The 115343-nt window shown below is 40.5% G+C and carries 96 protein-coding genes, 1 tRNA gene, 3 pseudogenes and 1 other annotated feature (1 of these 101 only partly in view); of the genes and pseudogenes, 12 read left to right on the forward strand and 88 right to left on the reverse strand.

Annotation, left to right across the window (positions count from 1 at the left end):
* The 13 genes and pseudogenes from DWW85_RS12785 to DWW85_RS08880 form a co-directional block, all read right to left on the reverse strand.
* Positions 1 to 871 (reverse strand): annotated as a pseudogene (locus DWW85_RS12785) (hypothetical protein); the annotation flags it as partial.
* 12 nt (positions 872 to 883) lie between these two features.
* Positions 884 to 3556 (reverse strand): ATP-binding protein, encoded by a 2673-nt coding sequence (locus tag DWW85_RS08825; RefSeq protein WP_117808384.1) that lies wholly within the window; start codon positions 3554 to 3556, stop codon positions 884 to 886.
* A 29-nt stretch (positions 3557 to 3585) separates the two neighbouring features.
* Positions 3586 to 3810, reverse strand: a complete 225-nt coding sequence (gene yidD / locus DWW85_RS13120; protein ID WP_347465526.1) for a membrane protein insertion efficiency factor YidD — start codon at positions 3808 to 3810, stop codon at positions 3586 to 3588.
* A gap of 310 nt (positions 3811 to 4120) precedes the next feature.
* On the reverse strand, positions 4121 to 4774 hold the full coding sequence (locus tag DWW85_RS08835) for a hypothetical protein (RefSeq protein ID WP_117808385.1): 654 nt from the start codon (positions 4772 to 4774) through the stop codon (positions 4121 to 4123).
* Positions 4775 to 4824: 50 nt separating this feature from the next.
* Positions 4825 to 5562 carry a hypothetical protein gene (locus tag DWW85_RS08840; protein ID WP_117808386.1) on the reverse strand — a complete coding sequence of 246 codons (738 nt, stop codon included), beginning with the start codon at positions 5560 to 5562 and terminating at the stop codon, positions 4825 to 4827.
* 15 nt (positions 5563 to 5577) lie between these two features.
* Positions 5578 to 6168, reverse strand: coding sequence for a hypothetical protein (locus DWW85_RS08845; RefSeq protein ID WP_117808387.1), 591 nt, complete (start codon positions 6166 to 6168; stop codon positions 5578 to 5580).
* Positions 6169 to 6335: 167 nt separating this feature from the next.
* Positions 6336 to 7253: a hypothetical protein gene (locus DWW85_RS08850; protein ID WP_147340905.1), complete on the reverse strand. Its 918-nt coding sequence runs from the start codon at positions 7251 to 7253 to the stop codon at positions 6336 to 6338.
* Between the two features lie 136 nt (positions 7254 to 7389).
* Complete coding sequence (locus DWW85_RS08855) at positions 7390 to 9744, reverse strand: RICIN domain-containing protein (RefSeq protein WP_181986543.1); 2355 nt, start codon at positions 9742 to 9744, stop codon at positions 7390 to 7392.
* 326 nt (positions 9745 to 10070) lie between these two features.
* A complete protein-coding gene (locus DWW85_RS08860; RefSeq protein WP_117808390.1) occupies positions 10071 to 11294 on the reverse strand; it encodes a YARHG domain-containing protein in 1224 nt (407 codons plus the stop codon).
* 24 nt (positions 11295 to 11318) lie between these two features.
* Entirely contained in the window at positions 11319 to 12092 is a 774-nt protein-coding gene (locus DWW85_RS08865) for a hypothetical protein (RefSeq protein ID WP_147340906.1), read from the reverse strand.
* 53 nt (positions 12093 to 12145) lie between these two features.
* Positions 12146 to 12685, reverse strand: coding sequence for a nicotinamide-nucleotide amidohydrolase family protein (locus DWW85_RS08870; protein WP_117808392.1), 540 nt, complete (start codon positions 12683 to 12685; stop codon positions 12146 to 12148).
* Positions 12686 to 12784: 99 nt separating this feature from the next.
* Positions 12785 to 14893 carry a PTS transporter subunit IIABC gene (locus DWW85_RS08875; protein ID WP_117808393.1) on the reverse strand — a complete coding sequence of 703 codons (2109 nt, stop codon included), beginning with the start codon at positions 14891 to 14893 and terminating at the stop codon, positions 12785 to 12787.
* 76 nt (positions 14894 to 14969) lie between these two features.
* Positions 14970 to 15650, reverse strand: a complete 681-nt coding sequence (locus DWW85_RS08880; protein ID WP_117808394.1) for a LytTR family DNA-binding domain-containing protein — start codon at positions 15648 to 15650, stop codon at positions 14970 to 14972.
* A gap of 163 nt (positions 15651 to 15813) precedes the next feature.
* On the opposite strand from DWW85_RS08880, the gene DWW85_RS08885 reads away from it, so the two are divergent.
* Positions 15814 to 16137, forward strand: a complete 324-nt coding sequence (locus tag DWW85_RS08885; RefSeq protein WP_117808395.1) for a helix-turn-helix transcriptional regulator — start codon at positions 15814 to 15816, stop codon at positions 16135 to 16137.
* A gap of 222 nt (positions 16138 to 16359) precedes the next feature.
* On the opposite strand, the gene tyrS is transcribed toward DWW85_RS08885, so the two are convergent.
* From tyrS to DWW85_RS08940, 11 genes are all read right to left on the reverse strand, one after another.
* Positions 16360 to 17580: a tyrosine--tRNA ligase gene (gene tyrS, locus DWW85_RS08890; protein ID WP_117808396.1), complete on the reverse strand. Its 1221-nt coding sequence runs from the start codon at positions 17578 to 17580 to the stop codon at positions 16360 to 16362.
* A gap of 242 nt (positions 17581 to 17822) precedes the next feature.
* Positions 17823 to 19367, reverse strand: a complete 1545-nt coding sequence (locus tag DWW85_RS08895; RefSeq protein ID WP_181986544.1) for an O-antigen ligase family protein — start codon at positions 19365 to 19367, stop codon at positions 17823 to 17825.
* A gap of 78 nt (positions 19368 to 19445) precedes the next feature.
* Positions 19446 to 20975: a cardiolipin synthase gene (gene cls, locus DWW85_RS08900; protein WP_117808398.1), complete on the reverse strand. Its 1530-nt coding sequence runs from the start codon at positions 20973 to 20975 to the stop codon at positions 19446 to 19448.
* A gap of 82 nt (positions 20976 to 21057) precedes the next feature.
* Positions 21058 to 23682, reverse strand: a complete 2625-nt coding sequence (locus DWW85_RS08905) for a heavy metal translocating P-type ATPase (RefSeq protein ID WP_173783955.1) — start codon at positions 23680 to 23682, stop codon at positions 21058 to 21060.
* Positions 23683 to 23831: 149 nt separating this feature from the next.
* Positions 23832 to 24134, reverse strand: a complete 303-nt coding sequence (locus DWW85_RS08910; protein ID WP_008401532.1) for a metal-sensing transcriptional repressor — start codon at positions 24132 to 24134, stop codon at positions 23832 to 23834.
* A 236-nt stretch (positions 24135 to 24370) separates the two neighbouring features.
* Complete coding sequence (locus DWW85_RS08915) at positions 24371 to 26005, reverse strand: DUF6034 family protein (protein WP_117808399.1); 1635 nt, start codon at positions 26003 to 26005, stop codon at positions 24371 to 24373.
* Positions 26006 to 26155: 150 nt separating this feature from the next.
* Positions 26156 to 27340, reverse strand: a complete 1185-nt coding sequence (locus DWW85_RS08920; protein ID WP_347470678.1) for an ABC transporter ATP-binding protein — start codon at positions 27338 to 27340, stop codon at positions 26156 to 26158.
* Complete coding sequence (locus DWW85_RS08925; RefSeq protein WP_117785052.1) at positions 27318 to 27995, reverse strand: ABC transporter ATP-binding protein; 678 nt, start codon at positions 27993 to 27995, stop codon at positions 27318 to 27320. The genes DWW85_RS08920 and DWW85_RS08925 overlap by 23 nt, the downstream gene beginning before the upstream one ends.
* 3 nt (positions 27996 to 27998) lie before the next feature.
* The gene (locus DWW85_RS08930; protein WP_117808400.1) at positions 27999 to 30818 is read right to left on the reverse strand and encodes an ABC transporter permease; all 2820 of its coding nucleotides are present in this window, start codon (positions 30816 to 30818) and stop codon (positions 27999 to 28001) included.
* A 14-nt stretch (positions 30819 to 30832) separates the two neighbouring features.
* On the reverse strand, positions 30833 to 33304 hold the full coding sequence (locus DWW85_RS08935) for a biotin/lipoyl-binding protein (protein WP_117808401.1): 2472 nt from the start codon (positions 33302 to 33304) through the stop codon (positions 30833 to 30835).
* Positions 33301 to 34326: a hypothetical protein gene (locus DWW85_RS08940; protein ID WP_021943715.1), complete on the reverse strand. Its 1026-nt coding sequence runs from the start codon at positions 34324 to 34326 to the stop codon at positions 33301 to 33303. The genes DWW85_RS08935 and DWW85_RS08940 overlap by 4 nt, the downstream gene beginning before the upstream one ends.
* Positions 34327 to 34738: 412 nt before the next feature.
* Between DWW85_RS08940 and DWW85_RS08945 the strand changes: the two genes are divergently transcribed.
* A tRNA-Leu gene (locus DWW85_RS08945) sits at positions 34739 to 34822 on the forward strand.
* Positions 34823 to 35143: 321 nt separating this feature from the next.
* Here the strand turns inward: DWW85_RS08945 and DWW85_RS08950 are convergent.
* The 12 genes from DWW85_RS08950 to DWW85_RS09005 form a co-directional block, all read right to left on the reverse strand.
* Positions 35144 to 35449 (reverse strand): hypothetical protein, encoded by a 306-nt coding sequence (locus DWW85_RS08950; RefSeq protein ID WP_008401521.1) that lies wholly within the window; start codon positions 35447 to 35449, stop codon positions 35144 to 35146.
* A 223-nt stretch (positions 35450 to 35672) separates the two neighbouring features.
* A complete protein-coding gene (rplT, locus tag DWW85_RS08955) occupies positions 35673 to 36029 on the reverse strand; it encodes a 50S ribosomal protein L20 (protein WP_008401519.1) in 357 nt (118 codons plus the stop codon).
* Between the two features lie 21 nt (positions 36030 to 36050).
* Positions 36051 to 36248, reverse strand: coding sequence for a 50S ribosomal protein L35 (gene rpmI, locus DWW85_RS08960; RefSeq protein ID WP_008401518.1), 198 nt, complete (start codon positions 36246 to 36248; stop codon positions 36051 to 36053).
* Between the two features lie 37 nt (positions 36249 to 36285).
* Positions 36286 to 36780 carry a translation initiation factor IF-3 gene (gene infC / locus DWW85_RS08965; RefSeq protein ID WP_008401517.1) on the reverse strand — a complete coding sequence of 165 codons (495 nt, stop codon included), beginning with the start codon at positions 36778 to 36780 and terminating at the stop codon, positions 36286 to 36288.
* Between the two features lie 27 nt (positions 36781 to 36807).
* Positions 36808 to 36937: a sequence feature (ribosomal protein L20 leader region), on the reverse strand.
* Positions 36938 to 37040: 103 nt separating this feature from the next.
* Entirely contained in the window at positions 37041 to 39170 is a 2130-nt protein-coding gene (locus tag DWW85_RS08970) for an RNA degradosome polyphosphate kinase (RefSeq protein WP_117808402.1), read from the reverse strand.
* Positions 39171 to 40706 carry an HD domain-containing protein gene (locus DWW85_RS08975; protein ID WP_117808403.1) on the reverse strand — a complete coding sequence of 512 codons (1536 nt, stop codon included), beginning with the start codon at positions 40704 to 40706 and terminating at the stop codon, positions 39171 to 39173.
* 32 nt (positions 40707 to 40738) lie between these two features.
* Positions 40739 to 41728, reverse strand: coding sequence for a prephenate dehydratase (locus tag DWW85_RS08980; protein ID WP_242996134.1), 990 nt, complete (start codon positions 41726 to 41728; stop codon positions 40739 to 40741).
* A 113-nt stretch (positions 41729 to 41841) separates the two neighbouring features.
* A complete protein-coding gene (gene folK / locus DWW85_RS08985; RefSeq protein ID WP_117808404.1) occupies positions 41842 to 42666 on the reverse strand; it encodes a 2-amino-4-hydroxy-6-hydroxymethyldihydropteridine diphosphokinase in 825 nt (274 codons plus the stop codon).
* 126 nt (positions 42667 to 42792) lie between these two features.
* Entirely contained in the window at positions 42793 to 43599 is an 807-nt protein-coding gene (gene folP, locus DWW85_RS08990; RefSeq protein ID WP_021943710.1) for a dihydropteroate synthase, read from the reverse strand.
* Positions 43599 to 44078, reverse strand: a complete 480-nt coding sequence (locus tag DWW85_RS08995) for an HD domain-containing protein (protein WP_242996135.1) — start codon at positions 44076 to 44078, stop codon at positions 43599 to 43601. Before DWW85_RS08995 ends, folP begins: the two co-directional genes overlap by 1 nt.
* Positions 44079 to 44117: 39 nt before the next feature.
* On the reverse strand, positions 44118 to 45392 hold the full coding sequence (locus tag DWW85_RS09000; protein ID WP_117808406.1) for a folylpolyglutamate synthase/dihydrofolate synthase family protein: 1275 nt from the start codon (positions 45390 to 45392) through the stop codon (positions 44118 to 44120).
* A 51-nt stretch (positions 45393 to 45443) separates the two neighbouring features.
* Positions 45444 to 46274 carry a polysaccharide deacetylase family protein gene (locus DWW85_RS09005; protein ID WP_117808407.1) on the reverse strand — a complete coding sequence of 277 codons (831 nt, stop codon included), beginning with the start codon at positions 46272 to 46274 and terminating at the stop codon, positions 45444 to 45446.
* 117 nt (positions 46275 to 46391) lie between these two features.
* Here DWW85_RS09005 and DWW85_RS09010 point away from each other — a divergent pair, with 117 nt between their 5' ends.
* Complete coding sequence (locus tag DWW85_RS09010; RefSeq protein ID WP_021943706.1) at positions 46392 to 46907, forward strand: hypothetical protein; 516 nt, start codon at positions 46392 to 46394, stop codon at positions 46905 to 46907.
* Positions 46908 to 47248: 341 nt separating this feature from the next.
* On the opposite strand, the gene DWW85_RS09015 is transcribed toward DWW85_RS09010, so the two are convergent.
* From DWW85_RS09015 to DWW85_RS09035, 5 genes are all read right to left on the reverse strand, one after another.
* A complete protein-coding gene (locus DWW85_RS09015; protein ID WP_117808408.1) occupies positions 47249 to 47527 on the reverse strand; it encodes a DUF308 domain-containing protein in 279 nt (92 codons plus the stop codon).
* Positions 47528 to 47890 carry a hypothetical protein gene (locus DWW85_RS09020; protein ID WP_021944732.1) on the reverse strand — a complete coding sequence of 121 codons (363 nt, stop codon included), beginning with the start codon at positions 47888 to 47890 and terminating at the stop codon, positions 47528 to 47530. It abuts the gene before it with no gap.
* Positions 47891 to 47900: 10 nt separating this feature from the next.
* Positions 47901 to 48482 (reverse strand): hypothetical protein, encoded by a 582-nt coding sequence (locus tag DWW85_RS09025; protein ID WP_117808409.1) that lies wholly within the window; start codon positions 48480 to 48482, stop codon positions 47901 to 47903.
* Between the two features lie 123 nt (positions 48483 to 48605).
* Positions 48606 to 48953: a P-II family nitrogen regulator gene (locus DWW85_RS09030; protein ID WP_008401503.1), complete on the reverse strand. Its 348-nt coding sequence runs from the start codon at positions 48951 to 48953 to the stop codon at positions 48606 to 48608.
* Positions 48954 to 48978: 25 nt separating this feature from the next.
* Positions 48979 to 50223, reverse strand: coding sequence for an ammonium transporter (locus tag DWW85_RS09035; RefSeq protein ID WP_117808410.1), 1245 nt, complete (start codon positions 50221 to 50223; stop codon positions 48979 to 48981).
* Positions 50224 to 50610: 387 nt separating this feature from the next.
* On the opposite strand from DWW85_RS09035, the gene DWW85_RS09040 reads away from it, so the two are divergent.
* A complete protein-coding gene (locus DWW85_RS09040) occupies positions 50611 to 52146 on the forward strand; it encodes a sodium/proline symporter (protein WP_117808411.1) in 1536 nt (511 codons plus the stop codon).
* Positions 52147 to 52535: 389 nt separating this feature from the next.
* Positions 52536 to 53072, forward strand: a complete 537-nt coding sequence (locus DWW85_RS09045) for a hypothetical protein (protein WP_117808412.1) — start codon at positions 52536 to 52538, stop codon at positions 53070 to 53072.
* A 3-nt stretch (positions 53073 to 53075) separates the two neighbouring features.
* Here the strand turns inward: DWW85_RS09045 and DWW85_RS09050 are convergent, their stop codons facing one another.
* From DWW85_RS09050 to DWW85_RS09065, 4 genes are read right to left on the reverse strand one after another with little or no spacing between them, the layout of a single operon-like run.
* Positions 53076 to 54470, reverse strand: coding sequence for a nucleobase:cation symporter-2 family protein (locus DWW85_RS09050; protein WP_117808413.1), 1395 nt, complete (start codon positions 54468 to 54470; stop codon positions 53076 to 53078).
* A gap of 19 nt (positions 54471 to 54489) precedes the next feature.
* Positions 54490 to 56790 carry a molybdopterin cofactor-binding domain-containing protein gene (locus DWW85_RS09055; RefSeq protein ID WP_117808414.1) on the reverse strand — a complete coding sequence of 767 codons (2301 nt, stop codon included), beginning with the start codon at positions 56788 to 56790 and terminating at the stop codon, positions 54490 to 54492.
* Positions 56771 to 57256, reverse strand: coding sequence for a 2Fe-2S iron-sulfur cluster-binding protein (locus DWW85_RS09060; protein WP_117808415.1), 486 nt, complete (start codon positions 57254 to 57256; stop codon positions 56771 to 56773). The genes DWW85_RS09055 and DWW85_RS09060 overlap by 20 nt, the downstream gene beginning before the upstream one ends.
* Complete coding sequence (locus DWW85_RS09065) at positions 57247 to 58047, reverse strand: FAD binding domain-containing protein (RefSeq protein WP_117808416.1); 801 nt, start codon at positions 58045 to 58047, stop codon at positions 57247 to 57249. The genes DWW85_RS09060 and DWW85_RS09065 overlap by 10 nt, the downstream gene beginning before the upstream one ends.
* Before the next feature lie 130 nt (positions 58048 to 58177).
* Here DWW85_RS09065 and DWW85_RS09070 point away from each other — a divergent pair, with 130 nt between their 5' ends.
* The 6 genes from DWW85_RS09070 (at position 58178) to DWW85_RS09095 (ending at position 63808) form a co-directional block, all read left to right on the forward strand.
* Positions 58178 to 59275 carry an ABC transporter substrate-binding protein gene (locus DWW85_RS09070; protein WP_117808417.1) on the forward strand — a complete coding sequence of 366 codons (1098 nt, stop codon included), beginning with the start codon at positions 58178 to 58180 and terminating at the stop codon, positions 59273 to 59275.
* Complete coding sequence (locus DWW85_RS09075) at positions 59259 to 60236, forward strand: iron ABC transporter permease (RefSeq protein WP_117808491.1); 978 nt, start codon at positions 59259 to 59261, stop codon at positions 60234 to 60236. The genes DWW85_RS09070 and DWW85_RS09075 overlap by 17 nt, the downstream gene beginning before the upstream one ends.
* Positions 60233 to 61030 carry an ABC transporter ATP-binding protein gene (locus tag DWW85_RS09080; RefSeq protein ID WP_117808418.1) on the forward strand — a complete coding sequence of 266 codons (798 nt, stop codon included), beginning with the start codon at positions 60233 to 60235 and terminating at the stop codon, positions 61028 to 61030. Before DWW85_RS09075 ends, DWW85_RS09080 begins: the two co-directional genes overlap by 4 nt.
* Positions 61027 to 61362: a LysR family transcriptional regulator gene (locus DWW85_RS09085; protein ID WP_008401492.1), complete on the forward strand. Its 336-nt coding sequence runs from the start codon at positions 61027 to 61029 to the stop codon at positions 61360 to 61362. Before DWW85_RS09080 ends, DWW85_RS09085 begins: the two co-directional genes overlap by 4 nt.
* The gene (locus DWW85_RS09090) at positions 61295 to 62392 is read left to right on the forward strand and encodes an NTP transferase domain-containing protein (RefSeq protein ID WP_242996136.1); all 1098 of its coding nucleotides are present in this window, start codon (positions 61295 to 61297) and stop codon (positions 62390 to 62392) included. The genes DWW85_RS09085 and DWW85_RS09090 overlap by 68 nt, the downstream gene beginning before the upstream one ends.
* A gap of 72 nt (positions 62393 to 62464) precedes the next feature.
* A complete protein-coding gene (locus tag DWW85_RS09095) occupies positions 62465 to 63808 on the forward strand; it encodes an MATE family efflux transporter (protein WP_117808420.1) in 1344 nt (447 codons plus the stop codon).
* Between the two features lie 165 nt (positions 63809 to 63973).
* Here the strand turns inward: DWW85_RS09095 and DWW85_RS09100 are convergent, their stop codons facing one another.
* The 33 genes from DWW85_RS09100 to rfbB all read right to left on the reverse strand — a co-directional run bounded on the left by DWW85_RS09100 (position 63974) and on the right by rfbB (position 102223).
* A complete protein-coding gene (locus tag DWW85_RS09100; protein ID WP_117808421.1) occupies positions 63974 to 65350 on the reverse strand; it encodes a sodium-dependent transporter in 1377 nt (458 codons plus the stop codon).
* Between the two features lie 105 nt (positions 65351 to 65455).
* Positions 65456 to 66544 carry a SpoIVB peptidase S55 domain-containing protein gene (locus tag DWW85_RS09105; RefSeq protein ID WP_181986545.1) on the reverse strand — a complete coding sequence of 363 codons (1089 nt, stop codon included), beginning with the start codon at positions 66542 to 66544 and terminating at the stop codon, positions 65456 to 65458.
* A gap of 102 nt (positions 66545 to 66646) precedes the next feature.
* The gene (gene recN / locus DWW85_RS09110) at positions 66647 to 68332 is read right to left on the reverse strand and encodes a DNA repair protein RecN (RefSeq protein WP_242996138.1); all 1686 of its coding nucleotides are present in this window, start codon (positions 68330 to 68332) and stop codon (positions 66647 to 66649) included.
* 38 nt (positions 68333 to 68370) lie between these two features.
* The gene (gene argR / locus DWW85_RS09115; RefSeq protein ID WP_021944752.1) at positions 68371 to 68814 is read right to left on the reverse strand and encodes an arginine repressor; all 444 of its coding nucleotides are present in this window, start codon (positions 68812 to 68814) and stop codon (positions 68371 to 68373) included.
* A gap of 1 nt (position 68815) precedes the next feature.
* A complete protein-coding gene (locus DWW85_RS09120; protein ID WP_242996140.1) occupies positions 68816 to 69664 on the reverse strand; it encodes an NAD(+)/NADH kinase in 849 nt (282 codons plus the stop codon).
* Between the two features lie 16 nt (positions 69665 to 69680).
* Positions 69681 to 70475 carry a TlyA family RNA methyltransferase gene (locus DWW85_RS09125; RefSeq protein WP_021944754.1) on the reverse strand — a complete coding sequence of 265 codons (795 nt, stop codon included), beginning with the start codon at positions 70473 to 70475 and terminating at the stop codon, positions 69681 to 69683.
* 2 nt (positions 70476 to 70477) lie between these two features.
* A complete protein-coding gene (gene dxs / locus DWW85_RS09130; RefSeq protein WP_117808424.1) occupies positions 70478 to 72349 on the reverse strand; it encodes a 1-deoxy-D-xylulose-5-phosphate synthase in 1872 nt (623 codons plus the stop codon).
* A gap of 5 nt (positions 72350 to 72354) precedes the next feature.
* Positions 72355 to 73239, reverse strand: a complete 885-nt coding sequence (locus tag DWW85_RS09135; RefSeq protein ID WP_242996142.1) for a polyprenyl synthetase family protein — start codon at positions 73237 to 73239, stop codon at positions 72355 to 72357.
* Positions 73226 to 73444 (reverse strand): exodeoxyribonuclease VII small subunit, encoded by a 219-nt coding sequence (gene xseB, locus DWW85_RS09140; protein WP_117808425.1) that lies wholly within the window; start codon positions 73442 to 73444, stop codon positions 73226 to 73228. Before xseB ends, DWW85_RS09135 begins: the two co-directional genes overlap by 14 nt.
* A 2-nt stretch (positions 73445 to 73446) precedes the next feature.
* On the reverse strand, positions 73447 to 74652 hold the full coding sequence (gene xseA, locus DWW85_RS09145; protein ID WP_021944758.1) for an exodeoxyribonuclease VII large subunit: 1206 nt from the start codon (positions 74650 to 74652) through the stop codon (positions 73447 to 73449).
* 8 nt (positions 74653 to 74660) lie between these two features.
* Complete coding sequence (gene nusB / locus DWW85_RS09150; RefSeq protein WP_021944759.1) at positions 74661 to 75095, reverse strand: transcription antitermination factor NusB; 435 nt, start codon at positions 75093 to 75095, stop codon at positions 74661 to 74663.
* Between the two features lie 10 nt (positions 75096 to 75105).
* Positions 75106 to 75492, reverse strand: coding sequence for an Asp23/Gls24 family envelope stress response protein (locus DWW85_RS09155; RefSeq protein ID WP_008401476.1), 387 nt, complete (start codon positions 75490 to 75492; stop codon positions 75106 to 75108).
* 368 nt (positions 75493 to 75860) lie between these two features.
* Entirely contained in the window at positions 75861 to 77912 is a 2052-nt protein-coding gene (locus DWW85_RS09160; protein ID WP_117808426.1) for an Ig-like domain-containing protein, read from the reverse strand.
* 12 nt (positions 77913 to 77924) lie between these two features.
* Positions 77925 to 79928, reverse strand: coding sequence for an Ig-like domain-containing protein (locus tag DWW85_RS09165; RefSeq protein WP_181986546.1), 2004 nt, complete (start codon positions 79926 to 79928; stop codon positions 77925 to 77927).
* 107 nt (positions 79929 to 80035) lie between these two features.
* A complete protein-coding gene (locus DWW85_RS09170) occupies positions 80036 to 82132 on the reverse strand; it encodes an Ig-like domain-containing protein (RefSeq protein WP_117808428.1) in 2097 nt (698 codons plus the stop codon).
* 53 nt (positions 82133 to 82185) lie between these two features.
* Positions 82186 to 84267 (reverse strand): Ig-like domain-containing protein, encoded by a 2082-nt coding sequence (locus tag DWW85_RS09175; protein WP_117808429.1) that lies wholly within the window; start codon positions 84265 to 84267, stop codon positions 82186 to 82188.
* 20 nt (positions 84268 to 84287) lie between these two features.
* Positions 84288 to 86360, reverse strand: coding sequence for an Ig-like domain-containing protein (locus DWW85_RS09180; protein WP_117808430.1), 2073 nt, complete (start codon positions 86358 to 86360; stop codon positions 84288 to 84290).
* Between the two features lie 46 nt (positions 86361 to 86406).
* Complete coding sequence (locus DWW85_RS09185) at positions 86407 to 88464, reverse strand: Ig-like domain-containing protein (protein WP_117808431.1); 2058 nt, start codon at positions 88462 to 88464, stop codon at positions 86407 to 86409.
* A 781-nt stretch (positions 88465 to 89245) separates the two neighbouring features.
* Positions 89246 to 89983 (reverse strand): SpoIIIAH-like family protein, encoded by a 738-nt coding sequence (locus DWW85_RS09195; RefSeq protein ID WP_117808433.1) that lies wholly within the window; start codon positions 89981 to 89983, stop codon positions 89246 to 89248.
* 16 nt (positions 89984 to 89999) lie between these two features.
* Positions 90000 to 90653, reverse strand: coding sequence for a hypothetical protein (locus tag DWW85_RS09200; protein WP_117808434.1), 654 nt, complete (start codon positions 90651 to 90653; stop codon positions 90000 to 90002).
* Between the two features lie 45 nt (positions 90654 to 90698).
* Positions 90699 to 91184: a stage III sporulation protein AF gene (locus tag DWW85_RS09205; RefSeq protein ID WP_181986547.1), complete on the reverse strand. Its 486-nt coding sequence runs from the start codon at positions 91182 to 91184 to the stop codon at positions 90699 to 90701.
* A 66-nt stretch (positions 91185 to 91250) separates the two neighbouring features.
* The gene (locus DWW85_RS09210) at positions 91251 to 92396 is read right to left on the reverse strand and encodes a stage III sporulation protein AE (RefSeq protein ID WP_117808436.1); all 1146 of its coding nucleotides are present in this window, start codon (positions 92394 to 92396) and stop codon (positions 91251 to 91253) included.
* A gap of 4 nt (positions 92397 to 92400) precedes the next feature.
* Positions 92401 to 92787, reverse strand: a complete 387-nt coding sequence (locus tag DWW85_RS09215) for a SpoIIIAC/SpoIIIAD family protein (RefSeq protein ID WP_021944766.1) — start codon at positions 92785 to 92787, stop codon at positions 92401 to 92403.
* 12 nt (positions 92788 to 92799) lie between these two features.
* Entirely contained in the window at positions 92800 to 93000 is a 201-nt protein-coding gene (gene spoIIIAC, locus DWW85_RS09220) for a stage III sporulation protein AC (protein ID WP_008401466.1), read from the reverse strand.
* A gap of 15 nt (positions 93001 to 93015) precedes the next feature.
* Positions 93016 to 93543, reverse strand: a complete 528-nt coding sequence (locus tag DWW85_RS09225; protein WP_117808437.1) for a stage III sporulation protein AB — start codon at positions 93541 to 93543, stop codon at positions 93016 to 93018.
* Positions 93544 to 93561: 18 nt separating this feature from the next.
* Positions 93562 to 94575 (reverse strand): stage III sporulation protein AA, encoded by a 1014-nt coding sequence (gene spoIIIAA, locus DWW85_RS09230; RefSeq protein WP_117785196.1) that lies wholly within the window; start codon positions 94573 to 94575, stop codon positions 93562 to 93564.
* Between the two features lie 22 nt (positions 94576 to 94597).
* Positions 94598 to 94729, reverse strand: coding sequence for a hypothetical protein (locus DWW85_RS13045; RefSeq protein ID WP_278286978.1), 132 nt, complete (start codon positions 94727 to 94729; stop codon positions 94598 to 94600).
* A 69-nt stretch (positions 94730 to 94798) separates the two neighbouring features.
* The gene (locus DWW85_RS09235) at positions 94799 to 94987 is read right to left on the reverse strand and encodes a nitrogenase component 1 (RefSeq protein WP_201815390.1); all 189 of its coding nucleotides are present in this window, start codon (positions 94985 to 94987) and stop codon (positions 94799 to 94801) included.
* A 14-nt stretch (positions 94988 to 95001) separates the two neighbouring features.
* Entirely contained in the window at positions 95002 to 95439 is a 438-nt protein-coding gene (locus DWW85_RS09240; protein ID WP_117808494.1) for an Rrf2 family transcriptional regulator, read from the reverse strand.
* A 563-nt stretch (positions 95440 to 96002) separates the two neighbouring features.
* Positions 96003 to 96779 (reverse strand): hypothetical protein, encoded by a 777-nt coding sequence (locus tag DWW85_RS09250; RefSeq protein WP_117808439.1) that lies wholly within the window; start codon positions 96777 to 96779, stop codon positions 96003 to 96005.
* Positions 96780 to 96909: 130 nt separating this feature from the next.
* The gene (locus DWW85_RS09255) at positions 96910 to 98337 is read right to left on the reverse strand and encodes an MATE family efflux transporter (RefSeq protein ID WP_117808440.1); all 1428 of its coding nucleotides are present in this window, start codon (positions 98335 to 98337) and stop codon (positions 96910 to 96912) included.
* Between the two features lie 16 nt (positions 98338 to 98353).
* Positions 98354 to 101149: a leucine-rich repeat protein gene (locus DWW85_RS09260; RefSeq protein WP_117808441.1), complete on the reverse strand. Its 2796-nt coding sequence runs from the start codon at positions 101147 to 101149 to the stop codon at positions 98354 to 98356.
* Between the two features lie 93 nt (positions 101150 to 101242).
* The gene (gene rfbB / locus DWW85_RS09265) at positions 101243 to 102223 is read right to left on the reverse strand and encodes a dTDP-glucose 4,6-dehydratase (RefSeq protein WP_117808442.1); all 981 of its coding nucleotides are present in this window, start codon (positions 102221 to 102223) and stop codon (positions 101243 to 101245) included.
* 289 nt (positions 102224 to 102512) lie between these two features.
* Between rfbB and DWW85_RS09270 the strand changes: the two genes are divergently transcribed.
* Positions 102513 to 103445 carry a PD-(D/E)XK nuclease family transposase gene (locus tag DWW85_RS09270; RefSeq protein WP_117808443.1) on the forward strand — a complete coding sequence of 311 codons (933 nt, stop codon included), beginning with the start codon at positions 102513 to 102515 and terminating at the stop codon, positions 103443 to 103445.
* 424 nt (positions 103446 to 103869) lie between these two features.
* Here the strand turns inward: DWW85_RS09270 and DWW85_RS09275 are convergent.
* From DWW85_RS09275 to DWW85_RS09320, 10 genes and pseudogenes are all read right to left on the reverse strand, one after another.
* Positions 103870 to 104058, reverse strand: a pseudogene (locus DWW85_RS09275) (GDP-mannose 4,6-dehydratase); the annotation flags it as partial.
* A 65-nt stretch (positions 104059 to 104123) separates the two neighbouring features.
* Entirely contained in the window at positions 104124 to 106427 is a 2304-nt protein-coding gene (locus tag DWW85_RS09280) for an NUDIX hydrolase (RefSeq protein WP_181986548.1), read from the reverse strand.
* Positions 106428 to 106836: 409 nt separating this feature from the next.
* Positions 106837 to 108387 (reverse strand): hypothetical protein, encoded by a 1551-nt coding sequence (locus DWW85_RS09285; RefSeq protein WP_117808445.1) that lies wholly within the window; start codon positions 108385 to 108387, stop codon positions 106837 to 106839.
* A 594-nt stretch (positions 108388 to 108981) separates the two neighbouring features.
* Positions 108982 to 109575, reverse strand: a pseudogene (locus tag DWW85_RS12955) (ATP-binding protein).
* A gap of 174 nt (positions 109576 to 109749) precedes the next feature.
* Positions 109750 to 110001 carry a hypothetical protein gene (locus DWW85_RS09295; protein ID WP_117808446.1) on the reverse strand — a complete coding sequence of 84 codons (252 nt, stop codon included), beginning with the start codon at positions 109999 to 110001 and terminating at the stop codon, positions 109750 to 109752.
* Positions 110002 to 110273: 272 nt separating this feature from the next.
* A complete protein-coding gene (locus tag DWW85_RS09300; RefSeq protein WP_117808447.1) occupies positions 110274 to 110822 on the reverse strand; it encodes a VanZ family protein in 549 nt (182 codons plus the stop codon).
* 6 nt (positions 110823 to 110828) lie between these two features.
* Complete coding sequence (locus DWW85_RS09305) at positions 110829 to 112241, reverse strand: oligosaccharide flippase family protein (protein WP_181986549.1); 1413 nt, start codon at positions 112239 to 112241, stop codon at positions 110829 to 110831.
* Between the two features lie 5 nt (positions 112242 to 112246).
* A complete protein-coding gene (locus DWW85_RS09310; RefSeq protein WP_117808449.1) occupies positions 112247 to 113419 on the reverse strand; it encodes a Coenzyme F420 hydrogenase/dehydrogenase, beta subunit C-terminal domain in 1173 nt (390 codons plus the stop codon).
* Positions 113420 to 113423: 4 nt separating this feature from the next.
* Complete coding sequence (locus DWW85_RS09315; RefSeq protein ID WP_117808450.1) at positions 113424 to 114572, reverse strand: polysaccharide pyruvyl transferase family protein; 1149 nt, start codon at positions 114570 to 114572, stop codon at positions 113424 to 113426.
* Positions 114573 to 114584: 12 nt separating this feature from the next.
* On the reverse strand, positions 114585 to 115343 hold the 3' portion of the coding sequence (locus tag DWW85_RS09320; RefSeq protein ID WP_147340907.1) for a hypothetical protein. Its footprint extends 693 nt past the window's final position; the window shows 759 of its 1452 coding nt (coding positions 694-1452); the start codon falls outside the window, past its right edge; it ends in the stop codon at positions 114585 to 114587.

Genomic DNA, 115343 nt, shown 5'->3' on the forward strand with positions numbered 1-115343 from the left:
CTTCTGCTTCTTCTAATCCTTCTGCAGGGGTGAAATCTTCCTCCATCTCCGAAACTTCTTCAGAGGCTTCTTCTTCCGTATCTTCTGGTATTTCCTCTGCTTCTGCTTCTTCTAATCCCTCTGCAGGGGTGAAATCTTCCTCCATCTCTGAAGTTTCTTCAGAGGCTTCTTCTTCCGTATCTTCTGGTATTTCCTCTACTTCTGCTTCTTCTAATCCTTCTGCAGGGGTGAAATCTTCCTCCATCTCCGAAACTTCTTCAGAGGCTTCTTCTTCCGTATCTTCTGGTATTTCCTCTACTTCTGCTTCTTCTAATCCTTCTGCAGGGGTGAAATCTTCCTCCATCTCCGAAACTTCTTCAGAGGCTTCTTCTTCCGTATCTTCTGGTATTTCCTCTACTTCTGCTTCTTCTAATCCTTCTGCAGGGGTGAAATCTTCCTCCATCTCCGAAACTTCTTCAGAGGCTTCTTCTTCCGTATCTTCTGGTATTTCCTCTACTTCTGCTTCTTCTAATCCTTCTGCAGGGGTGAAATCTTCCTCCATCTCCGAAGTTTCTTCAGAGATTTCCTCTTCCGTATCTTCCGGTATCTCCTCTACCTCTGCTTCTTCTAATTCCTCTGCAGGAGTGAAATCTTCTTCCATCTCTGAAACTTCTTCAGAGATTTCCTCTTCCGTATCTTCCGGTATCTCCTCTACCTCTGCTTCTTCTAATCCCTCTGCAGGGGTGAAATCTTCCTCCATCTCTGAAACTTCTTCAGAAACTTCCTCTTCCGTATCTTCCGGTATCTCCTCTACCTCTGCTTCTTCTAATTCCTCTGTAGGGGTGAAATCTTCCTTAACATCTTCAGTAACTTCTCGAAATTCATCTCCCATATATTTTTATCCTCATGACTTTCTCAAAGAATTATGTATTATTTTTTCATTCACCGAAATATTGGTTCCATATACTATTTTTCTCCATAATTGTACTTTTACACAAGCTAACAATTCCGGTGAAAATTCTTCATCATTTAATTCATATTTTGTTAATTTTGTTATTTGCGCAAACACTTTTTTTATCGTATTAAAATCCGACATATCTGATTTGAAATTTTTTACAAAAATTCTACGTGCTATTTCCTTAGCCAATATTCTTCTTTCATAAATGCAACACTCCTTGCAACAAAGCACCTCTTCACATTCAGGATATGGTCTTAAATTTTTCTTTTTATCATTCCAATAAGTTATAAGTTTTCCGATATCCTTATCTGATAATGTAATATCAATATTGTTTTCAAGACGATAATCTGGTGTAACTACCTCTTCCGGACTATCCAGCTTATTAAAAAACAAAAATGCCTCGCCAGGTTTCAATCTTGATAACCTTTGTTCTTGACCATCTCCCATATTCATACTGTCTGCAATTATCTGCTTATCAGTTGCCTCAACTAATCTGAATACCATTTTCATATCCGTAAGTGCAACAACATCTGTAGACACTTTTCTAGGTGACTGATCCGCTATTATTATTCCAACACCATATGAACGTATCTCAGCCAACATACGCTTAACTAAATTCTGAGCTATCGCACTTGGATTAGTATCACCCTGTCCAACATTTGATGACGCATCTAATAATACATGAGCTTCTTCAAGAAGCATTACATTTTTCAATCCCCCATCACCAACATAATTTGCATTTACATATGCCAATATCGATAATAATAACAATGATATTATCAATGCTTTCTGATCACTATTTTCTATAGCAGCTAACTCTATAATGGTCGGTTTCTGCAATAAATCTTGTATTGGAATTGAAAAATAATTATCAAATAAATTTTCAAGACTCTTCAATCGCACCACTCCAGCACGTCCAATGTTTTTTGCATCTCCTGTATATCCAATCTCATCAAAAGTATTTTTAAAACACTTTATAAAATCTGTTATATTAAATATCTGACCTTTGTCAGCTGTAGTATAATTATCCAACCATCTAAAATCCGAATAACAATTATTAATTGCCTCTTCAAAAATTTTATCAAGCGGTGTTGTCATCGATACAGCCGCAGCAAAAGCCGTCTTCAATGTAGATTTATATGTCTCCAACCTAACATTTTCCGGTGGAACAAATGGATTAAATACAAAAGGCGATATAAAATTTTTACCCGGTGTAAATATCTGTATCTCTGGAATGCTCTGTATTAAAGCTCTATATTCATTCTTTGCAGGTTCAATAACCAAAAAAGGAATATTATGTTCTTTCCACAATCTATCCAACAAACTCACAGAAAATGTTGTTTTTCCCGAACCAGGGGTTCCTACTACTAACATGTGTTTTGCCAGATCTTTAAGTGAAATTCCAATTGTATTCTTTTCGGAATTTTTCAAAATACCAATTTCTATATCTCCTGCATTTATAAGATTGTCTGCATAAGTTTTACTAGCACTTTCCGAATCATTTATCGGCAATCCTGCAGATATACGACCATTTCCCAGTGGTAATCTAAATATGCCTCCAGCTTCTTTTGCCGATATAACATATGGCATTCTATATAAAAATTGATTTGAGTTATCCTGATTCCATATATATGGATTTCTATTTAGGTCAATTAACAGCTCATTTACAATCCATGGAAATGAATAATAATTATCCGTAATCCGAAGTTGAGAAGTGTCCATATGGACCTGTTTCATAAAAACCGGATTTTCTGAATCATACGATATATAACCCTGTACTTTTGATGCAAGCTTATCTGTATTGCCATAGGATCCTGCAACAATTATATTATATCCAAACATTGCCCCAGCACTTACTGTTTGGTAATATTTATATATTTCAGCCAAATGTCCCGCTGCCGAAATACTTACATTTCCTATTCCCTGCGTCATAACGCCTTTATTTAAAGTATCCAAAATCTGCGCAATTCGTGCTATCTCTGTTTTTTCCTCTACAGTTAATTGTGTTGGAAACAACTGAATAGAAAACATACTATATGGTTGTTCTGTCAATTCATTCATGATAGAACTCATATCATGTGCATATGAATCAAACACATCAATAGAATAAGCTGCAGATAAAAACTGATTATTAAGATTTTCTTCTCTTTCATCTTTAACAATTGCTATACTGTCTTCAATCTGTACCCCGCTAATTATTTCTGTTAATCTTGGAAACTCAATTTCCTCAAATCCATATTTCTGTAATTTTAAGGAAGATTCATATAAACTATATATCTGTTCAATTATTGCCTGTGCAGACGACTGATCACCTGAAATTGCTCGAATAACTAAAAATGGTCTTATCTTCGCCTTATAAGGCTGATTATTCACTGGTTCTGTTACCCATAACAGCTCCATAGATATCTCTGCATTGGAATTTTGTGATATAATATATTTATAATTTTGAAAAACTTCAGATGCAAGGCTACTAAAGTTATTCATATATTCTTTTTCTATATCTGTATAATCTTGATACCTAGAACTTATAATTGATATATCTGGAATCGATGTTATTTCTATTGAGCATACCCCTACATATTCACCACTGCTAATCTCCATAAAGCTTATTTTATTCACCCATATCACCTTCCTAACTACTTAAACTCTTAAGGATAATCCACCCCACCATATGATCCACATTTTATTATCCTACACACAGCTTTATAACCACCATAAAATGCACCATATTTTTCAATAGCTAAGATTGCATATTCAGAACAACTTGGAATATAACAACACATCAATCTGGTCTGTGCTGATGCATATCTTTGGTAAACTTTTATACTCCATATAGCAATCATCTTTGAACAAATAATTCCTTGATAAAGCATGCACCAAGATACAATCAACATATAACTAACTATGTCATAAACATTATGAATCCATTCATAATCCATTAAATACGTATATATTTCTTTTGATATCAAACATGCTATTAAAGTAAATAAAATAGCAAAAGCACTTGCCTTCTTCCAATTTATATACGGTCTTACCAATTTTCTATCATAAATAGGATGAATCAACTGTCTTTCTTTATCATCCACATATCGAATTCTTTTTTTTTCCATATTATTCTAAAAATGTCAAAGATCCATATTATTATCTAATGGATTCTTTGACATCTATAATTCAAATTAACTATTATGCATTTTTCTTCTCACGAAGTTTCTGCTTCATTCCTCGAATCGCTGTTTCGAAATCTTTAACTTCCGATAATGAACATTCGAACTCTATTCCTGCCCCTCTCATTCTGAATGTAGTGGTTGGAATTCTCTTTCCATCTCTATCAACTTCTTCTTCTGATATTGTTGTAAATGCTGTAATATCCTTGTAAAAATATTCATCTGTGATTTCCGTTGTATAATCATCATCGAGATTAAATCTTCGTCTATATACATGTACCTGTGAATCACTAAAAAAAAGCCATGCTATTTCATAAGTAGTACTAACCCAACGTCCACTAGCAGTTTGCTTAGTATACGCATTTTCCCCTCTAAATCCTTCAAAATACACCGGCGGAATTTCTCTTACTTCATCCGCATCCAGTCCTATTTTATCAAGTGCCTTCTGTATTGAATTATAGTGTGACCGTGCACTAGCCACAATATCATAATATTGTGAATCTGTTATCGTTTTTGCACCACATCCTTCACGTTTAAAGTATGTAATAACATCTGCCTGCGTCTTCGTTTTTCCTTGAGTAAGTGCTCTTACCATTTTTGCATTATCAGATCCTATCGTATTTTTGTAATAAATAATTGCTACTCCAATCAAAATAATAATTACTGCTACCATATTTCTTTCTCCTTCTTCATTTGCTATATTTTATTTTTATATAATCAGCCTTAAGGCCGTAATTTTTTTTCGCGTAGTTTTTGTCTCATTCCATTTATGGATTGAACTACATTATCACAATTTGTCAATGCACATTCAAAGTTTATTCCAGCACCATACATACCAAATTTTTCTGTCGGCACCGTTATATTATTTTGTCCAACCTCTTCCTCTGATATTGTAGAAAATGAATTTACATCCTTGTAAAAATATTCTGATGTAGATTCCTTTTTATTTTCTTTATCCATATCAAATCCACAACTATACACATGCACCTGTGAATCACTAAAAAAAATCCATGTCACCTCATATCTGGAACTAATCCATTTTCCGTTAGCAGTCTTTTTTACATACGTATTTTTGTAATCAAATCCTTCAAAACATACAGGACTGATTTCGTTAACTTGTGCTTCATCAATCCCTAATTTGTTTAATGCATATTTTACAGATCCATATTTCTGTTTTTTGCGATCTACCATCTGCAAATACTGCTCATCAGAAATAATCTTAGCGCCACATCCTGCCCTAAGAAAATATGCAATAACTTCAGACTGTTCTGAATTTTTACCATTACATAATTGCTTAACCATTTTTGCATTTTTAAAAGAATCATAATTTCTAATAATGATAATAATTCCTAAAAAAACTAAAGCATACAGCAATATAAAAATGAATGAACTACCAGCAGAACTACTGCCTTCATGAATCGTTTCTATATAAACCGCAAATTCTATATACTTATTTATCATTCTTCCTCGTCACCTCTACATACAATCCGGTCGACTAACGTTCAACACGTCATACAACATCTGAATATCAACATCTGGCACTCCAACATCTATAGCCATACTAAGACATTCTCTATAATCTGGTGAGGTCATATAGCTCTTACGCGAAAAATAATCATATTTTATATAAGCCATAAAATAGTAATAGATTCCTCTTGGTTCTACCATTAACGCTGCATCTATATATTCTAATGCTTTATCTATATTAGATCTTGGATTAAGAAATGCTTTCTTACCACCAAGAATGCATATAGCCGCATAAAAATATGTTTCAGAATCATCAAAATTATCAACCATAGCCTTATCAAACGCTTCTAGTGCTTTAGCATATAAGTGCAATTTCAAAAAACATATTCCTATAGATTTATTAATCTCCTTATTTTCAGGATCAGTACCCAATTCTTTTTTATAAAAATTTATATAACGATTTACCATTGGACTCGGCATAGAATTTACACTGTTAAAAGAAGTAATATTAATTGGATGTCCTGCTGGACATTCTTTTTGTCCAACACTTATCGGGAATCCACAATTAGGGCATTTTAAATCCATAACATTATAAGCCATTTTATCTTTCTCCCACTCATATCTATATATTTTTACTATAATGTCTCAGTAAATTTAAAATAATAATATCATATATTTTCTTCAAAAACCGTCCCATGCAAAACTGACATTCTACATTGCTTTTTCGACAAAACAAGCGAGACAGATTCCCGTCTCGCTTGTTCCTTTTATTGCTCTACCTTTGTCCATCCTAAGAAAGTATCACTTTCAACAATCCTGTAATCATCTGTATAATCATTGTCATAAGTGTCATCACTTCCTGATGCATATCCTGCCAGTTTACTATTTAAAGTTGATTCTTTCTTTTCAGCATTACATAAATACCACTCTCCCGTTTCTTTATCGTATACTGCCCTTACCCAGCGATCCATTGTTTTTCCGGTATCTCTGCTTCTCCATAATATATAATACTCTAATGCATCATAGTTATTTGTTATAGAAGTAACACTTGCCTCTGCAATATCATGTGGAGCAGATATTCCAATATAATTAAACAAATCACCAATTGTATATGATGGAGCATTTGTGAATTCAAATTTGACATCATGTCTATTACCAAATACATCTTTCTCATATTCAGAATCTGAATCCGAATCATCCTGCCCATATTTTTCATAATAAAACATTTTATCCTCAAGACTATAATCCCATTTAACTATAGTATCTGTACCAAAGATATTTTTTTCTACAATTACCGGAACTCCTCTTAAATATCCCTGAGGGACTTCTACATCTACCCGTACATAATAAACAATATAATAGTCATCTGTTTTATAATAATTATCCACCGACAATATATCTACCTGACCTACATCTTCAATTTCTATATCCACGGTATGTTTGTTTGCATCATATACTTTTCCTGATGTATGCAGTAAATCTTGTGCTATATCATACTGCTGTTTATGTGTTACCATAACAATTTCTGGAATTACACCCAAAAATACCGTGGCAATCAAAATACAAATTAATAAAACTTTTTCACTTACCCTAAATAAAGTATGTTTATCTATTTCGCTCATATATAAATGAACCAAAATAATAAGAGTACAAATACAACCTATAACTAATACAATTACCTGCATATTTTTCTCCAATCATTTGTTATATATTTTTACCGCATATTTCAATAGCCTTTGCTATCAGATGCTATTGAAATATGCGGTAAATTACCTATAATTATTCTTTACTATTGTATGCCGAACTTATGCCAGCAAACTTCTATTGTACTTTTCCTTTTACTACTCTGTAGCGTTTGCCTTTGACCGTTACATAACCTGTCTTGTTACTCTTTTTGCCCTTAACTACATAGTATTTCTTTCCTGATTTCTTAACAATACCTTTATATTTTGGTTGCCATACACCTTTCTTTACATACCACCATTTTCCATCTGTATGTTTTACCAACTTAGTACTATTCTTTTTTCTACCTTTATACACATAGTAGTACTTGCCGTTTGTATGTTTTACCATTCCGGTATATTTTGACTGCCATCTTCCATTTTTTATATAACACCATGTACCATCTGTATGTTTCAACAAACCTGTATAATTAGTCTGTTTTACGCCATTTATAAAGTAGTACCATCCTTCTGATGTCTTTTTCATTCCATTATAAGCTGCTGTAGTAACAGTCAATATATTGCTATTATAACTCGTATGAATCGACTTTTTACTGTAGGTACATATACCATATGCTTTAACTAAATATTTATATGTCGTATTCTGCTTTAATCCCGATAATGTACAGGAGGTTGTAGATTTTCCGGCTACATCAAGTACTCTTTGCCATTTTTTACTTGCTGTATCATACATATAAACGTAATATCCATTAGCTCCATTTACTTTATTCCAGGAAAGACTTACCTTCTTTGTCAAAGCTGCTGTTATCCATACATTAGTGCTGTCAAGATATAATCCATATCCACCGTATTCAGAAGCACCTGTCGTATAATTATTCACAGCTCTCACAAGATACTGATATGTCACGCCTGACACGCAATTTGTATCCTTATATGTATTTGTGGTTCCACCAGCAACTGTAGTCAGCTTTGCATAATTTGTATCGGTCTGCTTTTTCCGGTAAATTTCATATTTTGTAGCACCAGATACTGTCTGCCATGACAATTTAAATCCGCCCTGTATTCTTGCTAGTCCTGTCACACTACATTTACTTAAATTAATGGATTGCTTTTGTATCGTAAATTTCTGAGCACCTGAATCATTTCTTTCATACAACCACACATTGGTACCATCTGCTGATCCATAGCTTTCAACATCCAGAACTGCAGATCCACACGAAGCATTTAAGAAATATGCACCTGCTGTACCTCTGATAAACCATCTCTGTGCCGTTGCATTATTTCTTGGATACACCCATACATTGGTGCCATTTGTCTGTTCCCAATTATAATCATCAAGAGCTTTTCCTGATGCATAGTTTACAATCTCATAGGAACCATTACTCTGTCTTATAAAATGCCATAACTGATTTGCTTGATTTGAACCTGTTCGGATCGTTACATTATCATCACTATCAGCTGTAACATATTTTTTTATTCCGGTATTCATTATAGTAGCATAAAAATCATTACCTAGATTTTGAGTTTCACTATCATAGCCATAAGTGCATACTGTTTTTGATGCCATTCTCTGTCGATTATCTTTATCATTATATGGCACTGCCCAGACATTTATCCGATAATGTCCTGCTTCCGGTATAGTAAATTGGTAACTATTTGCATTTACATCCCCATTTGCACCTGTTGCACCACCATAACATTCCTTACTTGTGTCAGTATTTGTAATAATCAGCCAATAATGAAGAAAGTCACTTTGACTGCTGGTTTTATCCCATGTTATATTCATTGTCTCACCAACAGCATAACAATCTCTGTTTGTTGTAATTGTTGGTATAGTCATCTCACCCCTCGCAGTCTGATTTAATGACACTTCGTGCAATTTTACAACATATACTGCACCTGCTCCCATTCTCCATGCGCTGTAATTTCTTCTATTTTTAGTATGTGCTGAGACTAATGGATTACCATTTCCGTCTATTCCCGTACAAATACCGGCATGATCTACATCATTAGGCACTGCACCTGCAACTTCAGTTCCCCATACATAGAATAAAGGATCACCTTTTTTTACTTCAGAAGCTGATGGATTACGCACGATATGACCACTAAACTCAGGATTTGCTTTAAACCATTCCAATAAATAATCTGCTCTTATCCAGGCTCTTGAATATGGATACCATGTGCCATCTGTTGCTAAACCTCCGGCTACCAGACACTGCGATACAAAATTGGCACAATCATGCCCATCAAAATTACTATATGCTTTATTATAGTTTCCTGTTCCATAACCACCGGTAGCATCTGTATAGGTCAGTGCATAACTCGCTGCTGAATCTGCATTATAGGATACTGCAGCCTCTACCTTACTTATGTTTTGTATTCCAAGCATATCATTTGGAACATAAACAATAATCATTACAACAGCCATTAACATACAAATGGCATTCTTCCATATCTTTATCATATGGTGTGTTTCTTTTCTTGCATTTTTCATATACATTCGTCTCCCTTCATTTTTTTACAATATGTTTCTCCGACAGCTCTAATAAAATAATTTCATTTCCAATGTAATGCACTTTTGAAAATAGTTTATTAGAACCTTACTTATATATGTCATACTATCACAAATAAGACCTCATAACCGCCCCATGCAAAACAGACACTTAACATTGCATTATTTACACACAAAAACAGCCCGATATCCCTCCATCCAATCAACAGAGTTCATATCGAGCTGTCTCACGTTTTATATTATTTTGTTACTTAATTCGATAACTATATATCATCCCTCTTTAATGAGATACCTTTTCGTTCGTTTTCTTACTTATACCCCTTCTCCTTCTCATACTCTATAATGAAATCCCGGTTTGCAAGCTCATATTGATTAAATACTGCTGTGTCGTCAAAATCATCCGGCTCGACCGTTCCATGATACCAGCTTTTGGAATTGAAATATGCCTGATAATCGGCATCCTTGAATTTTCTTCCATGACGGGCATATAGCTCATTGCAGGCGAGACGAAGCTCATCCTTCGTTAAGCCATCCAGATCTTCCTCGGTCAGATATGTACTGTCGCTATACGGAAGAATGTAGTCATCCGATGCTGTATCATAGGAACTATCATCATACTCCGCTGCTTCGTATACAGCCCCGCTGTATTCACATTCTTCATCCAGGCTCTCAACACTTAACTGACGTTCATAATAATCCGGTCCGGCGATTGAATATATTTTACCGATCACGCACAGCTCACCATCACCATTTACATAAGGCACTGCATCCCTTATGTTGGACATTGCAATCGTTCTGTCATACGTCTCTTTCAGGAACTCGTCCGTTCCGGTTACATCCTTATATGTATTTGTAAAATAACCATCCAGCTCATCCTGAACCTCTTTCTCATAGGTAGAATTATCAATATCCAGATAGTCTATTACATCTGCCTTAGAAAGCTGTATGTCTTTATTAAGATCAACCGTATATACATAGAAATCAGCCACTTCATTTGCATCAAAATCAAGCCGGATCACCAAAGACAACAAATCCTCATATACCGACCATTCGTATCCGATTGCAATACATCCTGTACTATATTCTCCCTCTTTTGTCATATAATCATTCGCAAGCTTTTCTACCTGTGTATTTACATTTTCACAGGCTGTGCTGTCATAATCTATGTAAGGAATATGATACGAGGCTGTACAGTCGTATGCCGAAACCTTTCCGGATAACTCCGAATCAACAACCATATTTTTGGAATATTCTTCTGGCATTTCTCCTGTTCCGGCTCCTACCTTCTTCTCTTCCGGAAGTGCGGCTGCCTTGCCATCTGATCCTGCTGCAGAAGAAGCCTCCTCTGATGTTCCCGTGTCAGAACCTGTATCCATACCGGTTGTTTCATCCGTTTTTCCGGTTTCTTCTGTCACGGTTGTTTCGGCCTTTTTGCTGCTGTTATCCGCATCTTTATTAAGGGAAAAACTGCATCCCATAAGACTGCCTGCCAGTACCATACTTAATACTATAAATCCTGATTTTTTTCTCATCCTTTTTACCCTCGTTTCTTTATCTTATAACTGCCAGTTTATATTTTCAGCATTTTTTGCTACCAGCAGTTTGGTTCTGAGTTCTGTATCATCCAGATCTATAAAGTCACCATTTGAATAATACTTCCACTGTGCTACTTCCTGATTTCCTGACCAGTTCATCTCACTGATCACATAAAACTGCATCGAAGCCAACGGTTCCTCACGATATTTCATATATCCATAACAATCGTTAAAATGTTCCCTATGTACCAGCTCCTTTATTTCCATAAATTCCTGTTCATTCTTTACCTGCCATATGGATAGTCTGCAGTCCTTTTTAGGCTTTCGTATTATTTTTTCAACAGATCGGTTGAACAAGATGGATATACAAATATAGAATACCGCATATTCTAATATATACACTCCAATATGTACAGAATCTCCCATGGTTGTATAAAAACGTTCCTGCTGCAACTGATTGCGGTAATATATAATTACCTCCGTAATATACAACGATAAAATGACATCTGTTACAAACTGTCCTATTGTGATTGCCGACTGCATACATTTTGAGTTAGCAAAAAAACGAATAACCGCCAGCACAATTGCTGTTATTACAGCAACGATCAATAGCACAATTCCTATATTCCCAATTGAGGAAAATATCCAGTCCTTTTTATCTTTTATGCTTGGATTAACTACTTTTCGCGTACATTCTTCTAGGGACTGCACAGCCTCATTGGAATACAGTAAGGACAGAAAGCCCATTCCAAATCCTATTAAACATACAATCAACCCCATTAATTTCTTTTTCATATTTTCATCCCCCATATCTTGTATATTTCTCCAACAATATATTCGTCACACCATCAGGCAAGAACCGCTTCCATTTCAACCCCAAGCACATCCCCAAGCGTTTCTGCCACCTTCTCTGCGGCATAAAGTTTATAATACAGTCTGGAATCCTGTTCTCCCATCTGGAAATAGCCATCGATGATCGTGTCAGAAACAGCCACTGCATAATATACTTCTCCCGGTACGCTGTCCTGATTATTTGGATCAATATTTCCCGTTGTACCGGTAATACCAATTCCGATGTCTGCACGATATGCCTGTTTACAGGCTTCTGCCATTGCCCGCGCTGTTTCTTTGGAATAGACACCACAGGTTTCTATCACCGCTTCCGGAACCCCCTGCATGATCTTTGCTTCGTTGGAATAGGTTACAAATGCTCCTTTTAATATTGCAGATGCCCCTTCAGTATCTGTGATTAGGGAAGCAATCTGCCCGCAGGTGATACTTTCCATGGTTGTGATCGCCATTTTCCGGTCGATCAGACAGCCTGTCAATCGTCTGTAATTATTCCGTATTACCTTTTCCATCTGTTCATCCAGTTTTTTTCCTGCCATTTATCCTTCCGCCTTTGTTGCCTTTAATCTATTTATTATTATAATATATTCACAAAAGGATTTCCACAAGTGGAAATCCTTCTGTCATTTCTATTTATCCTATCCCTTCTCCACCACCAGGAGCTCCTCGTCGTTCTTCACCTTTCCGGTCTTCACCGGACGCAGTTTATAGCCATCCGGGAGCTCTGTTATAATGATAGGGGATATTAAGGATGGCGCATGCTTCTTCAGATAAGGAAGATCAAGCCGCATGACCGGCTGTCCGGCAGACACTGTCTGTCCGGTCTCAACCAGTACGTCAAAGCCTTTGCCATTTAGCTTTACCGTATCGATTCCGATATGAATCATCACACCGATTCCCTGTTCCGTTACCAGCCCTATGGCATGCTTCGTATCAAAGACAAAGGCAATCGTTCCGGCAACAGGCGCGGTTATTTCAGGATCCGTTGGCAATACAGCGATTCCATCGCCCATCATTCCACTGGAAAATGCCTCATCCGGCACACTTGATAATTCAAAAACCTCTCCTGTAACCGGACTCAATATAGATACTGCAATAACCGCTTTCTCATCATACCCCTCCAGATAATCTTCCAGATTGGATTTGATCACAGACACCTTCGGGCCATAGATGATCTGTACGCCATATCCTTTTTTCACCACACCGGATGCTCCGCTTGCCCGGAGAACATCTTCTTTTACAAGAGCTGCATCATATACCGTACAACGAAGTCTGGTTGCGCAGCAGTCAACATCCGATATATTGGCCTTGCCGCCGAGTCCTTCACAGATCAGTCTGGAAGTCTCCATCTGTGGGCTGTGATTCCGGAAAACATCCGTATTCCGGCCATTGCCTGATCCCTGCTCTCCGGCATTTTCTCCATGCTTTCTGGCATCCACATCACTTCGACGATATAATTTCACTTCGTCATTGTTATCTCTGCCCGGTGTTTTCAGATCAAACCGCCGGATCAGATAATAGAATAATACATAATATACGATAAAATAACCGATACCGACAATAACGATCCAGATCCAGTTCGTCTTTGCATTTCCCTGCATGATGCCGAACAGGGTAAGATCGATCAGACCGCCGGAGAAGGTCATTCCCACACCGACTTCAAATACATGCATCAGCATATAGGCAAAGCCTGCCAGAATACAATGGATTCCATACAGAGCCGGTGCAACAAATAAAAATGTGAATTCCAGCGGCTCTGTAATACCTGTGATCATGGCTGTAAGGGCTGCGGAAAGAAGCAGTCCGCCTGCTGCCTTCCGTTTCTCCGGTGCTGCTGTTTTATACATGGCAAGAGCCGCTCCCGGCAGACCAAATATCATAAGCGGGAATTTACCGGACATAAACCGGGTGGCTGATACCGCATACTTTGTAACGGATGGATCCGCAAGCTGTGCAAAGAAGATATTCTGCGCTCCTTCTACAACACGCCCACCAACCTCCAGCGTTCCTCCGACCGCAGTCTGCCAGAATGGCAGATAGAACACATGATGCAGGCCAAATGGTATCAGAAGACGTTCCATAAATCCATATACCCAGGTTCCTGCATAGCCGGAATTTAAAACCAGATCACCTACGGTATAGATGCCTTTCTGGATTGCCGGCCAGATAAAGAACATCAAAATACCAACTCCGGTATATACCAATGCTGATATGATCGGAACGAATCTGGAACCACCAAAGAAAGACAACACCTGCGGCAGTTCAATCTTATAAAAGCGGTTATGCAGGGCAGCCACACCAAGTCCTACCAGGATACCGCCAAATACACCCATTTGCAAAGATGTGATACCGCAGACAGAAATAACCGCCCCTGCAAGCATTGCTTCCGTACCACCACTTATCGTGATCAATGCACTGATCGATGCATGCATGATAAAGAATGCAATAGCTGCTGACAGCGCAGCGACCTCTTTCTCCTTTTTTGCCATACCGATTGCCACACCCATGGCAAACAGGATCGGCAGATTGGCAAATACCACATTTCCTGCCTCGCTCATTACTTCAAATACCGCAGCAAATATCGTTCCCGGTCCAAGGATCCGCATCAGCCCATATGTTTCAAGCATGGTTTCATTGGTAAATGAGCTTCCGATTCCAAGCAGCAGTCCTGCCACCGGCAGGATCGCGATTGGAAGCATAAACGACCTTCCAACCCGTTGTAATATTCCAAATATTTTATCTCTCATAAAAAATCTCCCTGTTTCATAGATACATATTCATACGAACTAGTATCTGCAAAACAGGGAGAATCATTCCATTTTCTTATGAAAATACTTCTTCTTTGTATGGTCTTCCGATCTTTACAACTTCTCCATTATCCAGAGTTACGGTTGATCTGGAATAATGCTTGACGTGCTGACGGTTGATAATACAATTACTGTTTACACGGACAAATATCTTCGGAAGATTTTTCAAAGCATTTGTCAGCGTAATATACTGCACATAATCACCTCTTGTTGTACAGTATCTGGTGAGACGATCATCTCTGTGAATACAGATGATCTCCGAAGCTGAAAAAATATTGATCGTTTTCCCATAGCAGACCCGGATAAAATTACTTTTGCTCATATTCAGGCGCTTGATCGCCGTATCAACGGCATGCACCAGCTTGATATCCCGGTTTCGCTTCATAACACAATTGCAGTGCTCCACGTCATAGATATCCCAGCCATCCGGAATATGGTCTGCATAAAATATAATCTTGCAATTTGGAACAGAACGATTGATGGCTCTGGCCAGACAGATCCCATTATAATGCAGATTGTCAAATACGATCTCCGTAATAAATATATCACAGGAAAAGGTACTTTCTTCTACATCTATAGACGCTTCTTCCGGCAGATACAATTCAAACTCTACATTATCCAGATCCATACGGGATTCTATAAAATCCTTCACAGCTTCCACTTCATGCATAGATGAATCACATATACCAATTTTCATTTGTATAACACTTCCCTCTCATTTGAATGCCACTTGTAAATTTTAGTATATTTCTTAGATATATGCAGTATTATTGTTAGTTTTTACATATAATAGAAGTGTCACTATCTGTTTCTTTTTTGATATTTATTAGAAAATACTTAAAAAGAAAAGGAATACCATCATGACACTGAATTATAAAATTATAGGATCACGCATAAAAATACGCAGAAAAATGAAAGATGTCACCCAGGAACAGATGGCGGAAGACCTTAATCTGTCTGTAGGTTTTATCAGTCAACTTGAACGTGGTATCTGCAAAGTGAGTCTGGATACACTTGCAAATATCACCGAATATCTGGATTGTACTTTTTCTGATATTCTTGAATACAATCAACATTCTGAAAGCTATAATCAATCGAAACTGAATGCTCTTTATTCATCCTTATCCCTTGAAGACCAGCATGTTATGCTCAGTCTGATGGAGGCTTACACAAAACACCGCTAATATCCGGAAATTAGAATACCATAAAACAGACTAAAAAAAACGTAGATTGTCAATTCTACGTTTTATCATGCATAAATGACATGTACAACTGACATTTCTGCTTTTTTTCTGCATAATTTACATCATAATAACAATAACAAAACTCCGATCATCAAAATTAGAATCCTAATTCCAGATAACCGGAGTTTTTATTATGTTTATTTTATTATTCTTTCGAATCTGTTATTTACTTATCTTACGGAAATTCTTCTTACCACGTCTTACAACGATTCCGTCTCCATCAAACTTCTCTTCCGGAATTGTAACTGAGATATCAGGTATCTTATCACCATCAACTGCAACTCCGCCCTGCTCTACCGCACGTCTTCCTTCATTTCTGGAGGATACCAGACCGGACTTTACAAGTACGGATACGATATCAATCGCACCATCCTTGAAATCATCGTCTGATAATGTAACAGATGGCATATCAGCAGCGACACCCTTGGAGAATAATGCTCTTGCACTCTCCTGTGCCTTTACTGCTTCTTCTTCGCCATGAACCAGCTTTGTAAGTTCAAATGCAAGGATCTCTTTTGCTGTATTTAACTGGCTTCCTTCCCAGCTGTCCATCTTGTCGATCTCTTCCAGTGGAAGGAAGGTCAGCATACGGATACATTTTAATACATCGGCATCTGCAACATTTCTCCAGTACTGGTAGAACTCAAATGGTGATGTCTTGTTTGGATCCAGCCATACAGCACCCTTCTGCGTCTTACCCATCTTCTTGCCCTCTGAGTTCAGAAGCAGGGTGATCGTCATGGCATATGCATCCTTGCCAAGCTTTCTACGGATCAGTTCTGTACCACCAAGCATGTTGCTCCACTGGTCATCACCACCGAACTGCATATTACAGCCGTATTTCTGGAATAACTCATAGAAATCGTAGCTCTGCATGATCATGTAGTTGAACTCTAAGAAGCTTAAGCCCTTCTCCATTCTCTGCTTGTAGCACTCTGCACGAAGCATATTGTTGACTGAGAAATGAGGACCAACCTCACGAAGAACATCTATATAGTTCAGATCCAGTAACCAGTCTGCATTATTTACAAGCAATGCCTTGCCTTCTGAGAAATCGATAAAACGGCTCATCTGCTTCTTGAAGCATTCTACATTATGAGCGATCGTTTCTGTTGTCATCATCTGTCTCATATCGGTACGTCCGGACGGATCACCGATCATAGCTGTACCGCCACCAATCAGGGCGATCGGCTTATTACCTGCCATCTGTAAACGCTTCATCAGACAAAGTGCCATGAAATGACCGACATGAAGACTGTCTGCAGTTGGGTCAAATCCTATATAAAAAACAGCTTTTCCATTATTTACCAGCTCTTTGATCTCTTCTTCATCTGTTGTCTGGGCAATTAATCCTCTTGCCACTAACTCGTCATAAACCTTCATTTTTTTCCTCCTGTAGCAGCATCCATTTAGATGCTGACCTTTTATATCATAATTATTATCTACTTATTTATTCTGTATCCAGATGGCATACCAGCCGAATATTATATCAGTCAGATGTCATACGCTAAAATTAAAATATCTCCGATCAATTTCCAGCCATTGCTTCATCTACACACACTTTGTGATTATACAACGAAACTATCTGCTTTGACAAGTCCGGACTTTTATAATCCCACCATCCACTATTTCTTTGTTCTGCTCCCGTCTTTTTTCAGACTGTTTCTGCGGATTCCTGCTGCTATCGCCACAAATAAAAACAGGAACGGTGTCGTGATCGGCTGCTCTACATTAACGAACGCCTGTGTGATATAAGAAACGATAAGCATCAGAACCGCAAGCATCACCGGTTCATCCTTCCAGGTTTTCACACAGTTACGGATCGAAGTAATGATCAGCCCTACATAAGTGATCAGGCCAAAAGCTCCCATCGTGACCAGATACTGCAGATATTCATTATGCGCACTGTCATAAACCGTTCCGGTTACTGCCAGCATCTCATCATAATACCGGGCAGACATCAGCGCATAGATGCTTTCATTTCCATTTCCAAACACCTGATCAACAAATGGCAGATCCTGATAGATCCGGCATAATCTTGACCAGATAAAGCCTCTGTAATCTCCCCAGAAATCATCAAATACGAAGATCTCCCAGTGGTTGGTACAGCCAATAACTGTCACGGTGATTCCTGCTATGAGCAATATTCCTGCTATGAACAAGCGGGATAATGCGGATCTTCCTGTATTATATTTCTTCTTTGATAACCATATCGCACACAAGATACCGATCACACAACAGACAGTCAATATTTCTCTTACATCCACCAGCTTCGCCAGACCGGACAACTTCTCATATCCCCTTCCGGTTCCTGTCGTGATCCACGCCATGATTGTATAACCGGAAAGAAAGGTGGTGCAAACAGTTACAAATTCTGCAAACAGGCTTCGTTTTAATGAGAAAAAGAGTAATATCACCCATGCTGCAGCAAGTCCCATATAGGCACTATCACTATTTGCCGCGATCAAGGCGGCTCCGCCCAACAAAAGGGCTGCCATATAGCAGATCCGGAATGCCCGCTTTTCTTCAATCAGATACATACCGGAAAAGAATGCAACACTGGTACAGACAAAGCCAGCAAATATATTAATATTTCCAAAGGTGGACAGGAACATCGCCTGCTGATCCTCTCTGATATGTGACAACAGATGAAACACATCAATATCCAGGTGTTGTAAGCTTCCCATCAAAAATGCAAGTCCACTGATAACAGAAAACACCGGTGCCAGGATCTGCTGCCATTTATATCCGCTTCCAATGCCAATATAAAGCACAAGCACAAGCACCAGAAATTCCAGTCCGCAACGTCTTCCCATAGATCCGGTGTAGGCTGCCATTTTATCATCTGCCATGATCCATGCAAGTGTGCCTGACAGCACAAAGGCTCCCATCCAGATATCCGCCGCCAGAAAATTTCTGCCTCTTCCCGTTTTTTTTGCAGCATCCGTATGCTCTTCCATATGATCCGTAAATCCGAATATAAATGTCAGACACATCAATATCCCATAGATCAATACTCCATTTTTAAAGAAATTGTATTTTGTGATCGTAATATCCTTATATCCATCATGAAGAACCAATGGAAAAACAACAAACATGTACAGTAGGAATGCCGTTGTAATGCTTTCTTTAAAAATATGAAATGCCGCTTCTTTTTTAAAATCGTTCATTTTTGAAAAAGCCGGCTTTTGATCTCCGGCTTTTTGTTTCTTATTTGTTTTTGTCATTTTCTCTCTTTACCTTTATTCCTATAGCAATGGTGACAGGAGTCTGAGGAAGGCATCCACCAGTGTAATTCTGGACATATGCTCCTTACACCAGTCCAGCGTGATCTCCTCTGATTCCTTCATCGTTGAAAGCATATCATACTTCACTTCTGCAATGATACTGGAATCATATACCAATACACCGCATTCAAAATGATGATAAAAACTTCGGTTATCCATATTGATAGAACCGATTGATGTCAGATTATCATCCGTCAGGATACATTTGGAATGGATAAATCCCGGTGTGTACTGATAGATCTTCACGCCGGCACGAAGCAGCTCTTTGTAACTCGACTGTGTCATACGAAAGATCATCTTCTTATCCGGGATCGCCGGTGTTACGATTCGGATATCGATGCCTCTCTTTGCCGCAAGCTTTAATGCTGTCATCATCTCATTGCATACGATCAGATATGGAGTAAAGATGTATACATACTCCTTTGCATCATTGATCATCTGCATATATATGTTCTCACCAAGCGGCTCCTTCTTGAGCGGATTGGTCGTATATGGCTGAAGATATCCATCATTCAAATGCTTCTTCTGCTCTGCCGGACGATAGCTTAAGATATGCTTATCTTCATTCCGGATGCTGTTCCATAACTGAAGGAACAGGATCGTGAACCGCCATGCAGCATCTCCATCCATACGGATACCGTTATCCTTCCATCTGCCATAAGGGGATTTCTTATTAATGTATTCATCGGACAGATTAAAACCGCCGGTATAAGCGACCGTACCATCCATAACCGCAATCTTCCGATGATCCCTGTTATTAAAGATCGTTGCCAGAAATGGAACCACCTGATTAAATGCCATACATTTAATCCCAAGGCTCTCCATCTCACGCCAGTAATACTTAGGCACATAAAAGACTGAGCCGATGTCATCATAGATCAGACGGACTTCCACGCCCTCTTTTACTTTCTTTTTTAGGATGTCAAGAACCGTATCCCACATTTCACCCGGATTAATAATAAAGTATTCAAGGAAAATATACTTCTTTGCCGCTTTCAGATCATCAACAAAATCCGGCCAGACATCTTCCCCCATCGGATAATACCGGACATCCGTATTCTGATATACAAGCGAACCTGCATAATCTTCTGTATATTTGAACAACCGGTATGGCGGCTGCCCCTTTATCACATCACTGAAATATGCCATATTTGCATACAGATCCGTCTCGTAGTCCCATTCTGCCGCATGCTTCATGTATTTCTCTAACTTCTTCGGCATAATGATATGTCCATAGAGCAGATAAAGCAGACCACCGAGGACCGGAAACATCAGGATCGGAACGATCCATGCCAGTTTAATTGACGGATTCACATCCTTTAATAACAGATGCATCACAGCTATAAAACTTAACAAATGCAGAATAGCCGCCACCAATACATAGTATTGCTGCAGCTTTAATACTTCTACCATAAAGAAGATCAACTGTGCCGCTACCAGCAGACATGTAATTACCATTCGACTAAATAACCTGTTCAATAGTTTCTTCATAGACAATTTCCTTCTTATTAATTTATGACAGGACACCATAAACCGTGCCCTGCCATTTTATCTTTTATCCCGTATTTCTATTTTACTTGATCGAAGTTACCTTATATCCGGCTTCCTTCACTGTATTCTTAATCTCTTTATCGGATAACTCGCCACTTAAAGTAAGCACCGCCTGCTTCTTCTCATGGCTGACCTCCGCTTCTGTTACCTGTGGAAGTGCCTCAAATGCTTTCTTCACTCTTGCCTCGCAGTGTCCGCACATCATTCCTTCTATATACACCGTCTTATTCATCGTACCAGTCTCCTTTTCTATCTTATTATTTCCCTCAACATTTTTTGATACCATTTTTTGGTGTATTCTGTATTTACTATTATTAACATATATCTTCACGAAATTCAACCGTAATGCATTCATTACTACACAAAAACTGGAAAGGCTCATGGCAAATGCTCCAAACATCGGGTTTAATTTCCAGCCAAACATCGGATACCAGACACCTGCGGCAAGCGGTATTCCGATAATGTTATAAATAAATGCCCAGAACAGGTTCTCTTTGATATTTCGTATCGTTGCCATACTTAACCGGATTGCTGCAGGAACGGTTCGAAGACCTTCCCGCATCAGTACCACATCTGCCGCATCGATTGCAACATCGGTTCCGGCTCCGATCGCCATACCAATATCCGCACGGGTTAATGCAGGGGCATCATTAATGCCGTCACCAACCATGATCACACGGTGCTCCTTCATCAGTTCTCTTACTACCGCTTCTTTTCCATCCGGCAGTACATCAGCGATCACGCGGTCAACACCTGCCTGTTTACCGATTGCTTCTGCTGTCTTTGCATTATCTCCGGTTAACATAACAACTGAATAATTCATCTCTTTTAATTCTTTGATCGCAAGGATTCCATCCTCTTTGATCGTATCTGCAACTGCAAGGATACCAATCAGTTTATTCTCATCGATTGCCAGATAGATCGGGGTCTTGCCCTGTGAAGCTAATTCTTCTGCCAGTGTCTTATCCGCCTCGGATAAGGTTACATACTGGCTGATAAATTTTCCATTTCCACCAAGCAAAATATGATCTGATATCTGAGAATGGTTCTGTCCTGCACAAAATCCTCTTTCATTCTGTGAAACCGCCTCACTGCTTAATCTACAGCGGAGTCCATTTCCCGGAAGCACCTGAAAATCTTCAATCTTCTGTGGCTTGATCCCTTTCTGTCCGACATATTCCATAATGGCTTTGCCTATCGGGTGCTCACTGTATTGTTCCAAACTTGCTGCAAAGGTAAGCAGGTCTGTCTCACTGTATCCATTTCCCGGAACTACATCTACCACTTCCGGCGTTCCATTTGTGATCGTTCCTGTCTTATCCAGTACAACCACATCTGTTTTTCCTGTCATCTCAAGTGCTGCCGCATTCTTAAATAGGATACCCTGCTTGGCTCCGACACCGTTACCTACCATAACGGCAACCGGTGTTGCAAGTCCAAGTGCACATGGACAACTGATCACAAGCACCGATATACCTCTGGCAAGTACAAAGCCTGTGCTCTCTCCTGCAATGATCCATACAATAATAGTGATCAAGGAACAGATCAGGACAGCCGGAACAAAGATACCAGATACCTTATCTGCAATCTTTGCGATAGGTGCTTTTGTTGCTGCTGCATCACTGACCATCTCTATGATCTGGGATAAAGTCGTATCTGTACCGACTCTGGTTGCCCGACATTTCAGATAACCGGATTTATTGATCGTTGCGGCAGATACCTTATCTCCTTCTGCTTTATCGACCGGAAGACTCTCACCGGATAAAGCAGACTCATCAACCGCACTGTTTCCTTCTATAACCACACCATCTACCGGAACACTGGATCCCGGACGGACGATAAATACCTCTCCAACTACCACATCCTCAGCAGCAACTTCCTGTTCTTCTCCATCACGAAGAACAAGGGCTGTTTTGGGTGCAAGCTTCATTAATCCCTTTAAGGCATCTGTCGTACGACCTTTGGAATATTCCTCGAGTGTCTTACCAACCGTTATAAGTGCAAGAATCATCGCTGCCGATTCAAAATAAAAATCATGCATCAAGGTCATAACACGGTCATTATCCTGCCGCATCACGGCATCTGTCATTGCAAATAATACATATGTGCTGTAAATAAAGGATGCGCCTGAGCCAAGTGCTACTAATGTATCCATACCCGGTGCTCCATGGATCACACCCTTAAATCCATTAATAAAAAACTTCTGGTTTACAACCATGATCGCAATTGCAAATAACATCTGGATCAGTCCCATAGCGACATGGTTATCACTGATAATCGCCGGCAGTGGCCATCCCCACATCATATGTCCCATGGAAATGTACATCAGCGGAATTAACAGAACGATAGATGCGATCAGCCGGACCTTCATCTTGTGCAGGGCTGCATGATTATCCAATTCATCTGCATCCGCTGCCTGCTTCTTCCCGACATCCTTCCGGTCTTCTCCTGTCATCAGACTGGCTCCATATCCTGCTTTTTCTACTGCTTCAATAACTGCCTTAGGGTCAGCATGTCCTTCTACTGTCATCGAATTTGTAAGCAGGCTGACGGTACAACTGTCAATTCCTTTTACTTTCTTCACTGCCTTTTCTACGCTTGCGCTGCAGGCACTGCAGCTCATTCCTGTTACGTTATATTTATCCAATTCATTCACCCTCTTATCAAGCTTTTATCATGTGCTTCGCACATTCTATGCCTTCATTATATCTTAAACACATTTTTATTATGTTTCATATCCAAAGCAATCATACGAATATATTCATACTGTGTTTCGGATAGAAAATCCTTCTTTGCTTATTTCATCAGTTTTTTTATCGTATCAACCAGATCATCCACCGTATCTTCCTTTCCTGCTTTGATATCCTCGATCACACAGGTTCGGATATGCTCTGCAAGAAGTTCCTTATTAAAGCTGTTCAATGCAGAATTGACAGCGGCAACCTGTACTAATATGTCCGTACAATATGCATCCTTTTCCAGCATTCCCTTGATTCCCCGGATCTGTCCCTCGATGCGGTTCAGCCGGTTCATCAGCTTCTTATATTCACCTTCTGTTCTCTGTTTTGTTTTATGACAATGGCAACATGGTTCTTCCATTCTTGTCCGCTCCCTTCTGTCTGTTTCCTGAATTTTTTCATCCATCTGTATCTGTACATTTATTTTTTGTATCCAATTTTAATGATCCCGGATACGATATTATATATACCCCATAGGGGTATTTTTGTCAATACCAAAACCAATAAAAAACGCAGGGCAAATGATAAAAAATATCACTCGTCCTGCATCTTTATAGTCTGGCGTCGTATGACACCTTATTTTCCTGTAGGATTGTATTATTCTACAACATCATCCTCTAACAGACCTTCGTCGTCAATGATCCCTTCATCGGATCCATCCTCTATCTCATCTGATGAATCATCGGATCCGTCATCACTGCCATCTGATGAATCACCGGATCCGTCATCACTGCCATCTGAATCTATACTCTCCATATCACTGTCATCATATTCGTATCCATCGATCATATCACCCTGATCATCGTAATAATCACTGTATGGGATCGAACCGGCCTCCAGAACATCTTTCAGATTGTAGATTGTTCCATCGGTTGCATTTACCATAAGTGCCTGTACCGGATAGTCAAAATCATATGTTCCATCATTTTCGTCTGCCTGTGCAAATATCCATACAGGAACATAATTATATACATCATCCTGAGAATCATCCTTAATACAGTAATATGTTAATCTGACATCGTTAAATTCAATATCGCTGTAGGAAGTCTTATTATCTGTATAATACTGTGCAACATTCTTATCCAGTTCCTTTAAAAGCTCCTTCCAGCTCAAAAGATCTACATTTTTTTGATCCTCACCGGTTGAAACTAACAATGGATAACAGCTTGCGTTGATCACGCCATTGGAGTCGATCTGAATGGAGAACGTCTCTGTTGGAGCATCATACCAGGTATCATCCTCATCGCTTGAAAGAGTGTCAACCATAGACAGATCCGCACTGTATGGAGCAGTTCCATTGACAGAACGTCCAAAGTTTACGATATAGCCTTCATACTCTGTTGCAATCACATTATAAGAGCTGTCATAATACTCCCATAATAACGGAGATTTATCTGTAACGATCACATCATCAATTCCACATCCGGCAAGAAATTCCTGTGCCAGTGATACGGCTTCATCTTCAGAAAATGTACAAGTATTTACAATGCTGTCATCAATCCCCTCTTCTCCATACTTTGCGTCATAAGCATATACAAAGGATGCACCCTCATATGGTCTGTAATTGATCATGCCTTCGGATGGATAATAAGAAAGATCAAAGCTTGCATTTAACCCTTCTGTTCCCTCTGAAAATGAGAGCATGAACTGATTATCGCCAATCTGTCCGATATAATCCGATGCACTGTAATCACCGGCTCCTTCTCTCTCATCCGTTGCCGTTGCCATTTCATTTTCCAGATAGGATATGTATTCCTTACAATAATCCTCTGTATCTGTATCTCCAGCTTCCTTCGCATCGGCTAACATCGTCTGATATGAATCAATCTGAGTCTGCAGATCACTCTTGGTCTGGTGCTCAAAGTCATATACATAGATACCCTTTGACTTATCAAAGATTGCCTCACAGACCTTCTGCCTGTATGCATTATCAAAGGAATTCTTCTTATAAGACACAATAGACATACTGTCGGAATCTGGTGTTATGATATCATCATCTTTAATGGTAATCTCTTTGATACCGGAATCACCGGTATCCAGCTTGCCCTCATAAGACTCCGGAACACCGAGACGGGACGATAATTCGCCGCCTTCTCCTGCACTTCCTTCTTTCTGCGTTCCATCACCCATATCGTAATCAACCTTCTTATTACATCCTGAAAAAACAGTTGCTGCAGACAATGCTGTTGCCAGTAACACTGCCGACATTTTTGTTAATTTTCTCTTCTTCATGGTTTCCTCCTCGAAATTCCAAATCAGCTAAACAAAGTTATTATAATCGAACCAACGCACGATAGCAAGAAAAAGCAAGAAAGAAAATGTGAAAATATTGCGAACGGCCCTGAATGCATATGCATCCAGAGCCGTTTTCTGAACTGATATTTATTCTTTTGAAATAACAACCTTGCCATCCACTACCTGAATCTTTACCTTGTTTGTATCAATTCCGGCAGCCTCCAGAATATCATCACTGATCTGTACACGGTGTGCCTTATCCATAATGGAATATTCTTCATGGGAATCGGTTCCATTAAAGCTCTCGCTTTCCATGTCATTGATCCGTTTTCTGTAATCCTCTTTCATGATCTTTTCTGTACTGATCTTACCATCTGCGATCATAACCACACGTCCAACCTTATTTGCAAGACTGATATCATGCGTTACGATGATAACTGTAATACCCATTTCCTCATTCAGTTTCCGGAACAGATCCTGGATCATATCTGAGGTTTTGGAATCGACTGCACCGGTCGGCTCATCTGCCAGCAGGATTTTTGGATTGTTAGCAAGTGCGATCGCAATTGCAACTCTCTGCTGCTCACCACCGGACATCTGTGCCGGATAGGAATTTACCTTTTCCTTTAAACCAACCTTGCACAAAAGATCATAGGCTCTGGCTTCCCGGTCTTCCTTATTGTCTTTATCAAAATACATCGGCACCTGGACATTTTCCAGAGCTGTCATATACGGAAGCAGGTTTCTGGAATTCTTCTGCCATACAAAGCCAACGGTATGTTTCCGATATTCTACCAGTTCTTTGTCTGTCATTGCAAAAAGGTCTTTTCCATCTACATATAATTTTCCTGCTGTCGGACGTTCCAGTCCACCGATCATATTCAGAAGCGTTGACTTACCACTACCGGATTTACCGATAACTGCCATCAGCTCACCCTTTTTGATCGTAAGCTCCAGCCCCTGAAGTGCCATTACTTCAACTTCATCTGTTTTATAGATCTTAACCAGACTGTCGCAGTCAATGATATTGCCGGTTTCTTCATATTCTTCCGCAGCCTGACTGTTTCTGTCTGTATCGTCCAAATCTTCTGATGTTTCTGTATCATCATCTGCTATATCTGCTTCATCAACAGCGTTCCCAGCATCCACTGCAGTCTCCTGCACACCGATATCGTTCATGTCTGTATCTGCGATATCGGCGTCTTCCTGAACAGGATCCTGATCCATTGGTTCTTCCATCATCTGTGCAACATTTTCCTGCATATCAGTTTCCGGAATCGTATTTTTATCTTTTTTCTTAAAAAATCCACTATGCTTTGCCAATGATCTCACCATCCTCTATCTCAAATACTACGTCTCCGAGTTCCATCAGGTTTGGATCATGTGTCGTCATAACGATCGTGATTCCTTCTTTTGCCACCAGATCCTTGAACAGCTTCATAACATTCAGTCCGGATGCTGTATCCAAAGCTCCTGTCGGCTCATCTGCAAAGATTACCCTTGGCTTATGGGCAACCGCTCTTGCAATCGCTACCCTCTGCTGCTCACCACCGGACATCTGGTTCGGCATATGGAACATTCTGGAACTAAGTCCAACCATCTCCAGAACCTCGCGGATACGGGAATCCCGGTTTCCTTCATATTCCGCAAGTCTTAAACCAAAATCTACATTCTCATATGCATTCATGATCGGAATCAACGCTACCGACTGGAATACAAATCCGATATCGTACCGTCTGAGTTTTTCTCTTTCCGGTACAGCCATCTCCGACAGGTCGTGATCCTCTATGATCACCTGCCCCTCCGTTGCTTCATCCAGCGCACTTAAAATATTTAAAAGGGTTGTTTTACCGGAACCGGATCTTCCCTTCAGGATCGCAAGCTTTCCTTCCGGGATATCCAGATCTATTCCTTTAAGAGCATAAAATGGTTCGCCATTTCCAACTGTAAAACACCGCTTTATTCCTCTTGCAGTAATCATATTCATTGTTTAGTCCTCCCCCAGTTTTAATGCCTGTGTGATGTTCATCTTCTTTAAGATTGTCCGGAGAACAATGAAGCAGATAATAAACATTACCACAACTACGATCGTCAGTTTCAATATATCAAATGGGTTGACCGCTATGCTGATCGCTATGTTATGCGACTCCGGCAGATATACGATCGCTACCAGCTTTACAAACAACGCAGTAGCCGCCGCCCCAACTCCATATCCTGCCAGACTGGCAAGAACGGAACTGAACATCTGCTCGTTGATCAGCATCTTGTTAATCTCCTTCATGCTCATACCCATCGCACGGTAGATACCAAACAGAAGCTCCCGTTGCTTGATCGATGTGATCCAGTAGATGAGGAATCCTACTGTACAGAGGATAACTGCTACCAGGAAGCTCAGTGAGAATAACCCATTTGTGATCAGTACAAGCGGAGATTCCAGCATGTTCTGTACTTCCTGATCTACACTCTGATAACTCTTTAATAAAATACCCTGCTTTTCAACCGTATCCAGGACCTCCTGATAATCATGTCCATCTGCAAGCTGTCCCCATATCTGATATGGAGTAAGACCAAATGCACTGACAACATATGCGTAATTAGCAACAACCAGATAACGTTCCTTCTCAACAACTTTTCCACTGTTGTCCTTCTCATATGTGTACTGGTTAAATCCAGGCCATGCATCTACAATTGCACAGATTGTTCCGGACGGTGATGCGATCTCAACCGGCTCCTTTGTCTTCATCGGGCTGTATCTTGCATATGTGATGCTGTCACCAACAGACAGATCATATTTCTTTGCCAGATTTGATGAAATGATAACACCATTGGAAACAGTTGCAATACTGTTCAGGTAATTATACCAGTGTTCATCATTCAAACCTGACTTTAATTCGGCTGTCTCACCAAATTCCTTTGTATTAATTCCCATCAGAACAGAGTCCGGAAGTTCAGAACCTCCAACCTTGATCGTTGTATTGTCATCATAGATCACACGGGTCAGATGTTTGCATGAATTGGAAAGATTCTCTGTATACCGTTCAAAATCCGGTTCTTCATAGTACCAGTGACTCTTCTTATCTTTATCCAGATACGCACCCATCTTCCACTGTTCACTCAGAACGATATCTGTTCCAAGATTATATTCGATACGCTCCTGATTGTTCTCATTGATCGTTCTTGCCATATTGGAATTAAACATACCCATGGCGATCGTCATAACCAGAAATACAGAGATAAAGCCCTGCTTCTTCACTGTTCTGGTGATCTGAAGGAAGGAAGCATATACCGCAGGTGACCATCTCTTCTTACCAATGAAATAAATGAACTTGATCAGATATTTGATCAGTCGCAAGATCAGCAGCCCAACTGCAAATATAAACAGGGAGGAATTCAAAAAGATCAATGGATCCGGTTTGTTTCCAGCCAGAATGCTTAATGCAATATCACTCTTCTGTTTATTGTAGTTGTACAGAAGGTAAATGGAAACTGCCACCAGGATCACATCCAGAAATGCCTTCTCCCAGATTGGCTTTGTATTCACCTTTCCAAGTTTACTCTTCTGCTCTACTATCGAATTCTTCGCGTATTTCAATACCGGAAGTGTTATAAACAGGATTGCGATAACTGCAGCAATTAGACTGTATAATAACATTCCCCATGTCAGTTTATAAAAGTGTGTATCACCAAAGCTGAATTTCAGGAAGGAGGTTGCACTTGCACATAATTTACACAACAGATATCCGACCGGAATACCAATAACGATCGCGATCAAAGAAAGGATCGCAGATTCTCCAAAATAGATGCCAAGAATCTGTTTCGTACTGGTACCACGACTCTTTAGCATCGCAATCTCACCGTCCTCCATTTCCAGGATCTGACTGGATACCATATAGATAAATGCCAGAAGCAATACCAGGATTGGAAGCTCCAGTACCCAGATAATGATCATGATCGATGTTGCATCGTCCTGATAATCAGCAAGTATGCTGCTGAAATTCTGAATAAAGTTACCATCTGCTTTTGAAAATGCACTCAGATAATAACGGATATCTGATGCATTTGTATGATCGATATATGCATAATCCAGCATATTATATGTTGCATAATATATTGTCAAAACACCATAATTTGCAACGGTTTCATCAAAGGATGCCTGATCTGTAAATATCATCTTATCAAAATCTACCGGTGTCTCTTTCCAGTAAATATCAGTGGTATCCTTTGGTTCAAAGATTCCGACAACCGTAAATGTAACCGGCTTTCCATCCTTGTCTACCAATTTATCAATTGATACGGTTTCACCTACAACCAGATCATATGTATCCGCATTCTGCTGATTGATAATCACCGGATAAGTACCTTCAACCGGTTTCCCGGTATCAAGTCCCTCTCCAAACGTAATATTGATATGTTCGCTCATATCCTGCATATAGTTTACACTGAAAAATCTCCTGGAACCGAGCCCGGTCATTGCATAAGTACCTTCTATAAACAATCTGTTCTGTCTGCTTAATACCGGTACGTCAATGTAACTCATCCACTTCTTTTCATATGCATTGATACGGTCAAGTACGGATGCAGAATCCGGGAAATTGTCTGTTGAGCAGGAGCCCTGTCTTCCGACCACGGCTGAATATGTGTTGTTATCTTCTATTGCTGAATCAAACTTGGATGCCAGCGTCATATCCATTGCACCGTTTTTGAACATCGGATTACAGGATGCTACAGCAACCAGAAGCACAATACCAAGAAGAAGGCAGGCATTCAGCCACTTTTTATTCAGTAATTTATTTCTTAAGAATTTAAACATTCCTCTTCTCCCTTCTATTCTTCTGAGCTGCTATCGGCTTTTTTCTTTGTATTGTCACCACTGCCGGAAGAACCGGATTCTTTCAGAATCACATCTCCTTCTGACAATCCGGTAAGTACACATGCATTTGACGACTTTGTATCTGTGCTTGTTGTTACATACTGTTTTACAATCTCATCCTTTGAAAGCTTCCACACATATTCATAGGATTTACCGGATGTCTTATCCGTCTCTGTATAAATAATATTCATTGGAACTGTTACTACATTTTCCAGTGACATTTTTGCAAAGCTTACAAAATATCCCTTTGGTGAATCATAGAAGCTCTTATCATCCACCTGTATATAATATCTGGTATCTTCGGATCCGGAGCTGCTTGTTATATATACCTGACCATCGATCGTTGTTACATAAGCCTTCTTGGAATCCGCTGTTGCTCCGATACATCTTCCGGTCAGCTTCTTGCTGTCATCCTTCTGATCAATTAAAGTAACCTCCTGATTGACCAGAAGTGTTGCATTGCTGTTATCACTTCCAGTATCGTCACTTCCGCTATATCCGTTACGTCTGGAGCTTCCACCGTTATCTGTCAGGGATAAGGACATCATCTTGGATTCATTGCTTCCTATGCTGACAACCTTGTCACCCTCTTTGATCTGTTTTCCCTGACTGGCATATACACTCTGTACAACGCCGTCGCTTTCTGCATATACGCTGATATTACCTTTTCCATCATTATTTTTGTTCAGCTTATCACGCTTCGCGATCAACGGGTTTACAGTCGTATTATAATTAATCTTTGCCAGCTCCTCATTGTATTTTGCGATCTCAACCTGGCAGGTAAGCTGCTCAACCATGTATAATGTATTGCCATTATTATCATCTGAATCCGGGATATCGTAATCACCGTCTTCTTCATCCCCATCATCTGTAGTAGTATCCGTTGTATCATCTGCCGGATCAGCATCTCCCGGTGTTGCCACCTGCTGTTTCTTCCTGCCGGAACGGTAATCTTCAATCTCGGCTCTCAGTTCCTTGATCTGCTCTTCATAGCCCGTTACTGTCGAATCATAATCACTCTTTGCATCTGATATCTGGGAGTTTAACTCCAGCAGCTCTGCGCTACCACCACCACTGTCAACAATATACAACAGATCGCCTTTTTTCACTTCCTGACCTTCCGCCAGATCAAGCTGTGTAAAATAGCCTTCTACAGGAGCTTTATAGGTTATCTGATTGGTATCTACCATCTTATAGGATTTGCTGGTTCCTGTTGTCTTAAAAGTTCCCAGCTTAATCTCATATGTTGTATAGTCACTTGGGATCGTTGAATCAGAATCATAATAAACCAGATCTCCCTCTGAAAGACCGCTCTTTACTTCCGTGTAGTTATCATCCTGTGCACCGATCTTGATCTCACGCTTTTCCTTATCACTGCTGTCTGTCTTCACATATACAAAATACTTATCTCCTTCTTCGTATAAGGAATCATTTCCGACTACAAGAACATTTGCAGCAGTTGATGTACTGAAATACAACGGTGTCAGTGTTCCTGTCTTTAAAATCTTGCTGTTATCCACATCTTTCAGTTTAAAACGGACATATGGCAGCTTGGATGCACTCTGTGCTGCTGCGATCTCCTGATTGGAATATTTGTATTCTTCCAGCTCATACCGTTTGCCATCGATCATCGTGTACATGGTATTAAAATTTGCATATCCATCTCTTGTGATCTGCTCACCGGTGATCTCAATATACGGTGTGTTGTAATCAGATATAATAACAACATTCTCACCACTGGAGATTGATCCGCCGCCTTCATCTGATGAATCTGTATCCGTCAGGCTCTTGGCATATGTAACATAGCCGTCCTGTTCTGCTACGAGCTTGTTATCGGTTTCCAGAGATTCCTTCTCGTCAATCTGCTGCTGGAGCTTCTTGACCTTATAATTGTACAACATGTTATCATACCGGTTATTCTCGGCATTGACTGCTTTTGTGCTCTGGTTTTCTTTCGCACCGGCAGAATCTCCAGCCTCATTACATGCTTTAATCTTATAATCCAGTTCCTTCTGTTTCTGTTCGTATATCTTTTCGTTTACATTATGGGTCTGCTGCTCACTGGAAAGAGAGGCTTTCAGGTCTTCAATTCCTGAAGTCGTATCATCGCTATCTGCCTCTGCAAGAACCGTGCCCTTTTTAACATAATCACCTACATTGACATAAACCTTTGAGAGTGTCGCTGAGGTTTTAAAGAAATAACAATAATCCGTTGGTACAATCGCACCATTCTTGATAATCTTCTTGCCAACATCGCTCTTTTCGACCGGACGGTACGCCTCATTCGTTGTAACCGGTTCTAACAGCTCCGGTGCTTTTTCTTCTTTTTTCCCACAGCCTGTTAAACCAAGCATCATTGCCACAGCGATTGCTGTCATTCTGACTGCATACGATTTTTTATTGATCATTATTCTCTTCTTTATCAATTTACCGTCACCTGCTCTCCAGCCTTCAATCCAGACTTAATAATCGTATATCCGTCTACCGTTTCACCAATTGTTACATCAACTGCTGTCCGGAAGCCATCATCATTGATCGTGAATACATAATAATTATCTTCTGACTTCTCATTGATCGCTTTTTCATCGACATAGACAACATTGCTGATCACCGGCTTATGGATCGTCATGGTCAGCACATCTTCTTCTGAAATTCCTGCCATACTGTCTACCGGCTCAAATAAGATTTTCTGCATCTGCTTACCGGTTGCCTTATCTTCATACTGACTGACATCAATAACCTTCATATCGTAGGATGCCACTTCATAATCTGCCTGATAGACATCCCCTTTTTTAAATTCATAATCATCATCTGTCGTTGCTGTATAATTAGAGGATCCGGATGCTACGGTCACCAGATTATCGGATGAACTTGCATATCCATATCCCAACCACTCATTGACATAGGTTACAGTTCCATCCTTTTCTGCAATCAGACAATACTCCTTCATCTTCTCGTTCTGTTCTTTAATATATGTATCTGCGATCTGGATATCCTCTTTCAGACTTGCAATATCATCAGAATAATCCTCTGATCCATCAATCTGCATCAGTTTCTGATAATGTTCAATCAGCAGTTCATTCTCTGCCTTCTGCTCTGTATATTCCTTGATCGTATCCTGAATATCATCTGCCTTAAACTGAACCATGATATCTCCGGCTTTCACCCGATCTCCCTTTGATACATTAACCTTTTCTACTTCGTAATCGTCCTGTGAAACTTTATAATTTTTCGTTTCAAATTCATCCGGGGAAAGTTTTAAATTCAAGATTGGTGAAATATCTCCTGACTGAACGGTCACCGTATCATATCCCACCTTTGTATATGATTCAATATGAATAGAAGGTTTGCTGCTTTCTGCATTTTTGCTGCTGCATCCACCCAGAAGGGCAGCTACCATGCTGGCACATAACACACATGCCACACCCTTTTTGATTCGTTTCCGCATTGTTGCCTCCTTGCTTGCGCTGTTTTGTTTTTATGTATATCTGAAAATACTATATTTTCCAAATTAAATCATTGTAATTTTACTCTCTCTGTCTGGCATAATCAAGCAATCCTCATTTTATTAAACAATCTTAAGGATTCCTGTATTATTCCTGTTACATATCATTTTCTGACAAATGCCCTGATCTTATGCCAGTATAAAATACAAATGTATCATATTTGCATCTTTTCGTTTTACATACAAACTTCGTTATAAGTTTATCATGTAAATGTGTCCATTTTATGATGAAAATCTCTATCATAATGCGTGCATTGGATTTTTTCAAAAAAAAGTAAAAAAACTTGTTGACATTTATATAGCACAGTGGTATTATCTTACTTGCGTCGGCGGTAAGCCGTACGAAATAAGACATGCGGGAGTGCTGGAATTGGCAGACAGGCTAGACTAAGGATCTAGTGCTGGAAACGGCGTGTGGGTTCAAGTCCCATCTCCCGCATCTTTATTTTTTAGAAAACCTTTGAGGTTTTCTTTTTTTATGCACAAAATCCCTGATACAAAGTATTTATATAATTATAATAAAACACTTACATGTATATATCTTTATGAAGCAGACCTTTTTACTCTGTATAACTTCGAACTAACCTCGGCGAGCCTCGCTAAGGTCTCAGTTACAAACGTCGGTCCTTAACGATTCATCGCAAGATGAAGAGTTTAGTACCGCTACGTTTGAAATAGAACGAAAGTGTTCTGCGGAATAAATGGTATATACCTGTAAGTGTTTTGTTGTTAATATACTTGTATCAGGGATTTTACTTTCTCAGATTTTTATCATATTGGTAAGCTTCTTTTCTACGTCTTCTAACAGATGTGCCTTAAATGCACTGTAGTACTCATGTGTAAACTGTGTATAAAGGAATTTGTTCCACAGGTTACTGCAATATGTACTGTCAAAATCATAGTAAGAGTCTGTGTACATCATTCCGTTACTGTATCTGGTTACATCCAGATATGGCTCTTTTCCTGCGTAATTTAATCTCATTACAAGATTCTTCTGTTCGCTGCAGCATGCGAATGTCTCCAAGAACATCTTCATCTGCTCTCTTGTTACTCGTTCTACAAACATAATATGTCACCCTCCATGTCCCATAAATTAGCTCAATGTACAGTTCTATTATAGTATGAACAGGACAACTCTGTAAAGGCAATTATGTCAATGTCCGCCTTTTATTTATGATCTTTAAAATAACGGATCACTTGGCCGGGCAAACGTTCCGATAACGCAAAAACAGACCATAACCATCTTCTTCCGAAAATCATCATGATCTGTTTTTTCTGCTTATCTTAAATTAAGCAAGCTTTTCCTTTGCAACAGCAACAAGCTTAGCAAATCCTTCCGGATCACTGATAGCCATCTCTGAAAGCATCTTTCTGTTGATGTCTACACCTGCAAGCTTTAAGCCGTGCATTAATTTGCTGTATGAAATATCATTCATTCTTGCAGCAGCATTAATACGAGCGATCCATAACTGTCTGAATTCTCTCTTTCTCTGCTTTCTGCCAGCATATGAACTTGTTAAAGCTCTCATAACTGACTGCTTTGCTACTCTATACTGCTTTGATCTAGCTCCTCTGTAACCCTTAGCCAGCTTAAGTGTTCTGTTATGTTTTTTCTTAGCGCCAACGCCGCCTTTTACTCTTGCCATTCTCTAGTTCCTCCTGATTTATTAGATATAAGGTAAAATCTTCTTCATTACCTTTTCATTTGTTGAATCCGTCATTGTTAACTTTCTAAGATTTCTCTTTCTCTTAGTTGTCTTCTTTGTTAAGATATGACTCTTGTAAGCCTTGCTTCTCTTAAGGCCGCCGTTAGCTGTTTTCTTGAAACGCTTAGCTGCTGCTCTTTTTGTCTTTAATTTAGCCATGTGTGTATTTCCTCCTTAATATATGTCATATTGTAAATTAACGTTTTTCAGTTAAAAACATTATCATACTTCTTCCTTCAAACTTGGCAGGCTTATCAATGACTGCGATGTCTGAAAGCTTCTCAGCAAATTCATCAAGAATGCCCTTTGTCTGTTCTACATGGGCAAGCTCTCTACCTCTGAATCGAAGCGTAACCTTTACTTTATCGCCATGTGTCAGGAACTTTCTTGCCTGATTTACTTTTGTATTCAAGTCGTTAGTATCAATGTTTGGAGATAAACGAACTTCCTTGATCTCCATTGTCTTCTGTTTCTTTCTGGCTTCTTTCTCCTTACGAGCAAGCTCATAACGGTACTTACCATAATCAATAATCTTGCATACAGGTGGTTTTGCCTGTGGAGCGATCTTAACCAGATCAAGCTCTGCTTCCTTTGCAAGCTTCAGTGCATCTCTGGAGGACATAATTCCGATCACCTGACCATCCTCGCCGATCACGCGCACTTCTCTGTCTCTAATCTGTTCGTTAATCATTAATTCGCTAATGACTTTTTACCTCCATTGCATAAAAAATAGTGGACAGCGCAAACCATCCACTATTATATATAAGTACATATTATAATCTACTTAGATATGAACCCGAGTCACTATTCTTCGTGCTAAGGTGAGAGTGGATACTCTGCTTTCTTGTCTGTCTCTGCTAAACAGCTTCTATAGGTTAGCACATACATGTGCAAATGTCAAGAATTTTTTTACTGTATCCAGCAACTTTTTTCGTTATATTTAGCAACTTTTTAATGCTCGCTCTCTTCCGCTTCGATCGGGATAAATACCCGGTCATGAGAGATTGCAGCATCTGCATCCTCCGGTTTTGCAGAACGCTTACGGGCTTCTTCCGCGAAGTACATCTGGGAATCCAGTTTTACCTTGCCGCGAAGGTCCTGCTTCTCGTAACTGCCATCCGGCTGCATGATGTGTGCCTTTAAAGTATCAGCAAGCTGGATCTTTAAGATGTCCTTGATTCGTTTCTTCAGATCAGGATCTTCTACCGGGAAGGTGATCTCGACACGCTTGTCAAGGTTTCTCGGCATCCAGTCTGCACTGCCCATATAGATATCTTCAAATCCATCATTAAAGAAATAGAAGATTCTGGAATGTTCCAGGAAATTACCAACGATCGAACGAACCGATATGTTCTCGCTGAGTCCCGGCACACCTGCTTTGATACAGCAGATACCACGGACGATCAGGTCGATCTTAACACCGGCAGCCGATGCATCATATAAGGCTTCCATCACCTTCGGATCACAAAGAGAATTCATCTTGGCAATGATCCGTGCCTTCTTACCCTGTCTGGCATTTTCCGCTTCACGGTTAATAAGCATCAGGAATTTATCCTTTAACCAGATTGGTGCAACCGCCAGTTTGTTCCATTTTCCTGGTTCTGAATATCCAGACAGCATATTAAATACTGCTGTCGCATCCTCACCGATCGGATCCGAACAGGTCAGAAGTCCCATATCTGTATATAACTTTGCTGTCTGATCGTTATAGTTACCGGTACCAAGATGTACATAGCGCTTGATACCATCTTCTTCTCTTCTGACAACCAGCGCGATCTTGGAATGTGTCTTAAGTCCGACCAGACCATAGATAACATGACAGCCGGCTTTCTCAAGCTTTTTCGCCCATGCAATATTGTTTTCCTCATCGAATCTTGCCTTTAACTCAACCAGAACAGTTACCTGCTTGCCATTCTCCGCAGCCTGCTCTAACGCTGCTATGATCGGTGAATTGCCGCTGACACGATATAAGGTCTGCTTGATCGCAAGAACATTTGAATCGACTGCCGCCTGACGAATAAATTCAATAACCGGTGTAAACTCATAATATGGATGGAACAACAGGCGGTCATGCTTCTTGATCTTATCAAATATGTTACTGTAGTCGCCATTTGAAAATGCCGGCTGCGGAACATATTTCTCATATTTCAGATGATCAAAGCCCGGCAGGCCATTTACTTTCATAAGGAAGGTAAGGTCAAGCGGTCCGTTTATCTTATATACAACACGATCAACCACATCCAGATGCTTCTTTAATTCTTTTAACAGCTTCTTATCCATCGTGTCTTCTACTTCCAGACGGATAACCTCGCCCCACTGGCGCTGCTTTAACTGCTTCTCGATCTCCTTTAACAAATCGGCTGTCTCTTCCTCATCAATTGAGAAATCCGCATTACGCATAATACGATATGGATGTGCACATACGATATCATAGCTTAAGAACAGCTTATCCAGATTCTTCTCGATTACTTCTTCAAGCAAGATGATCTCTGTCATGCCCTGTCGCTCGGATGGCAGAATGATCACTCTTGGAAGTACAGATGGAACCTGAACGGTCGCGATATCTGTAACATCTTTCTTCTTATCATAGATCAGCGCACCGATATTTAAAGATTTATTTCTTACAAGAGGAAACGGCCTGGACGAATCCACTGCCATCGGTGTTAATACCGGATAGATATCCCGTTCGAATAATTTATCTACATATCTGGACTGTTCCGGTGTCAGATCTTCATAATGTCTGACAATCTTCAGTCCATTTGCTTCTAATAACGGAACCAGTGAACGATTATAGGTCTGATACTGATTCTTCATGAATTCCTTCGTTGCAGGGATCAGCTCATCAAGCTGTTCTTCCGGTGTCATTCCTGCGATATCCTTCTTCGTATATCCCGCATTCTTCATATCCTTTAAGGATGCGATACGCACCATAAAAAACTCATCCAGATTGGATGCTGTGATGCTTAGGAACTTGATTCGTTCAAATATCGGAATATTCTTATCCTTCGCTTCACTCAGGCATCTTTTATCAAATTCCAGCCAGGACAGTTCCCGATTGTAAAATAAATTCTTATCACTCATTTATATACCCCTCCTTTGTTTCAATACTACTTTTACACCATAGACCTTTTCAAATAAGATATTATTCGTTTTAAACATGCCTGCTTCAAGTGTAATATCCTCCAGCGTATCTGTATAGATCACCAGTGTATTGTCATGTAATGAAATCCTGAGATTTGTAATCTTCTGTTTATAGCTCTTATCAAGCACATCTGCCAGTCGAAGGATAGCGGTAAGCTTGGCCACTTTCATATAATCTGCCGATCCGATTCGCCCGGAAGCCCTTAATTCCGACGGAAGGTAAAATCCATTATAATAAACCGCATTTGCGATCTCCTCTCTCTCTTTATGTGAAAGTCCAAGGATCTCTGTCGCCATCACGATATGATAAGAGATCAGGGATACATCCTTCATATTTACAAATTTACCACAGTTATGCAGGATCGCCGCGATCTGTAACTGCAGCCGCTCCCGTTTACCAAGCCCGTGTAATTTCCGTATGCTGTCAAATATTGCAAGTGCATTGTCCGATACATTCTGGACATGCGCACGATTTACTTTATATTTCTTTGCAATCGTATTCACAGATGCAAGAATATCCTGATCAAAATTCTTGTCCATCAAGAAGGTTCCCTGCTTATCCATATAGTCGGCAATAATACCATCACAGAAGATCACATTTGGAGTCAGGATCTCCTCTGCCCTGGAATTATCCAGAAATGACTGATAAATAATCGCCATCGGAAGCATCAGGGTGGCACGCTCATATGGGATACCATATCGTTCCGCCAGATCTTCCGGTTTTATGTCTACTACCCGTTTATAAAGAATGCGGAATTGTTCTCTCGATATACTGTTCGCAATCGAAAGCTCCGGACCAACCTTTTTCAGGTTGTTGATACCATCACCGATTGCAATAATACTCTTAATATCTTTATCATTTAAAAACAGATTTCTAAATTCTATGATCGCATTTGATGCATACTCTTCCATCAGTGTTTCAAGATCTACCGTATCGGAACCGAACCGGGTCAGATAATCACGGATTCGGACTGCACCGATCGGAAGATTCTGTGTCTGCACCAGATTTCTTCTGTCAAAGATCGAGATCTGTAAGCTTCCGGCTCCAATATCAAGCAATGCATTATTCTTATGGGTTGCCACATCCACATCCATCCCGGTTGCCACAAATGCTTTATAATTCATAAAACGTTGTTCTGAATTACTGAGTATCTGCACATCAAAATCCGTACACATCTTAATTCTCTCAATGATCATAGAAGCATTCTCCGCTTCTCTGACTGCACTGGATGCGTATGCTCTGTAATCAGATACATCATATTCCTTCATCTTCCTCCGGAATTTTAGCAATGTGTCACACAACTTATTCAAATTATTTTCTTCGATATATCCTTTATTATAAGTATCACTTCCAAGCTCAATGATCGTTTTTACGGTATCAAGCTCCCTCGCACCCTTTCTTGGTGTGATCTCGCAGATCTTCATTGATATCTCATTAGAACCTACATTGATCGCGGCAAATGTCTTTCCTGCCATACTTTCATACACCTCACTTCTTTTTTACACCCCTAATATGTACCGATCAGACGGAAATCCATCGCATCTTCACAGATTCCCTGTAATGCATGTCTTGTTCTTGAATCTAACAGACTGCCCTCCATTGTAACAAAAAAGGCATATTCCCATTTTCTACCGGTAAGCGGTCTCGATTCGATGCTTGTCATATTAATTCCATTCAGATTTATATGGCTCAATATATTGTAAAGTGTACCACTTTCATCCGGCAAGGAAAAGCGGATACTTATATTTTCAGCCTTTTCTACAAAGATTTTCTGTTTTGACAGGATTATAAAACGTGTCGTATTGTTGTCATTGTTCACAATGTCCTTTGCAAGGATCTGAAGTCCATAAAGCTCTGCTGCAAGCTCACTTGCAATCGCTGCCTGTGTCTTATCTCCTTCTTCAATGACCTTGACCGCCGCTACTGCCGTATTTGCAACACTGCACTGCTTCCACGGTTTCCGGCTCAGATAATTCGTGCACTGAAGCAAACCCTGTGTGTGTGAATATACAGTTTTGATCCGGGAAAGGTCACTGCCCGGAACACCCATTAATGCATGTGCTACATGAACCTCTTCTTCGCCGACGATGGTCACATCATTATTTCCCACCATATCATAGATTCCGTTTACAAATCCGGCTGAAGAATTCTCGATTGGAAGTACACCATAGTCTGCCTTGCCATTCTTCACCATCTCGATCACATCTCCGAAATCCGGCACATTGATATTGTGAATCTCTTTTCCGAAAAAACTGAACATTGCCTGTTGGCTGTATGCTCCCGGAACACCCTGATAACAGACAACAGTGTCCTTGTCTACTTCTAATTTCTTCACACAGGTAAAATTCTTCATTCCATCACAAACAACCTGAGAGCTGTCATTCGTCAGCTTCTTATTCTCATCTGCCATACCTGCCAGAATCTTATCTCTTGTCTTTACAAGAGAAGCAATCTGTGCTTCTACTGTCCGTAAATCTTCCATATTATATTTATCCATTGTTTTATCTGCTCCAAATACAAGACATTCCGCCTGCAGTCTTTCTATTAATATTAATGTTGTCTTTAAAACTATGCCAATACGATCAAATGCGCATGCTCATTTTCCCCGGTTTATTCTTCGTTCCGTTCCAGCTCGTCAAGAAGCTCCCGGATCGTCCTGCCATTGACCGGATGTCTCTTATAGCCTGCTATATTGGATAACGGCTCTAATACAAATTCCCGCTTGCACATCTCTATATGTGGGATATGGAGATTCTCCTCATCACAGATCAGATCATCATATAAAAGGATATCGATATCCAAAGTTCTTGGTCCCCAGTGGATAAGGCGTTCCCTGCCGGCGTCCCTCTCGATCGCATTGATCAGATGTAACAGTTCATCCGGCGAATGAAGTGTCTCTACCTCGATACAGCCATTTAAAAAATCATCCTGTTCCACGCCACCATACGGCTCTGTCTCGATGAAATCTGAAACCTTAGTCACCTTGGTATATTCATCTTTATTTAATTCATCAATCGCAAAATCGAGATAGGATTCCCGGTCGCCCATATTCGAACCAAGTCCCAGATAAGCAATGTGTCTCTTTCTTCGTATCTTTACTGACACTGTCTGAAGCGGCATTAATACCGGTGCCCATGGTTTCTCAACCTCTACTTCAACCTCTGACATCGTCGGATATGACAGAAGAATGTTCGCCGCTACCTCTTCCGCAACTGCTTCGATCAGCTTATAAGTATGCTCTTTCATCGTCTTTTCAACCAGATTACAGATGGCTCCATAATCAATAGACAGCTTCAGATCATCCCGGATCCCTGCCGCCCTTGTCGATGTATACATATCAATATTAATTACAAATTTCTGTCCAAGCACATTTTCTTCTTTAAAAACTCCGTGATTAGCAAATATTTCCAGTCCTTTTATGCTGATTCTATCCATACGACACCTCCTGTCTGTTCTCCCTTTTACCAGATCAACCCTCATCTTTTTTATTTATGATTCAATGAAATTTTCTTCTGTTCATTAAATCATTAAGTACTGCTTCATTTTCTCTTATTGACTGTATTAACTATGCATGATCGCCCATGCCATCTGAAGTGCACGCGCATTTCCTTTTACATTATGCACACGGAAGAACTGACAGCCCTTCATAAGCCCCATGACCGATGTCGCGATCGTACCTTCTTCCCTCTCTGTAACAGGAAGATCGAGAGTCAGACCGATCATAGATTTTCTGGAAGTACCCAGCAGTATCGGGAAATCCCATTTATGCAAAAGCTCCAGATGATTCATTAAAGCGAGATTCTGTTCTAAGTTCTTTGCAAATCCGATTCCCGGATCTACCATGATCTTCTCCTTCTTCACACCTGCATTCAGTGCCATCTGAACGGATTCGTCCAGATCTTTAACAACGTCGTTTAAATAATCGGTATAATCCATTACCCTTCTGTTATGCATCAGACAACATGCCACATCATGTGCAGCAACGATATCAGCCATCCTTCCATCCCATTTGAAGCCCCAGATATCATTGATCAGATCTGCACCTGCCCGGATTCCGGCTTCCGCCACGCCAGCCTTATAGGTATCCAGTGAAATTACGGTATCAAATCGTTCCCTGATTGCCTCGATCACAGGAACAACACGACCAATCTCCTCCTCATCTGAAATTAATGTATAACCGGGTCTGGTCGATTCTCCGCCTACATCTATAATATCTGCGCCATCATTTATCATCTGCTCTGTGGCATACAATGCATCATCGAACTTGTTATGTGTTCCTCCATCGGAAAATGAATCCGGTGTCACATTCAAGATTCCCATTACATACGGTTTTTCATTCAGTTTAAATTCTTTGTTCCCTATAATCATCAGTAGACCACTCCTTTGTTCTTTTCGTTTTCCTTCCAGTAACACTCGTCATAGACCTCACAGTCAAAACAGCGTCTGGAAAGCTTGTCTGCCCTGTATATTACATAGGAAAGCCCCTCTGCTTCCTTCCCTGTCGTATTATGTTTGCTGATTGCTTCTAAGATCAGCTCTGTTTCCTTACCGGAAAATCCGGTTGCCAGCAAAATACTCCGACTGTTACGAACACTTGCCAAATGATGTTCTTCGCTGGTCTGATAGCTGACCGCCCGTCCGATATCATGTAATAATGCTGCCGCATAGATAAGCTCCGGTTCCAGTCCTAACTTCTCCTCCAGATTCATCAGCATTCCGATCCTTGCTACATCCAGACAATGATCGATCCCATGACAGCAGAATCTTCGTTCTTTCTCGGATGTTCGGATCTGCTCCATCCAGTCTTTATATTCTTCATTTGCTAATATTGCGTTGACTCTGTCCATCGTCATTTCTTCTCTGTAGTCCTCTCCTGGTTTATCGTACTACTTTATTCGCGGTATCAGCGGTCCTATAAAAGATAATGAACCAAATACCACGATCACCGGCTCCGTCATTTCTTGTGCCAGTGTTTCCGCCTGTCTCTGTGCAGTAAACACATCCTCTGCCGTATCCACCGACTTTCCGTATGAACGATAGCAGTCTGCCAGAATCTCCTTATCAAGCGCCCGTGGATTATCCGGTGTTACCGTTATGATAAAGCTTGCAAACGGTGCCATGATATCCACCATTTTCTCATACTCTTTATCTGCAAGAACACCACAGATATAGATCAACGGCCGCCCTGTAAAATATGCCCGGATATTCTCTCTGAGACTTCTCCATCCGCCTTCATTATGCGCTCCATCGATATAAGTCAAAGGCACATCCTTAATCTTCTGGAATCTGCCCTCCCACACCGTCTCTTTTAATCCGTTCTTTATATTCACATTTTTTAAATCATACTGTTTTTTTAAACAATTACAGACCTCAATTGCGGTTATACTGTTATAGATCTGATAGATTCCGGGAATCCCCAGCTCATACTCCTGTCCTTTATAACAAAACCTGCTTCCATGCAGATTTTCTGCTATGACCTGCAGTTGGTCGGTATCTGCCATGATCGGTTCTATCTGCATTTTATCACATTTATCCAGCCATATCTGTCTTATCTCATCCTGCATCGGATATGCCACACACGGAACCTGTTCCCGAAGGATCCCCATCTTCTGTTCCAGAATCTCCTGCAATGTATCACCAAGAAACTGCATATGATCTCTGCTGATGCTTGCAAGCACGGTACAAAGCGGCTGTTTCACCACATTTGTCGCATCGTTCTTTCCTCCCATTCCGGTTTCCAGTAACACGATATCGACCTTTTTCTGCACAAAATACAGAAATGCTACCGCAGTCTCAAGCTCAAATGCAGTCGGAATCGGAAGCCCGGCTTCCTCCATATTCTCGCAAACCGGGATCACGGTCTCCATGATCCGTGCAAATTCCGATTCTTTCATATAATGTTCATTTATCTGAAATCGTTCCAGATATGTAAAGATCGTTGGGGATATATAGCGTCCGACAACATACCCTGCATCCTCCAGAATATGCCCGACAAATGCGAATATAGAACCTTTTCCGTTTGTTCCGGCTATATGAACGACAGGAACCTGATCCTGTGGATTCCCCAGTCTTAAAAGTAGTTCTTTCACTGTCTCCGTTCCGTAGATACTGCCTCTTTTTCCCGCTTCTTTCATATATAGATATGCTTCTTCGTATGTCATTCTTTAGCCTCTTTACTTGATTATGTATAGATAAAATATAATGAACTATTTCTAATGTGTTCTATGTTGGATATGCGGTGTATCATCATCAATCGGAAGGATCTCATATCCATGTTCCTCTAATTGTTCAATCAGTGACGGCAGAGATTCCACTGTTTCATGACAGCAATCCAGATCATGCATCAATATGATCGTGTCATCATAATTTAATGCATCCTTCAATATATTCTTTACAAGCTGATCCGGTGTCTGTCCGGCAATCACCGCATCATTATTCAATGCATTCCAGTCAAAATACGTCAATCCTGCCGAGTCCAGATAGTCGATCAGGTCATTCACCGGTACCTGCGTAACACGGTTTGAACTTCCACCCGGGAACCTGTAATACCGGCAGTCCACTCCTGTAACATCATACAATAATTTTCTTAATTCCTCAACATCATTCACGAAATTGTCATAGCTTGCATAGATCGTACTATATTCATGGGAATATGAATGGATCGCCAGTGTATGCCCTTCCTCCACGATCCGTTTGTACATGGGATAGTATCGTTCATTTCTTCCTATTACAAAGAACGTAGCTTTAACATTATGCTCTTTTAAAATATCAAGGATCTCTCCGGTCTGATCGGATGGACCGTCGTCAAAGGTCAGATATGCCCGTTTTCGTGTCACTGTTTTTGATGACATGGCAACCACGCTGTCTGAATCCGGAAATTTATCTTTCTGATCGATAATGAATTTTCCTGTAAACAATAAAAATACGATCAGTGCAGCAACCAGAATTATATTTTGCCAATAAGCTGCAAAAAATCGGTCACACTCTTTTAACGCTTCGTTGTCATTTATGTGGGATAAAACTGTTTTTATTTTTTTCCTCATTTTTATAAGATTTTCCGTTTTTTATACATCTATACTCCTGATCTGATATTTTTATTCGAATAAAAAACAGGAAATGTCAGATACTATTTTTATCAAATGGAAAAGGAGAATAAAAAAATGAAAAAATCATTTCTTTTATGTGCATGTCTGGTTGTCATGGCATTTACCCTGACCGCATGCGGCGAGAAAAATAACCCTGAAACAACCGGTACAACAACCGGGAGCAGTACAGAGGACAGCAGTTCCACAGAAAACGGGAATAATTCAAACGGTACAGGTTCTGTAGGTAAGGATCTCGGTAACATGATCGACGATGCCGGAGATGTTGTAGATGATGCAGCAAAGGATGTATCCGATGCTCTGACCGGAAACTATGATACTTATGACCATGCTTATAAGTATTTTATGGATCAGATTCCCGGCGACTCCAAGAACTATGAAGTTCGCAATAACGACAAGGATCTTACTGATTATAACTCCGGCAGCATGGGCTACCACTTTGAGCTTCATGACACCAGAAAATCTGACAACTCTAAGGTTGGTGACTTCTATGTAGATTCTACCTCCGGCAAGGTCTACAAGGCAGCCTCCGGCTCCGGCGTGTCCGAATTTGACTTCTCGACCTTGAAGTAGAGCACCTTTAAAAAATGGAAGACAGGGTTACCTATTATTACGCAAGACGCTTTCGCTCTACCTTCGACGCAGTGGTACGTAAGGCTGCAAAGTACGCAGCCTAAGTACCAGCGCTCAGGCAGGCTTGCTTTATAACAATAACCCTGTCTTCCATTTTTCCTACGGTATCAAAATTCAACAATCCTATTTTTTTAATATCTGTTGTTTTTATTTATATTTATTTTTTGAGAATGCAATGGTGGACTTGCTCTATCAAAAAAGGACGATAAACATATTCAGACAAACAGAGCTGGTCGCTGGTTACGTAATAATAGGTATAACCATCGACCAGTTCGTCCGTTTTAAGATTTATCGTCCTCTTTTTTGACAATTTCATGGGTGATGGGATTTACGACTACGCCCATCTCCTCTGCCATTTTGAGATAGACATCCATCTCATGGCCTTTTCTCTGCTGTTCGCGTTTGCGGATAGCTTTTGACCGGATGATCTCCACGATACCGAATACAATCATACAGCATCCAAAAAAGATCATCACTGGACTTAAGGTTCCTACACAGCCTTTTACCAGACAGATTGTTCCGATCCCGATCATGACGATTCCCATTACCAGATTAAACATTTAACTTTCCTTTCCTGTATAAAATGCATCTTTTCCTGCTTTTTCCATCATTTTGTCATACTGATCGTACATTCTCTGCACGCTGTTTTCAAGTAAATAATAATGCCTGATATATGGGATCAGTAAGACAAACAGTGCTGCCGCTAACAGTAAGATCTGTATTTTTTCCGTCACCACAAAGGTCACACAGCAGCCTACCGTAAGGATCGCAAATAAGATTGTTACAAGAAGATGGATCAGACGCTCATGCATGAAAAATTCAATCTGCACCAGATGCCTCCTCATCTCCTCATCAAAATCAACATCATCCCTTGCAAGCAGCTTATCTACATATGCCAGATATTCTTTGATTCGTTTTGCCATATTCGATCACCTAACCCATGTTTGCCTTATTCAGGAAATGATTCCATCCGGCAATTACCTTATCATAATAAAAGCTTACTATATAAGAATCTTCGTCAACATCAACGATCATCTGATAACACTTCTTATCTGCTTCCGGCTTACCACCATAGAAGATATAGTTCTCTTTGAACTTTCCAAATATCTTTTCATACTCATCTTCCGCAAGTTTCTGATCCGGAACTTCTTCTACCAGATTATCATTTGCATCATAATACTTATGACCTTCCAACAATACCGCTTCAATGACCGGATTCTTAAACCGTATCTCCATCTGATCGGCATATTTGTCTGTATAGTATTCGTTCTGAGAATTGTTATCCTTTACAACTGCACCTTCTACATAGAGTTCCAGCCATCTTGCCCGAAGCCCTTTAAGGGAAGCTTCTGCATCTCCGACACTCCCTGCCGCGTTGTCTGCTTTCACTTTTTCAACACTCTCTGCTGCTTCGCCATCTGTTTCCACTTCTCCGACTCCGACAAGCTTCATTTCTTTGATCTGTGCATCCCGTAACTGAATGGTTTCTATCTCATTTGTACTCTTAAATTTCATATTGTATACACCGTCCTGAACAATTTTAACTGCCTATAACTATAAACTGTTTTTCATGGCTTGTAAATGGAATTTAAGACAGAAAAATAAGAGGAACCTGTCTTACAGGCTCCTCCTGTTTATCTAATTCAGCGCATCATAGCCGCTTTCCTTCGTACGGATCTTCATGGCGGTGCGGATCTCATAACTGAAGATCTTGCCGTCTCCGACTTCTCCGGTGTATGCTGCCTTCTGGATTGCATCGATCGTCTTCTTCTCCCATTCTTCCGAAGAAACTACGATCTCAAATTTGATCTTCGGCTGCATAACGACATCAACCTCTGTACCACGTACCAGCTTCTTATATCCTCGCTGTGCACCGCATCCCATTACCTGAGATACTGTAATACCATTTACATCAATCGCATTCAGTGCTTCTTTTACATCTTCAAATACTTCTTCTCGCACGATTGCTTCTATCTTGATCATCATATTCTCATACTCCTTTCCGCAACTTCTATGAATCCAATCCGTTAAATGTCGGATATGCACTTTCTCCCTGTTCTGCAAGATCCAGACCGATCTTTTCTTCCTTATCTGATACACGAAGCGGCGTGATCAGTCTTACAAGTCCAAGACAGATAAACGTTCCGACCGCTGCAACTGCTATCGTCACAACGATACCGATCAACTGTGCAACAAAGAGGTGATAGTCTCCGAAGAACAGTCCATCCCATCTGGCAACGCTGTTGATCGAACTCTTACCAAATAATCCGGTCGCGATGCCACCCCAGACACCACCGATACCATGACATCCAAAAGCATCGAGTGCATCATCTATTTTCAATTTCTTCTTTAATAAAGTAATCATACCACAACAAATCGGACTTACAAGTGCACCGATAATAAATGCAGACCAGATTGGAACAAAGCCAGCTCCCGGTGTGATTGCAACCAGCCCGACAACAAGACCGGTCGAAGCACCAACCAAGGTTGGCTTTCCATCTTTTATCACATCGATCAGCATCCATGACATCATGGCACTCGCACTTGCGATCGCTGAGGTTAAGAATGCATGAGCTGCAAGACCATTTGCTCCGAGGGCACTTCCTGCATTGAAGCCGAACCATCCGAACCAAAGGATAAATGCACCAAGAGCAACGAATGGAATGTTATGAACACGATAAGCAGTATTCTCATAACCTTTTCGTCTGCCAAGGATGATTGCAAATATCAATGCGCTTACACCGGAGCTGATATGTACGACATTTCCGCCTGCAAAATCGACGGAACCGATCTCTGCAAGGAAACCGCCCTGTCCCCATACCATATGTGCCATCGGGTAGTAAACCAGAATCGACCAGAACATGATAAAGAAGAATAAAGCCTTAAACTTTACACGTCCGACTAATGATCCTGTGATCAGTGCCGGCGTGATCATTGCAAACATCATCTGAAATGCAATATATACAAAATGCGGAATATTGTCTGCATACGGTCCGGCCTCATTCATGGATATGCCATTTAACGCAAACCATCTGAGATCACCAATGATTCCTCCGTGATTTCCCCCAAAAGAAAGGGAGTAACCAAATAATATCCACATTACAACCGAAAGTCCCATAATAAAAGTACATGCCATCATCGTATTAACGACATTTTTCCTTCGCACCATTCCACCATAAAAGAAAGCAAGTCCCGGTGTCATAAAAAATACCAATGCTGTACAGATCAGCATAAAACCAGTATCACCAGTATTCATAACTATTTCCTCCATTTTTTTCTGAAATTCTTTTTGAAATCTACGGCAGGTGCGCATCCCCCGACAGGTTTCGCTTCACTTTTTTACAAAATTCCATGGTACTTTTTTTGTAAAACAGAAAAGACGCCAATCGAACGTATCTCGTTCAACTGACGTCTTTGTCTGAAGACATACTAGCAGACCTGATTTATTTTTTCAAGTATTTTTTACAAATCCTTTACCATTCTTTAGCCAGGACATAATTTTACCTGTTTTTCTAAAGCAGATCGTATTTGTTTGACTTTTTTCTCATATTACGCTATGATTTTTTAGTTATGTATTCTATTACGAAATTTAACGATTTTGTCCATGTTATGCATACGCAATAAAAAATTGGAGGATATTTAAATGTTTATGACAACTAACTTTTTCATCATGCTTGCAATCGTTGTCTACCTGGCGATCATGCTTGTGATCGGCTTTGTTTACAGCAAGCGTAACAACAGTACAGAAGATTTCTATCTTGGCGGCCGTAAGATGGGACCTCTCGTAACAGCCATGAGTGCTGAAGCAAGTGATATGTCAAGCTGGCTCCTGATGGGACTTCCGGGCGTTGCATATCTGTCCGGTATCTGCGATGCCGCATGGACTGCCATCGGTCTTGCCGTTGGTACATGGTTGAACTGGTTCTTCGTGTCCAGAAAACTCAGACGTTATTCAAATAATATCGGCGCGATCACTGTGCCTGATTTCTTTGCAAAACGATTCCATGATAAGAATAATGTTATCACAGCACTTTCCGCTCTCGTTATCATTATCTTCTTCATCCCTTACACAGCATCCGGTTTTGCTGCCTGTGGTAAGCTGTTCAACAGCTTATTCGGTATCAATTATCAGGTTGCCATGATGTTGTCCGCCCTGTTGATTGTTGGTTACACTATCACCGGTGGGTTCAATGCCGTATGTGTTACAGACCTTGTTCAGAGTATCGTTATGACCGGTGCACTTGCGATCGTTCTGATCTATGGAATCTCAAGAGCAGGTGGTTGGACAGCCGTTATGGACAACGCAGCCGCCCTTCCGGGTTATCTGTCTCTGACATCTACCTTTGATGTTGCCTCCGGTTCTGAAGTCAAATATAACTTTTTGACAATTTTCTCAACCGCAGCATGGGGACTCGGTTACTTTGGTATGCCTCATATCCTTGTCCGTTTCATGGCAATCGAGGATGAGAAAAAACTGGTACTTTCCCGCCGTATTGCCTCTGTATGGGTCGTGATCGCTATGACCGCAGGTCTTCTGATCGGTATTGTCGGTCTTGGTATGACCAAAGCAGGCGCACTTGAAACTCTGACCGGTTCAAACAGTGAAACTATTATCGTTCGTATCGCAGGTATCATCAGCCAGCATAATGCATTAACTGCTCTTATCGCAGGTATCATCCTTGCCGGTATCCTTGCCGCTACGATGTCTACCGCAGACAGTCAGATGCTTGCTGCTGCATCCGGTGTTTCACAGAATATAGTACATGATTTCTTAAAGATCAAGATTTCCGAGAAGACAAATCTTCTGATCGCACGTTTAACAATCGTTGGTATTGCGATCGTAAGTATCTTCCTTGCAAGAAATCCTGACTCCAGTGTATTCAAGATCGTTTCCTTCGCATGGGCAGGCTTCGGCGGTGCATTTGGTGCTGTTGTGCTTTGTTCTTTATTCTGGAAACGTTGTAATCTTGCAGGTGCGATCGCCGGTATCACATCCGGTGGTGCTACCGTATTTATCTGGAAATATCTGGTTCGTCCACTTGGAGGAATTCTCGATATCTACGAACTGCTTCCTGCATTTATCGTATCCCTGATCTTCATCATTGTGGTCAGCCTGCTTACAAAGGCTCCTGATGAAGAAATCATCCGGGAGTTTGAAGCAGCCGGCAAGAAGGCGTAAACACGGAATATTTTTCGGAGCAATTATATTTTACCTAATTATGGCTCTGTTATAGTTCACATATTATTGCGCAAGGCGCTCTCGCTCTACCCTCATGTAGCGGTTCTAAGCTCACTGCTTACAGCAGTTCACTAAGTACCGACATTCGGGCAGGCTTGCTTCATAATAGTGAATCTATAACAGAGCCATAATTTTTATCTATATTAACTTTGCTCCAAAAAATATTTTTATATAATGAGAATGATTTGTAATATTTTACTATCAATTCTCTTCTTAATTATCTCCGATTATCTTTTAACGCTTTCTTTCCACACATAAATAAGTTGATTTTACCTGCTTTTGTTATATAATCAGTAAGAAATAACTATTTTCGACAGGATGATTTTTATATGGCTGATTATATTACAACTTATACCGGGGATCATTTTGATCCGACTCTGCCGAAGGCAGAACATCTTCATATCGAGGACATCGCACACGCATTATCACTAATTTGTCGTGGAAATGGTCATGTGAAGACCTTCTTTTCCGTCGGCAGTCATTGTATCAACTGTGCAAAGGAAGCGGCTGCCCGTGGGTATTCCAACCGACTGGTGCTTGCCTGTCTGCTTCACGATGCAAGCGAAGCCTACCTGTCAGATGTTCCAAGACCTTTTAAAAAACATCTTCCCGCATACAAGAAACTGGAACAAAATCTGTTAGATGTGATCTATACAAAATATCTGGGGTCTCCTCTGACAGAGGAAGAAGAACGCAGGATCAAATGTATCGACGACGACATGCTCTATTTCGATCTTCTCACTCTGCTAAATGAGCCCTCGGACAGACCGGAGCCTGAGCTTCACATCAACCTTTCTTATGAGGTCCGTTCGTTTGAGGATGTCGAACAGGAATATCTGCAGTTGTTTCATATGCTGTATAAATAGTATTTATTTTTCCTCTTTCGGCAAAATGATATTTAAAAGAATTGCTACCATTGCTGCCGGTACAATTCCAGATCCGCCAAACACCAACTGTACCACCTCCGGTGTATGTACCAGAATTCCGGGATTAGCTCCCATTCCATATCCAACGCCCAGTGCTACTGATACAATGGAAAGATTTCTGGCATTCAACGGATTCTTCGTGATCAACTGAATACCACTGATTACAATTGACGAAAACATCATGACTGCTGCGCCACCAAGTACAGACTGTGGCATGATTGATACCAACGCAGCAAGCTTTGGACACAAGCCGCAAAGGACAAGGAAAATGGCTCCGGTTGCAAGAGCAAACCGGTTTACAACCTTTGTCATGGCTACCAATCCAACATTCTGACTGAATGATGTGTTTGGCAGGACACCAAATATTGCTGCAAATGAAGAACCCAGTCCGTCACACATAACACCGCCTGCAAGTTCTTTATCTGTTGCTTCTCTGTCCAATCCGCCTTCCATAACACCTGATATATCTCCAACCGTCTCAACTGCAGTTACAATGAACATAATAAGAACCGGAAGAATCGCACGCAGATCGAAAACGGGTTTTACAGGCAAAAGCTTTGGAACCGCAAACCAGGAGGCTTCCGCAACTTTATCCCAGTTCAACACCCATGCCTTTGTATATTCTACACCATCTGCCGTCACTCCGGTTTTCGGCAAAACAAAGCCCATGATCATTGCTGCAATGTATCCGAAAATAATGCCAAATAAAATAGATGAAGAACTCAAAAAGCCTTTTGTCGCATGTTTGAAAAACAAGATCGCAATAAGCACAAACAACGCAAGTAACAGATTCTCAATGGAGCCAAAATCTTCTGCTTTATTTCCTCCACCAAAAGAATTGATACCTACCGAAATCAGGCTTAATCCGATCGACATTACCACGGTACCGGTTACAACCGATGGAAAGAACTTACGAAGGGGCTTTAAGAAAAAGCCAAGCACTGTTTCAAAAAGACCACCTATAATAGATGCTCCCATGATCGCACCATATGCCAGTATACCACCACCCATGGTTGCTGCTACACTGTTAAAGACACCTATAAATCCGGAAGACGTTCCCATTATGATCGGTACCCGGCCTCCTACCGGGCCAATTCCAAACAACTGTACCAGGGTCACAATTCCTGCGATCAGCATCGCATTCTGAAGCAAAGAAAGCTGTAGATCTGCGAACTCACCGCCTGCCAGACCACATGCTCCTGTGATGATCAGAAGTGGAGTCAGGTTTCCTACAAACATTGCCAAAACATGCTGTAATCCTAACGGAATCGCCTGCGAAAGCGGCATCTTTCCATCCAGCTGAAATGCTGTCTCAGACAGCTTAAACATTTTTTTCATTTGTGAATTCTCCTCATCTTTATTCTTTTTCATCCAACATGGACATCAGTATCTTTTCCGGAGTGATCGGAAGTTCTCTGTGCCATACACCTGTTGCACGGTAGATTGCATGTGCAATTGCAGGTGCAGGTGTATTGATCACTATCTCTCCTATAGACTTGGCTCCAAATGGGCCTGTCGGTTCATAACTGTGTTCAAATTCTACCTGAAGATGTCCCATATCAAGGCGGGTTGGAATCTTATACTGCATGAAACTGGATTCAATCGGGCATCCTCTTTCATTGTAGGTGACATTCTCAAACAGTGTATGCCCGATTCCCTGTACGATGCCGCCTTCTGCCTGAATACGTGCCAATGCCGGGTTGATAGGAATTCCACAATCAACAACAGCTACATAATCCAGAATTTTTACCTCTCCTGTATATCGGTCTAACTCAATCTCAACCATGCCGACCATATAAGGCGGAGGCGATACAGGTGAAGAATGGGAAACCGTTGCTACTGCTGCGATATCATTTGCAATCTGGTCTTTTACACTAATCTCGGCAAGTGACACACTTTGATCTGTATTGACCCGACATGCCCTTCCATTTTCAAAGATCATTTCCTCCGGACTGCAGGAAAGCATACCGGCTGCTATCTCACAAAGCTTTTTTTTCAGTTTCTCACAGGCAAGTTCTACGGCCTTACCCGTAACATATGTTGTAGATGATGCATACGAACCGGAATCATATGGTGATGCATCTGTATCTGCCCCAAATACAGCTACATCATCCACGGAACAATCCATACATTCTGCCACCATCTGAGCCAGGATCGTGTCACATCCGGTTCCCATATCTGCAGCACCGATGATCAGATTAAATGTTCCGTCATCGGCCAGCTTTACCGTTGCCGATCCGACATCCAGATTGGAGATACAGGAACCTTGCATCGCCATAGCTACTCCGGCTGTTCTGACCTTTCCATCTCCTATCTCACGAACAGGATATTTCTCGTCCCAATGAAAGAGTTCTTTGCATTTTGCCATACATTTATCAAGTGCGCAGGCATTTGCTGTCTCTCCATAATATGCCGGCATCTTCATTCCTTCACGGATCATGTTGTTTTCACGGATTACAGTCGGATCAATTCCAAGTTTTTCTGCAAGCTCATTTACAGCACTTTCCAGTGCAAATATACCCTGTGTCGCACCATATCCCCGGTAGGCACCGGCTGCCATCGTATTAGTATATACTACATCATAATTAAAGCGGTATGCTTCAAGCCCACCTGTATAAAGAGGAATCGATTTATGTCCGCTCAGACCAACTGTTGTAGGTCCGTGTTCTCCATATGCTCCTGTATTTGAAAGTGTGTACAGATCCAGTCCGCGGATATGTCCGTCCCGGTCTGCTCCCAAGCGTACACGAACTTCCATCTCATGCCGCGGAGAACCGGCAATCTGACTCTCTTCTCTTGTGAATATAAGTTTGGCGGGTTGTCCGGTCTTCAGTGTGACAAACGCCGGATATACTTCACTGACTGCTGTTTGTTTTGCTCCAAACCCCCCACCGATTCTTGGTTTCTCAACACGTATCCTGCTCTTTGGAATGCCCAGTGCCCGGGAAAGGATACGACGCACATGAAATACAATCTGTGTAGATGAGATCACATGAAGCCTTCCATATCGATCAAAACAGGTATAAGTGCGGAAGGTTTCCATCATTGCCTGGTTAAACGCCCGCATATGATATGTATGTTCAAACACCTCATCACAATCCGCGATTACGGCATCCACATCACCATCTCCGTTTTTTTCACTTGCAACCAGATTCCGTCCGGGATCTCCTCCAACTTCCATAGGTGGAAACCAGTCCTCCTCCGGGTGTACAAGGACAGCACTATCCTTTGCCTGATGAAAATCAAGAACCGGTTCGAGGATATCATATTTCACTTTTATCAGCTTCATTGCTTTTAAAGCAGCTTTCTCATCCGTAGCCGCAATAATAGCAACAACATCCCCTACAAAACGTACATGCCGGTCTATGATCAGCCGATCATAGGGAGATGGTTCCGGATATGTCTGTCCTGCGATCGCAAACCTCTGCTTTGGAACATCCTTCCATGTATAAACATCTACAACTCCCGGAACTTTTTTCGCTATTGCTACGTTGATATCTTCTACAATAGCATTGGCATATGGGCTTCTTAAAAGCTTTACCGTCAAAGCATCTGATGATGTAATATCATCAACATAAACCGGTTTTCCCAAAAGGAGCTGCATTGCATCTTTTTTACGAACCGAATGATTGACTGAATTATACTTCTTTTCTTCCATGAATGCCCTCCTTTGATCTCTTATGTTCCAGATAATTTCGAATTCCCCGCAACTGACCTTCATATCCGGAACATCTGCAAAGATTTCCTGCCAGATAAGCACGGATCTCATCATCTGTAGGATCCGGATTCTCTCGCAATAATGCAATCGTGTTCATGACAAATCCGGGATTGCAAAATCCGCACTGATCAGCTCCCTGATCTGCAATAAATCCGACAAATTCAGAAGCTTCCTCCTGAAGTCCCTCTAATGTCTGTACCTCATGACCATCTGCCCTTGCTGCCGGCACTGAACAGGAAAGCACAGGAATGCTGTCCAAAAAGACTGTACACAATCCGCAATTTGCAGTTTCACAGCCTCGCTTTACACTGTAGCAGCCATGCTTTCTCAGAAAATCGATCAGAAGCAGATCCGGTTCAATAGAATCCACCAGTTTTTTTCCATTTACAATTACTGTTATCTCCATTTCTGCTCCTCTCTCAATTTATTCAATAATCTCTGACTTAATACACGAACCAATCTGGAACGATACTTTGCTCCGGCTCGATGATTACTTCCTGTCGGAATATGTTTCTCTGCCCACATAGCAAAGGCCTCTATAGAGTCTTCTGTCAGTCCCCCTGACAGAAGCCCTTCTTCATCCAGAAGAAGCATCGCTCGTCCCGGTCTTGCTCCCACTGATAAACGATATTCTCCACCTACAACAGAAGCCGCACATGCGATCACCGGAAAATCAGTACTCTGATTTCTTACCGATGCATAAGAGAAGCACCCGGATGTCTTCTTTATGATCAGGCGAACCAGAATATCCTGATCCGGCTTCTGCCTCGCAAATTCTCTAAGTGGTATTCTCCCACCCTGATATAATTCCACATATGTATCCATGGCAAGAAATACCGTCAGCACATCAGAGAAACCAAAACGTCCCCAGATACTTCCACCTACCGTTGCCAAGTTACGAAACTGTACACCGACAATATCTTTTACAGCATCTCTGACAGAATTTTGTGTATAATTATTTAAGCCTCTATGCAATTCAAGCTGTCGCAGAGATACCATTGAACCGATAATGATCTCACTCTCCGTCTCCTCGATCTGATCCAGTTTCAGATCACACAGATCAATTGCTGTCAATATCGTCCGGTCCTGCATCTTTGTCCATAGCATTCCACCGATTATACAGCTGCCTTTTTTTTGATTTAACTGATAAGCCTCTTCCAGACTTTTAACACGTATATAATTCTGAATTGTTACCATAAAAAGCTCCTTTAAATGTTGCCTTAGCCGCACTATATCAAAATATATTATAGTAAAAATACTTGTTTTTGAAAAGATGCTTTGCTACAATACCGTTGTATTATTCGAAATATAACGAAAAGGAGTTATTATGAAAAACACACTAAAAAAATACTTATCCTTATTATTAATCTGTTCCCTGCTTTTATCTCTGGCAGGCTGTAATACTTCATCAAAGCCTGCAGACACAGGGACAACCGCTTCATCAGAAGCAACCTCAGAATTATCATCAGAAGCTTCTTCAGATGATGTGTCTACAGAAGCTGCCGAAAAAGAAACCTCTTATCCGATCACAGTTACGGATCAGGCAGACCGCACCGTTACCATTGAAAAAGAGCCAACTAAGATTGTAAGCGGATATTACATTCCTTCCAGTCTTCTGATCGCACTTGGATTATCGGACAAGGTGGTAGGCATTGAGGCAAAGGCAGACAAAAGACCAATCTACAAACTGGCTGCTCCGGAGCTTCTGGAACTTCCAAATGTCGGAACAGCAAAGGAATTCGATCTGGAAACCTGTGCTTCTCTTTCACCGGATCTTGTGATTTTACCGTTAAAGCTAAAAGATGCCGCAAAGAGTCTGACAGAGCTTGGTATTCCTGTGTTACTGGTAAATCCAGAAAGTCCGGATCAGTTATCCGATATGATCAGTCTTATTGCCACAGCTACAAATACCCAGGATAAAGCAGACCAACTGCTTGACTTCATTAATCAGGAAAAAGAAATGCTTACTACTTCTCTTGCAACCGCAGACGACACTCCGAATATTTACCTTGCAGGTAATTCTTCTCTCCTGTCAACTGCCGGTCCAGCTATGTACCAATCAGGTATTATCGAACTTGCAGGCGGTAAAAATGTAGCATCTGATATCTCTGATACCTATTGGGCCGAGATTAGCTATGAACAGCTTCTCTCCTGGAATCCTGATTATATTATTCTTGCTTCCGATGCAGAATATACAGTAGACGATGTATTAAGCGATCCGAACCTGAAAGACTGCACAGCAGTAAAAAATAACCACGTTTATGCCATTCCGGGAGATATCGAAGCACTGGATAGTCCTGTACCTGCTAGTATTCTGGCTTCCATCTGGCTTGCCGGAATCCTGCATCCTGATCAGGTTTCAACTGATACTTATACGAAAGAGATGAATTCTTTCTATGAAACATTCTATGGAATCAAAAAATAAAGTAAATTTATATCTTATTGCCGGAAGCGTAGGTCTGATTCTTCTGACAGCAGCTTCCCTGTTTATCGGAAAATACAGGATCACCCTGACCGGTCTGATAGCCGGAGACTCCATGCAATGGCGAGTATTTCTTACGCTCCGCGCCAGCCGCGCTGTTATCGGTGCTATCGGAGGATTTGTCCTTGGCATGGCAGGTTTTGTCTATCAGACCGTTTTTCGGAATCCTCTGGCCTCCCCTGATATCATTGGCGTATCTTCGGGAGCCAGTGCCGGTGCAGCATTTGGAATTCTGTTCTTATCCGGTTCTATGGCGATCACAGTCTCTGCTTTTGCAGGGGCTGTTTGTTCTGTTATCCTTGCACTGGTATTATCTTCCTTAACCGCAGACCGGGATGGTCACAGCATTGTACTTGCCGGAATCGCTGTTCACAGTCTCGCACAGACGGCACTGGTTTGTCTGAAATTAATCGCAGATCCGGAAAAACAACTGGCATCGATTGAATATTGGATCATGGGAAGTCTAAATGGAATCAGCATCTACTCCATAAAAGGAAATATTATCCTATGTCTTTTCTGTTCAGTCATTCTATTCTTATTATATCGACAGATCATCCTTCTCTCTTTAGATGATAATGAGGGAAAAATGCTCGGTGTAAATGTACAGCAGATTCGTCTGATTGTTTTGTTGATTGCGACACTGGCTGTTTCCGGTGTGATCAGTATGACCGGACTGATCAGCTTCGTATCTCTTCTGGCACCACACGGAGCACGTTTATTACTAAAAAACAACCGGCTATCCACCATGCTGCTAAGCGGACTGATCGGTGGATGTCTGCTAACCATGGGAGATATATTTGCTCGTAGTATAGCATCCACAGAACTGCCTGTAAGTATCTTTACAAGTCTTTTAGGAGTCCCATTCTTAATCTATCTATGTATAAGGAGAAGTGATCGGATATGAAATTACTGACTGTAAACAATCTGTCTGCCGGATATAATGGAACAAACATTATCAAAAATATCAGTTTTTCCGTCGACTCCGGTCAGATTATTGGTATACTGGGGGCAAACGGTTGCGGAAAAACCACCTTGATCAAGTCTCTGGCAAATCTGCTTCCCCATACGGGGAACTGTCAAATTGATACAATTACCGTAGAATCAGTTTCCCCAAAGGAACTGGCAAGGCTTTGTGGATATATACCACAAAATAACAGTATCTCTTTAGATCTCACGCTTTTTGATGTAGTTATGATGGGGTTCAACCCTGAACTGAAACTGTTGCAGACTCCAACCCGGCAAATGAAAGAAACAGCTATACAGGCACTTATCGATGTTGGTCTTGGCAACCGGATGTATGATAATTTTCAAAGTCTGAGTGCCGGTCAGAAACAGTTATGTATATTAGCACGTACATTTGCAGGCAAACGAAAACTTCTTCTTTTGGATGAACCGGAAAGTGCCTTAGATTTTCGACTACGTTATCAGGCAATGGAGCTTTTACAGGATTATATCCAACAAAATCATGCTTCTGCCCTGATCACACTACATGATTCAGCTCTGGCGCTAAATTATTGTGATTCACTTCTGATCCTGTCAGACGGCAGATTGATCGGTACGATCATTCCATCCGAAACATCAATTTCCGATATGGAACAGCTTCTTTCCAAAATATATGGTACAATCAGTCTGTCAAAGCTTAACGATCGTCTTGGAAATAGCAGGCTTGTTATGATGAAGGAGGCTGAAACATCTTGAAAGCAATAACAAAAATTTACTTTGTAAATGATAATAACGAAAAATTTTTTGGAGCCGGACCATGCCAACTGCTTCATATGATCGAAGAAACCGGCTCTCTCCGTTCTGCATCAATCTCTATGGGACTTGCCTATACAAAGGCACTCCGTATGATCAATAAGGCAGAAAAAGAACTAGGATTTTCTCTGACAAAACGTAGCACCGGCGGCAGATCCGGTGGTGGAAGTACTCTGACTCCAGAGGGAAAGGAATGGCTGAAAAAATATGAAACCTACCGGAATGCCTGTAACGAGGCCAACAGCAAACTCTATATGGAGATCTTTTCAGACTAGTGGAAAAAAACATCTGGTTCTGACAGGAGCATCCGGAAGTGGAAAAACAACACTTCTGGCATCTCTCTTTTCCTCCCCGATGCCCGGTGTTACCTCCTGGGTAGTACCGGAAAAAGGAGTCTACCTGAAAAACAACTGGTCAAAAGAAATAATCCAGATTGGACGTTATCATCCGGATCCAACCCATAAGAGAAATCAGATGCTTGCTATTCCCGAATGCTTTGATGAAAAAGGAACCGCATTCTTACATTCCTGTCTGCATGCAACTTCCGAATGGATCACGATTGATGAAATCGGCTTTCTGGAAAGTAATTCCTGCAAATACCGGCAAGCTATACGAACCTTAATGAAGCACAAACAGCTTCTCATGGTCGTGCGAAAACAAAAGCTTCCGTTTCTGGAGGAACTGCGTAACCATAAGGATGTTTTCCTTGTGGATCTCGATCAACCATATGGAAATGCAGGCTGTATCATCATGGCATCCGGTCAGGGTACCCGCTTTGGTGGAAATAAGCTGCTTGCTGATTTCAATGGACAACCATTGATCGATTTCTCTCTTAACATTATTAAGAATCTGTTTACAACATCTGTCGTGGTAACCATTCACAAGGAAATTCAGAGCCTATGTATAAAACAAAATATTCCGGTACTGCTTCATACCTTTCCGCATCGAAACGATATGATTCGCCTCGGTCTGGAAACCATTGGTGATCATATCGATCGCTGCGTCTTTCTCCCCGCCGACCAGCCTTTGCTTCAAAAAGAATCCATGATCTCGCTGCTTCTTTGTGCGGAAAATGACAGAAACTCAATCTGGCGAACCTGTTATGGCGATATAGTCGGTTCTCCTGTTATCTTTCCGGCTGAATTTTTTGAGGAACTTCAGAATCTTCCTTTAAGAAAAGGCGGCAGTCTGGTAATAAATAATCATCCTGATCGTATCCGTACCTTTTCTGTTTCAGATATAAACGAACTAAGGGATATTGATACACCTGATGATTTATCCCAATTACTCCACGGGAACCTTTAATCATTCTTGACATTTTATTTTATCGTTCTATAATTCATCATGTCATAAAAAAAGAAATGAGGACGAATAAAAATGAACAAGGATCTGACCGTAGGGAAACCGGAATCTGTGCTGTGGCGTTTCTGTCTGCCACTCTTTGGAAGTGTGATCTTCCAGCAGCTCTATAACATTGCCGACAGTCTGGTTGCCGGAAAATTTATCAATGAAAGTGCTCTTGCCGCTGTTGGCAATAGTTACGAGATCACATTGATCTTTATCGCATTTGCATTTGGATGTAATATGGGATGCTCGGTTATCGTATCCAGATTATTTGGAGCAAAAGAATATCGGAATATGAAGACGGCTGTATCGACCACTTTTATCTTTACGGCTGTTTTACTGGCTGTTATGGTGATCGCCGGTCTGCTCACCAGCCGGGAACTGCTTGCTCTGATCCACACTCCGGACGATATCATGGATGCTTCCCTGCTGTATCTGAACATCTATATCTATGGTCTTCCATTTATGTTCTTTTACAACATTGCAACCGGAATTTTCTCCGCTCTCGGTGATTCCAGAACTCCATTCATCTTCCTTGCAATATCATCCGTTTCCAATATATTTGTCGATATCTTATTTGTAAAATCCTTTCAGATGGGAATCGCAGGTGTTGCCTGGGCAACCTTCCTCTGTCAGGGTGTCAGTGCCGTTCTGGCTGTAGCTGTTGTGATTCGCCGTCTTATCGGTATCAAGACAGAAGGCCGTTTCCGGTTCTTTGATGGCAGCATCTTAAAACAGATCTTGGTCGTTGCTATCCCAAGCACCCTACAGCAGAGCTTTATATCCATCGGAAATATTATCATCCAGAGTGTTATCAACGACTTCGGAACCAGCGTTATCGCCGGATATTCTGCAGCTGTCAAGCTGAACAATCTGGTCATTACCTCTCTCACCACACTGGGAAACGGTATCTCAAACTATACCGCCCAGAATATCGGTGCGGGTAAAATTGACCGTATCCGTTCCGGCTTCAAGGCTTCCTTAAAGCTGGTCTGGCTGTTATGTATTCCGTTTGCGTTGTTGTACTTCACCTGCGGAAGATGGCTGTTGCTGCTCTTTCTTGATAACCCGACTGCAACTGCGATCAAGACAGGTATCATTTTCCTGTGTATCCTTGCACCATTTTATTTCGTCGTATCCGTCAAATTAATGGCAGACGGAATCCTGCGTGGCGCAGGTATCATGAACAAATTCATGATCTCCACCTTTACCGATCTGATCCTTCGAGTAGTCTTATCCATCATCTTTTCAAAGATGTTCGGTTCTGTCGGTATCTGGTGCTCCTGGCCGGTCGGCTGGTGCTGCGGAACTGCAGTCTCCGTCCTCTTTTACCGCGGTGAACAAAAGCGGAATTTTAAAAATGCGTTTGAAGCATAATACTGTTATGATTTCTTCCAAGGACTTCAATCCGGTCAAGGTCAGCCCTTCTTCGACTGATATCGCAAACCAGTTTCCACCATAAACATACAAAGAAAAAATCTCCTTCTGCCGGAAATAAATGCCATAAACCACACATCCATTTCTAACATAAGGAGATTGAAGCTACATCGAGATCCAGCCAAGTGCATTTGCAACCGAGCTTGCAAGAATGATCAGGGCGAAGACCGGACATATGTATTTGATCATCACAACAAAGATCTTCTTTCTGCGAAATGCACCTTCGCCATGACGAATCTCTTCTTCTATCTTATCGATTCCCACAACTCTTGAAACCAGTAAGCAGGTCATAAGTGCTGCGATCGGCATCATAACCGAATTCGTCAGGAAATCAAACAGATCTAAGAACTGCATACCGATGATCTTTACACAGGCGAGCGGTCCATATCCAAGTGATGACAGACTTCCAAGGATCAGCATGATCACACCTACATAAACAGTTGCTTTCTTTCTGCTCCAACCGATCTCATCCTCAAATGTGGATACTGCACTCTCAGTCAGTGCGATTGAGCTGGTTACTGCTGCAAATAAAACCAACAGGAAGAACAGAATACCGACTATTGTTCCAAGTCCCATATTCTGAAATACCTTAGGGATCGTTATAAACATCAATGAAGGACCTGCCTGTAAGGTGTCAGGATTACCGCCTGAAAATGCGAATACCGCAGGAATGATCATAAGTCCTGCCATGATTGCAATTGCCGTATCAAACACCTCAACATTCCTTGTAGCATCCTCGATCGCCGTATCCTTTTTCATATAAGAACCAAATGTGATCAGAATACCCATTGCGATCGACAGGGAATAAAACATCTGCCCCATCGCCGCTACCACAGTCATCCATGAGAAATTATCAAAATTCGGAACAAGAAAATACCTCACGCCCTTTAATGCCCCCGGTCTTGTCACTGAATATACAGCAATAAGGATCGATAACACGATCAGTACCGGCATCATGATCTTTGATACACGCTCAATACCATTCTGAACACCTGCAAAGATGATCCCCAGCGTAAACAGACAAAATACGATGAAACAAAGCTCTGTCGAAACGCCATTCGAGATAAAGTCTGTAAAATATCCATCCTTTGCCAGATTCTTTCCATTTCCTTTGACATATTCCACCAGATATTTGATAACCCAACCACCAATCACCGAATAATACGGTACGATCAGCACCGGTATGATCGCATTGATCCAGCCGCCAAAGGACAACCATTTCTTCTTGCCAAATGACCGAAACGCTCCGACCGGACTCTTTCTTGTCATACGACCGATCGCAGACTCAGCAACAATCATCGTATATCCAAATGTGAGTGCCAGCAGAATATAGATCAGAAGAAAGATTCCTCCTCCGTACTTTGCCGCCAGATACGGGAACCGCCATATATTTCCAAGACCGACCGACGCTCCTGCCGCCGACAGCACATATCCTATCTTCCCCGAAAATGAACTTCTGTTGTTATTGTTTTGTGTATCCATCGTACTCTATCTTCTGCTCCATGTACCCTGAAGCAAAATATCCCTTCTCTTTTTTCTTTTAACAGTGTACAGCTTCGATTCTAACATGAATAATCAATTAAGTCACTACTTTATCATATTTTCAATAAATACAGCATACCCTTCCGTAGGATCATCCACAAGCACATGTGTAACCGCACCGATCAGCTTGCCATTCTGTACGATCGGGCTTCCGCTCATGCCCTGACAGACACCGCCGGTAAGTGCGATCAGATCCTCGTCCTCTACCTTAAATTCCATATTTTTATTGGCAGTATCGGTATGAACCGCCAGAATGTTGATCTTGTATTTTTTCAGATTCCCATCCAATCTGGAATAAATATATGCCTCTCCGGTCTGAACTTCATCAGGATCTGCGATATACATGGCTTCTGCAGCTTTGTAATGCTTCGCCACATATTCTTCATCGAGATATCCGCCGATTCCGTTATCATAATTACCTTCTACAATTCCGATCAGATCCTTCTTGTAAAGGATCGTTCCCTGAAGCTGCCCCGGCATCGACACAAAGGATCGGTTAATCTTCGTTATATGTGTAGTATAGATACCCCCACCGGTGCTGCTGATCTTAAGCCCGGTATCATTATCCGATACGCTGTGTCCAAGTGCCATAAACTGATTGCCACATAGGAAGGTCACTGTTCCGATACCCGATATGTCATCCTTCACCCACAGTCCTAACATATAAGCATTCTTATTTGTTTTCACAGGTGTAACCTCTGCTACCTGTGACTTTCCGTCCCGCAGAAATGTAAGTCTCATAGTTCCGGTATTATTCCCGGATAAAGCCTGCATCAGTTCCTTTTTTGTTGATATGGCTGTTTCATTTACAGCTGTGATGTAATCTCCTGTCTGAAGCAGGCCGTTACAGGGAGAGCAAATCTCTCCCTGTGCAGTTTCCACCTCGTCACAATCTACGACCATAACGCCATCTGTTTTCAGATAGATCCCGACCGGTTCGCCGGACGGTATCACTTTCTGTCCGGACAGATCATCGAATACAAGCTCCGCATCTTCATACTTGATCTCCTGATCTCCGATATCTCCGTTCCAGAAATAAGCGACTGCCAGCAGTGTAAATGCGATCAGATCCAAAATCAAAAATCCGATCAGCAGCGAACGGTAACGGTTCGACGTCTTTGTTTCTTCTTCCATCCCAATACTCCTTTCTGTAAATGCTGCATAGACCATAAGAAAAAAAGAGCAGCAATTGTTTTATTGCTACTCTTAGTATTGGTTTTTTTGTTCTGTTTTTAATTAGTGTATTTTTGCTTTGTCTGCCAGTTCTTTCATATCCCTGGCATTTTCAACCGCGGCATTTGTGATCTCTGCACCGCCAAGCAGCCTGGCAATCTCAAGCACAGATTCTTCCCGGTCTAACTTGGAGATCTGCGTGATCGTCTTGCCATCCTTTACCACTTTTTCAATTCTGTAATGACTGTCCGCCATTGCTGCAATCTGTGGCAGATGCGTAATACTGATCACCTGATGCGCTTTTGATATAACCGCAAGCTTTGCTGCCACACTTGATGCTGCTCTGCCGCTGATACCAACATCAATCTCATCAAATATCAGAGTATCAATGTTATCTTCCGATGCCATGCAGGATTTGATCGCAAGCATGATCCTCGAAAGCTCACCGCCGGATGCAACCTCATAAAGCGGACGTTCCTTTTCTCCGACATTTGTCGATACAACAAAGTAACAGTCGTCGATACCGGAAGTTCCCGGATGTGTCAGACGATCAAAATGCATATCGAACCGGATCTGATTAAAACTCAGATCCTCCAGTGCCTCTGATACCCGCTTACATAATTCTTTTGCCTGAATCTTTCGTTCTGCACTTAAAACTTCCGCCGCCTGATCCAGTTCTTTTTTTGCTGTTTTCACTTTCTGTTGCAATTCTTCCGCATATTCCTCATACTGCACAAGCTTTGCTTCATTCTGCTTCAGCTGCTCCAGATAAGCAAGTACATCATCTAGGGTTCTTCCATATTTTCCTTTTAAATTATTAATGGTATTCAGCCGGTCTTCAACCTCATGGAATTCAGACTCATCGAATTCCATACTCTGCATATAATCACTGACCGATACATTAAAATCATTTAACAGCGAATCAATATTTGTAAGCTCACTGAAGATGCTCTCTATCTCCTCATCCAGACCTTTTATCGCTTTTAAGCTTGCAAGCGCACGTCCGATCTCATTTCCGGCAGATGCGTTCCGGTTATACCCTGTGATCGAATAAACCTCAGAAACTGCTTCTACAATATCCTTGGCATTCACCATCTTACGGTACTGCTTCTCCAGTTCTTCATCTTCACCCGGAACCAGCCTGGCACCTTCGATCTCTCCTGCTTCAAACCGGATATATTCCAGTTTCCGTTTCCGCTCGCCTTCATCCATCTGTCCTTCTTCCAGTTCTTTTCGAAGATCTTCAAATGTTTTATAGCAGTCTTCATATTTCTGTTTTAATGAAGCAAGCGTTTTTTTTGCAAATTTATCCAGAATATTCAAATGCTCTGCCTTCTTCAACAGGATTTGCTGCTCATGCTGTGCATGCATATCCACAAGAAGTGCCGAAACATCTTTTAACTTTGCTGCTGTTACTGTCTGGTCATTAATAGTATTCATGGTTCTGCCATTTACTATTCGTCTGGTTATGATGATCTCTCCATCCTCTGACGGTGTAACCCCAAGCTCCTGCAGCTGCTTCACCAGTGATTCATCATCAATAAAAAATAATAACTGACAGAAACCTTCTTTTTCCGGATCTCTCAGCATATCTTTTGGAAGCTTGCCTCCCATACCAATCTTTAAAGCTCCCATAATAATAGACTTACCTGCACCGGTCTCACCGGTTAAGATATTCAGTCCATCTGTAAAATTGATATTTGCATCTTCAATCAATGCAATATTTTTTATGTGTACATTTAAAAGCATATGTCCTCCTGTGTATTCCATGCACAAAATAACAGAATTTACATCTTTTCAATCTGCGCCTTGATCGACATCGTCAGGTTCTTATCCTTCACAGCAAGGAAGATCGTATCATCTCCTGCGATACAGCCCATCAGCCCATCAATAGCCATATGATCCAGTGCGGCCGCTACAGCCATGGCAACACCGGAGATTGTCTTGATCACGATCAGGTTCTCTGCTGCATCTACAGAAATAATTCCTGTGCTCAGAACCTTCTTATAGGAATCCAGCGTCTCATAACGATTGTTCTTCTCAACGGCGTACTTCTGTCTGGCTCCCGGTACGGATACCTTGGTCAGATTCATTTCCCGAATATCTCTGGAAACAGTTGCCTGTGTTGCCTGAAATCCCTCTTCCTTCAGTTTCTCCAGAAGATCATCCTGTGTTTCAATATCATATTTTTCAACAAGCTCCAGTATCTTTGCCTGTCTTTGATATTTCATCTCAGTTTCCTCCTAATTTATTTCTAAGTATCTCATAAAAATTTACATTACTTGCTTTGATCAGTCTGGTGATCTTCTCCGCCTTGCGGATATCTACCCGGTCACCAACAGATAATTCCACATCATTACCACCATCAAAAGAACAGATCGCCTCTGTATCCTGTGTCTTACGCTTCTTGGTGATCTCTATCGTAATCTCCTCTTTACCGGATAATACGATACTCTTTGCAGTCAATGAATGTGGTGATACCGGCGTGATCACTAATAGCTCTGCATCCGGGCTGACGATTGGCCCTCCCGCTGACAGATTATAGCCGGTCGAGCCTGTCGGTGTCGATATCACAACACCATCTGCCTCATATGTATCAAGCACCTGTCCATCAACAGACACATTAAGTCCGATCAGTCTGGAAAATCCTGCCCGGCTGATCACGATATCATTTAAAGCACTCTTGCGATACGTTGTTCCATCCGCTTTCGTAACCGTACCTGTGACCATCATTCTTTCTTCAATCGTAAAATCATCCGTCAGCAGCCGATCCAGTATCTCTTCGATATTTGCAACTTCCCCTTCTGTCAGAAAGCCTACCGTACCCAGATTAATGCCAAATAACGGTATATCGATATCTTCCGTATCACCTGCCATGCGCAAAAGCGTTCCATCACCACCAAGAACCAGTACACAGTCAAACTGCTCTTTCTGTAAAGCTTCCCAGTCCGAAAACTCCAGATGGAATACATCCCGCACCATACAGGCTGCTCCATGCGCTTCCAGATAACTCTGTATTCTGTTTGTAACTGTCGAATCGGTGTCCTTATCGGGATTCACCACGATCATAAAACGATTCATCGGATCTTTACTCCTCTTACAGGCATCTGTGTGATTCTTCCACCATAGCCTTTATATCAAATTCTTTATTTTCCTTCGTCTGATCCTTTGTTATGTACAAAAGATACTCGATATTTCCTTCCGGTCCCTTGATCGGTGAATAGCTTAAGTCAAGTGTTTTAAATCCAATCTGTCTTGCAAAATCAACGATCATCTCAACCACTTCTACATGCACCTTCTGATCCCTGACAACGCCCTTTTTACCGACCTTTTCTCTGCCGGCTTCAAACTGCGGCTTGATCAGACACACGATCTCTCCATCGTCTGTCAGAAGCTCTTTTACCGGAGGAAGCACCTTTGTCAAAGAAATAAAGGATACATCGATCGATGCAAATGCAATCCTGTCTTCGATATCATCCGGTGTCACATAACGGATATTTGTTTTCTCCATACAGACAACCCGCTCATCGTTTCGAAGCTTCCATGCAAGCTGTCCATGTCCGACATCCACCGAATACACCTTAACTGCACCATTTTGCAGCATACAGTCCGTAAATCCACCGGTTGAAGATCCAACATCCATTGCCACTTTTCCTGCAAGGCTTACTCCGAAGCAATCCATTGCCTTTTCAAGCTTTAAACCACCACGACTCACATATTTTAATGTGTTGCCTCTTACTTCTATCTGTGCTTTCTCATCAAATGTCGATCCTGCCTTGTCTTCCTTTATGTTATCTACATAGACAATGCCCGACATTATGATCGCCTTTGCTTTTTCTCTGGACTCTGCAAGTCCACGATTTACCATCATTACATCCAGTCGTTCTTTCATCTCTACTCCATTATGTCCCGAATCCGTCTGTATATGGATTCAGCATCTATCTTCAACATCTTTCTCAGTTCTTCTACACTTCCATGACGGACAAAGGTATCTTCGATTGCGATCGGAAGCACCTTCACATCACTTGCCTTTGATTCCAGATATTCCTCAACCAGAGCACCATAACCGCCATGCAGAATACCTTCCTCGATCGTTACGATCAGCTTATGTGTCTCTGCCAGATGGTCGATCATCTCTTTATCTAATGGCTTGATAAATCTTGCATTGACAAAGGTCACCTGTCTGCCTTCCTGTAGGAACCGGTTATATAATTTCTCGGTTTCTTCCACCATATTTCCAACCGCTACTAATGCGATCTCACTTCCCTCACGGAGGATCTCGCTCTTTCCGTATTCGACCGGCTCATTATAATCTTTCAAACCGTAATATGCCTGTCCTCTGGCGTATTTGATCGCAATCGGTCCGTCATAGGCTACTGCCCATTCCATCGCTCTGGTCAGCTCATAGCGATTCTTCGGAGCCATAATGACCAGATTCGGAATATGCGATAAAAATGCCGTATCAAAGATTCCCTGATGTGTCTCACCGTCTGCCCCGACCAGCCCTGACCGGTCGATTGCAAATATAACATGCAGATTCTGCATACAGACATCATGCAGGATCTGATCGTAAGCCCGCTGTAAGAAGGAAGAATATACCGCTACCACAGGGATCATGCCCTCCGCAGCAAGTCCTGCCGCAAATGTTACCGCATGTTCTTCTGCAATTCCCACATCAAAGGTTCGATCCGGGAATTCCTCTGCAAATTTATTGACTCCGGTTCCCTTGCTCATTGCTGCCGTGATCGCAACGATTCGATTATTTTCTGTTCCAAGTTCTATCAGTTTTCTCGCAAATACAGCAGTATAAGATAAACCTTTTTCTACATTTTTCACTTTTCCGGTTGCAACATCAAAAGAACTGATCCCATGGAAATAGCATGGATGCTTCTCCGCATATTTATACCCTTTTCCTTTGATCGTTTTCACATGAACCAGAATCGGTTTATTTAACTTAAATGCACGCCGGAAGGTTTCTTCCATCATGCGTATATTATGACCATCGATCGGTCCGATATAAGTAACACCCATTTCTTCAAAGAACATTCCGGGAACGAATATCTGCTTTAAAGAGTCCTTTGACCGCTTCAATCCTTTCGCAAGCTTCTCACCTGCTACCGGTATATGCATCAGCGCTTTCTCGATTCCGTTTTTCAGATCATTATATGGCTGACCGACACGAAGCTTACTCAGGTAGCTTGACATTCCACCTACATTGTGGTCGATCGACATCTCATTGTCATTCAGCACGACCAGACATCCGGTCTTGACCTCTGCCATGTTATTTAGCGCTTCATAAACCATACCACCGGTGAAAGAACCGTCACCAACAACGGCTGCAATCTTCTCCTGTGTTCCTTTGATTTCTCTTGCGCATGCCATACCAAGTGCTGCTGACATCGCAGTCGAACTGTGTCCTGTATTAAAAGCATCACAATCACTCTCACTGGTCTTGGGAAATCCGCTTAAACCGCCAAACTTCCGTAACGTTGTCATCTGATCTTTTCGTCCGGTCAGGATCTTATGCACATAGGACTGATGTCCTACATCCCATACCAGCTTATCAGCCGGGAAATCCATCGCACGGTGAAGTGCGATCGTAAGTTCCACGCACCCAAGGTTTGACGCCAAATGCCCACCCGTCTCGCTGACATTTGCAATCAGAAACTCTCGGATATCCTGTGCCAGCTCCGGCAGATCTTTCTCATCTATTTTCTTTATGTCATTTGGTTCTTGTATTCGATCCAGTATACTCATATCTTTCATCTCTGTTATTTCTTTCTGTTGACCAGTTCCAGAATCAATTCATCCAGAAATTCATTCTTATACGGAAGCTGATCCAGTCTTGTAACCGCACGTCTGGATATCTCCGCGACATCCTTCTTGGACTCCTCAAGTCCGTGGACCGTGACATAAGTTACTTTACCATTTTCTTCATCTGAGCAGACAGGCTTTCCAAGCACTGTGCTGTCACCCAGAATATCCAGAAGATCATCCTGGATCTGGAATGCCAGTCCGATATCCGATGCGATCATCTCGACCTGCTTCAATTCGTCTTCCGTTGCTCCGGCAAGTACTGCACCGATCATCATCGATGCCTCGATCAACGCACCCGTTTTATTCTCATATACAAAATGAAGCTGATCACCACTCATCTGCTTCCCTGTCATCTCTACATCTACAACCTGACCACCGATCATTCCGTTTACACCTGCTTTTTTTGCAAGGATCGTGAATGCTCTGGCAACAGTCTGATTCCCCGGTTCCAGTTCAAATGCCTTACAGGCTGTCTCAAATGCATAATTTAAAAGCGCATCACCAGCAAGGATCGCCATTGCCTCACCAAATACCACATGCGAAGTCTTTCTTCCTCTGCGGTATTCATCATTATCCAATGCCGGCAGATCATCATGGATCAGGGAATAGGTATGTATCATCTCGATTGCTGCCATAAACGGCTCTACAACTTTTCCTGTTCCGCCAAATAAACGGTAGGTTTCCTGCATTAATAACGGACGTAGTCTCTTTCCTCCTGCCTGAAAGGAATAGTTCATTGCCGTAAAGATAGTTTTCTGAAACCCTTCTTCTGCCGGTGCATATGTGTATATAATATTCTGTACTTCTTTTGTCCGAAGTTCTAATTTATTCTTTTCCACTGTTCTCTCCACTCAATACGATCATTTCTTTTTCTACATCACACAGATTGTCCTTACATGCCTGAACAAGCTGTACGCCCTCTGCATAGGCTGCCAGACTGTCCTTTAACGATGTCGCAGGATTCTCTAAGACAGCCGTGATTGCTTCTATTTTCTTCAGGGATTCCTCGATCGAGAAATCCTTCTTTTCCATCTTCTCTGCCATTTCTAATCTTCCTCTTTCACATCCGTTACTCTTGTCTCGATCAGGCCATCATGAACACGGATGGTAATGTGGTCATCTTTTTCTATCTCTTTTATCGTCGTTACCGGCGTTCCGGTCTTTTCGATATATCCAAATCCATTTATAAGCTTCGCCGATGGTGACAGACCATGCAGACGTTCTGCAAGAAGCATCACCCGATGTTCGTATCTGTCGTATTTGTTCTTCATAGCACGGTTTAAACGATCTGACAGATCATCCAGATAAATCTGCTGCTGTGCAAGCCTCTGCTTCGGATTCAGGATACGAAGATGCCTTTCTGCAGCCTGCAGCTTCTCCTGATATGCTGCAAGTCTCCGTTTCATCAGATAATCCATCTGTCTGCCCTGATTTATGACCTGATGGACTGTAGACATCACATCCGGGATTGCCTGCTCACAGGCGGCTGATGGTGTCGGTGCTCGAAGATCTGCCGCATAATCTGCGATCGTATTATCAATCTCATGACCTGTACCGGAAATGATCGGCGTCGTTGCATGGTAGATTGCCCATGCAACGACCTCCTCATTAAACGCCCAGAGGTCTTCGATCGAGCCGCCGCCACGACCGATAATGATCGTATCTACGCCCATGTTATCCAACACTTCGATTCCATGCGCAATATCTTCTGCTGCCCCATCTCCCTGTACCTTTGCCGGATACAGGATAAGCTGGACATATGGATTTCTTCTCTTTGCGATGTTTCTGATATCCTGGATCGCCGCACCTGTCTGTGCTGTCACGATGCCTACCCGCTTCGGATATGCCGGTATCGGCTTCTTGATATCGAATTCAAACAGTCCCTGTTCATACAGCTTCTGTTTCAACTGTTCATACCGCTCATAGAGATTTCCAATCCCATCCAGCTTGATCTCTTTTACATATAACTGATATCTTCCATCCCGTTCGTAGATATTCACACTTCCGTGGCAGACTACCTGCTGCCCGTTTTCCAGTTTGAAATCAAGACCGGAATATGCATAACTTTTAAACATAACAGCCATGATCGAACCGGTCTCATCCTTCAATGAAAAATAGATATGCCCGGAACTGTGATATTTGCAGTTAGAGACTTCTCCCTTCACATAAATATCACCAAGCAGATAATCACTGCTGATCAGATTCTTGATATATCCATTTACCTGTCCGACGGTATAGCTTTTCTTTGCCATATTCTCACCTAATCTGCAAGCTTTGCAAGAAGTGCATTAATGAAGCTCTTTGCTTCTACATCGCAGTATGTCTTTGCAAGCTCTACTGCTTCATTGATCGCTACCTTTACAGGAATATCTTCATCAAATTTGATCTCGTATACAGCCAGTCTTAAGATAGCAAGCTCCGCTTTTCCGATTCTGCCAAGCTTCCATCCCTGTGAAATACCACTGATCGTTTCATCGATCTCTGTAATATGGGCTACGACTGCCTCTACTCGATCTATAACATAGGCTTTTTCTTCCTCTGTCATGGCTACTGCATCCATCTTGTTATCGTCTTCATCATAAAGGCTGGCATGCTCCAGTTCGAGTTCTGCTTCTTCTCTGATCTCTGAAATGTCATTGAATTCCAGACTGAATAAAATTTTAAATACGGTTTCTCTTATCTCTCGTCTTGTCATATGTTCCTCTCTAGTTTGCGTCTGCCATGCGAACGCCGGCTACACGTATATTTACCTTGGTTACATTAAGACCTGTCATAGTCTCGATCGCCTGCTTTACTTTATCCTGAACCTGTGTTGTCACAGTTGGAATGCTGTATTCATATAATACATCGATCGCAAGATCTACTTTTACTTCGCCCGGCAGTAACTCTACTTTCACGCCCTTTGCCGGATTCTTCTTGCCCAGACGGCTTGCGAGTTCATTTGATAGCGAGCCGGCAAGTCTTGATACGCCGTCTACCTCGGTTGCTGCCAGACCTGCAATGATCGCGATTACCTCGCCTGCGATCTGTACATGACCGATGGAATTTTCTTCTTCTATATTTTCATACGTGCTTGTATTTTCTTCACTCATTCTGTATACCTCCAGACTTCCTGTATTTGTACATATTGATTCAATATTATACCGCAATTATGAAAAACATTCAACACCCGGAATTGGCGGGGATAATTCTGAATTTACGCATATTCTTTGAACTATTTTTTTAGTGTTATACAAATCCATAGTTTCTATCATAGTATCTGCATTGTTAATGTTGTTTATTTATATTTTTATATAATATAAATAAAATATATACACATTGCCATATTTACAGCTTTGACAAAAATACAATTTTTCACATAAAAAAACGAATACCTACTATAATGTGATATGTGCATCAAATCATTATAACAGGTATCCGTCGCATAATTATAATCTTTTACGATTATTATTCTTTTGTTTTATTTTGCCACTACATGTGCCTTTACGGTTGTGGATCGTGTTTTATCTGTTACTGTTACGTTTAATGTAGCAGTATATTCTACACCATCTATAGTGGCGGTGCTTGTCCAGATATGGGTTCCGGCTGTAAGATATATTACGTTTCCATATATTGTTTTTCTCTCATTGGATCTCCATTTTGTAAAATTACGAATGTCGATTGCCGGATTGTCCGATCCGATCGTGATCTGATATACCGGAAGTACAATTTTCTGATATGGGGTAGATGCGGTTACCTTGCTGTCGCATACCCAGGTTCCTATATCTTGTGCCTCGCTTGCTACAAAGACATCATAGGTTCCGTCCGGAACAAAAATCTGAAATGATCCATCTGATTCCGGATCATTAAATTCTGACGCATCACACAACGTATCTTTTTCTTTTGCATATAAAGATATATAGTATGGTGCAGCCACATCCGCGACCGTTGATGTAATCTTGTGTCCGTCCAGATCATACACACAGCCCTTAAATGCTACACTATCCTTCACAATTATTGTAACTGATAAAATCGTTGTTATTGAAGCATCTTCGGTATCTGTTACTTTGGCTTTCAGTGTATAGGTGCCTGTTTTTTCTGTATCCAGAATGCAGTTAAGTCCAAATGCACTTTTGCTGTAACTTATTTCATTTGAACATTCAAGTATCTCATATTTCACACTTCCGTTTCCGCCATAAACTGAGGCATCCAGATCAACATGGCATGATTTCTTTGTTTCTCCTTTTTCCTGCCGCAGATAATCATATTGCACAATATCTGCTGCCATTAACCGGTTCTCATCGGCTATCTTCCATGTGATCGTATGATGAACCTTATTGCCGATCTCGTCTTCTACCTCAATTTTCGTGGTATAAATTCCGCCTTTTGTAAAACTTCCTGAAAACTCCAGACAATCGGTTATACCATTAAACATATCATCGTCTTTTATTATCTTATATGTAATTCCCTGAGGAAGCTCTCCTGTTATCTTAAACGAACACAGCCCGACCAGTCCCGGTTCATAATATTTTTCATCGGAATAGTGATTGATACTATCTCCAACACTTTTTATGATCTCGGACTTTGTCGTCTGCTCTCTTATGATTCCCTTATATGCAGCCTCTCCCTTATAATTCATTTTGGCAATCACAACCTGTACCATATCTCCTGTTACAAGTGCATCTAAAGTATCCAGTGTTATCTTGTATGTTATCTTATCGGAAGTCTTAACCGAATCAATATTACATTCCTTCTTATAACTGCCAAAAGAGTACTTTCTTTTATAGATTTTAAAATCCGAACTGCTTAATTCCTTGGTACCTGTCAATTCTACCTGAACCTGCATCATTCCAATCGCCTTCACACTTTTTACAGTTACAGGTGCCGGAGCCGGCTTTACCTGGTTCTTTACTGTAATCTTGCAGGCTGCTTTCTTTCCGGAACCATCCTTTGCGGTTGCTGTGATCGTAACGGTTCCGGCTTTCTTTGCCGTTACAACGCCTTTGCCTGATACTGTTGCAACCTTTGTGTTGGATGACTTCCATACAACTGCCTTATTGCTGGCTTTCTTCGGTGTAATCGTTGCCTTTAAGGTCTGCTTCTTACCAACTGTCATAGTTGATTTTGTCTTATTCAGCTTTACTTTGGTAACCGGTGTACCGACGGTTACTGTGATCGTGCATTTTTTCTTTTTATTTGCCTTTGAGATCACATAAATCTTTGCTGTTCCCTTTTTCTTTGCTGTGATCTTACCCTTTGCATTTACTGTCACGATTTTTTTATTGCTTGTCTTATAAGTAACCTTCTTTGAAGCTTTTCCGGTTACGGTTACCTTTGATTTCAAGGTAAATGTTTTTCCTTTTTTCAGTGTCAACTGCTTTGCCGGAAGATTTGTTACAGCAATTGACTTCACCGTTCCTGCAGCAGCATAGCTCTCTCCCTGTGGAATAGTCAGGATAGACAGTACAACTGTTACAGCAAGCACCCATGCAAGGATCCGTTTGGCATAGCTCATATTATGTATTCGATTCATATCCTGTCCTCCTTACTGACGATCATACGCATTTACTGTCAGACTCTTGCCGTTCACAGTAAATCTGGCATAACTTTTACCATCTTCCGTCTTAATATAATAAGTACCATTTGGAAGATAGAGCGTATCTCCTGATTCATATCCATACGCATTTGCACCATTCACATCTACCCAATATCCAAATGATGTGGCTGTACTCTTTTCCGGATCCGGAACGATCGTTACCGGATAGACCGGAAGTGTCACATCAAAAGTCATCGGCTCATCACCGGAATTCACCGGACATTTCTGATTGTAAAATGTATACTTCGCTGTATGACTTGCATTATAAAAGGTAATATTATAATTTCCCGGAATAATGGTATAAGACATTGTACCATCTTGTATTGAACCACTGGTAGAATTCAATTTCTGTGATGGATCATCCGAATATCCATGTAAGGAATAATTTCCTCTTCGAATCGGATCACCATTTGCATCCCGGACAATCGCACTGATATGTGCTCCATCAATAATTGTATATGTAATTGTCGCAACCGTATATAGAGCAGGGTTATTCTTATCTGTTATCTTAACCTGAATCTGATATTCACCGGCATCTACATTTTCAAATGATACCCTCATATAGCCTGATGTACTGATTGTCGTCTGGAAAAGTTCATAATCACCCCCGGCTAATTCATATGTATACTGTCCACTTCCACCGTATACAGAATATGGCTTATGATAGACGCCATTCTCCCGTGAAAAATACTGACATGTCGTACTACGTGAATACAACTGATTTTCATCATAGATCATCCAGATAATGGTCGTCTGATATTTATTTCCCAGTTCATCTTCGCAGGTCAACAAGCTCTGAGTCTCACCTGCTTCTGTCGGTGATCCTGTAAACACAATACTTTCATCAATCATATCATTCAATATATAATAATCCATTCCTACAGGCAGCTTATCAATTGAATACGTCCTGTAACCGGTTCCATAAGTAAGATCATCATTGTAGCTTTCCAATGCTCCATTTACTTTGATCGCATAGTATCTGGTTTTCTGAATATTAACTGTCTTATCCCGATATATACACTCCTTATACACACCGCTGGTTTTGACTGCTACCTTGATATATGTATTTTTCTGAAACTCATCTTCATCGTTGATATGCAGTATATATGTGATATGATCACTAGTTTCTGCCTGAACTACTTGATACGGTTTCTTATAGGTACCATATGAATACTGCTTTGCAAAGATTTCAAAGTCTGCCTTTGTAAGTACAACCGCCTTGGAAAATGTGATTTCTATGCTCTCCACTCCAAGAACCTTCATACTTTTGATCGCATAGTCCGGAGCAGCCGGAGTTGGATCAGCCGGCTTTGCTGCAGATGCTTTCTTTACTGTTACCTTGCAGGTGGCTTTCTTACCGGAGCCGTCCTTTGCTGTTGCTGTAATCGTAGCTGTTCCTGCTTTCTTTGCCTTTACAACACCTTTGCTGGTTACAGTTGCAACCTTCTTATTGGATGACTTCCATACGACTGCCTTGCTGCTGGCTTTCTTTGGTGTAACCGTCGCCTTTAAGGTCTGCTTTTTGCCAATTGTCATCGTAGACTTGGTCTTGTTCAGCTTTACCTTGGTAACCGGTGTACCGACTGTCACTGTGACCGTGCATTTTTTCTTCTTATCTGCCTTTGAGATCACATAGATCTTAGCGGTTCCTTTTTTCTTCGCTGTGATCTTACCTTTTGCATTTACCGTCGCAATCTTTTTATTGCTTGTCTTATATGTAACCTTCTTTGAAGCCTTTCCGGTTACTGTTACCTTTGATTTTAAGGTAAATGTCTTTCCTTTTTTAAGTGTCAGTTGTTTTGCGGGCAGATTTGTGACTGCTACAGATTTTACTTTTCCAGTCGCCGCACTTACTTCCGCATCCGGAACCGTAAATATGGACACTGCTACTGTTACTGCAATTACAACTGCCAGAATTCGTTTTAGCACTGACGTCTTTGCGTGTTTTTTCATAAACATAGCCTCTCTTTACTACCTTCTTCTCCCGATTTTATTTGCTCGGAATATTATATTACCCACAGGTTATCATAATTTCAGGTATGCCTGTGGGTAGTATTTTTTTATTTTGCCACCACGTGCGCGGTCACTGTTGCAGACCGTGTAGTATTCGTAACTGATATCTTGAGAGTTGCCTGATAGGTTACCCCATTTTTCTCTGCAGTACTGGTTAATGTATAATTACCAACCGGCAGATACAGATACTCACCTTTTCCTCTCAAAGTACCATCTGCTTCTTCCCATTCTCCAAAAGATGAAACACCTAATGCTGTATTATCCGATGCAACCGTGATCTGATATAACGGAAGCACAATCTGGTAATTATTGCTTGTTGATGCACTTACCGTATAATTTTCAAGATATTTTTCTACCCCTCCGGTTTTATTTACCACTCTTATGTCGTAATTGCCTTCCGGGACATCAAAATATACCGTTCCGGTACTACTATTGTACTTTCCGATCTCTTTTTTCAGATCAATGGAGTATGCCCGATCCGTCCACTTGGACTTGATATAACACCAAAAGGTATCTGAAACTGTATTCTTGATCTTATGACCATCCAGATCCACAAATGTTCCTTTCACACGAATTCCCTTTGTAATGACAAATGTCACTGTACAGTATGTAAAGATAGCAGAATCTTTCTTGTCTGTGATCTTTACTTTCATAGAATAAGTTCCCGCCTGCCTGGTATCTATCGTACCATAAGCATAAAATCCATCCGGTGTCAGTTCCATGCAGTCTGCCTTCGAAACAACTTCATATGTGTAAGTACTGCTTCCGCCTCGTGGTAAAATTTGTGCATCAGATTTGGATGTATACGCACCATCCGGTTTACCGGCGGCTGCATCCGGATTCTGTAAATAGCCATATTGTATAATGTCTTCTGCAACGATCGTCTGAGCATCCCATACCTTCCAGGTGATTGTATGATGTATCTTATTACCAAGTTCATCTACTACATCGATCTTTGTTGTATAGATCCCGCTCGCAGTAAATACGCCTGTAAATTCAAGATAATTTGAATTACTGCCTGTCTGTACCTCTTTATAAGAAACGCCCGGCGGCAGTTCTCCAACTGTAAAAACAGCAAGTCCTGATATATCCGGTTTATAATAGGTTATATCCTTCTTTGTGTTAAATCCGTCGCCCTTTGCAAATATCTTTACTTCGCTGGTCGTTATTGTACTGGCAGCTTTTCGATATACCGCTTCTTTACTGGTCTTCAATTTGGGAACAGATACCTGAATCATATTATTGTTAAAGAGCACATCCTGTCTGTTCAAATGAATACGATATGTGATCTGATCTGTTGTTGTCACACTGTCAAGTACACATTTTCTTACATATTTACCATATCCATTCACTTTACTGGAAACTGTAAAATCCGATGCCTTTAATGCCTGTTTGGCACTTAACACCACCTGAATATCTGCATTTCCAAGGATTGTCAGACTCTTGATCACGACCGACCCGGTTGGAGCCGGTGGTATAGGTGTAGGATCATTTGCCGGTTTTGCAGTTTTTTTCTTCTTTACTGTGATCTTGCAGGCTGCTTTCTTACCGGAGCCATCCTTAGCAGTTGCTGTGATCGTAACCGTTCCAGCTTTCTTTGCCTTTACAACACCTTTGCTCGTAACCGTTGCAACCTTTGTGTTGGATGACTTCCACACAACTGCCTTGCTGCTTGCTTTCTTCGGTGTGACCGTTGCCTTTAAGGTCTGCTTTTTCCCGACTGTCATCGTTGATTTTGTCTTATTCAGCTTTACCTTGGTAACCGGTGTTCCAACCGTTACCGTGATCGTGCATTTTTTCTTCTTATCTGCCTTTGAGATCACATAGATCTTTGCTGTTCCTTTTTTCTTTGCTGTGATCTTACCTTTTGCATTCACTGCCACAACCTTTTTGTTGCTTGTCTTATATGTAACCTTCTTTGAAATCTTTCCGGTTACTGTTACCTTTGGTTTTAAAGTAAATGTTTTCCCCTTTTTAAGTGTCAGCTGCTTTGCCGGAAGATTGGATACCGCTACCTTTGTTACCTTACCTCCTGCCGCATAGCTCTCCGCCTGCGGAACGGTAAGAATGGATACTGCCACCGCTGCTGCGATCACCCATGCAAGTATTCTTCTTACCAGCGAATTCTTTCGTCTTTCTTTCATTTATACTCTCCTTCGATATTTCTCCAAACTCATGTAACATCCAAATTCATATCTTATTCTTTAACATAAGCATATGCCGTTGTATTGCTGCCATTCACGGTTATATCCACATAAAAGACATATTTTGTGCCATTCACCGTACCGGTACAGCGCAGATGATAAGTTCCGTTTGGAAGGTATTGTGTTGTTCCTTCATTGTAATATTTCGATCCGGCTACATCGCGCCAGGTAGCGAATTTCGTAAATCCCTGTACTTCTTCCGGCGCATTTGGGTCCATCTCAATCTTGATCTTATAAACAGGAAGTGTAACATCAAACATCATCTTCAGATCCGTATCCGTCGATGTCTGCCCTTCCTTTCTTGGTAATGCTGTCAGATTATAAATACTCTTGCTTACAGACCCGCTTCGATCAGATATCGTGACATCATATATGCCGCTTTCCAAACCTTCATCGTAAAACGTACCATCATATTTTTTGGTACTGAGATTATAAGTGCTATACCTTACTCCGCTTATCGTATTTGAATATTCCGCATATTTATTCTTATTAATTATTGAATAACAGTACTGCTCTATCGGATCTCCATTCGCATCTCTTACAATTCCCTTGATATAATAGGAATCTACAATTGTAAAAGTAAGTGTTCCCGTTCCTGTCTTTGTACCATCCTTCTGATCTATGACACGGATACGGATCTTATATACTCCTGATGCAATCCCTTTTGCATTGATATTGATCTTATCTCCATCATCTGTAATCTTACAGTTATCCAGGATCGCACTGTCACTTTCTGCTCTTATGATCTCATATGTATAAGAACCGCTTCCTCCATATGCATACACCGGTGTAAATAAACTACTCCAATTAGTATTTAATGCCCCTTCTTCTTTATCACATACGATCAGATTGTCCGCGTCATATATGATCCAACGGATTGTCAAACGATATTTACTGCCAATCTCATCTTCGTAAACCAGAACGCTGTCATACACCCCGGCCTTTCTCGGTGATCCTGAAAATTCCATCACCTGTTTCGTTGCCTCTGTTGTGACCTCATATTGAATACCGGCAGGAAGACCGCTGATCGAATAATTCGCATAACCTATTCCCAGTCTCTGTCTTGTATCTTTTACTGTAGCCCCTACTTTATATGATAATGTTACAGAATTTTCGACATTATATGTATCTTCCATATACACACACTCTTTTGACAACTTTAACTTTGGTACCTCTACCTTGATATAAAGCCCTTTGCCAAATACCATATCTCCTGTGATATGGACCTTGTAAGTAATGGAATCCGTTGTCGTTACATGACTCACTGTATATTTCTTCAGATAATCTGCATTTTCATATCGTTTTGCCCATACATTAAAATCTGCTGCCGTAAGTGCTGTTGCCTTCGTAAAGGTAACCTCCATCATATCACCCTGTACGATCTTTACACTCTTGATACCAAGCGGCGTTACCGGAACTGGATCAACCGGCTTTGCTGCAGATGCTTTCTTTACTGTTACCTTGCAGGAAGCTTTCTTACCGGAACCATCCTTTGCTGTTGCTGTGATCGTAACTGTTCCGGCTTTCTTTGCCTTTACAACACCTTTGCTGGTTACAGTTGCAACCTTCTTATTGGATGACTTCCATACGACTGCCTTGCTGCTGGATTTCTTCGGTGTAACCGTTGCCTTTAAGGTCTGCTTTTTTCCAATTGTCATCGTGGACTTGGTCTTGTTCAGCTTTACCTTGGTAACCGGTATACCGACTGTCACTGTGATCGTGCATTTTTTCTTTTTGTTTGCCTTTGAGATCACATAGATCTTAGCGGTTCCTTTTTTCTTCGCTGTGATCTTACCCTTTGCATTTACCGTTGCAATCTTTTTATTGCTTGTCTTATATGTAACCTTCTTTGAAGCCTTTCCGGTTACTGTTACCTTTGATTTTAAGGTAAATGTTTTCCCTTTTTTGAGTGTCAGTTGTTTTGCCGGCAGGTTTGTAACCGCTACAGATTTTACTTTACCGGTTGCCGCACTTACTTCCACATCCGGAACCGTAAGTATGGAAACCGCTACTGCTGCTGCGATCACAATTGCCAGGATACGTTTTAGCATTGACATTTTCGTATGTTTTTTCATAAAATAGTCTCCCCTTTTATTTATTGAGCCATTACATGGGCGGTTACCATTGCAGCCCGTGTAGTATTTGTAACTGATATTTTAAGAGTTGCCTGATAAGTCACACCATCTTTCTCCGCGGTACCGGTCAGTGTATAATTACCAACCGCCAGATAGAGGTATCCGCCTTTTCCCTGTACAACTCCATTTTCATCCTTCCACTCTCCCATTTCGCTAAGATCTGCAAAATCCGTATTATCCGACACGATGGTCTGTTGATATACAGGAAGAGTTAACTTAACTTCATTCGTAGCTGCACTTACAAAATAATCACTTGCATAGGCTCCTGTTCCGCCTCTTTCATCCTCAATCGAGATATCATAGACTCCTTCCGGTACATAGCTGTATATTGCCATTCCATCGCTAATCTCCCCGACCTCTCGTGCATAGCTGATCTCACTGTATGAATTATCCTTCCACTGGGATTTAAGTCTGCACAAATAAGTATCTATACCGGTATATTTGATCTTATTTCCATCCAGATCGGTAGCTGTAACACTGAGCAGGACTCCCGGCCTTATAACAAAGGTTACTGTACAGTATGTGAAAACACTGGCATCCCTGCTGTCAGAGATCTTTATCTTCATGGTATATTCACCAGCCTGATCTGTATCAATCGAACAATACTGTACTCCGGTTGTTGACATCACCAAATCCAGACAATCTGCTTTTGACACAACTTCATATTTGTAACTGCCATTACCACCAATAGGACTTATCTGTGCTCCATACTTTACTGTATAAGTTCCATTTGGTTTGTTTGGAGCTGGAAAACTCAGACATCCATATTTTGTAATATCCTGTGCTATGACTGCCCTTTCATCATATACTTTCCATACCTTGATATAATGAATCTTATTTCCAAATTCATCTACGACATCAACCTTTGTCTCCCAGATTCCTGTCTCTTTCAAGGTACCATAAAACTGCAGATAACCGGATTGGTCTGCGTCATCTACCACCTTATACGAAAGACCGGTTGGAAGATTGCTTACTGTATATACAGCATAGCCCTGTACATCCGGATCATAAACGCCTGAAGTATCTAAGGAACTGGTCCCTACCACTGTTCCTTTCTTACGTCGTACTTCCGATCTTATTGTTATCTCTGTCGGCTTTGTCCGATATGTCAGTTCTTTTGTACTGTTTAATGTCGGAACAGATACCTGAACAATATCTCCATTATAAAAAATATCCTGTTTGTCCAGATAAAGCTTATATGTAATGTTATTTGTTGTTTCCAGATGATCAATCACACACTTTCTTACAAAGTTCCCGTATCCATATACCTTACTGGATACTGCAAAATCCGATGTCTGTAATATTTTTGCCTTATTTAATGTCACCTGGATCACTGCTTTATTCACAATACTCACGTTCCGGATCACAACCGGTACTTCCGGAACAACCGGAGTCACCGCTGCTTTCTTTACAGTGATCTTACAGGCTGCTTTCTTACCGGAACCATCCTTTGCTGTCGCTGTGATCGTAACGGTTCCCGCTTTCTTTGCCTTTACGACACCTTTGCTCGTAATGGTTGCTACCTTGGTATTCGAACTTTTCCAAATGATTCCTTTATTGCTTGGTTTCTTCGGTGAAAGGGTTGTCTTTAAGGTCAGTGATTTACCGACATTTAAGTTTGCCTTTGTCTTATTTAACTTCACCTTGGTAACCGGGGTACCAACTGTCACCTTGATCTTACAGGTCTTTTTCTTATCTGCTTTGGAGTAAACGGTGATCGTAGCGGTTCCCTTCTTCTTTGCCGTGATCTTACCCTTTGCATTTACAGTTGCAACTTTCTTGTTACTCGATTTATATGCGACCTTTTTGGAAATCTTTCCTGTCGCTGTTACCTTTGTCTTTAAGGTAAAGGATTTTCCTTTTTTTAAGGTTAACTGCTTTGCCGGCAGATTCGTAACCGCTATGGTTTTGATCTTACCACCGGCTGCATAGCTCTCTGTCTGTGGGACAGTCAGAATGGATACTGCAACTGCGATCGCTATCACCCATGCCAGAAATCTTTTCACAGACAAATTATATCGTCTTTCTTTCATCTATACTCTCCTTCTGTAGATTCCCTAATCTATTCTCATACGAACCTTATTCTTTGACATATGCATATGCGGTCGTATTACTTCCGTTCACCGTCACATCCAGATAAAAATTATAAATTTCACCACTTATACTCTTTCGACAGGTTAAATGATGAGTTCCATTTTCCAGATAAACGGTTTTGCCAGATTCGTAATAACTTCCGGCTGAAACATCCTGCCAATTGCCAAAATTGGTTATATTTTTCACCACATCCGGTACATCCGGGTCCAGCTCTATAGTAACCTTATATACCGGGAGTGTGACATCAAATGACCAGACCGGATGCACATCATCTGTTCCATATGCCGCTTTCTGAGTCTTCAGATTATAAACAGTAGTACCTACTGTTCCACTATAACTGGATACCGCAACATCATAAGTACCGGCTTCCAGATCATCCATTAAAATGACTCCATCCTTACTAACACCATTCCATCTGCCGCTTACCTCATCCGTATACTCGGCATATTCATTTTGGTTCTTCATAGTGAATTGAAAACTGGTCAGTGGATCGCCATTTGCATCTTTTACTTTACCCTGTAAATAACCGCCTTCTATAATTTTTAGTGTAAGAGTTCCTGTGCTTGTCATAGAAGTGTCTGTCTTATCTGTTGCACGGATACGAAGCTTGTAGGTTCCGGTTGACAGTTTTGGGGATGATACCTGTATCCCGGCTCCACCATTGATGAGTGAAGAAACTGCTAATGCAGCACTGTCACTTTCTTCTCGTAAAATCTCATATGTATAATCGCTCGTATCAGTACCGTTTCCGCCATATACCTTAAGCTGTGGAAGCGTAGTTCCCCATGCAGTTGTCAGAACCTTTTCCGCATCCTTTACAAGCAGTTCCGTTCCATCATAAACCAGCCAGATGATAGTCATACTGAATTTGTTACCAAGTTCATCTTCATAGACTAATTTACTTGTATATTTCCCTTGCTTTGTCACGTTACCGTTAAATTTAAGTGTACATGTGGCAGCAGCTGTCTTGATCTGATATTTAACCCCTGCCGGCAGTCCGCTGACAGAGCAATTGGAATAGCCCTTTCCAAGTGTCTGACTCTTATCAACAGAATCTCCAAGTTTGTATACATATGTTTCTGATTTTTCTATCGTATAAGTTTCATCCCGATAGATACATTCTCTTGACAGATTTAATTTTGGAACTACTACTTTTATATAGGAGTTTTTCTGTAACACCGAATCTCCTGTAAGCTTAATCTTATAAGTAAGCGAATCCGTTGTTGTTATCTGTCCGATCGTATACTGTTTCAGATAGTCTGCACTTTCATATTTCTTTGCCCATACCTGAAAGTCCGAAGCCGTGAGTGCTGCCTGCTTTGTTAATGTAATGGTTAACAGATCCGGCTGTGCTATATTCAGGCTCTTAACGATCAGTGGTTCTTCCGGTGTCGGGATTGGTATGATCGAAGCTGCTTTCTTCACTGTAATCTTACAGGTGGCTTTCTTACCGGATCCGTCCTTTGCTGTTGCCGTAATCGTGACGGTTCCTTCCTTCTTTGCCTTTACAACACCTTTGCTGGTTACAGTTGCAACCTTCTTATTGGATGACTTCCATACGACTGCCTTGCTGCTGGCTTTCTTCGGTGTAACCGTTGCCTTTAAGGTCTGCTTTTTGCCAATTGTCATCGTAGACTTGGTCTTGTTCAGCTTTACCTTGGTAACTGGTGTACCGACTGTCACTGTGATCGTGCATTTTTTCTTCTTATCTGCCTTTGAGATCACATAGATCTTAGCGGTTTCTTTTTTCTTCGCTGTGATCTTACCTTTTGCATTTACCGTCGCAATCTTTTTGTTGCTTGTCTTATATGTAACCTTCTTTGAAGCCTTTCCGGTTACTGTTACCTTTGATTTTAAGGTAAATGTCTTTCCTTTTTTAAGTGTCAGTTGTTTTGCGGGCAGGTTTGTAACTGCCACCGTTTTTACCTTGCCACCGGCTGCATACGCTTCCTGTACCGGCACTGTCAGGATCGAGACAGCTACCGCAAATGCCAGCGTCACGGCAAAAATCCTTTTTATCATTGTTGTTCTTCCGTTTTTCATTCATACCTCCCTGTAAAAAAACTTGTTTTTCATGTTATTCTGCATCTTTTTCTGCTATATAGACATATAGTTTCATTATATCTGACGCCCAACATAAAAACAAGGTAACACATTCTATTTATACAAAATATCCAGTTGTTTTTGTGCAGTTTTACACCAAACGAACAGCACTGCAACAAACACCGGAGCCACATTGTAAATGACCTGCTGTGCTTTCGATCCGAAGTAAATGCCCTATTTGTAAATACTCCTGTGCCAACTCGCCTTCGGCTCAGACAGGCACCCGTATTTACAGGCAATTTACTTCTCTTGTCGAAATGCTCGCGGATGTCATCTTACAATGTGGCTCCGGTGTTTGTTGTAGTGCCTGTTAATTTCTATATAAAATATATAAGCTCCAAATCTTTAAATTTAATCTCACTTATTTATTTTCCGTTGTGACATATCACAACTTGTAATTACACCACGAAGACAATCATAATTACACCTGCTGGGCTTTATAACATAAAAAAATGATGCCCTTTATAATATGACATCCGCGAGCATTTCGACAGGAGAAGGAAATTGCCGGTAAATACGGGTGCCTGTTTGAGGCGTAGGCGAGTTGGCACAGGAGTATTTACGAATAGGGCATTTACTTCGAATCGAAAGCGCTGCTAGTCATTTACAATGGAGTATCCGGTTCTTGTTATAGTGCCGTCCGCTGTGCTTTGAGTCGAAAGCACAGCAAGTCATTTATAGAGGGCATCATATTTATGTCATAATTCTAGCAGGTGTATTCCTACTTATCTTCGGCAACTGTTATTACAAGCTGGGATACGTCGTAGCCGGTTTTTCTGGTTACGATGTCCTCCACCTGTGCGCGTTCGGTGTCGGACAGGGTGGCAACAGGGAGGGTGACATCGACTGTATCATCATTTACGGTTACAATGCAATCGGTATAGCCTTTTGCTGTCAGGACAGTTTCTGCATCCGTCTCCTTCTCGATCGTATCGGTAAGTTTTACATAGCTGCTTACTGCTTCATCTTTTGCTGCACTGTCCATAGTTTCATCGTTGATGATCGCAAGCAGTGCTTCCTTACTTTTTGCCCGGTTCTGTTCCCGGTTCAGCTTTGCGGTTGCGAGATTCGTTCTCATTGCCTGCGCACTGGTAAGGACTGCTTCTCCGATGTCTTCTTCATCACTGTTTAACTCCACATTTTCCTCTAAAGCTGCCTGTTCCAGATATGTAGGATCGATATTCTCCGATGCAGCTTCTCCGCCTGCTTCTGTATTATCCGCAGCTCCCATCGTTTCTTTATCTGCCTGATCTGTAAGCTCTTTTTCTGAAGTGTCGGAAGCGTCAGCTTTCTCACTGTCATAGCTGATAACTTCGGCATCCGCATTTGTCTCCTTTGCCTTTTGCCGCAACAGGTCGTCTCTTTTCCCTGCATTGAAATTCAGATAGCCTGCAACTCCGATCATAACCGACAGGGCAAGTATCACCAGACGGTTTTTCTTAAAGATCTTTTTCTTCATCCATATCCTCCATGCTTTATTCTTGTTCTAATACAACTATCTTATGCGCCGGAACACCAAATAATGCCTGCACCGCTTCGGTTATTTTCATTGCAACAGTTGGATCGGAAGCCCCCGTACAACTGACCAGAACCCCCTCAATCTCCGGCTCCAGTGTTTTGCTCACATAGGGATATTCGCCGCTGTCTGCGTTTGTCATAACAGAGGTCTCGCTCCTGCTCTTCTGACTGCTGCCATCTGACTCACTATCGGACTTCGTCACATCCTTCTCTATGATCTTCTCGCCTCCATCTTTTAATGTGATCATGACACTTACCGTTCCGACACCCTTCACCTGAGACAGTATCCCTCGCAGCTTCTCCTCCTGAAATACTATATAGTCTTCATAGCCGCTGTTCGCCGATAATATTTCTCCGGAAGTTTCCTGTCCATTATCCGTAGCAGCCTCCCCGTTCTGTTGTTTTCCAGTCACTCCACCGGGCGTTTTATCCTGCTTCGTTCCGGTTAAAGCATCAAGTCCGGAAAATCCGTTTTCCTTATCAGACGGCCAGAGAATGACCAGCAGACAAATACCTGCAAGCAAAATCCCCATGCACTTTCGAAGTGCCGCATTTTTGTCTTTTTTCAGTTCCTGCAGCTTTTGTTTGATGTTATTCCATATTCCTTCCATGCTCTCTCACTCCATTATATGTAACATGTCCGCTTTTAGTACATGTTATTTTGTCTGATATCCATTTACAAATATTTCTATCCTGTCCTCACTGATCTTATACTCTTTTGCGATCTCCTGACGGAGTTTTGCTACATCCACGGTTGTATCTGCTACACTGTCTGATGTTGTAGAGACAACATCAACCTCAACCGCTGTGATCGTATAGTTCCCATCAAAGGTAATCGTTACCTTATTGCCCAATTGAAATGTATCACGCAAATGATCTTCGATCATAGTCTCCATGACATCTGTATAATATGTAACATCGCCATTTCCCGGTGCGCCTGCAACAGATTCATAGTAATAATCAAAGCTTAGAATGTCGTTCAAGCCTCCCGCACTTAATACAGGTGTCAGGACAATGATCGCCAGTACAAAACCAACCGCCGTCTGCATATATTTTCTGTATTTCTCATCCGGAAGCAAGAAAAATACCAGCGAGGAGAATAATATAAAAAGGACGATATTTTTGATCCAAGCTAACAACATCCAGCACTCCTTTCCACCAATTTCTGAAAAACGGTTATGCATGTACCCGGATGGACAACCAGCTTTTCACCTCGCAAGCAACGTCATAAGTGTGAGGGAGATGATAAATAAAAAGGAAGCACACCAGATGCCACGCAGCATCAAACCGATGGTCTGTGCCATAATGTTAATGCCGTCGGAAAACCTTTTATCTCCCAAGGGCTGCACAAATGCGGATACGATACGGAGAGTCAGATAGATCACCGCGATCTTGGTAACCGGCAGAAGCACTGCCAGCAATACGACGACCGCGCCCGCAATTCCGATAGCATTTTTCAAAACCATACCCGAACCGAGCAGGATATCCGAGACATTCTTAACCGTATTTCCCCCCGGCAGCATCCCGAACGCTTTTAAGACGGCATTTCGTTCCAACTTGTCCACAGAGGGAACGATCACACCCTTTATCACATTCATTCCGGTTACAACTGCAAACATGGTTTTCAGGATCCATCCTGCAATATTCCTCAACAACGTAACTGTCCTTGAAAAATGATCCTCGGCATTTAACTTATTCACCAGTCCGACCACCCCACTGCATTTGGCAAGCGGAAATACGATCTGAATGATCACCTTCTCGCACAGAAAAATGATCAGCACCGTGATCTGATAGGTAAATTCCGCCGTGCCTGCACCATTTGTATAGGAGACAGCCAACGTATAAGCAGGTATAAAGGTGATCATCAGATCCGTAAGATCCAAGACTGCCGACACCGCTATATCGGAAACGATCGCAAACATTCCGAGCAGGATGGATACCACCATCAGATAGGTGACAAAGAAGCCGTTTCCACCTACCATCTTTCCAAACTTTCCGGACAGATTCGTGAATACCGAACCCAGAATGACAACGGCAAGAAGCTGAAGGAGCAGGCGGTTATTGCTTTTTATCTCCCCTGTAAGTGTCTGCTGTATTGTTTCCAGACTGTAGTCAAGAAGCCCCTGAAGGTCTCCGTTTCGGATATAGGATACGACCTCCCGAAAAGAGAGTCCTGCCTGTTCTTCTGTCAGCATGTCCATCTCGTCAAAAGCGTTTTCATCAAGTCCCAGATCCGTCTCATCGACATCTAAGGTAGCTGCCCTGCTGGTCTGCCCGCCAAAACACACCACAGATAATAGGATCGTGAACGCCATTACGCCTGCTATAATCATTTTCGCTTTTTGTCCTCTCATAGTTCTACCCCATCAGACGAACAACCATATCGATCACATGGAACAGGATTGGCAGACTCATCACCACCATTGTCACCCGTCCGGCAAGCTCAATATGCGAAGCAATCGCACCATAGCCTGCGTCCTTACAGATATTTGTCGCAAATTCACAGATATAGGAAATGCCAAGCATCTTAAGCAGGATCGATATATACTCCATATTGATATTGATGTATCCGGTAATGCGGTCGATGGAATCCAGTACATTTCCAAGTCTTCCTATGATAAAGCTGACAATAAATAAACACGCTCCAATACTTAAGAGCGTGCTGTATTCTGCATTCATTTTCTTTAGTTTTATCGCTACTAAAACGACCAGAACCGATGCCATACATACCGTAACAAGACTCATGCCTTTTCTCCCCTATCCACCGATATTTACAAGCTTCATAATGTCATTAAAGAATTCTACGATATATGGAATGATCCAAGAAAGTACAAGAATCAGTCCTGCCAGATTCAGCAGGAATGCCAGCTCGTCCTTCCCCGAATGCTTTAATATCTGATTCAACAGTGCTACAAGGATTCCTACCGCACCTATCTTCAATAATAACTGTATCGTCATAAGCTCCTGCCACCCTTACCCTATCAGTATTATCAAAAAGATCCCTCCGAGTAATCCAAGTGATCTGGATACTTTATTTATCCTGCGTGCCCTGTCCTTTTGTTCCTCATACTCTGCCTGCATGTTCTGTTCCCACAGCTTCAGATTCCTGATCTGCATATCGACATCCATATAACACAGCCATTTTCCAAGCTCTTTTACCGCACCGATCTGTGCGTCCGTCAGATAGCTGTGTTCCATCAGACTTCCGATACTGCCTGTCCAGATCTGCTCAAAAGAAGAAGCATATTCTTCCGTCCGGAACTGCAAAGCCAGCCCGGCAAGCCAGTCTCCGATCCTTCCCCCTGCTTTATCCGATCCTTCCCGAATGATCTCGGTGATCTCCGATGCACTGTATGCCAGATGCCCATTTGCCATCCGGACAAATATCAGAAGCTCGTAGATATCTTCCACTCGCCGGTTTTGATAAACTTCTATCGTCTTTCCTATCCCATAGGAAGCTGCGACCACCAGAAGCATTCCAAGAATCTTTATATATAACATATGTACGCCTCCCTGCACTTATGACAGTTCTGCTACAGCCGCTTCATTTTCATATGCCGATGTCAGGCGTTCATCCTCCGCCATAAAGAGAACACTTCCCCGATCGTCAAATATCGTCCGGATCTCTCCTGTCCGTTTGCGATTGCTCAGCACGATATATCGTTCAAATATCCTCTCATCGACCAGCTTCCGAAGTCCCGGACGATTTCTGATATCATCAATGGAATTGCCATGTACGGTTGCGATCAGCTTACAGCCGCAGTTGATCACGCTGTAGATCGCATCGATATCATCCCGGCTGCCAATCTCATCCACCGCTATGATCTGCGGTGACATCGAACGGATCAGCATCAGCATTCCATATGATTTTGGACAACAGTCAAGAATATCCGTCCGTATGCCGATATCATTTTGTGGTACGCCTTTATAACAGGCTCCGATCTCAGATCGTTCATCTACGACACCGATAGTATTTCCTTTGAATCCTGGAAATCCATCCGACAACATCCGGATCATATCTCTAAGAAGTGTGGTTTTGCCACATCGCGGTGGGGAAATGATCAGTGTATGAAATGTCTCATTTCCATTTATTATGTACGGAAGAACCTTCTTACAGCATCCCTTAACCTGATGTGACAAACGGATATTGATAAATGATATATGTCTGACACTCTTGATCATTCCAGATTCCAGAATGACTTTTCCTGCAAGCCCTACACGATGTCCCCCTTGAATCGTTATAAATCCCTGCCGGATCTCATCCTCATATGCATAGAGTGAATAGTTACTGATATATTCCAGCGTTTCCCTTATATCGGCAGGTGCTACCATATATGCTTTCTTACATTCTGTGGTTCGCTTTCCCTTCTCCGTCACAAAATATTCCCGATTATCATAGATCACGATCAAGGGTTCATTCATCCTAAGCCTTATCTCCTGAAGCTTGTTATAATCATATATCTCACTCGAAAATATTCTCCTTAACGCTACGGATAATATCTTCAATATTTCATTCTCTCTGCTTTTTTCCAAACTGATCCACCTCATGCATATGTCATCTGTAACCATTTTCACCTGTCAGTTCCATCATCTGCCAATACTCGAAAAGCATCTGCTTTTCTGATATGATCTGATACCTAAAGTAGGCTGTTACACACTTCTGATAGTTATAATGTATGCATGACAAATGAAAATTAGAACAAAAAAATACCACATTTCTTTCTGAATTTTTCAGAGTGAAATGTGGTATCTGCTTTTACAGATTATCGTATAAATCTTCGGTAAAGGTCAGGCTTCCCCGATATCCCGCATATGTCCGGTTAAATACCAGCCGTTCATTCATCGGGAAGGAGGTCAGGATGAACTGACAGTCCTTTGTCAAGGCCACTTCGCGATCATTGCTGCTGCCAAGAATCAATGTGATCTCCTTTTCTTCATGTCGCAAATGTCTATCATATATTAAATAACATACTGGTCTACCATCAGGTTGTTTTGCCAGTCAACGAGATCGGCTAAGGTGATTCCCTCAAGTACATCCTGTATTGCCTGATCAAGTTTCTCCCAGATCAGTACGCTGACACACATACTTCTGTTTTCGCAGTAAGCTGCGTTATCGCCGACACAGTCTGCAGGTGCCAGACTTCCTTCTACTGTTTCTAAGATCTGCCGCACCGTATAATTCTCCGGTGAAGCATATAACATGTATCCTCCACGCGCTCCACGGATACTTTTTACCAGTGATGCCTTATTTAATATTGCAACGATCTGCTCCAGATATTTGTCTGAAATATGCTGTCTTCTTGCAATATCCTTTATCTTAACCGGCTCACCATTATAATAGGTGGCCAGATCCAGCATCAGTTTTATCGCGTATCTTCCTTTTGTTGATATCTTCATCTTGACCTCCCTGTCGTTGTTATCTGATTCAAATGATTCCATACATCTGTACATCATCTGAATCTCATCTACTTTTTCTGCAAACATGATAAATTATCATTTCGCATTATAGTATACTATTTCTATAGGTTTTATCAAGTACAAATTTTTTTTTGGGGGCAATCCATCCGGTGTTCCACATCCACAGCCACTATGACCACCATGTCCACCACAACAGCCTGCTTCTGTATGATCACCTTTGATGTTACTCCCGATCGCTCCTCCACATCATTGATCGTCCGCTCACAAAAACGGCATCCGATGTTTCATCCCGGACTCACCGGCATATGAATCCGCCCGGCATTATTTTTCTGTCCTCCAAAACACGGATGTGAGTTCTGAAGATCCTTATATGTATTGCTTCCCATTTACTTCACCTCGTTTATCCTGAACCATAAAAAAGACTTTGTCCAAAACAGCTGCTCTCTTTATATCCCAAAAGAGCCTGCTGTTTCAGACAAAGTCTTTTTCATTGTATTATATTTTCTCTTTCATCTTCTTAATGATCTCTTCATTTGCAGTACTTACTTTGCGTACTCAAAAAATCCGGAATCTGCGGATTTATTATAGATTGCATAACAGTCAAGTGTTGCTGATCCATCAGCACTTTCCTGCCACCAGGAAAGGAATGCTTCCGGCAATTCTGAGACAGGTGCATCCGGAGTGTAGAAATAGATCTCCGTTCCACTGTCCATTCCGGATGGTGCACCCGCTTTATAACGGATACCATCTTCGATTTTTTCCTCATCTTCTGATACTTTCACGCTATCCAGAGTCATCGAATATGTATAATCGTTTACCTTCTTGATATCTTTGAATTGTCCGCTGAAATTACAAACATATACGGTTCCATTTGGGTATTCATTCTCATCTCGTTCTCCCATTTCGGAATCAGAAAATGCTCCTGTAAATGATCCATCCTGTGATAATGTTAATGTTGTACTCCATCCACCGGCTCCACTGCTAAAGATCATGTCTATCGGATATGTACCCGGCAGAGCGGATACAGCTTCTTCCTGTAATTCTGCTGTAGAAGTACCTTCCTCTGTAGCACCGGCATCTTCTTCGGAAGAAGCCGCTTCAGTGGTCTGTGTCTCAGTCTTAGCTTCTGTGCTGGCTGCCTCTGTTGTCTGCGCTTCCGTCTTCTCTGTCGTTGCTTCGGTTGATATCTCGGTTGTTCCTTTGTTCTTTTCTGTTGACTCTGAGTCTGCGCCATTGCATCCTGCCAGCAAACTAACCGCAAATGTTGCCGCAAGTGCTACCGTCATAATCTTTCCCGACTTGGTTCTATTCTTTCTCATACCTTACAATCCTCCTGCATTCATCTGTAAATACGTTTCTGGAATTCTTATTGTGAATCTCATCACAATGCTTTTCTCCGGCTGTTTTTCGAATATACAAAGTATATGTCCGTTATCTGATTTTGTCAGCTTAATTATTCTTTATAGATGTTGCATTTCGTTTACGATTGTTACGGTTCTTTAACCAATCTTTGAACTCCGGCAAAGTCTTTCTTCCGGCTTCTGTAACCGGCTTCACCCATTTGCCTGATCTGGTATAGGCAAGCTCGATTGCCAGGCGCACCAGTTCATCCGTATATACAAATGAAAATACCGCGAGGAAAGGCAGATGTAAGACCATACCTGCGATCCACGTTGCCGGAACGCTGACTAAGAATAAACCGCCAATCTCCACATAGGTTCCGACTCTCGTCTCGCCTGCTGCCCGGTATCCCTCATTCATAATATAGTTACAGGTTCGAACCGCACCGAAGAACAAGTAAATGTATAACATATACATGCCATACCGAAGTGCCTGATCACCCAGTCCAAATAAGCCAAACAATGGTTCATGTAATAACGCACAGATCAACACGATCCCGAAAGTAACTGCCGGGCAGAACAATGCCGACCGCTTCATAAACCGATATGCCCCCTTATGGTCACCGGCACCGACAGACTGTCCGATCACAACGCTGGTTGCATTTGATAAGCCGCCAAAAAATGCATAGACAAAGCCCTCGCATACACGGAAAGCTGCCATGGCGGCGATCGCAGATTCATTCTGGTGTCCGATCACGATATTGATCAGCATTTGTCCAACTCCATAAAACAATTCGTTACAGAGGATTGGAAATGCATTTGCCAGATATACCCTGATAAATCCGCCATGGAATAAGAACATCTGACTCAGACGGATCCGCACCTTACATTCCGAACGCATCAGGTAGATAAACAGCAATAATAAATTGATGATCGCAGATGCAAGTGTTCCGACTGCCGCACCGGCAGCCCCCATTTTCGGTGCGCCGAATTTACCATATATCAACACGAAGTTCAAGCAGAAGTTCACTACCAGTCCTACGATGGAACAGATTAGTGGTGCTTTCACCCGCTCTGTGGAACGGAGCAGGAAGCTGATAAGTACAGCAAATACCTGAAGTGGATATGCCCATCCGACAATCCGCATATATGGCTTTCCGATCTGGATAAATACTTCTTTATCTGTATATACACCCAGTAAAAATTCCGGTCTGATAATACAAAGGGATGCAAATGCAAATCCTACGATTGCCATACAGATGAAAGTGATACCGAATGTACGATTAATTCCCTTTTCATCATCTGCTCCCCAGTACTGGGAGAAAAACAGGATCGATGCGCTGGCAAATCCCCAGTAGCAGCTGAAGAACAGCGAGCTGATCTGCGAACAGATACCAACTGCTGCCACGCACGACTCTCCCAGCCTTCCAATCATGATCGTATCAACCATACTGGCTGTTGTAGTTAATAAATTCTGTAATGCGATGGGAAATGCAATCGTTAACATCACATACAGAAATGATCTTTTATTTTTCATATGTATCTAATATTGCTCAGGAAACCTTAATCGTTATCTTCTTCGATTTTCCTCTATATTTTGAAGTTCCTTTTGCCTTTACCGTAATTGTATAGGTTCCCTTTGGCGTTCCTTTCCTTACTGTTACCTTTCCTTTTTTGCTAACAGTAATATATGCTTTCGAAGCCTTTGATCTGGAATATGTCACCTTACCCTTTGCATTCTTTACCCCGATTATAAAGGAATGCTTTTTGTTAAGCTTTCCGGTTGATTTTTTTGCTTTGTAGGTTTTTGAAGCCACCTTTACCTTCATTGGATTCGACTTTTTAATCATTAATTTCGCTACATTGGATTTCGCTGAATTGCTGGTTGCTGTTGCTTTTGCACTTGCAATTACATAATAGGTTCCAACCTTGGAAGGATATGTAGATAACCGCTTCGTACACTTCGAATCTGAATAATATTTATAGGTAATCTTCCCTGCCGCGCCTTTTACGCTTGCAGCACCTATCTTTTTTCCCTTTCCAGTATAGGTAACTGTCTTATTCTTCAGTGTCAATGTTGGTGTGGTCTTTGTAACCTGTGACTTACTCTGCACCGTCAAGGTAAGTGACGTTTCATGATATTTTGTTTTTGCTGTGATAGTTACTTTACCACCGCCCACAAATGCAATCTTTCCATTTTTATCTACCGTTGCTACACTCTTCTTATCTGAGCTCCATGTGATATTCCCGCTTGTAAATGGACAATACATGCTAAAACCGGGATTTACCAGAACGACCTTCGCATTTACGCTCTTGCCTGCAGTATAAGTATCCTTGTCCATCTGTATAACAAATTTATAAGAATATGTCTCACCATCACCCCAAACAATACCGTCCGTCGTAATTGCTTCTGTAAATTTCTTTTTCGGAATATTGATATTCTGTGTTATGGTACGGTCTGTCTGCTTCTCTGCCGTCTGAGCATCTGTATTTGAACCAAAGCACTGTACCCAGGTATAAATACCATTTATATAAAAGCAGCCAACTCCTATCGTAGTTGCTTTTTTACTTAAAATATTCTCCTTGTGTCCCGATGAATTCATCCAGTCATTCATGACTGCTGTTGCAGAAGACTGATTGATTGCAACATTTTCTGCATTCATATTCTTATTTGCTGAAAAGCAGCTTGCACCATCCGGCCTGGTATGTGAAAACAATACTGCCTGCTCACCGGCACGAATCATAGCCGTTTCTAACAATCCGGTATCCATCGTCAATGCATCAAGACCATTCTTTGCACGTTCTGCATTTACCTTGTCTAATACCTCAAATGCCTTCGTATAATCTCTTTTTCCTTTAATCTGAATTGTTTCTGCATAACGGAATCCATTGTAACCAAACCGCACCAGTTGATTATTGTTGCAGGTGATCACAACATCCTTTGCAAATGCATTTTCATCTACAAACTGCGTAGATGCAGGTAGCGTTATCTGTTTCAAGGATGGACAATTTGCAAATGCCTGACGATATATCTCTTTTACTTTTGGAAGATATACATCTGTTAATGCATAGCATTGTGCAAAATCAGCATATGTCACATATTCCAGTCCCATACCACGAAATGTTACAAGCTTCTGGCAGCTGTTAAATACCGATCCTTCCCAGCTTTTTATCGTTGCCGGGACTGTCACCTCGACCAGACTGTTACAGCCTAAAAATGTCCGCATACCAAGTGATGTCAGACCACCAAAATCAATGGAAGTAATCCCTGTACATTTTTCAAACATTGAATAAGCGCTTTCTTTCATGCCTTTGCCAAACTTTACTGTTGTTATCTTGGTACAGCCCTGAAATGCAAAATTACCTGCTTCACTGATCTTATCCGAAAGTGTCAAGGTTCCGGATAAGCCGGACATATAAAATGCACCTTCTCCTAATGTTGTTACATTGGAAAAGTTTACCGTGTTCAAGCTGACATTATTATAAAATGCATAATCTCCGATCTTCTTCACATTCGAAGGTATCGTAAATGAGCCTGTTCCTCCATTAAACGGATACATCACTAATTCGGACTGATCCTGGGAATATACAACTCCATTTCGTGCAACATAGGCTGTGTTACCTGCTGCAACCGTATAACTCTCTATCGTTGTATTTCCAAAAAATACGAGCGGCGATATAGAGGTTACACCTGCAGGTATTGTAAATGTTGTCGGACAGTTATTTTGAAATGCATAGCTTCCTAAATCCGTTACCCCCGGTATCTCAATCCGGGTAACAGCTTTACAGTCACAATATGCTCCAGATCGAATCGTCTTCACAGAAGATGGCAAAACCACCTCTTGCAGTTTCGTACATCCATAAAATGCAGCCTCTCCAATCTCTTTCAGAGTATTCGGATAGGTTACATCTGTAATATCATACATTTCCACAAAATTCTGGCTTCCGATTTTTGTAATACCACTTTTTATTACAACCTTTTCAACATCTAAAGTATACCATGGTGCCTTATCAGAAGAACTGGCGTCCGGCATATCTCCTTTTCCTGATATCGTAAGTGTTGTGCCAGAAAGCGTCCATGTTACATTCTCCCAGGTTCCACTTTTTGAAGTATCATTTGATGTACTCTGCAATGCAAGTTCCTCATCACTTGTATATAATTCCGGTCCTGCATTTTCCGACACCTCATATCCCGTTGCAGGCGTAATATCCCCTGTGCTTTCTTCAATAGCTGCAGTAGCAGTTGTCATATTTTCTGCATATACATACCTGCCTGTTGTACCTAACATGCCGCAAATAGCCCCTATTCCTAATAATACCGCAATCCTGCTCCTCTCTTTTTTTCTCATAATATCCTCTCTTTCTGCAATTACTATTCTTCGTGTAGTTATTTTTTCTCAAAAGCTTCAGCTCATCTCAACTTGCACAAATACTTATTCATCTTATCTGGAAATAATCATCTCCCACCATTTCCTATTATCTAAATACCAACGGATTGTCTCCTTTATCCCATCCTCAAACTTTGTTTCCGGCAACCAGCCTAATTCATTATGTATCTTTGTTGGATCAATAGCATAACGCAAGTCATGACCTTTGCGGTCTGTTACATGCGTGATCAGACTTTCCGGCTTGCCTAGTTTCTTGCAAATAAGCTTTACAATGTCAATATTCTTCATTTCATTATGTCCGCCAACATTATAAACTTCTCCAACGCGACCCTTATGAATGATCAGATCAATTGCCCGGCAGTGATCCTTTACATACAGCCAGTCACGTACATTCACACCCTCCCCATAAACAGGTAAAGGCTTGTCTGATAATGCATTAATAATCATAAATGGAATCAGCTTCTCTGGAAATTGATATGGTCCATAATTATTCGAACAACGGCTGATCGTAACAGGAAGTCCGTATGTCCTATAATATGCAAGCACTAACAAATCAGCAGATGCTTTTGAACTGCTGTACGGCGAACTCGTACGAATCGGAGTCTCCTCTGTAAAAAATAAATCCGGTCTGTTCAACGGAAGATCTCCATATACTTCATCTGTACTTACCTGGTGATACCTTGCAATACCATATTTACGGCAGGCATCCATCAGCACCGCCGTTCCTTTGACATTCGTATCTAAGAAAATCTCCGGATTCTCGATGGAACGGTCTACATGACTTTCGGCTGCGAAGTTCACTACCATATCCGGATGTTCTTCTTCAAATAGCCTATAGACTGTCTCTCTGTCGCAGATATCAATCTTACAAAAACGGAAATGCGGATTATCCATCGCCGAAGCTAGTGTAGATAAATTTCCCGCATATGTAAGCTTGTCCATACATACGATACGATCCTCCGGATAACTGTCCAGCATATAAAATATAAAATTGCTTCCAATAAATCCGGCTCCTCCGGTTACGATAATTGTCATGGTGTTTATCTCTTATCTATCCTATCTATGGTCTCAAATCTGCCCATGTTCGATGATTTTATATTAATCCTAATCATATTCCAAGTCAACTTATCGCATAAAATCGGAGTTAAATTACCAAAAGTTACACCCAGACATGCTGTTTATTACATCAAAGGTTTTTTTCACCCTTTTTCTGCTATGCTTTTCCTGTCGACAAAACAGGCGCCAGCTCTTTCCTACCCGTACGGAGCAGGAATGTCTCGCTGAGCTCCGGAAGCATCCGCGAAGTTACTTTGCTTATCAGAACATGACACAGGAATGGAAGAACCGCTTTCTTGGATTTATGGAGGGTAAGAAAACTCTGCCTTTAACCTATGATCCATTTTTCAAGAAGCTGTTCAATCCGGATATCTATCCGGAACGGTTGTCCAGTCTCATCAGCAGTATCATCGGTACGAAAGTGACGGTTCAGTGCATCCTGTCAAACGAAGACAGCATGCTGCCGTCCACCTCACTCCTGCTTCTGGATATCCTTGTCCGGTTAGAAGATGGCTCGATCGCAAATGTCGAGATCCAGAAGATTCCATATACCTTCCCGGGAGAGCGTATGTCCTGCTACTCCTCCGATCTCATGCTCCGCCAGTATACAAGAGTGAAAAGCTCGAAAGGCAGTTCTTTCACCTACAAAGATCTGAAAACGGTTTACACGATCATGATATATGAAAAAAGTCCGGATGCGTGTCTGACTGATGCATTATCCGATATCTACCTGCACCATGGCAGAATCGTTTTTGATACCGGAATCGAGTTGAAGCTTTTGCAAGAATTCTATGTAGTCGCCCTTGACGTATTTAAAGAAAGTAAGTATGCTAAAGATATCAATGAGTTAAACGCTTGGTTGTCTCTGCTGACTGCACAGTCGGTCGACGACCTTGCTGCACTGGTATCTGACTATCCATGGATGGAAGCTATCTGCAAGGATATGTCCGAATATATGTATGATCCGGAGGAGGTAATCACCATGTTTTCAGAAGCACTTCGAATATTAGATGAGAATACGGTTCACTATATGATTGATGAACTACAGAAGGAACGGGATAAAGCGGTAGCTGCTCTCTCTGAGAAGGATGCTGTCCTGTCCGAAAAAGACTCTGTGATATCCGAGAAGGATGCTGCTCTATCCAAAAAGGATGCTGAAATCGCAGCCTTGAAAGCAAAGCTTTCCGCCCTCAATAAATAAAGCAGCATTCATGCAAAAGCATTATCTTACCATAGTTATAACGCATGCCCATATAACTAACTTATGCCAGACAGCTCCAAAATGGAGCCGGCTGGCATTTATCATATAGTTCTAGCCATTATTTGTTATTTAGAGATTTTACAAATCATCAGTCAGTCTTCCTAATCTTGTTCTGACCTTACTTTTGTTTCTTTTTCAGATTCAGAGATCAATGTACTACGCAAAGCAGACAAAATAAATTCATCTTATTATTACAATCTATTTTTAAACAATATATGTCTAACACTTATATATTTGTTTACATATCATCATATGTATCAATGCCACGTATCATATGATTTATATATCTATTACGACTAAATCCATTTCTATTGTCAACGATATTTTGGCAGTCACTAAACACATCTATGCCCTGTCCTGTCAAATCCATAATAACCGCTGTTCCTTTTATATTGGTATCAAGAAAAGTTTCCGGCGACTCAATAGAACGATCCACATGTGACTCCGCAGCAAAATTCACAACCACATCCGGATGTTTTCTCTTCATGTAAAATATAAAATTACTGCCTATGAATCCGGCTCCACCTGTCACTATTATTGTTCTGATTCTCATATGTCTATCCCATCATGTATATATTTTATGTATGACTTTCAGTTATTCTCAGTAAAACTTTAAAATCAACTATGTTTGTTTTCTGTTTCTGAAGCCTCACATTTATACAATGCATAAGCTCCAAGCGTGAAACCATCATCAATCTTCCCTTCATTTATCCAGGATGTCAACTCACGGTCACTGAGCTGTTCAATGGCTACTATGCCTTCATGATCCTCGACCAATTCCAATGAATCTATATCGACACTGTACACATATGCACATCCGCCGGTCAATCCGCTGTCAGCAACAATCCGTCCAAGAAATACCGGTGATTTCGTGATGACAGCATGGATTTCCTCCTGTAACTCACGAATCGCATTGTCAGCAGGAGTCTTGTCATCCTCCTCTGCAAATCCCCTTGGGAAAGCATATTGCATACGTCGAATCGCATGCCGATACTGCTTTAACAACACAAATGTTCCTTTATATCTCGCAATGATCACAACACCATTTTTACCTGTTGGTAGTACACGCTCATATGGAAAAATGCCATTTTCACCCTCAATTGGATCTACGATCATAGTATTGTATTTGCTCTGATATACCAATCCATACTTCCGGTGAAATAATTCTTCCTGCCGGATCAATTGTGCGGTCAGATCACTATCTTCCACATTCGCAATAGGATAAATGGAAGATTCAGCAAAACACTTTTTAGGTTCTGGTTCTGATTTGCGTAATGCCCGATATTTCTTCAATTCTGCCGGACAAATATAGGGAATCATTTTTCCTATATTATATGGTTCTGTCTGTTCCGTCTGCACCTTGTCCGAACAAGAATAGGCTGTAAATTTACGCCGGCAGATCCGCCATCCATCTACAACTGACTCTCTGATCTTTGCCAAAGCATCTGATAATGGTAAGAGCCTTGGAAGTTTCAAAGAAATTATCGTTGAAAGCATCTCTGTTACAAACAACCAGACAATTGTCTCAATCACACTGAACAGTGCTGTATTAAAGGAAATAATCCCTTCCATCATACTTTGTAATTTATTAAATACCAGCTCAATGCCACATGCCACAATAATGCAAAGCGCAGCCATTCCAAACCCATGTGCAATTTTCCCTATTATATTTCTCTTATTCTGCCTGCGTTGTTCCTCATCCTTATATTCATAACGATAAACAACCTGGTCATTCGTTTCATCTGCTTGCCCAGCCTGTGAATAATCGATATATTCTACAAGACGGACTACACGGTCTAACTGCTTATATAATTGATCATTCTTGTCAGCAAACGACTCAAACTTATTTGTCTCATCCGTTAAGAAACGGTCCTTCGCTCCTGCTCCATTCCTCCAAGTTTTAGCAAATCTGCCAAAGAAATCCACACAGAAGCTTGACTTGTCCCCTGATTTCCGCCAAAGTTCATCCACATTATAATGCTTAGAAATATTGCAAATACTATTCTCACATGCATAATTATAACAAAGATCAACTATAACCTCTGCATACTGATATAAAAGTTCATCTGCAATTCTTTCAGGCGCAGTCTGCCATGCTTTTTTTATTTCACGAATATATACTGAACGATTATTATTTTTATTTTTCCAGGCTTCCAATTCTCCCAATATTCCAAGTGAACGCCGAAAGGCTTCCGCATCTACATTTATCATTTTATCATCCGGAAGGTCATAAAAAGCTAAAACAGCAGCCATGAAATTTACAAATTTCAACTCTTTATATTCCGATTCATTTCTGGGATCCAAATAAATATCAGGCAGCATACTGATTCGTAATACCGTTGACAGTAAACCTCTCAGATTCTTTAAAATTTCCTGATATTTTCCTAATTGATAATCACGATCCTTCTCGGACAGATAATCAACAGGCTGTTCCTCCCCATTTATTACTTCCACAAATAAATCTTCCAGCTTATCTTTTTCCTGGTCATCCAAATTATCTTTTGTATATTCATTCAATTCTGAAAGATCGGAGTATGTCAAACAACGTTTCATCAAGGCAAGCAGACGTTTCTGGCTGTATTTAATCGGAATTGCCGAATATATAAATTCCTTATCTGCATCAACCGAATTCAACAAATACTGGGAAACGGTACGAACATCTCCAAACCGGGAAATACGGACCGCACCCATTTCAAATAACCGGATCAACTTCTCTTCATATTTCTCATTACAAAGCAGACTGAAAAAGCCGCGCGAATCAACCAACTGGTTGTATGTCATAACAACCACATTTCCGTTTAAAACAATCTCGTCTAATAAGGCATTCTGTGCAACCTCAATCTCTTCATTTGTTTTTCGAACAGAATCCAATTCAAATAAATATACATTTTTTCTTATCTGTGGTTTTCTTTTATCTTTCATAATAATGTATCCTACTCTCTCGTTCATTCTACAATAAGTGGCTCAAAAAGATGTTGCATTTGCCCTATAATTCACCATATAAAAACTCTATTCATAAATCGAATCCAAAGTGAGTAATACAACATCTTCATACCATATTTTAACGGACTCTCTCTTCAGGTGTACATACCAACCACTTTTGTCTAATATACGAATAGATTTTCCCATCTTTTTCCTTAACTTCTAATTCACTCATTCTACTGCTCTTATTTATTTCGTACAAAATATCTTAAATATTATTTTATATCCTATAATATCAATTTTAATATGTATTATAACACGGCTTTAATTGTCATGCATAAGCTCAATGTGAAAAAACTGGAGCAGTCAGATTCAAGTTTTCGTTCATTCTAGCTTGTTTTCATTACTTTCAAACATAAAATACATTTATAATTTTCTTTTCATCCTTACATTCAAATTCACTCAATAGATCTAGTAGCGATTTATATGTATAAAAGCACTCCATTTTTTCTGGTTTATTCTTCTTTCGTGCAACCAACTCATTTTTCGCATCTGTGTCTAAATCTGCTGTAGTAATATAGCAGATTTTATTATTTTTTCTATGCCCCAACTGTTTGTCACACAAACAAAATGTGTGATCCAAAAACCACATTACTGTATTCTTTGGATAAGAATTTAATGTTTTATCATATGCCCCTTTTAAAATCAAACCACCTTTTTTGTAGCCTTTTAACTCAACTATAATATTTTCCGTTTCTGTTTCAATCAAATAGTCGCACTCAAATTCTTTCCCTTCAATTTTTCCTTTATAGCCATGCGTAATAATCGCATTTTGTCCATATATTTTTTGAAGTACCGGTAACATTAAATATTCAAATAGTACCCCTTTTAAATATCCATAATTTCCATCATGACCTGTTTTGTTTATTGCCCTCAAAGAATTTGATATTTTATCTTGAAAATTATAATTTTTTTCCTGTACATTTCTTTCTATTTCATCAACACTAGAATTAAAAGTTTTAACTACATCTAGGCTGTTTTCCCCTAAAATTGATAATATATTAAAATATAAATATCCATTTTCTTTAGCCCGTAATTTCGCTACAGGTGAAATTCTGCTTGATAAAATAATTGGTAATACCTTTCTTTTTGAAACTTTTGTAGAAAATACCACCCTATCTATCCGTTCTTTAAAACCTAAAAAATCATATCCCTGATATTCATGTTGTGGTAAATAATCAATCATTACCATTGTATCATATTTTTTACCATCAACAGTAACCCCAGCTGCATTGCTAAATCCCCAGGCATCCCAAATCTCATTATTACGTTTGATTCCTTCATATTGGTTCGCCCGTCCCACATAACATAATTGTTTTTCATCAATTATATTTGTTTGTTTTAACCAATTCATAATTAAACTTAATAATAAACTCCTATTTTCCAAATCTTCTTCATATAACCGTATATCTTCCCATGTTTTTTCAGTTTTATTTTGAATCAAATATTCAATACCATTATGATTCTCATAGGTTGCCATCTCTAAAAGCACTAAATCTTTTATAATACTTTCAAATGATATATTGTGTGTATTTTCCTGTAATGTCGCTCCGGATATTTTTTGAGCTTCTTCTACAGCCAATATCCCTTTATTTCTTTCCAATGCATAAATTACTCTATGTAACGGTAATTTGTATTTTTTTATATTCTCTGCAAACAATTTATAATCAAATACACTTTTCACGGAAAAATAGGCATACTGATTTTTTTCAAATACTAAAGGATATGATGAATTACATCTTTTATTTTTAACCGTATCATGAATAATTTTTCTACAATTGTTATCTGTTAATAGCGGATATTTTTTCTGTAAAATTGCTTTTAATTCTGATCCCATATAAGCTTTTGTACTATCCATATTCAAAAAATTTTCAATAAAAAATTCATGTTCTTTTGCCATGTAACACTCCCCTTATAAAAGTATATATTTAATCTATATACCATTTATACCCCCTATTTATACGCAAAGTCAACACTTTTTCAATATTAAAGTACTTCTATCCAATCCACGCCAAATAAAAAAGCCAGAGCAGCCTACCCTCTCCACTCCAAGAGTCCACCCACTCCAGCTCATATACATTAGGTATACTAATGCTGTTCCTTTCAATCCAGCACTTCATCATCATTCGTAGATATCATCTAAGCCAGCCAAATGCAGCAGTTTCAATATTATCAATGCAAAGTTATATGACAGCCATTTTATATCCAGCTGATTGCCTGCAAAATATGCGCTTTTGTTGTACTGTAAATGTCAATGAAAAAGTTTACCACTTTGGTTCAAATATAAGGGAATGCCCGTGGTAATTGACATTCCCCCGGATGTTAGCCGTAAAGCTTATCAGCTACATCCTCGTATGCATTAAGCATAAGTTCATAGTTGTCATTCAGTTCTCTTACGGTATGCTATAGGAGCCAGATATCTTCTATGAGACTGTTGTATTTTCTGATCAAATCTGACTTCGTCAGTTCTGTGTTTTCATCAAGAAAGTGGTACTCATTCATCTGAGGCGACCTCCTTTCCTGAAGTAATCACAGCTGCATGCTCGTCCCGATAAGGGTTGGATGAGTTCATGTTGAGTACGTGAGACATAAATGTCAGACGACCAACCAGAGCAGCTACCATTGTTTTATTTTCAAACATAGTTGTCCATTCAGAGAACTTGAGATTGGTTGATACTATAACGCTCTGTCTCTCTGCCCGGTCAGATATGATCTTGAATAACAGCTCAAACTAATGAAAGTTGAATGTCAGATAGCTGAGCTCGTCAATTATAAGAAGTTCGGCTATATCCAGCTGACGCTCATGCTTCATGAAACTTCGATTGTCCTGAACTTCAATCAGCGAGTTAGCAAGATTTGCCGCAGTGTAGAATTTAACCTTCATGCCCAGGTTGCAGGCTTTGATGCCGAGTGCAATGGACAGATGTGTTTTGCCAGTACCGGGATTCCCAATCATAACTATGTTTTTACGTTTTTTGATAAAGTCACATGTTGCCAGTTCGTTAAGATAAGCTTCATCCAGGTGTTCAAATCTGTGCAGATCAAGCTCATCAAAAGTTTTTAGATATGGAAAATGAGCCGCTTTTATGTGTCTTTGTCTTGTCTACAATCGGTATAGCCTAATGCGATGTATATATGTTCAAAACATGTAGCATCATTCAACATGGGTTATCACCTCTAATACAACGGCAAGTTGCTCTTTTCGGATACCATCAGCAAGTGATATCCTGATATTGCCAAGTTCAATAGTTATACCTGGCAATTAACCCTGTGAAAATCCAGTTGTTGCAGGCTCCTGTTTCGGCTCTTCAAGCAGTGCAAATCCGGATGTATTCTCCGACATAGCTGCCAATGCATTTTTTCTAGCAATCGACAGCCAGTAGAAGTACTGATCTCTCTTGAGATTGTTTGCTTCACAATAATCTTTCACACTAAGTCCGGATGCTGCCCGGTCTGCAAATATCTGTTGCCAGGACGCAAGCCTGAGTTGGCGGTTTTCCTCTCTGGTCGACATAGATGATACCTCCTCTGTAATTAGTAGAAAAAGCTTAAAAAGTGAGAATTACGCTAATTTCACTTTTTACACTTTCCATCACAGAGTATAATGGCATAAAGTGCAGAGATTAACTAGGCACGAGTAGTTTACCATTTACAAACATCTCCTTGTAAGGGGATGTTTGTATTAGATACCCACGGCTGGTTTACCATTTACGATATATATGAATTAACAATGCAAATAAATGATGTTTTTCTGTTTCCATATTCATGATGCTTCTAATAATACCGTCACTTACTATGATAATTTCCTTTACTTATAAGAATTCCAAACATTCCTCCTATAATATTATAAAATATATCAGATAATTGAAAAGTACCAGATACAGTAATAATTTGAAAACACTCTGTACATAATGAGGTCAAAAGAACAATGATAATATTACCTTTAATATTTTTTGTTCTTAATGAATTTATAAAATATCCATATGGTATAAATAAACATACATTTTCAATACAGTCGAGTTCTACATATGAAAATTCTATATTGTATGGCAACCAATTACCCAGTATATTTTCAAATGGATTTATAAAATCTCTTGTAAATACCGTACAAAATAACATAAATACAAGCCATACTATTAAACAACATTCATTTCTGTATTGGTGATTTTTTTTGATATTATTCCATATCGAATATAATTCCTTCTTTATATCTGATAATTTATATTTTCTCCTAACTAGAATTATTAATATAGCCATAAAAAATGTTGCTATAAAATTTCTGTGGAATAATTTTATAATTTTTATTAGAAATGCATAAAAAATTTCATAAATCATCTTCTCTTACTTCTCTATTTTTCTCTTATTTATTCTGCATTTTATTACAAGCACAAAATCTTTAACCATTTCTTTATACATTATAAATATCACTACAACACATATTCCAGATATAATCAAAAATATTCCCTCGCCGATTGTTGCTATACTCTCTATAATCAATAATATTAACGCAAAGAATGTTTTTTTCAAATTTATATTCATACGAACAATCCCTTGCGCCCCTAATAATCTATATATTCCTACTATAATATAAGAAATCATAGTTGCTATAACAGCTCCTTGAATTCCCCAGCGAGGAATCATAAAATAATTAAGAATAACATTTGCTATTGCAGCTACTAAAGTTGTAAGCATAATACTAATATTTCTCTTTGCTGACATATATATTGCTCCAAAGAAATTCGCATATGAGAAAAAAATAGCTCCTACTAACAGAAACGGAACATAAATCCACGATGATCTAAAATCTATTCCTACATATAAATACATAAATGGTTTTATAATTATAATTGTTATCGCAGTACATAAAATCAAAACAAAATTGTATCCATGAAATGTTTTTGAAAAAAATGTACTTTCATTATTTGAATCATATTCTGTTACTGAAGAAATCATCCATGCTTGATTGAATATACTGGTTATACTGGTTATAATAGATGGAATTTTGGCTGCTACAGAATACAATCCAACATCGCCCGCTCCCTTAAAATAATTCAACATCAATCTATCTGACGAATTTGCAACCCACCATGAAACAGCATTAAAAATTAATGGAATAGAAAATGTTAACATTTGCCTCATCAAACTCATATCCAATTTTGTGTATATTATATCCTTCCATATTCCGCATGCAATTCCTAAAAAAATGATTGAAACAATATTAGCAATTATCAACGCATTAAAATATCCTGCTATTCCTTGTTTAAAAACAATTAAAAATAAGCAACTCGCTCCACAAGTTAATAAGGAATACATTAATACATCTACTGTAAATACTATATTTTTTTCAATTGCCTTAGCTTGTAAAGAAAAAATAGTTCTAAACATATTTAATATTATTAAAATAGAAAAATATCCTGCCCAACGTCCTATTGCATTATATATTCCATATACCGGAGTTAAACAACACGATATGACGGATCCTATCCCAACAATAAAAACAGCATTCTTTATTACCTTTTTAGCTTCAATGTCTGGCGCTAATCCAAATCGTAATACAGCATCCTGAATCGATAAAGACAAAAAAGGAATCAGCAAATTAATAGCGGTAACAACAATTTCTGTAGTTCCATATTCTGCTGTTGTTAATGTATTTGTATAAATAGGAACTAATAAAAAGGTTATAAATTTGGAACCAATACTACCAATTGCAAAAATGATTGTATTTGAAGCTAATTTTTTAAATTTATCGTTCACATTAATCACCTAATCTTATCTATCTTTTCAAGCAAGCCCATATAATTTAATATATCTTTAATTATGTATTTTATATGCTGTTTAGCAGATAATGGATAATATCGAGCTTGCAATTCACTCAATTTATAATTATCTATATTCTCAAAAAATTGATTTCTATTAATATTAGGCACTGCTGAATTCAAAACCATTATACCATCTTCACGGACTGCTTGATTATACTCTATTTCTTTAAAAATGAAATCATTACTCAACTGATCAAAAATTTTAATTCCCTTTGTCGAATTTATAAAGACATTTGTTGCGCCTTCATTATCTAATCCTACATCAGGATCTTGTGCATGCCACGCATCAAACAAAGTAAAATCAGATACTCTTCCTAAATCTTTAAAATTACATTGATAACAGGATGGTCTAGAACAAATTTCAGCAAAAAAAGTACTTAAATATATATCAGGAGGTGTCATCACCTTATTTGATCCATCTTCAAAATATACTTTTATTCCCGATCTATGATATCCCAAAGTCTTATCTCTAAAATTTACAAATACTACTTTCTTTTTATATTTACATTGAATTTCGTTTATGTACTTTTCCCATACTTTAGGCGAAGGTACACCATGGCACACCACCCCAACAGTTATTAAGTTTTCAGGAATTTGTCCCAAAAATTTAATTAATCCCTCTATCTGGCATGGCGTACCTGCAAAACAAGCTACTTTTTTTTCATCCAAGTCCTTTTTTATCTGTCTATAACACCATCCTATGTCACTTTGAACATATTTAGATCCCCTTGCTAAAGCTAAATCTTCACAGCTTGTAATTTGAGTATGATTTACTTTCATTTTCTCATTAAACATTGGCGCATAAACAATTCCCCCTAATACTAATATGTAGTTTGCAATACACGAAAAGAAACCTCCAGATGTACTTTCCCTTTTAATTATTTCATTCTTATTTTGTACCACATATGATTTTAAAATTTGAATTTCATTTTTATCTTTATTAATTATAGGACATGTATGTTCACACTTTTTACAATTAATACATAATGTATCATCTATATTAGGATACAAAAATCCCTCTTTATCTGGTAACATTGATATACATTGCTTTGGACAAATATTTGCACAAGCTCCACACCCACAACATTGATTTTTCTCACTTAATATTTGCATCTTTCTAATTCCAATCTATAGCATCTTTTAAATATGTTAAAGAATTTTCACGCAACTTTAACAATTTACGATCAACATCATCATAGTTTGTAATGGTTGCATTCATTATTTCATCATTATTCATTCTGTTTTCTAAACCTAACAATTTCAACAATGAAACTAAGCGTGTATTTGTTGATTCTTGAACTTCTTTTTCATATCTACTAAAAGTAAAAAAATCTTTATGATTAATTATAGAAAAGACTGTCCCATGAAACGAATCTGTACAAACATATTCTGCATACTTTATTAAATTAATAAACTCTATTGGTCCTATATCATATGGTGCGTAATCCCCAAAATTTTCATCCTCAGGTATAAATTCATCCAAATGTTTTAATACTATTATTTTATATCCTGTTTTCTCTTTTAAATTTTCAGCAAACTTTCTTTTTTTCTGCCCCTTAGCCATAAAATAGCAAAAGATATATTTTTCCTCAATCATTCTGTTTCTTTTATCTAGATTATCCCATTCTTTTCTGGTTAATAATAAAGTGGGATCTAGTACTATTTCTGCATTTTTCCCAGAAATTTCTTTAACAATATTTACCCCAGACAATTCTCTAACGGAAATACCATCCATCTCCATTAAAAATTCTCTCGTTTTCTTTCTTATCATTGATGGAATTGTTGATACACCAAAACTTGTAGCATAAGACACTTTCTTTATACCTTTAGGAACCCACGTTAACGTATAATAGTCTTCTTCTATATTTTCTGGAAGCCATAGCTGATCACTACCTACAATAATTGTAGAATACTTTAAAGACTGTTCTTCTAAATGCTTTCTATCCTTAATTTGCTCAGAAAACCTAATATGATCTTTTATAAACGAATCAAAAGCCTGTATTCTATCCTTAACCCCCTTTTCATATTCTTCAGATTTGTGTAGTTCTTTTTTATTTATGTATTTATCTATCTTTGCTTTTCGAACACTGGGATATCTCAATTTATGTAAAATAATATTCAATCTTCTTAATAAAGGTTCATTAGCGACAGAATAATTGATTGTTTCATTTTCCATATTTAATTTATCTAATATATTTTGTGTCGCATATGATTGCAATGCACTTCCATAATTTTTTACCCAAAAACACGTTACAAGACCTATCATTAATAAAACCTCCTAATCTTCCATGATACCTATTCTATCAAATGTATAATTGTTTCCTGCAAATTTTGAAATTATAAGCATTGGCAAAATTGTACTTAAAAATCTAGACAATAAAACTGTTGGATAATAACAAACTGGTGTCATAGATGTATAAATTAATAACAATGCATACGCAGCGTATGCGAACATATCTTTAGACTCATTTAATTTTTTCTGTGTTTTTAACGCTATTATCACTATCCCACAAGTAACTGCAGGCGCAAAAACACCTAAATAATGATATGATTGTATGATACCAGGACAAATTGTATATTTCACTCCATTACATGCATTATACAAATCGCTAAGTCTATCCCCTGATAATCCAAACAATGTGCTATGAAATGGTATAGCTTCATAAATATCAAAAAATAATGTATTTAAAACATTATGATCTACTATATTAAATCCACATGCAATATTGGTTATACCTGGAAAATATATTTGAAACATATCACTCAGTATTTCATAAATATTCCCTTTTCCAATTGAAACAGTAAATGCAACAGATATAAAATAGTAAACTACAATAATTGTACCAACTATAATCAGCATTCTCTTCATAAAACTTCTATATTGGGGAAATATCTTCAACATATAAATTCCAATTATCATACATGTTATTAATATATATATATTTTCATTTAATATCATAGCAAATTGAACTATACATAAAATAGTTCCTATTATAATGCATATAAATTTATCACCTATTTTTTTTCTTAATATGTA

It is taken from the genome of Clostridium sp. AF17-21AC, from assembly GCF_003461365.1.
In the GTDB taxonomy this organism is placed as follows: domain Bacteria; phylum Bacillota; class Clostridia; order Lachnospirales; family Lachnospiraceae; genus Coprococcus; species Coprococcus ammoniilyticus.

Bases quoted from the DNA above. Each gene is read 5' to 3' on its own strand.
- infC (WP_008401517.1), bottom strand. From the start codon at position 36,780: ATGATTAACGAACAGATTAGAGACAGAGAAGTGCGCGTGATCGGCGAG.
- DWW85_RS08970 (WP_117808402.1), bottom strand. From the start codon at position 39,170: ATGAGTGATAAGAATTTATTTTACAATCGGGAACTGTCCTGGCTGGAA.
- DWW85_RS09260 (WP_117808441.1), bottom strand. From the start codon at position 101,149: ATGAGAAAAAAAGAGAGGAGCAGGATTGCGGTATTATTAGGAATAGGG.
- DWW85_RS09240 (WP_117808494.1), bottom strand. From the start codon at position 95,439: ATGAAGATATCAACAAAAGGAAGATACGCGATAAAACTGATGCTGGAT.
- DWW85_RS09015 (WP_117808408.1), bottom strand. From the start codon at position 47,527: ATGTTTAATCTGGTAATGGGAATCGTCATGATCGGGATCGGAACAATC.
- DWW85_RS09250 (WP_117808439.1), bottom strand. From the start codon at position 96,779: ATGAGAAAGAATAGAACCAAGTCGGGAAAGATTATGACGGTAGCACTT.
- DWW85_RS09200 (WP_117808434.1), bottom strand. From the start codon at position 90,653: ATGGAAGGAATATGGAATAACATCAAACAAAAGCTGCAGGAACTGAAA.
- DWW85_RS09050 (WP_117808413.1), bottom strand. From the start codon at position 54,470: ATGAAAAAAATGTTTAAGCTGTCTGAGACAGCATTTCAGCTGGATGGA.
- DWW85_RS09185 (WP_117808431.1), bottom strand. From the start codon at position 88,464: ATGAAAAACGGAAGAACAACAATGATAAAAAGGATTTTTGCCGTGACG.
- DWW85_RS09315 (WP_117808450.1), bottom strand. From the start codon at position 114,572: ATGATAGGTCTTGTAACGTGTTTTTGGGTAAAAAATTATGGAAGTGCA.
- DWW85_RS09155 (WP_008401476.1), bottom strand. From the start codon at position 75,492: ATGAGTGAAGAAAATACAAGCACGTATGAAAATATAGAAGAAGAAAAT.
- DWW85_RS09035 (WP_117808410.1), bottom strand. From the start codon at position 50,223: ATGAATACTGGTGATACTGGTTTTATGCTGATCTGTACAGCATTGGTA.
- DWW85_RS09205 (WP_181986547.1), bottom strand. From the start codon at position 91,184: ATGTTGTTAGCTTGGATCAAAAATATCGTCCTTTTTATATTATTCTCC.
- DWW85_RS09300 (WP_117808447.1), bottom strand. From the start codon at position 110,822: ATGATTTATGAAATTTTTTATGCATTTCTAATAAAAATTATAAAATTA.
- DWW85_RS09045 (WP_117808412.1), top strand. From the start codon at position 52,536: ATGGCTGATTATATTACAACTTATACCGGGGATCATTTTGATCCGACT.
- dxs (WP_117808424.1), bottom strand. From the start codon at position 72,349: ATGAAAGATATGAGTATACTGGATCGAATACAAGAACCAAATGACATA.
- tyrS (WP_117808396.1), bottom strand. From the start codon at position 17,580: ATGAAGGTTTATGACGAGTTAGTGGCAAGAGGATTAATTGCCCAGACA.
- DWW85_RS09285 (WP_117808445.1), bottom strand. From the start codon at position 108,387: ATGGCAAAAGAACATGAATTTTTTATTGAAAATTTTTTGAATATGGAT.
- DWW85_RS08875 (WP_117808393.1), bottom strand. From the start codon at position 14,893: ATGAGAGATAAAATATTTGGAATATTACAACGGGTTGGAAGGTCGTTT.
- DWW85_RS08885 (WP_117808395.1), top strand. From the start codon at position 15,814: ATGACACTGAATTATAAAATTATAGGATCACGCATAAAAATACGCAGA.
- DWW85_RS08995 (WP_242996135.1), bottom strand. From the start codon at position 44,078: ATGGACAGAGTCAACGCAATATTAGCAAATGAAGAATATAAAGACTGG.
- DWW85_RS09255 (WP_117808440.1), bottom strand. From the start codon at position 98,337: ATGAAAAATAAAAGATCATTTCTGTATGTGATGTTAACGATTGCATTT.
- DWW85_RS09170 (WP_117808428.1), bottom strand. From the start codon at position 82,132: ATGAAAGAAAGACGAAAGAATTCGCTGGTAAGAAGAATACTTGCATGG.
- DWW85_RS09055 (WP_117808414.1), bottom strand. From the start codon at position 56,790: ATGGAAGAAAAGAAGTATAATTCAGTCAATCATTCGGTTCGTAAAAAA.
- DWW85_RS09270 (WP_117808443.1), top strand. From the start codon at position 102,513: ATGACACAGGAATGGAAGAACCGCTTTCTTGGATTTATGGAGGGTAAG.
- DWW85_RS08840 (WP_117808386.1), bottom strand. From the start codon at position 5,562: ATGATAAATAAGTATATAGAATTTGCGGTTTATATAGAAACGATTCAT.
- DWW85_RS09020 (WP_021944732.1), bottom strand. From the start codon at position 47,890: ATGGCAAAACGAATCAAAGAATATCTGGCATATGTAGATAAGCTGCTT.
- DWW85_RS09210 (WP_117808436.1), bottom strand. From the start codon at position 92,396: ATGAGAGGACAAAAAGCGAAAATGATTATAGCAGGCGTAATGGCGTTC.
- DWW85_RS09105 (WP_181986545.1), bottom strand. From the start codon at position 66,544: ATGGAAGAAGAAACAAAGACGTCGAACCGTTACCGTTCGCTGCTGATC.
- DWW85_RS08895 (WP_181986544.1), bottom strand. From the start codon at position 19,367: ATGAACGATTTTAAAAAAGAAGCGGCATTTCATATTTTTAAAGAAAGC.
- DWW85_RS09165 (WP_181986546.1), bottom strand. From the start codon at position 79,928: ATGAAAAAACACGCAAAGACGTCAGTGCTAAAACGAATTCTGGCAGTT.
- DWW85_RS09295 (WP_117808446.1), bottom strand. From the start codon at position 110,001: ATGTCGACCAGAGAGGAAAACCGCCAACTCAGGCTTGCGTCCTGGCAA.
- xseA (WP_021944758.1), bottom strand. From the start codon at position 74,652: ATGGCAAAGAAAAGCTATACCGTCGGACAGGTAAATGGATATATCAAG.
- DWW85_RS09160 (WP_117808426.1), bottom strand. From the start codon at position 77,912: ATGAATCGAATACATAATATGAGCTATGCCAAACGGATCCTTGCATGG.
- DWW85_RS09060 (WP_117808415.1), bottom strand. From the start codon at position 57,256: ATGGAGATAACAGTAATTGTAAATGGAAAAAAACTGGTGGATTCTATT.
- DWW85_RS09005 (WP_117808407.1), bottom strand. From the start codon at position 46,274: ATGAGGAAAAAAATAAAAACAGTTTTATCCCACATAAATGACAACGAA.
- DWW85_RS08925 (WP_117785052.1), bottom strand. From the start codon at position 27,995: ATGAATATGATTACTGCAAGAGGAATAAAGCGGTGTTTTACAGTTGGA.
- DWW85_RS08850 (WP_147340905.1), bottom strand. From the start codon at position 7,253: ATGCAGGTAATTGTATTAGTTATAGGTTGTATTTGTACTCTTATTATT.
- DWW85_RS08845 (WP_117808387.1), bottom strand. From the start codon at position 6,168: ATGGCTTATAATGTTATGGATTTAAAATGCCCTAATTGTGGATTCCCG.
- DWW85_RS08855 (WP_181986543.1), bottom strand. From the start codon at position 9,744: ATGAAAAATGCAAGAAAAGAAACACACCATATGATAAAGATATGGAAG.
- DWW85_RS09175 (WP_117808429.1), bottom strand. From the start codon at position 84,267: ATGAAAAAACATACGAAAATGTCAATGCTAAAACGTATCCTGGCAATT.
- DWW85_RS08865 (WP_147340906.1), bottom strand. From the start codon at position 12,092: ATGAAAAAGAAATTAATGGGGTTGATTGTATGTTTAATAGGATTTGGA.
- DWW85_RS09215 (WP_021944766.1), bottom strand. From the start codon at position 92,787: ATGAGTCTTGTTACGGTATGTATGGCATCGGTTCTGGTCGTTTTAGTA.
- DWW85_RS08940 (WP_021943715.1), bottom strand. From the start codon at position 34,326: ATGCGGAAACGAATCAAAAAGGGTGTGGCATGTGTGTTATGTGCCAGC.
- DWW85_RS08980 (WP_242996134.1), bottom strand. From the start codon at position 41,728: ATGGATAAATATAATATGGAAGATTTACGGACAGTAGAAGCACAGATT.
- DWW85_RS09090 (WP_242996136.1), top strand. From the start codon at position 61,295: ATGAAACCTACCGGAATGCCTGTAACGAGGCCAACAGCAAACTCTATA.
- DWW85_RS09075 (WP_117808491.1), top strand. From the start codon at position 59,259: ATGGAATCAAAAAATAAAGTAAATTTATATCTTATTGCCGGAAGCGTA.
- DWW85_RS08950 (WP_008401521.1), bottom strand. From the start codon at position 35,449: ATGTTTGTAGAACGAGTAACAAGAGAGCAGATGAAGATGTTCTTGGAG.
- DWW85_RS09100 (WP_117808421.1), bottom strand. From the start codon at position 65,350: ATGGATACACAAAACAATAACAACAGAAGTTCATTTTCGGGGAAGATA.
- argR (WP_021944752.1), bottom strand. From the start codon at position 68,814: ATGAAATATCAAAGACAGGCAAAGATACTGGAGCTTGTTGAAAAATAT.
- DWW85_RS09195 (WP_117808433.1), bottom strand. From the start codon at position 89,983: ATGAAGAAAAAGATCTTTAAGAAAAACCGTCTGGTGATACTTGCCCTG.
- DWW85_RS09180 (WP_117808430.1), bottom strand. From the start codon at position 86,360: ATGAAAGAAAGACGATATAATTTGTCTGTGAAAAGATTTCTGGCATGG.
- DWW85_RS09280 (WP_181986548.1), bottom strand. From the start codon at position 106,427: ATGAAAGATAAAAGAAAACCACAGATAAGAAAAAATGTATATTTATTT.
- yidD (WP_347465526.1), bottom strand. From the start codon at position 3,810: ATGCTTTATCAAGGAATTATTTGTTCAAAGATGATTGCTATATGGAGT.
- xseB (WP_117808425.1), bottom strand. From the start codon at position 73,444: ATGGCAGAGAAGATGGAAAAGAAGGATTTCTCGATCGAGGAATCCCTG.
- DWW85_RS09310 (WP_117808449.1), bottom strand. From the start codon at position 113,419: ATGCAAATATTAAGTGAGAAAAATCAATGTTGTGGGTGTGGAGCTTGT.
- rplT (WP_008401519.1), bottom strand. From the start codon at position 36,029: ATGGCAAGAGTAAAAGGCGGCGTTGGCGCTAAGAAAAAACATAACAGA.
- DWW85_RS09040 (WP_117808411.1), top strand. From the start codon at position 50,611: ATGTTTATGACAACTAACTTTTTCATCATGCTTGCAATCGTTGTCTAC.
- DWW85_RS09070 (WP_117808417.1), top strand. From the start codon at position 58,178: ATGAAAAACACACTAAAAAAATACTTATCCTTATTATTAATCTGTTCC.
- rfbB (WP_117808442.1), bottom strand. From the start codon at position 102,223: ATGACAATTATCGTAACCGGAGGAGCCGGATTTATTGGAAGCAATTTT.
- folP (WP_021943710.1), bottom strand. From the start codon at position 43,599: ATGATTATAGGGAACAAAGAATTTAAACTGAATGAAAAACCGTATGTA.
- DWW85_RS09000 (WP_117808406.1), bottom strand. From the start codon at position 45,392: ATGACATACGAAGAAGCATATCTATATATGAAAGAAGCGGGAAAAAGA.
- nusB (WP_021944759.1), bottom strand. From the start codon at position 75,095: ATGACAAGACGAGAGATAAGAGAAACCGTATTTAAAATTTTATTCAGT.
- cls (WP_117808398.1), bottom strand. From the start codon at position 20,975: ATGAAGAAACTATTGAACAGGTTATTTAGTCGAATGGTAATTACATGT.
- DWW85_RS09120 (WP_242996140.1), bottom strand. From the start codon at position 69,664: ATGAATCGTTTTATGATCGTGGTGAATCCCGATAAGGACACCGATTCG.
- DWW85_RS09010 (WP_021943706.1), top strand. From the start codon at position 46,392: ATGAAAAAATCATTTCTTTTATGTGCATGTCTGGTTGTCATGGCATTT.
- DWW85_RS09080 (WP_117808418.1), top strand. From the start codon at position 60,233: ATGAAATTACTGACTGTAAACAATCTGTCTGCCGGATATAATGGAACA.
- DWW85_RS09125 (WP_021944754.1), bottom strand. From the start codon at position 70,475: ATGAAAGAACGACTGGATGTAATGATGGTAAATCGTGGACTTGCAGAG.
- DWW85_RS09030 (WP_008401503.1), bottom strand. From the start codon at position 48,953: ATGATGATCAAGATAGAAGCAATCGTGCGAGAAGAAGTATTTGAAGAT.
- DWW85_RS08880 (WP_117808394.1), bottom strand. From the start codon at position 15,650: ATGAAAATTGGTATATGTGATTCATCTATGCATGAAGTGGAAGCTGTG.
- DWW85_RS08860 (WP_117808390.1), bottom strand. From the start codon at position 11,294: ATGAGAAAAAAATCAGGATTTATAGTATTAAGTATGGTACTGGCAGGC.
- DWW85_RS08930 (WP_117808400.1), bottom strand. From the start codon at position 30,818: ATGTTTAAATTCTTAAGAAATAAATTACTGAATAAAAAGTGGCTGAAT.
- recN (WP_242996138.1), bottom strand. From the start codon at position 68,332: ATGCTTTTAAATGTACACATAAAAAATATTGCATTGATTGAAGATGCA.
- DWW85_RS09095 (WP_117808420.1), top strand. From the start codon at position 62,465: ATGAACAAGGATCTGACCGTAGGGAAACCGGAATCTGTGCTGTGGCGT.
- rpmI (WP_008401518.1), bottom strand. From the start codon at position 36,248: ATGGCTAAATTAAAGACAAAAAGAGCAGCAGCTAAGCGTTTCAAGAAA.
- DWW85_RS08915 (WP_117808399.1), bottom strand. From the start codon at position 26,005: ATGAAGAAGAGAAAATTAACAAAAATGTCGGCAGTGTTACTGGCAACA.
- DWW85_RS08835 (WP_117808385.1), bottom strand. From the start codon at position 4,774: ATGGTAGCAGTAATTATTATTTTGATTGGAGTAGCAATTATTTATTAC.
- DWW85_RS08870 (WP_117808392.1), bottom strand. From the start codon at position 12,685: ATGGCAGGAAAAAAACTGGATGAACAGATGGAAAAGGTAATACGGAAT.
- folK (WP_117808404.1), bottom strand. From the start codon at position 42,666: ATGGATAGAATCAGCATAAAAGGACTGGAAATATTTGCTAATCACGGA.
- DWW85_RS09025 (WP_117808409.1), bottom strand. From the start codon at position 48,482: ATGAAATTTAAGAGTACAAATGAGATAGAAACCATTCAGTTACGGGAT.
- DWW85_RS09225 (WP_117808437.1), bottom strand. From the start codon at position 93,543: ATGTTATATATAAAGATTCTTGGAATGCTTCTGGTGGTCGCAGCTTCC.
- spoIIIAC (WP_008401466.1), bottom strand. From the start codon at position 93,000: ATGACGATACAGTTATTATTGAAGATAGGTGCGGTAGGAATCCTTGTA.
- DWW85_RS08975 (WP_117808403.1), bottom strand. From the start codon at position 40,706: ATGGCAGGAAAGACATTTGCCGCGATCAATGTAGGTTCTAATGAGATA.
- DWW85_RS09065 (WP_117808416.1), bottom strand. From the start codon at position 58,047: ATGGTAACAATTCAGAATTATATACGTGTTAAAAGTCTGGAAGAGGCT.
- DWW85_RS08910 (WP_008401532.1), bottom strand. From the start codon at position 24,134: ATGGAAGAACCATGTTGCCATTGTCATAAAACAAAACAGAGAACAGAA.